Origin of the sequence: Agromyces mediolanus, assembly GCF_044917495.1 — a bacterium.
Classification (GTDB): domain Bacteria; phylum Actinomycetota; class Actinomycetes; order Actinomycetales; family Microbacteriaceae; genus Agromyces; species Agromyces mediolanus_B.
In genome coordinates this window covers 1-111,622 of sequence record NZ_JAVSSI010000011.1, presented here as the reverse complement: position 1 = coordinate 111,622, position 111,622 = coordinate 1, and the positions used below count along the sequence as shown (strand labels likewise).

Annotated in this window: 92 protein-coding genes; 40 read left to right on the top strand and 52 right to left on the bottom strand. The window is 73.9% G+C overall.

Going from position 1 to position 111,622, the window contains the following annotated elements; genetic code table 11:
* The 4 genes from ROT00_RS15135 to ROT00_RS15120 all read left to right on the top strand — a co-directional run.
* A partial coding sequence (locus ROT00_RS15135; protein ID WP_404775859.1) for an ABC transporter permease occupies window positions 1–965 on the top strand: 965 nt, incomplete at its 5' end.
* Complete coding sequence (locus tag ROT00_RS15130) at window positions 962–2,014, top strand: iron chelate uptake ABC transporter family permease subunit (RefSeq protein ID WP_404775858.1); 1,053 nt, start codon at window positions 962–964, stop codon at window positions 2,012–2,014. The genes ROT00_RS15135 and ROT00_RS15130, both read left to right, overlap by 4 nt.
* On the top strand, window positions 2,011–2,868 hold the full coding sequence (locus tag ROT00_RS15125) for an iron ABC transporter ATP-binding protein (RefSeq protein WP_404775857.1): 858 nt from the start codon (window positions 2,011–2,013) through the stop codon (window positions 2,866–2,868). Before ROT00_RS15130 ends, ROT00_RS15125 begins: the two co-directional genes overlap by 4 nt.
* A gap of 36 nt (window positions 2,869–2,904) precedes the next feature.
* Window positions 2,905–3,708 carry a siderophore-interacting protein gene (locus ROT00_RS15120; protein ID WP_404775856.1) on the top strand — a complete coding sequence of 268 codons (804 nt, stop codon included), beginning with the start codon at window positions 2,905–2,907 and terminating at the stop codon, window positions 3,706–3,708.
* 101 nt (window positions 3,709–3,809) lie between these two features.
* On the opposite strand, the gene ROT00_RS15115 is transcribed toward ROT00_RS15120, so the two are convergent.
* On the bottom strand, window positions 3,810–5,276 hold the full coding sequence (locus tag ROT00_RS15115; protein ID WP_404775855.1) for an LssY C-terminal domain-containing protein: 1,467 nt from the start codon (window positions 5,274–5,276) through the stop codon (window positions 3,810–3,812).
* A gap of 86 nt (window positions 5,277–5,362) precedes the next feature.
* Between ROT00_RS15115 and ROT00_RS15110 the strand changes: the two genes are divergently transcribed.
* From ROT00_RS15110 to ROT00_RS15100, 3 genes are all read left to right on the top strand, one after another.
* Window positions 5,363–6,175 (top strand): isocitrate lyase/PEP mutase family protein, encoded by an 813-nt coding sequence (locus tag ROT00_RS15110; RefSeq protein ID WP_404775854.1) that lies wholly within the window; start codon window positions 5,363–5,365, stop codon window positions 6,173–6,175.
* Window positions 6,176–6,294: 119 nt separating this feature from the next.
* Window positions 6,295–7,191 carry an ABC transporter ATP-binding protein gene (locus tag ROT00_RS15105; RefSeq protein ID WP_404775853.1) on the top strand — a complete coding sequence of 299 codons (897 nt, stop codon included), beginning with the start codon at window positions 6,295–6,297 and terminating at the stop codon, window positions 7,189–7,191.
* Window positions 7,188–8,021: an ABC transporter permease gene (locus ROT00_RS15100; RefSeq protein ID WP_404775852.1), complete on the top strand. Its 834-nt coding sequence runs from the start codon at window positions 7,188–7,190 to the stop codon at window positions 8,019–8,021. The genes ROT00_RS15105 and ROT00_RS15100 overlap by 4 nt, the downstream gene beginning before the upstream one ends.
* A gap of 9 nt (window positions 8,022–8,030) precedes the next feature.
* Here ROT00_RS15100 and ROT00_RS15095 read toward each other — a convergent pair whose 3' ends face one another.
* The 17 genes from ROT00_RS15095 to ROT00_RS15015 form a co-directional block, all read right to left on the bottom strand.
* Window positions 8,031–8,690: a hypothetical protein gene (locus tag ROT00_RS15095; RefSeq protein ID WP_404775851.1), complete on the bottom strand. Its 660-nt coding sequence runs from the start codon at window positions 8,688–8,690 to the stop codon at window positions 8,031–8,033.
* Entirely contained in the window at window positions 8,687–9,529 is an 843-nt protein-coding gene (locus ROT00_RS15090; protein ID WP_404775850.1) for a PP2C family protein-serine/threonine phosphatase, read from the bottom strand. The genes ROT00_RS15095 and ROT00_RS15090 overlap by 4 nt, the downstream gene beginning before the upstream one ends.
* Window positions 9,526–11,031, bottom strand: coding sequence for a DUF5684 domain-containing protein (locus ROT00_RS15085; protein ID WP_404775849.1), 1,506 nt, complete (start codon window positions 11,029–11,031; stop codon window positions 9,526–9,528). The genes ROT00_RS15090 and ROT00_RS15085 overlap by 4 nt, the downstream gene beginning before the upstream one ends.
* The gene (locus tag ROT00_RS15080) at window positions 11,028–13,574 is read right to left on the bottom strand and encodes a transglutaminase family protein (protein WP_404775848.1); all 2,547 of its coding nucleotides are present in this window, start codon (window positions 13,572–13,574) and stop codon (window positions 11,028–11,030) included. Before ROT00_RS15080 ends, ROT00_RS15085 begins: the two co-directional genes overlap by 4 nt.
* Window positions 13,571–14,959, bottom strand: a complete 1,389-nt coding sequence (locus ROT00_RS15075; RefSeq protein ID WP_404775847.1) for a DUF58 domain-containing protein — start codon at window positions 14,957–14,959, stop codon at window positions 13,571–13,573. Before ROT00_RS15075 ends, ROT00_RS15080 begins: the two co-directional genes overlap by 4 nt.
* Entirely contained in the window at window positions 14,956–15,921 is a 966-nt protein-coding gene (locus ROT00_RS15070) for an AAA family ATPase (protein WP_404775846.1), read from the bottom strand. Before ROT00_RS15070 ends, ROT00_RS15075 begins: the two co-directional genes overlap by 4 nt.
* 124 nt (window positions 15,922–16,045) lie before the next feature.
* Window positions 16,046–22,057: an Ig-like domain-containing protein gene (locus tag ROT00_RS15065; protein ID WP_404775845.1), complete on the bottom strand. Its 6,012-nt coding sequence runs from the start codon at window positions 22,055–22,057 to the stop codon at window positions 16,046–16,048.
* Window positions 22,057–23,187 carry a serine/threonine-protein kinase gene (locus tag ROT00_RS15060; protein ID WP_404775844.1) on the bottom strand — a complete coding sequence of 377 codons (1,131 nt, stop codon included), beginning with the start codon at window positions 23,185–23,187 and terminating at the stop codon, window positions 22,057–22,059. The genes ROT00_RS15065 and ROT00_RS15060 overlap by 1 nt, the downstream gene beginning before the upstream one ends.
* A gap of 164 nt (window positions 23,188–23,351) precedes the next feature.
* On the bottom strand, window positions 23,352–23,741 hold the full coding sequence (locus ROT00_RS15055; protein WP_404775843.1) for a hypothetical protein: 390 nt from the start codon (window positions 23,739–23,741) through the stop codon (window positions 23,352–23,354).
* A gap of 141 nt (window positions 23,742–23,882) precedes the next feature.
* Complete coding sequence (hemL, locus tag ROT00_RS15050) at window positions 23,883–25,238, bottom strand: glutamate-1-semialdehyde 2,1-aminomutase (protein WP_404775842.1); 1,356 nt, start codon at window positions 25,236–25,238, stop codon at window positions 23,883–23,885.
* Entirely contained in the window at window positions 25,235–26,227 is a 993-nt protein-coding gene (gene hemB / locus ROT00_RS15045) for a porphobilinogen synthase (protein WP_404775841.1), read from the bottom strand. The genes hemL and hemB overlap by 4 nt, the downstream gene beginning before the upstream one ends.
* Window positions 26,224–27,489 (bottom strand): DUF418 domain-containing protein, encoded by a 1,266-nt coding sequence (locus ROT00_RS15040; RefSeq protein ID WP_404775840.1) that lies wholly within the window; start codon window positions 27,487–27,489, stop codon window positions 26,224–26,226. Before ROT00_RS15040 ends, hemB begins: the two co-directional genes overlap by 4 nt.
* Before the next feature lie 36 nt (window positions 27,490–27,525).
* Complete coding sequence (locus tag ROT00_RS15035; protein ID WP_404775862.1) at window positions 27,526–28,323, bottom strand: uroporphyrinogen-III synthase; 798 nt, start codon at window positions 28,321–28,323, stop codon at window positions 27,526–27,528.
* Between the two features lie 14 nt (window positions 28,324–28,337).
* A complete protein-coding gene (gene hemC / locus ROT00_RS15030) occupies window positions 28,338–29,294 on the bottom strand; it encodes a hydroxymethylbilane synthase (protein ID WP_404775839.1) in 957 nt (318 codons plus the stop codon).
* A complete protein-coding gene (locus ROT00_RS15025) occupies window positions 29,291–30,556 on the bottom strand; it encodes a ferrochelatase (protein ID WP_404775838.1) in 1,266 nt (421 codons plus the stop codon). The genes hemC and ROT00_RS15025 overlap by 4 nt, the downstream gene beginning before the upstream one ends.
* A complete protein-coding gene (gene hemQ, locus ROT00_RS15020; protein WP_404775837.1) occupies window positions 30,556–31,293 on the bottom strand; it encodes a hydrogen peroxide-dependent heme synthase in 738 nt (245 codons plus the stop codon). The genes ROT00_RS15025 and hemQ overlap by 1 nt, the downstream gene beginning before the upstream one ends.
* Before the next feature lie 80 nt (window positions 31,294–31,373).
* Window positions 31,374–31,919, bottom strand: a complete 546-nt coding sequence (locus ROT00_RS15015) for a MarR family winged helix-turn-helix transcriptional regulator (protein WP_404775836.1) — start codon at window positions 31,917–31,919, stop codon at window positions 31,374–31,376.
* A 119-nt stretch (window positions 31,920–32,038) separates the two neighbouring features.
* Here ROT00_RS15015 and idi point away from each other — a divergent pair, with 119 nt between their 5' ends.
* The 7 genes from idi to ROT00_RS14980 are packed head-to-tail and all read left to right on the top strand — an operon-like array spanning window position 32,039 to window position 37,807.
* A complete protein-coding gene (gene idi / locus ROT00_RS15010) occupies window positions 32,039–32,656 on the top strand; it encodes an isopentenyl-diphosphate Delta-isomerase (RefSeq protein ID WP_404775835.1) in 618 nt (205 codons plus the stop codon).
* Window positions 32,653–33,765: a polyprenyl synthetase family protein gene (locus ROT00_RS15005; RefSeq protein WP_404775834.1), complete on the top strand. Its 1,113-nt coding sequence runs from the start codon at window positions 32,653–32,655 to the stop codon at window positions 33,763–33,765. The genes idi and ROT00_RS15005 overlap by 4 nt, the downstream gene beginning before the upstream one ends.
* Window positions 33,762–34,673 (top strand): phytoene/squalene synthase family protein, encoded by a 912-nt coding sequence (locus ROT00_RS15000; protein WP_404775833.1) that lies wholly within the window; start codon window positions 33,762–33,764, stop codon window positions 34,671–34,673. The genes ROT00_RS15005 and ROT00_RS15000 overlap by 4 nt, the downstream gene beginning before the upstream one ends.
* Window positions 34,670–36,256: a phytoene desaturase family protein gene (gene crtI / locus ROT00_RS14995; protein ID WP_404775832.1), complete on the top strand. Its 1,587-nt coding sequence runs from the start codon at window positions 34,670–34,672 to the stop codon at window positions 36,254–36,256. Before ROT00_RS15000 ends, crtI begins: the two co-directional genes overlap by 4 nt.
* Entirely contained in the window at window positions 36,253–36,600 is a 348-nt protein-coding gene (locus tag ROT00_RS14990; RefSeq protein WP_404775831.1) for a lycopene cyclase domain-containing protein, read from the top strand. Before crtI ends, ROT00_RS14990 begins: the two co-directional genes overlap by 4 nt.
* Window positions 36,597–36,914, top strand: coding sequence for a lycopene cyclase domain-containing protein (locus ROT00_RS14985; RefSeq protein ID WP_404775830.1), 318 nt, complete (start codon window positions 36,597–36,599; stop codon window positions 36,912–36,914). The genes ROT00_RS14990 and ROT00_RS14985 overlap by 4 nt, the downstream gene beginning before the upstream one ends.
* On the top strand, window positions 36,911–37,807 hold the full coding sequence (locus ROT00_RS14980; protein WP_404775829.1) for a prenyltransferase: 897 nt from the start codon (window positions 36,911–36,913) through the stop codon (window positions 37,805–37,807). Before ROT00_RS14985 ends, ROT00_RS14980 begins: the two co-directional genes overlap by 4 nt.
* 72 nt (window positions 37,808–37,879) lie before the next feature.
* Here ROT00_RS14980 and ROT00_RS14975 read toward each other — a convergent pair whose 3' ends face one another.
* From ROT00_RS14975 to ROT00_RS14960, 4 genes are read right to left on the bottom strand one after another with little or no spacing between them, the layout of a single operon-like run.
* Window positions 37,880–38,566 (bottom strand): GntR family transcriptional regulator, encoded by a 687-nt coding sequence (locus ROT00_RS14975; protein WP_404775828.1) that lies wholly within the window; start codon window positions 38,564–38,566, stop codon window positions 37,880–37,882.
* An 11-nt stretch (window positions 38,567–38,577) separates the two neighbouring features.
* A complete protein-coding gene (locus ROT00_RS14970) occupies window positions 38,578–38,892 on the bottom strand; it encodes a hypothetical protein (RefSeq protein WP_404775827.1) in 315 nt (104 codons plus the stop codon).
* On the bottom strand, window positions 38,876–39,283 hold the full coding sequence (locus tag ROT00_RS14965) for a phage holin family protein (protein ID WP_404775826.1): 408 nt from the start codon (window positions 39,281–39,283) through the stop codon (window positions 38,876–38,878). The genes ROT00_RS14970 and ROT00_RS14965 overlap by 17 nt, the downstream gene beginning before the upstream one ends.
* 12 nt (window positions 39,284–39,295) lie before the next feature.
* The gene (locus tag ROT00_RS14960; RefSeq protein ID WP_404775825.1) at window positions 39,296–39,826 is read right to left on the bottom strand and encodes a YtxH domain-containing protein; all 531 of its coding nucleotides are present in this window, start codon (window positions 39,824–39,826) and stop codon (window positions 39,296–39,298) included.
* A 142-nt stretch (window positions 39,827–39,968) separates the two neighbouring features.
* Here ROT00_RS14960 and ROT00_RS14955 point away from each other — a divergent pair, with 142 nt between their 5' ends.
* Window positions 39,969–40,550, top strand: coding sequence for a GNAT family N-acetyltransferase (locus ROT00_RS14955; RefSeq protein ID WP_404775824.1), 582 nt, complete (start codon window positions 39,969–39,971; stop codon window positions 40,548–40,550).
* A gap of 38 nt (window positions 40,551–40,588) precedes the next feature.
* Here the strand turns inward: ROT00_RS14955 and hemG are convergent, their stop codons facing one another.
* Window positions 40,589–42,124 (bottom strand): protoporphyrinogen oxidase, encoded by a 1,536-nt coding sequence (hemG, locus tag ROT00_RS14950; protein WP_404775823.1) that lies wholly within the window; start codon window positions 42,122–42,124, stop codon window positions 40,589–40,591.
* Complete coding sequence (hemE, locus tag ROT00_RS14945) at window positions 42,121–43,275, bottom strand: uroporphyrinogen decarboxylase (RefSeq protein ID WP_404775822.1); 1,155 nt, start codon at window positions 43,273–43,275, stop codon at window positions 42,121–42,123. The genes hemG and hemE overlap by 4 nt, the downstream gene beginning before the upstream one ends.
* Window positions 43,276–43,460: 185 nt before the next feature.
* Between hemE and ROT00_RS14940 the strand changes: the two genes are divergently transcribed.
* From ROT00_RS14940 to ROT00_RS14925, 4 genes are all read left to right on the top strand, one after another.
* A complete protein-coding gene (locus tag ROT00_RS14940) occupies window positions 43,461–44,261 on the top strand; it encodes a hypothetical protein (protein WP_404775821.1) in 801 nt (266 codons plus the stop codon).
* 82 nt (window positions 44,262–44,343) lie between these two features.
* The gene (locus ROT00_RS14935) at window positions 44,344–45,693 is read left to right on the top strand and encodes a glutamyl-tRNA reductase (RefSeq protein ID WP_404775820.1); all 1,350 of its coding nucleotides are present in this window, start codon (window positions 44,344–44,346) and stop codon (window positions 45,691–45,693) included.
* 96 nt (window positions 45,694–45,789) lie between these two features.
* Window positions 45,790–46,485: a GNAT family N-acetyltransferase gene (locus tag ROT00_RS14930; protein WP_404775819.1), complete on the top strand. Its 696-nt coding sequence runs from the start codon at window positions 45,790–45,792 to the stop codon at window positions 46,483–46,485.
* A 174-nt stretch (window positions 46,486–46,659) separates the two neighbouring features.
* Window positions 46,660–48,450: an alkaline phosphatase family protein gene (locus ROT00_RS14925; protein ID WP_404775818.1), complete on the top strand. Its 1,791-nt coding sequence runs from the start codon at window positions 46,660–46,662 to the stop codon at window positions 48,448–48,450.
* 126 nt (window positions 48,451–48,576) lie between these two features.
* Here the strand turns inward: ROT00_RS14925 and ROT00_RS14920 are convergent, their stop codons facing one another.
* Window positions 48,577–51,168 carry a bifunctional lysylphosphatidylglycerol flippase/synthetase MprF gene (locus ROT00_RS14920; RefSeq protein ID WP_404775817.1) on the bottom strand — a complete coding sequence of 864 codons (2,592 nt, stop codon included), beginning with the start codon at window positions 51,166–51,168 and terminating at the stop codon, window positions 48,577–48,579.
* Entirely contained in the window at window positions 51,165–52,466 is a 1,302-nt protein-coding gene (locus ROT00_RS14915) for an alpha/beta hydrolase (protein WP_404775816.1), read from the bottom strand. The genes ROT00_RS14920 and ROT00_RS14915 overlap by 4 nt, the downstream gene beginning before the upstream one ends.
* Before the next feature lie 108 nt (window positions 52,467–52,574).
* Here ROT00_RS14915 and ROT00_RS14910 point away from each other — a divergent pair, with 108 nt between their 5' ends.
* The 6 genes from ROT00_RS14910 to ROT00_RS14885 all read left to right on the top strand — a co-directional run bounded on the left by ROT00_RS14910 (window position 52,575) and on the right by ROT00_RS14885 (window position 60,414).
* Window positions 52,575–53,960 (top strand): glycine--tRNA ligase, encoded by a 1,386-nt coding sequence (locus ROT00_RS14910; protein ID WP_404775815.1) that lies wholly within the window; start codon window positions 52,575–52,577, stop codon window positions 53,958–53,960.
* Between the two features lie 8 nt (window positions 53,961–53,968).
* Window positions 53,969–54,415 carry an NUDIX hydrolase gene (locus ROT00_RS14905; protein ID WP_404775814.1) on the top strand — a complete coding sequence of 149 codons (447 nt, stop codon included), beginning with the start codon at window positions 53,969–53,971 and terminating at the stop codon, window positions 54,413–54,415.
* Between the two features lie 15 nt (window positions 54,416–54,430).
* Window positions 54,431–54,835 (top strand): hypothetical protein, encoded by a 405-nt coding sequence (locus ROT00_RS14900; RefSeq protein ID WP_404775813.1) that lies wholly within the window; start codon window positions 54,431–54,433, stop codon window positions 54,833–54,835.
* Window positions 54,836–55,038: 203 nt separating this feature from the next.
* Window positions 55,039–56,412 carry an HNH endonuclease signature motif containing protein gene (locus ROT00_RS14895; protein WP_404775812.1) on the top strand — a complete coding sequence of 458 codons (1,374 nt, stop codon included), beginning with the start codon at window positions 55,039–55,041 and terminating at the stop codon, window positions 56,410–56,412.
* 260 nt (window positions 56,413–56,672) lie between these two features.
* Entirely contained in the window at window positions 56,673–58,592 is a 1,920-nt protein-coding gene (locus ROT00_RS14890) for a S16 family serine protease (RefSeq protein ID WP_404775811.1), read from the top strand.
* 64 nt (window positions 58,593–58,656) lie between these two features.
* Complete coding sequence (locus ROT00_RS14885; protein WP_404775810.1) at window positions 58,657–60,414, top strand: alpha/beta hydrolase; 1,758 nt, start codon at window positions 58,657–58,659, stop codon at window positions 60,412–60,414.
* A 68-nt stretch (window positions 60,415–60,482) separates the two neighbouring features.
* Here the strand turns inward: ROT00_RS14885 and ROT00_RS14880 are convergent, their stop codons facing one another.
* Window positions 60,483–61,388, bottom strand: coding sequence for a serine hydrolase (locus tag ROT00_RS14880; RefSeq protein ID WP_404775809.1), 906 nt, complete (start codon window positions 61,386–61,388; stop codon window positions 60,483–60,485).
* A 125-nt stretch (window positions 61,389–61,513) separates the two neighbouring features.
* Window positions 61,514–63,553 (bottom strand): M13 family metallopeptidase, encoded by a 2,040-nt coding sequence (locus ROT00_RS14875; protein WP_404775808.1) that lies wholly within the window; start codon window positions 63,551–63,553, stop codon window positions 61,514–61,516.
* 146 nt (window positions 63,554–63,699) lie between these two features.
* Between ROT00_RS14875 and ROT00_RS14870 the strand changes: the two genes are divergently transcribed.
* Both ROT00_RS14870 and ROT00_RS14865 read left to right on the top strand, forming a co-directional pair.
* Entirely contained in the window at window positions 63,700–64,074 is a 375-nt protein-coding gene (locus tag ROT00_RS14870; protein ID WP_230768437.1) for a YccF domain-containing protein, read from the top strand.
* A gap of 119 nt (window positions 64,075–64,193) precedes the next feature.
* Window positions 64,194–65,540 (top strand): MATE family efflux transporter, encoded by a 1,347-nt coding sequence (locus ROT00_RS14865; RefSeq protein WP_404775807.1) that lies wholly within the window; start codon window positions 64,194–64,196, stop codon window positions 65,538–65,540.
* An 81-nt stretch (window positions 65,541–65,621) separates the two neighbouring features.
* Here ROT00_RS14865 and ROT00_RS14860 read toward each other — a convergent pair whose 3' ends face one another.
* The 3 genes from ROT00_RS14860 to tdh form a co-directional block, all read right to left on the bottom strand.
* Window positions 65,622–66,692 carry a LacI family DNA-binding transcriptional regulator gene (locus ROT00_RS14860; protein ID WP_404775806.1) on the bottom strand — a complete coding sequence of 357 codons (1,071 nt, stop codon included), beginning with the start codon at window positions 66,690–66,692 and terminating at the stop codon, window positions 65,622–65,624.
* A gap of 325 nt (window positions 66,693–67,017) precedes the next feature.
* On the bottom strand, window positions 67,018–68,226 hold the full coding sequence (locus ROT00_RS14855; protein WP_404775805.1) for a glycine C-acetyltransferase: 1,209 nt from the start codon (window positions 68,224–68,226) through the stop codon (window positions 67,018–67,020).
* A 17-nt stretch (window positions 68,227–68,243) separates the two neighbouring features.
* Window positions 68,244–69,287 (bottom strand): L-threonine 3-dehydrogenase, encoded by a 1,044-nt coding sequence (gene tdh / locus ROT00_RS14850; RefSeq protein ID WP_404775804.1) that lies wholly within the window; start codon window positions 69,285–69,287, stop codon window positions 68,244–68,246.
* A 401-nt stretch (window positions 69,288–69,688) separates the two neighbouring features.
* Between tdh and ROT00_RS14845 the strand changes: the two genes are divergently transcribed.
* The gene (locus ROT00_RS14845; RefSeq protein WP_404775803.1) at window positions 69,689–70,996 is read left to right on the top strand and encodes an MFS transporter; all 1,308 of its coding nucleotides are present in this window, start codon (window positions 69,689–69,691) and stop codon (window positions 70,994–70,996) included.
* Here the strand turns inward: ROT00_RS14845 and ROT00_RS14840 are convergent.
* Window positions 70,993–71,625 carry a pyroglutamyl-peptidase I gene (locus ROT00_RS14840; RefSeq protein ID WP_404775802.1) on the bottom strand — a complete coding sequence of 211 codons (633 nt, stop codon included), beginning with the start codon at window positions 71,623–71,625 and terminating at the stop codon, window positions 70,993–70,995. The genes ROT00_RS14845 and ROT00_RS14840 overlap by 4 nt on opposite strands.
* A 53-nt stretch (window positions 71,626–71,678) precedes the next feature.
* Here ROT00_RS14840 and nucS point away from each other — a divergent pair, with 53 nt between their 5' ends.
* The gene (gene nucS / locus ROT00_RS14835) at window positions 71,679–72,374 is read left to right on the top strand and encodes an endonuclease NucS (protein WP_404775801.1); all 696 of its coding nucleotides are present in this window, start codon (window positions 71,679–71,681) and stop codon (window positions 72,372–72,374) included.
* A 98-nt stretch (window positions 72,375–72,472) separates the two neighbouring features.
* Window positions 72,473–73,165: an HAD hydrolase-like protein gene (locus ROT00_RS14830; protein ID WP_404775800.1), complete on the top strand. Its 693-nt coding sequence runs from the start codon at window positions 72,473–72,475 to the stop codon at window positions 73,163–73,165.
* Window positions 73,166–73,239: 74 nt separating this feature from the next.
* Here the strand turns inward: ROT00_RS14830 and ROT00_RS14825 are convergent, their stop codons facing one another.
* Window positions 73,240–73,647: a hypothetical protein gene (locus ROT00_RS14825; RefSeq protein WP_404775799.1), complete on the bottom strand. Its 408-nt coding sequence runs from the start codon at window positions 73,645–73,647 to the stop codon at window positions 73,240–73,242.
* Window positions 73,648–74,191: 544 nt separating this feature from the next.
* On the opposite strand from ROT00_RS14825, the gene ROT00_RS14820 reads away from it, so the two are divergent.
* Window positions 74,192–76,921 (top strand): immune inhibitor A domain-containing protein, encoded by a 2,730-nt coding sequence (locus ROT00_RS14820; RefSeq protein WP_404775798.1) that lies wholly within the window; start codon window positions 74,192–74,194, stop codon window positions 76,919–76,921.
* Between the two features lie 116 nt (window positions 76,922–77,037).
* Here the strand turns inward: ROT00_RS14820 and ROT00_RS14815 are convergent, their stop codons facing one another.
* The 5 genes from ROT00_RS14815 to ROT00_RS14795 form a co-directional block, all read right to left on the bottom strand.
* Window positions 77,038–78,012: a DUF389 domain-containing protein gene (locus ROT00_RS14815; protein WP_404775797.1), complete on the bottom strand. Its 975-nt coding sequence runs from the start codon at window positions 78,010–78,012 to the stop codon at window positions 77,038–77,040.
* Window positions 78,013–78,076: 64 nt separating this feature from the next.
* Entirely contained in the window at window positions 78,077–78,706 is a 630-nt protein-coding gene (locus ROT00_RS14810) for a TetR/AcrR family transcriptional regulator (RefSeq protein ID WP_404775796.1), read from the bottom strand.
* Window positions 78,707–78,769: 63 nt separating this feature from the next.
* Entirely contained in the window at window positions 78,770–79,225 is a 456-nt protein-coding gene (locus ROT00_RS14805; protein WP_404775861.1) for a glutathione peroxidase, read from the bottom strand.
* Between the two features lie 157 nt (window positions 79,226–79,382).
* On the bottom strand, window positions 79,383–82,670 hold the full coding sequence (locus tag ROT00_RS14800) for a helix-turn-helix transcriptional regulator (protein WP_404775795.1): 3,288 nt from the start codon (window positions 82,668–82,670) through the stop codon (window positions 79,383–79,385).
* A 343-nt stretch (window positions 82,671–83,013) separates the two neighbouring features.
* Window positions 83,014–83,712, bottom strand: coding sequence for a pyridoxamine 5'-phosphate oxidase family protein (locus tag ROT00_RS14795; protein WP_404775794.1), 699 nt, complete (start codon window positions 83,710–83,712; stop codon window positions 83,014–83,016).
* Between the two features lie 76 nt (window positions 83,713–83,788).
* Here ROT00_RS14795 and pdxR point away from each other — a divergent pair, with 76 nt between their 5' ends.
* Both pdxR and ROT00_RS14785 read left to right on the top strand, forming a co-directional pair.
* Complete coding sequence (gene pdxR, locus ROT00_RS14790; protein WP_404775793.1) at window positions 83,789–85,279, top strand: MocR-like pyridoxine biosynthesis transcription factor PdxR; 1,491 nt, start codon at window positions 83,789–83,791, stop codon at window positions 85,277–85,279.
* An 87-nt stretch (window positions 85,280–85,366) separates the two neighbouring features.
* Window positions 85,367–85,783, top strand: coding sequence for a hypothetical protein (locus ROT00_RS14785; protein WP_404775792.1), 417 nt, complete (start codon window positions 85,367–85,369; stop codon window positions 85,781–85,783).
* Window positions 85,784–85,844: 61 nt separating this feature from the next.
* On the opposite strand, the gene efeB is transcribed toward ROT00_RS14785, so the two are convergent.
* The 3 genes from efeB to efeU form a co-directional block, all read right to left on the bottom strand.
* Window positions 85,845–87,188, bottom strand: a complete 1,344-nt coding sequence (gene efeB / locus ROT00_RS14780; protein ID WP_404775791.1) for an iron uptake transporter deferrochelatase/peroxidase subunit — start codon at window positions 87,186–87,188, stop codon at window positions 85,845–85,847.
* A 5-nt stretch (window positions 87,189–87,193) separates the two neighbouring features.
* On the bottom strand, window positions 87,194–88,402 hold the full coding sequence (efeO, locus tag ROT00_RS14775) for an iron uptake system protein EfeO (RefSeq protein WP_404775790.1): 1,209 nt from the start codon (window positions 88,400–88,402) through the stop codon (window positions 87,194–87,196).
* Window positions 88,403–88,475: 73 nt separating this feature from the next.
* Window positions 88,476–89,324: an iron uptake transporter permease EfeU gene (gene efeU / locus ROT00_RS14770; RefSeq protein ID WP_404775789.1), complete on the bottom strand. Its 849-nt coding sequence runs from the start codon at window positions 89,322–89,324 to the stop codon at window positions 88,476–88,478.
* Between the two features lie 141 nt (window positions 89,325–89,465).
* Between efeU and ROT00_RS14765 the strand changes: the two genes are divergently transcribed.
* Together ROT00_RS14765 and ROT00_RS14760 are read left to right on the top strand one after the other, a co-directional pair.
* Window positions 89,466–91,619 carry a S9 family peptidase gene (locus tag ROT00_RS14765; RefSeq protein ID WP_404775788.1) on the top strand — a complete coding sequence of 718 codons (2,154 nt, stop codon included), beginning with the start codon at window positions 89,466–89,468 and terminating at the stop codon, window positions 91,617–91,619.
* A gap of 237 nt (window positions 91,620–91,856) precedes the next feature.
* On the top strand, window positions 91,857–93,170 hold the full coding sequence (locus ROT00_RS14760; protein ID WP_404775787.1) for an FAD-binding oxidoreductase: 1,314 nt from the start codon (window positions 91,857–91,859) through the stop codon (window positions 93,168–93,170).
* Window positions 93,171–93,339: 169 nt separating this feature from the next.
* On the opposite strand, the gene ROT00_RS14755 is transcribed toward ROT00_RS14760, so the two are convergent.
* From ROT00_RS14755 to ROT00_RS14745, 3 genes are all read right to left on the bottom strand, one after another.
* Window positions 93,340–93,930, bottom strand: a complete 591-nt coding sequence (locus tag ROT00_RS14755; RefSeq protein ID WP_404775786.1) for a DUF1349 domain-containing protein — start codon at window positions 93,928–93,930, stop codon at window positions 93,340–93,342.
* 5 nt (window positions 93,931–93,935) lie between these two features.
* Window positions 93,936–94,580, bottom strand: a complete 645-nt coding sequence (locus tag ROT00_RS14750; RefSeq protein WP_404775785.1) for a hypothetical protein — start codon at window positions 94,578–94,580, stop codon at window positions 93,936–93,938.
* Window positions 94,581–94,668: 88 nt separating this feature from the next.
* Window positions 94,669–94,896 carry a hypothetical protein gene (locus ROT00_RS14745; protein ID WP_404775784.1) on the bottom strand — a complete coding sequence of 76 codons (228 nt, stop codon included), beginning with the start codon at window positions 94,894–94,896 and terminating at the stop codon, window positions 94,669–94,671.
* Window positions 94,897–94,947: 51 nt separating this feature from the next.
* Here ROT00_RS14745 and ROT00_RS14740 point away from each other — a divergent pair, with 51 nt between their 5' ends.
* Window positions 94,948–95,448, top strand: coding sequence for a MarR family winged helix-turn-helix transcriptional regulator (locus ROT00_RS14740; RefSeq protein ID WP_404775860.1), 501 nt, complete (start codon window positions 94,948–94,950; stop codon window positions 95,446–95,448).
* 24 nt (window positions 95,449–95,472) lie between these two features.
* Here the strand turns inward: ROT00_RS14740 and mmsB are convergent, their stop codons facing one another.
* Both mmsB and ROT00_RS14730 read right to left on the bottom strand, forming a co-directional pair.
* Window positions 95,473–96,390 (bottom strand): 3-hydroxyisobutyrate dehydrogenase, encoded by a 918-nt coding sequence (mmsB, locus tag ROT00_RS14735; RefSeq protein ID WP_404775783.1) that lies wholly within the window; start codon window positions 96,388–96,390, stop codon window positions 95,473–95,475.
* 100 nt (window positions 96,391–96,490) lie between these two features.
* Entirely contained in the window at window positions 96,491–97,312 is an 822-nt protein-coding gene (locus ROT00_RS14730; protein WP_404775782.1) for a DNA/RNA non-specific endonuclease, read from the bottom strand.
* 88 nt (window positions 97,313–97,400) lie between these two features.
* Between ROT00_RS14730 and ROT00_RS14725 the strand changes: the two genes are divergently transcribed.
* The 3 genes from ROT00_RS14725 (at window position 97,401) to ROT00_RS14715 (ending at window position 103,416) form a co-directional block, all read left to right on the top strand.
* Window positions 97,401–99,179 carry a cation:proton antiporter gene (locus tag ROT00_RS14725; RefSeq protein ID WP_404775781.1) on the top strand — a complete coding sequence of 593 codons (1,779 nt, stop codon included), beginning with the start codon at window positions 97,401–97,403 and terminating at the stop codon, window positions 99,177–99,179.
* Window positions 99,180–99,297: 118 nt separating this feature from the next.
* Complete coding sequence (locus ROT00_RS14720; RefSeq protein WP_404775780.1) at window positions 99,298–99,522, top strand: hypothetical protein; 225 nt, start codon at window positions 99,298–99,300, stop codon at window positions 99,520–99,522.
* Window positions 99,523–99,705: 183 nt separating this feature from the next.
* Window positions 99,706–103,416: an efflux RND transporter permease subunit gene (locus ROT00_RS14715; protein WP_404775779.1), complete on the top strand. Its 3,711-nt coding sequence runs from the start codon at window positions 99,706–99,708 to the stop codon at window positions 103,414–103,416.
* Between the two features lie 170 nt (window positions 103,417–103,586).
* Here the strand turns inward: ROT00_RS14715 and ROT00_RS14710 are convergent, their stop codons facing one another.
* The 3 genes from ROT00_RS14710 to ROT00_RS14700 all read right to left on the bottom strand — a co-directional run bounded on the left by ROT00_RS14710 (window position 103,587) and on the right by ROT00_RS14700 (window position 106,791).
* Window positions 103,587–104,141, bottom strand: a complete 555-nt coding sequence (locus ROT00_RS14710) for a hypothetical protein (RefSeq protein WP_404775778.1) — start codon at window positions 104,139–104,141, stop codon at window positions 103,587–103,589.
* Window positions 104,142–104,251: 110 nt separating this feature from the next.
* Entirely contained in the window at window positions 104,252–105,544 is a 1,293-nt protein-coding gene (locus tag ROT00_RS14705; protein ID WP_404775777.1) for an LCP family protein, read from the bottom strand.
* Between the two features lie 194 nt (window positions 105,545–105,738).
* On the bottom strand, window positions 105,739–106,791 hold the full coding sequence (locus tag ROT00_RS14700) for a YeiH family protein (RefSeq protein ID WP_404775776.1): 1,053 nt from the start codon (window positions 106,789–106,791) through the stop codon (window positions 105,739–105,741).
* 70 nt (window positions 106,792–106,861) lie between these two features.
* Here ROT00_RS14700 and ROT00_RS14695 point away from each other — a divergent pair, with 70 nt between their 5' ends.
* Entirely contained in the window at window positions 106,862–107,791 is a 930-nt protein-coding gene (locus ROT00_RS14695; protein WP_404775775.1) for a LysR family transcriptional regulator, read from the top strand.
* 24 nt (window positions 107,792–107,815) lie between these two features.
* Here the strand turns inward: ROT00_RS14695 and ROT00_RS14690 are convergent, their stop codons facing one another.
* From ROT00_RS14690 to ROT00_RS14680, 3 genes are all read right to left on the bottom strand, one after another.
* Window positions 107,816–108,397 (bottom strand): TetR/AcrR family transcriptional regulator, encoded by a 582-nt coding sequence (locus ROT00_RS14690; protein ID WP_404775774.1) that lies wholly within the window; start codon window positions 108,395–108,397, stop codon window positions 107,816–107,818.
* Window positions 108,398–108,477: 80 nt separating this feature from the next.
* A complete protein-coding gene (locus tag ROT00_RS14685; protein WP_404775773.1) occupies window positions 108,478–110,565 on the bottom strand; it encodes a YhgE/Pip family protein in 2,088 nt (695 codons plus the stop codon).
* Window positions 110,565–111,329 (bottom strand): ATP-binding cassette domain-containing protein, encoded by a 765-nt coding sequence (locus tag ROT00_RS14680; RefSeq protein ID WP_404775772.1) that lies wholly within the window; start codon window positions 111,327–111,329, stop codon window positions 110,565–110,567. Before ROT00_RS14680 ends, ROT00_RS14685 begins: the two co-directional genes overlap by 1 nt.
* Between the last annotated feature and the right edge of the window lie 293 nt (window positions 111,330–111,622).

Below are 111,622 nucleotides of genomic sequence, written 5' to 3'. Positions count from 1 at the left end.
GCGGCCTCGGCTTCGACGAGCGCGACCTGTGGGTCACCGTGTACGAGACCGACGACGAGGCGGCGGCCCTCTGGCAGAAGATCGCCGGGCTCCCGGCCGAGCGCATCCAGCGCCTCGGCAAGGAGGAGATGTTCTGGATCACCCGGGTGCCGCGCACCATCGCGCTCGTGCTCTCGGGCTGCGCGATGGCCGTGAGCGGGCTCGTGATGCAGATGCTCACGCAGAACCGCTTCGTCGACGCCACCACCTCCGGCACCACCGAGTGGGCCGCGCTCGGCCTCCTCGTCACCCTCCTCGTCGTGCCGACCGCGCCGCTCCCCCTGCAGATGGTCGTCGCCTCGCTCGCCGCCTTCGCGGGCACCCTCGTCTTCCTCGCGGTGCTCCGGCGGATCGCCCTCCGCTCGACCCTCGTGGTGCCGCTCATCGGCATCATGCTCGGCGCCGTCGTGAGCGCCGTCACCACCTACCTCGCAGCGACGAACAACGCGCTGCAGCTCCTCGGCACCTGGTTCATGGGCAGCTTCACGAGCGTCGTCCGCGGCCGCTACGAGGTGCTCTGGGCGGTCGCGCTCGTCACGATCCTCGTCTTCGTCGTCGCCGACCGGCTCACGGTCGCCGGGCTCGGTCGCGACGTCGCGACCACCGTCGGGGTCCGCTACGAGGCGGTCGTGCTGCTCGGCACCTCCCTCGTCGCGATCGCCACGGGCGTGACCGTGGTCGTCGTCGGCTTCCTGCCGTTCCTCGGTCTCGTCGTGCCGAACATCGTGTCGATGATCCGCGGCGACGACCTGCGCTCGAACCTGCCGTGGGTGTGCGTGGGCGGCGTCGCCCTCGTGACCCTCTGCGACCTGGTCGGCCGCACGGTGCGGATGCCGTTCGAGGTGCCCGTCTCGATGGTGCTCGGCATCGTCGGCAGCGCGGTGTTCATCGCGCTGCTCCTGCGCCAGCGGGCGGTGCGCTCGTGAGCGCGGTCGAGGCATCCGCCCGGGGCGCGGCCGCCCGGGGCGCGGACGAGGCATCCGCCCGTCCGACCGCGGTCCGGCGCCCGCGCGAGCGCCGCGTCCCGCTCGCGGCGCTCATCGCGGGCGCCGCCGCCGTCGTCTTCGCCGTCGGCCTGCTCGCCTGGGGCAATCCCGTGCCCGTCGACCAGCCGGGCTTCTGGGTGATCGTGCAGAGCCGCTCCGTCGCGGTCGCGACCATCGCGCTCGTCGCCGCGGCCCAGGCGCTCGCGACCGTGCTCTTCCACACGGCGACCGGCAATCGCATCCTGACCCCGTCGATCCTGGGCTTCGACGCGCTCTACACGCTGCTGCAGACGGCGCTCGTCTTCGCGTTCGGGATGGCGGCGACGCAGGTCGAGGGCGTCGGCAAGATCGTCGCCCAGTGCGCGCTCATGGTGCTCTTCGCGACCCTGCTCTACGGCTGGTTGTTCTCCGGCAGGCGGGCGAACCTGCACGTGCTCCTCCTCGTCGGCGTCGTGCTCGGCGTCGGTTTCGGCTCGGTCTCGACGTTCCTGCAGCGGCTGCTCACGCCGAGCGAGTTCGACGTGCTCTCGGCCCGCCTCTACGGCAGCATCGGCCGCGGCAACCCGGAGGTGCTGCCCTGGGCGGCCCTCCTCGTCGCGGCGATGGCCGTGTGGGCGTGGCGGAGGCGGGCGGCGCTCGACGTCGTCGCGCTCGGCCGGGATGCCGCGACGAGCCTCGGCCTGCGCTACCGGCGCGAGATCGTGGTGCTCCTCGTCGTCGTCGCGGTGCTCGTGTCGGTGTCGACGACGATGGTCGGGCCGATGACGTTCTTCGGCTTCCTCGTCGCGATCATGAGCTACCAGTTCGTCTCCTCCGACCGGCACGGCCACGTGCTGCCCGTCGCGGTGCTGCTCGGCCTCGCGACCCTGCTCGGCGCGTACTTCGTGATGCAGCACGTCTTCGCCGCGGCCGGGCTCGTGAGCATCGTCATCGAGTTCGTCGGCGGGCTCGCGTTCCTCATCGTCATCCTCAGGAAGGGGCTGCGTTGATCACCATCGAAGCGGTCGACAAGCACTACCGCGCGACCCGCGCGCTCGGGCCGGTCGACGTGGAGATCGCCGAGGGCGGGCTCACCGCGCTGGTCGGCCCGAACGGCGCCGGCAAGTCGACCCTGCTGACGATCGTCGGCCGACTGCTCGACCCCGACGCCGGGCGGGTGCGCGTCGGCGGCCTCGACGTCGTGTCGGCGAAGCCGCGCGAGCTCGCCAAGGTCGTGTCGATCCTGAAGCAGGAGAACCACTTCGTCGCCCGGCTCACCGTGCGCCAGCTCGTCTCCTTCGGCCGGTTCCCGCACTCGCAGGGCCGGCTGACCGCCGCCGACCGGGAAGCCGTCGACCGGGCGCTCGCCTTCCTCGACCTCGAGGGCTTCGAGGAGCGCTACCTCGACGAGCTGTCTGGCGGGCAGCGCCAGCGCGCCTTCGTCGCGATGGTGCTCGCCCAGGACACCGAGGTCGTGCTGCTCGACGAGCCCCTCGCGGCGCTCGACATGCGGCACGCCGCCGCCATGATGCAGCGGCTGCGCGACGCCGCCGACGAGCTCGGCAAGACGATCGTGCTCGTCGTGCACGACGTGAACTTCGCCTCCGCGTACGCCGACCGGATCATCGCCCTCGCCGAGGGACGCGTGGTCGCCTCGGGGACGCCGGAGGAGATCATGCGCCCCGAGGTGCTCTCCGCCGTGTTCGACACCCCCGTCGAGGTCGTGCAGCACGGCGGACACCGCCTCGCCGTCTACTACCGCCCCGCCCCCACGACTCAGGAACACGTGGCGGATCTGCCGGGCGAGGAGATCGGGATGCCCCGGAATCAGGCGCCCGCCGAGGCATCCGTTCCTGAGTTCTGAAACGCTGAACCGACCGGCCCACCGAAAGGACCCGCCATGCCCTTCACCCTCGACCGCGTTCCCCGCGAGCTCGTCTTCCGCCCCGTCACCCTCACCGCCCGCGAGCGGCTGGCCCCGCACTACCTGCGCATCAGGCTCGAGGGCGAGGCGCTGCGCGGCTTCGACTCGCTCGGCAGCGACGACCACATCCGCCTGTTCTTCCCGGGCGAGCGGCCGGCCGACGGCACCGAGGCGCCCGTGGGCGACGTCGAGGCGCTGCGCGCGGCCCCGAGCCGCGAGTACACGCCGCTCGCCTGGGACGGCGACGCCGGCGTGCTCGAGATCGAGTTCGTGGTGCACGGCGAGCACGGTATCGCCGGCCGCTGGGCCGACCGCGCGCCGATCGGCTCGGTCATCGGCGTCGGCGGCCCGCGCGGCTCGATGGTGATCACGGGCGAGCCCGACGGCTGGCTCCTCGCGGGCGACGAGACGGCGCTCCCCGCGATCCGCCGCTTCCTCGCCCGGCTCTCCCGCGCGGGCGACGCCACGGCGCGCGGCCTCGTGCTCGTCGAGGTGCCGGATGCCTCGCATCAGCCCGCCTTCGAGGCGCCCGCGGGCACCGAGCTGCGCTGGGTGCACCGCGACGGACGACCCGCGGGCGAGGCGCTCGCCGCTGCCCTCGATGCGCTCGGCGAGGCCGACCGGCCCGCCGGCGAGGTGTTCGCCTTCGTCGCGGCCGAGCACGCGATCGTGAAGCCCGGGCGCGCGCTGGTGCTGGAGCGCTGGGGGCTTTCGTCGGAGCAGGTCGTGGTGAAGGGGTACTGGCGCCGCGGCGAGGCGGAGTACCACGCGCCGCACTGAACCGCCTCGCACAACTCAGGAACGCTCCCGCACGATCCGCGTGATGCCGCGGCATCCCCGAATCCTCGGGGCGCATAACTGCCAGATGTTCCTGAGTTGTGTCAGGGCTCGCGGCGGCGGCGCGCGTAGGCGCGGGCCGAGCGGCTCGAGAGGGCGAGGAGCACGAGGATGTCGACCGCGAGCGTCAGCAGCGTCGTGCGGATCGTGATCTCGGCGTCGCCGCCGAAGTAGTCGATCGCGGAGACGAACGTGCTGAGGATCGCGACGACCATCACCGTGATGCGCGCCCAGTTGCTGCCGCGGAAGACGAGCCAGGCGAACACCAGCTCGGCGAGCAGCACGATCGCCCCGGCCACGAGGATCGCGCCGAGCACGAACCCGGAGACGTCCGCGTCCGAGACGCCGTCGGCCACGAGGTCGAGTTCGCGCGCGATCGTCGGCCACTGGATCGACAGCCCGATGAGCCAGATCACGCCGAGCAGCACCCGGACCACGATGAGCAGCGCACCGAGCGAGGTCGCCGCGGGGCGCCGCTGCACGCGCGCGAGCTCCGCGCGCTCCGCGTCGCGCTCGGCGAGGCGGGTCAGCGGCTCGAACGCGGTGCGCTTTCCGGTCTCGGCGTGCGCGGCGGGATCGGCGTGCGCGGCGGGATCGGCGTGCGCGGCGGGCTCGGCGGGCTCGGCGTGCACCGCCCGTGCCGTCTCGCCGCGGCCGGATGCCGCGATCGAACCCTCGGTCGCGTCGTGTTCGGCGGCCGAGCCGAGCGCGAGCACGGGCAGGTCGCCGTCGGTCGTGATCGTGTCGCCGCCGCCGTTCCGGGAGTGGTACCCGGTCGAGAAGTCGCGGATCACGTCGACCGCCGACGGCACGCCCGACTCGACCACCGTGCGCACGATGTGGTCCCGCTCGATGTCGGTGTCGGCGTCGATCTTGTGCGTGATCTGCAGGGTGAACAGGGAGAAGCCGACAGCGCGGTCGAACGTGCCCGCGGCGAGCCAGTCGACCCGGCGGCCGCCCGGGAGGAGCCATCCCGCGGGCGTGCGCCAGAACCGCACGTGGTGCCGCTTCGCCGGGTTGCCCTCGACCTCCTGCTGGTAGGCGAAGTCCTGCATCCGTCCGAACAGGAAGAGCGGGCTCACCGGCGCCTCGTCGTAGCTGCGCCGGGTGATGGTCGAGAGGACGATGCGCCAGCTCGAGGCGGCGTCGACGTCGTCGGCGCGGGTCCAGCCGGCTCGGCGCATCGCCTCGTGCACGGCCGACTCCTCGCCGAGCAGGGCGAGGTTCACGGGATCGCCGAGGAGGCCGTCGCTCGTGCGCGCGCGGCCGATGAAGTAGTCCGGGACGTAGATCGTCGTGAGGATCCGGTGGAAGCGGGGCAGCACGAGGTACGCGAGCAGCAGCCAGAACGCGAGGAAGAACAGGATGCCGAACCAGCCGAAGCCGAAGGACTCGCTGAGCACGAGCCACGCGAGCCAGATCGCGGCGACGCCCGCGTAGACGAAGACGGCGCCGTCGAGCAGCGCGTTGACCGAGAGCCGCCTGCCCCCGGTCGCCGTCGTCGCCCCCATGCGGTCATGCTAGCGATTCCCCGCCGGGCCAGGGGCTTCCGCCACCGTCCGCGGCTGGCGTCAGCAGCCCCGGCTACCCTCGCCTCATGACCTCCACGCCGCACGACCACGCCGCCCACCTCGCCGAGCTCACCGTCTCCCGCGCCGAGCGCCTGCGCGAGCTGCACGCGGCGCCCGAACTGCTGCAGGTGGTGAACGTCTGGGACGTGGTGAGCGCCAAGGTCGTCGAGGCGCTGCCCGGCACCACCGCGATCGCGACCGCGAGCCACTCGATCGCGGCGAGCTTCGGCTACCCCGACGGCGAGCGCATCCCGGTCGAGCTGATGCTCGACATGGCCGGCCGCATCGCCCGCGCCGTCGAGGTCCCGGTGAGCGCCGACCTCGAGGCGGGCTACGGCGCCCCGGGCGAGACGATCCGCCGGGCGATCGGCGAGGGCGTCGTGGGCGCGAACCTCGAAGACGAGCTGAAGCCGCTCGGCGACTCGGTCGCCGCCGTCCGCGCCGCGGTCGCCGCCGCCGAGGCCGAGGGCGTGCCGTTCGCGCTGAACGCCCGCACCGACGCCTGGCTCCGCGGGCACGAGCGCCCCCGTGAGGTGTGGCTGGCCGACGCGATCGAGCGCGGCCGAGCGTACCTCGACGAGGGCGCGACGTGCGTCTTCGTGCCGGGCGCGCTCGGCGAGGCGGAGATCGCCGAGCTCGTCGACGCCCTCGGCGAGCGCCGGCTGAGCGTGATCGGTCTGCCCGGCGTTCCCGCGCCCGCCCGCCTCGCGGAGCTCGGGGTCGCCCGCGTCTCCTACGGCCCGTACACGCAGCGGGTGGCGCTCGGCGCGCTCGAGGATGCCGCGGCCGGGCTCTACGCGGGCGGCGTGCTGCCGGCCGGCATCCGCCCGCTGAACTAGGCGCGCATCCCGCGCGGCTCATCGAATCAGCCATCTCCCCCGTGGGACGGATGCCTCGCCCGGCATCCGTCGCTAGGGTGAGGGCAGGCGGCAGCGCCCGCCACACGTGAGGAGAGCGCATGGCAGGCGGCATCCCCATCGAGGTCTCGGGACTCGGCAAGCGGTTCGGTCAGGTCGCCGCGGTCGACGACCTCAGCTTCACCGTCCGCCCGGGGGTCGTGACCGGCTTCCTCGGGCCGAACGGGGCGGGCAAGACGACGACGCTGCGGATGCTGCTCGGCCTCGTCCGCGCCGACTCCGGCACGGCGACCTTCGGCGGCACGCCGTACGCGAAGCTCGAGCGTCCGCTGGAGACCGTCGGCGCCGCGCTCGACGCGAGCTTCCACCCCGGCCGCAGCGGCCGCGACCACCTGCGCGTCTACGCGACGGCGGCGGGCCTGCCCCGGCAGCGGGTCGACGCGGTGCTCGAGCAGGTCGGCATGACCGAGTACGCGGCCCGCCGCGTCGGCGGCTACTCGCTCGGCATGCGGCAGCGGCTCTCCCTCGCCACGGCCCTGCTCGGCGACCCCTCGGTGCTCGTCCTCGACGAGCCGATCAACGGCCTCGACCCGGAGGGCATCCGCTGGATCCGCGGCTTCCTGCAGCGACTCGCGGCCGAGGGCCGCACGGTGCTGATCAGTTCGCACCTGCTGAGCGAGGTGCAGCAGTCGGTCGACGAGGTCGTCATCATCGCCCGCGGCAAGCTCATGCGCACCGGCACCCTCGCGAGCCTCGAGCTCGACCGGGCGCCGCGCACCGTCGTGGACTCCCCCGATCGTCCCGCGCTCGCGGCGGCGCTCGACGCGGCGGGCCTCGGCTATGCGGAGGGGCGGAACGGCTTCATCGTCGACGAACCGGAACCCGGTCGGGTGGGCCGCGCCGCCTTCGTGGGGGGCGTGGAGCTGTCGGAGCTGCACCGGATGAAGTCCGAGCTCGAGGACGCCTTCCTCGCGCTCGTCGGCGAGGGCGAGGGGTGAGCATCGTGCGCGTTCTGGCATCCGAGTTCCTGAAGGTGACGACCACCCGCATGTGGTGGCTGCTCGCCATCATCATGTTCGCCTACCTCGCGTTCACCGCCGGCGGCCTCGGCGCCCTGTTCGGCTTCACGATCGCGAACCCCGAGGCGGCCGCCGCGACCGGCACCGAGGCGCCCCCGATCGGCGGCGCGCAGCTCGCGCCGCTCGTCTACAGCTTCGCGACCTCGCTCGGCTACGTGTTCGCCGTGATCATCGGCGTGCTCGCGGTGACCGGCGAGTTCCGGCACCGCACCCTCACCGCGACGTTCCTCGCGACACCGCAGCGCACCTCGGTGCTCGCCGCGAAGCTCGTGGCGCAGCTGCCGATCGGCGCCGGCTTCGGCGTCATCGCGTTCCTCGGCACCGTGGGCGCGGGCGCCGCCATGCTCGCCGCGTTCGGCCTCGACCCGATGCTCGACCAGAGCGACACCTGGGCGATGGTGGGCCGGGGCATCCTCGCGATGGCGCTCTGGGCCGCGATCGGCGCCGCCCTCGGATCGGTGGTGCCGAACCAGGTCGCCGCGATCGTGATCGTGCTCGCGTTCACCCAGTTCGTCGAGCCGCTGCTGCGCCTCGCCGCCTCGTTCTCCGACGTGACCTCCTCGATCGGCAAGTTCCTGCCCGGGGCGGCGAGCGACGCGCTGGTGGGCGCCTCGTTCTACTCGCTCGCGACGCCCGGCGGGGCCGCGCAGTCGCTCGACTGGTGGCAGGGCGGGCTCGTGCTGTTCGGCATCGCCGTCGTGCTCGCCGCGATCGGCGCGGCGACGAGCTGGCGCCGCGACGTGTCCTGAACCGCTCGCTCAGCCGAAGAGGGTGCGCCAGAGGATCGAACCGACGGCGACGAGTCCGGCGAGCCCGAGCGCCCCGGCGACGACGACCGCGATGATCGCGCCGACGGCGGTGCGGCGGCTGCGCTTCGCCACCGACGGCAGGGCGGCCGCGGGGTCGCGGGTGGGCCCCGGTCCTTCGCCGAGGTCGGGGATCGGCATGCGCAGCGGCTCGCCCGTGCGCGCCGGATAGCGGTCGAGGACGCCGACGCCGGGACCGGGCTCCGCGGTGCGGAGCACCTCGTCCGAGACCGGGGCGGGCTTCGGTTCCCGGCGGCGGCGCCGGGATCGGCTGGGCGCGTGCAGCACCGCGTCTCCGGATGCCGCGGCCCCGGGGCGGTCGGCCGCGGCGCCGTCGAGGGCGGGGCCGTCGACGCCCGGGCCGTTCGCGGCGGCGCCGTCGACCGAGTCGCCCTCCGCGGTGGCTGCCTCGCCGGCATCCGCGGTGCCGCGCCGGACGCCGCGTCCCGAGCGGTCGACGACGACGGTCGCCTCCTCGGGGCGGTCGGCGGTGTCGGCGTCCGCCGGGTCGATCCCGTACCCGGCCGCGCGCTCGGCCGTGCGCTCGACGATCACCGTCGCGTCGTCGAGCTCCTCGTGCGCACCCTCTTCGGGTGCACGCTCCTCGGTCACGATGCCGCCCGGCGCACCGGGATCGTGGTGTGGTCGTCGGCGGCCTCGCCGTCGGCCGCGGGACGGATCGACGTGGTGCCGTCGCCGAGCTCCTCGATGCCGCCGGAGATGACGTCGACGACGACGACCGTGATGTTGTCGCGCCCGCCGGCCTGCCGCGCCCGCTGCACGAGCGCCTGCGCGGCGGACTCGGGCCGGCCGCTCATCGTGAGCGTCGCCCGGATGCCCTCGTCGCTCACCTCGGCGGTGAGCCCGTCGGAGCAGAGCAGCAGCCGTTCGCCGTTGACGACGGGCAGGAGCCAGCTGTCGGCGGTGCTGTCCGGGGCGCCGATGGCGCGGGTGATGACGTTGCGGCGGTCGAAGCTCGCGAGGTCCTCGCGCCGCATCGCGCCGCGGTCGATGAGCTCCTGGCCGAGCGAGTGGTCGATGGTGAGCTGCTCGAGCTCCGTGCCGTGGTGCCGGTAGACCCGCGAGTCGCCGACGTTGAAGACGAGCCAGGCGGGCTCGCCCTCGTCCTCGTCCTCGATGAGCACTACGCCGGTGACGGTGCTGCCCGCGCCGCGATCGGTCTCGGCGGCGACCTTGGCCACCTCGTCGGCGGCGGCGCTCAGCGCGTCGCGCACCGAGGCCACGGTCGCGTACGGCCGTCCGGCGACATGGCGGCGGAACGCCTCGACGACCGCGGCGCTCGCCCGGTCGCCCGCCTCGTAGCCGCCCATCCCGTCGGCGACGAGGAAGACCGGCCACTCCGCGAGCGCGGAGTCCTCGTTCGCGCGCCGGACGAGCCCGACGTCGCTCGCGACGGCGGTGGCGACGGTGACGGCGTGGAGATCGGTCATACCGGGCCGGTCCTCTCGGCGTCGCTGCGGAGCAGCCGGAGGCCGAGGGTGCCGAGCACGAGCCGCTCGCCGACCGGCGTCGGCACGCCGGGATCGATCAGCTGCTCCTCGCCGAAGCGGTCGGGCACGAGCACGCCGTTCGTCGAGCCGAGGTCGACCACGGTCCACTGCTCGCCGTCGCGCCGCAGCTCGGCGTGGGTCTTCGAGAGCGTGCGGCTCGGGTCGGGGACGACGAGCCGCTGCTCGCCCTCCCCCACCTGCCGCGGGTTGCGGCCGAGCACGACGAGCGCGGCGTCGAGGGGGAGCCGGGCGCCGTCGTCGGTGACGAGCGTCCAGCTGACGCGCGGCCGGCGCTCGACGACGACGGTGCGGTCGATCGGGTCCTCCTCGGCGGGCGCGACCATGATCGTGGCGGCGTCGGCGATGTCGTCGTCGCCGGGGGCGGTGAAGGCCGGTTCGGCGCGGGCGGATGCCGCGAAGGCGGAGGCGGCTCCGGCGAACATCGAGGCGGAGTCCGCGAAGGCCGAGGCCGACTCGACGAACGCCGGGCCGGGCGGCATCGGCTCGATGCGCCCGGGCTCGGCGGGCGGGGCGGGTGACGCGGGTGCAGCGGCGGGCGCGGCGGGCGGAACCGTGGGAGCGGCGGGCGGAACCGCGGGAGCCGACGACGCGGGAGCGGGCGGAGCGGGCGGCGGGGCGAACGCGGGCGCGGCCGGCGGGGCCGACGGCTGCGGCTGGGCCTGCGGAGCCGGCGGCTGGGGCGGCGCCGCCTGGGCCGGCGCGGGCTGGGCCGGCGCGGGCTGCGCCGGCGCGGGCTGGGCGGGCGCGGCCGGGGGCAGGGTGCCGCCCGCGGGCGGGGCGACCGGCGGCACCGCGAAGCTCGGCGGCACGATCGGCGCGGCCGCGGGGGCCGCGGGGGCCGGGCGGGCGGTCGCGGGCTGCGGAGCGGAGAACGGGGCGTGGGCGGCTCCGCCGGCGGCGAAGGGCTCCTGCGACGGCAGGAACGCCGACCCCTGCGGGGCCACCGGCGGGATGACGCCGGGCTGACCGGCCGCGAGCGGGCCCTGGGCGAGGGGCGAGGGGCCGGTGTTCGTGCCGAACGGCTTCGGCAGCCGGCCGCGTTCCGGATCGGGTGCGGCGCCGAGGGCGAGCATCGTCGCCCACACGGGCGGCAGCAGGATGCCGACGACGGTCGTGCCGACCCCGCGCCAGCACTGCGTGGTCACCCGGTGCACCGCGAGGATGCGGAAGTAGAGCCCGACGAGCTGCACGATCGGGAGATACAGCAGGATCGCGGCCCACTTGGGCTGCCCGCCGAGCCCGAAGAGCTGCATCTCGTTGTAGACCGGCACCCACGCCGACCACGCGGGGAGGCCGAACTTCTGGAAGACGCGGGCGAGCATCGCGGCGTACCAGACGTAGAGTCCGACGGCGACGAGGAGCCAGACGAGCGTCGTCACGAGCATGACGACGGCGAGCTGCTGGGAATCGGCGGGGGTCATCTGGCGGGCTCCTCGATGAGAACACGTGCGGGTCGGATGGAACGCAGGAACGACGCGAACGACAGCGTCACCGCGAGCCGGCGGGGCGCACCCTCCCGGCTGCGGAGGGCCGTGGTCTCCTGATCGACGATAGCCCACGCGGCATCCGCGTCGGCAGGGCTCGGCGGGTCGCCGGCGAAGACGGCCCGTTCGACGAGTGCGGCGAGCGCGGCCGCGGCGGGCCGACCGCTCGCACGCGCCGTCGCCGCGCGGGTGGCGGACTCGCCCGGGATGACGCCCTCGTCGACGTAGCGGTCGACGAGCTCGTCCCACGCGCCGACGATGCGCACCTCCGGAGCGGACTCGCGTCGCCGCGCCGCGCGGCGCCAGCGCTTCGCCGCGAGCAGGGCGAGGAGCGGCAGCAGGAGGCAGAGGAGCGCGGCGAGCCCGAGACCGGTCCACTTCAGCACGCCGAAGAGCAGCGAGAGATCGGTGCCGGCGTCCTCGACCGGTGCGGCCTCTGCCTCGCTCGCGTCGCTCTGCGCGGGCGGCGGGTCGAGCGTGTCGGTGTCGGGCCGTTCCGGGCGGGTCGGATGCTGCGGGAGCTGCTCGCCCTCCTTGATGAAGCTCGGCGCGACCTCGTGCTGCGGGGTGACGTCCACCGTCGCCCACTCGCCGTTCGGCGAACGCACCTCGACCCAGGCGGTGAGCGCCCCGCCCGGGCAGACCTCGTCGCAGCGTTCGACGCCGTCGACCTCCTCGGCCCCCGCGAGGCGGAAGCCGAGCACGACGCGCGACTCGTAGCCGAGGGAGCGGGCGAGGAGGGCGACCGCGGCGGAGAACTGCTCGTCGTCGCCGACGCCCGCGACGAGCTCCGCGTCGCTCGCCTGCTCGCCGGCGAGGCGCTGCTGGTCGACGAGCTGGGTGAAGAGGGCTTCGATGCGCGCGGTCGAGTGGCCCGAGTAGCTCGGCAGGAAGGCGTAGCCCGACCCCATCCGCTCGATCCAGCCGGCGGCGGCCTCGCCGTCGGTGGCGGCGTGGCTGAGGTAGCCGCGGGCGCGGAGCCGCTCCACGAGCGTCGCGAGGCCCTCCGCCGTGCGCGGCTGCGCCTGCAGTTCGACCCACGCCGTGAGGGCCGGGTAGGACTCCTCGTCGAGGGCCGACTGCGTCGCGGGGCTGCCGAGGACGTCGAGCCCCCGGGTCTCGTCGGCGTGCGCCACGAGCCGGTAGCGGTCGCCGGCGGTGAGGCCGCGCTCGGCGTCGCGGCCGCTCGAGCCGGGCAGCGGGGCGATCGAGATGGAGGTCGCCCCGTCCGCGGAGCGGTGGAAGCCGTCTTCGAGCGCCACCGCGCGCTCCCCGGAGAAGTCGGGCGCCGCGATCAGCCCGAGCGGGGCGGGCACCCAGAGGCCGCGGTAGCCGTCGCCGACGGTCAGCTCGAACTCGGCGTCGTCCGCGCCCCGGATGGCGGCGCGGGGCAGCCGGGTGAAGCGGGTGTCCGCGTCGGCGGGGTCGGCGGCGACCTGGAACATCTCGCCGTCGAACTCGTCGAGCGTCGCGATGCGCACCCGTTCGACCCCGGCGGTGTCGCCGTCGAGTTCGAGCCAGGGCTCGTCGATGCGGTCGCTCGTGAACGCGGCGCGGTAGCCGGTGAGCGGGGACGGCGCCTGCCGGACCGCGAGCTCGGGGTCGATCCGGTCGCGGAGCGCGCTGCGGTCGGCGAGCTCGGCGGCGGCCGGGGCGACGGCGGCACCCGCGACGAGGGCGACCGCGACGAGTCCACCGGCGACGGCGCGACGGCGCACCGCGACCCAGCCCGACAGCCCGGCGCGCTGGACCGTGCCGGCCGTCGCCCGCTGGAGGGCGATGCGCCGCGCGGAGCGGGAGCGGAGCAGCAGCCAGCCGACCGCCGCGATCAGCCCGCCGACGCCGACGAGGAGCTCGCGCGGGGCGGGCACCTGCACGGGCCCGATCCAGATCGGGGCGCTGAGCGCACTGGAGCCGAAGACGATGCCGAACGCGGTCATGCCGAAGCCGACGAGCACGGCGAGCGGCGACCAGCTCCGGTCGGGCACGACGAGGAGCCCGCCGACGAGGGAGCCGAGCAGGATCACCAGGAGGAACGGCACGAGCACCGCCTGGTACTCGCCGAGCGGCAGCGCGAGCGTGAGCAGCTGCTTCCAGCCGACGACGATCCCGACGAAGCCGTCGCGGACGCCGTCGAGGAAGCGCGACGGACTGCCGAGCGCGGAGGGGATCGCCACCGGGACGACGACGAGCGCGTAGCCGACGACCGCCGCGGCGACGACGAGGAGCGCCCCGCCGAGCCCGCGCCAGCGCAGCACGCGCGCGAGGATCGCGATGCCGAGGCCGAGCGCGAGGCCGACCGCCGCGACCAGCAGCATCCGCGGCGAGGCGTAGACGGGCCAGGCGGCGATCGTGGCGAGGACGACCGCGACCACGACGTAGCCGAGCCCGAGCAGGCTCGCCGTGTCGAACGGCGACGGGCCGCGCTCGGGCCGGTCGGCGCGGCGCCCGCGGCTCGGGGCCGCCTCCTGCGCGCTCATCGGCCGGCTCCTCTCGCGAGCAGCTGGCCGAGGTCGTCGAGCTCGGCGATCGTGAGCACGGCGAGCTCGCGCGAGCGGCGGAGGCCGGGCTCGGCGCCGGGCTCGCAGCGCACCGCGACGATCGCGATGCCCGGCGGCAGGGCGACCGCGGCGCGGCGCAGGCGGGCGGTCGGCACCTCCGCACCGGTCACGAGGTAGGCGATGGAGAGGTCGGCGAAGGACCTGGCGACGAGCGCGGCGAGCGACTCGAGGCGGATGACCCGGGCATCGGCGTCGTCGGCGGAGGCGCCCTCGATCGCCGAGGTGGCGTCGAGGAGCACGCGCGGCGAGATGGTCGGGAGCGAGCGCATGGCCTGCACGCTGCCGCGGTCGTCGGGGTCGAGCTCCGCGCTCACGCCCACGAGCACGTCCCGCCCCTCTCGGACGCCCTGCACGCCGAGCGACGCCGCCGCGCTCACCGCGAGCTCGAACTCGTCCTCGTCGCGGTAGCCCTCAAGGTCGAGGTCGAGGAGCACGGCGATGCGGGCGTGCCGCGATTCCTCGTACTGGCGCACCATGAGGGTGCCGGTGCGGGCGGTCGCCTTCCAGTGGATGTGCCGCTGGGAGTCGCCCGGCACGTACTCGCGGACGGCGTGGAAGGAGAGGTCGGCGTCGACGAGCTGACTCGACGGCGCGCCCTCCAGGTCGCGGATGAGGCCCGCGCTCGACGGCGGCAGCTGCGCCGTGACCGGATGCACGTAGACGCGCTGTACCTCGGGCCAGCTGAGCTCGCGACGGAGGATCCGCAGCGGGTCGCCCCGCGAGACGGTCATCGGGCCGACGTCGATCACGCCGCGGCGCTGGGCGGCGATCACGAGCTCCTCGTGGTGGTGGGCGCCCGCGCGGAGGAGCGGCACGTGCGCCTCGACGAGGCCTCGGCCGACGGGGAGGTCGACGACGCCCGGCAGCGCGAGCCGGCGCCCCTCGTTCACGAGGTCGAGCCCGCCGCGGATCTCCGAGCCGGCGACCACCCGGTCGCGGTCGAGCTCGAGCCGGACCCGGTAGTCGTGCGCCCCGAGCAGGAAGGGCACGCAGGCGAGGAGCAGGACGCCCGCGATCACCGCGACGACCCAGGCCTCCATCCAGCCGAACGCCCACCCCGCCGCGATGCCGCCGACGGCGAGCACCGCGAGGAGCATCCCGGCCGGGGACACCGTCTCGCGCACCCAGCGCACCGCGCGGACCGCGCCGTCGCCCGCGCGCCGCCAGCCGCGGCGCAGCCGCACCGCCCCACCCGTGATGCCGCCGAGACGGGTCGCCGAACGGCGCGTGACGCTCGCGCCGCGCGTCGAGGTGACGGTGTCGTGGCCCGCGGGTTCGCGGAGCAGGCGTTCGGGTGCGCTCACGCCACCCCGTTCTCCCTCGGCGCGGGCACGTCGAGCAGGATCTGGTTCACGACGGCGGCCTGGGTGACCCCGTCGAACTCGGCCTCCGGCTCGAGCACCAGCCGGTGCGAGAGGGCGGCCACGGCGAGCTCGCGCACGTCGTCCGGCGTCGCGTAGCTGCGCCCGGCGGCCGCCGCCCAGGTCATCGCGAGCCGCGACAGCGCGATGGCCCCGCGGACGCTGACGCCGAGGCGCACCTCGGAGGCCCGACGGGTCGCGTCGACCAGGCGCATGATGTAGTCGGAGACGAGCGGGTTGACGTAGACGCTCCGGGAGAGCTCGGTCATCGCGACGATGGTGTCGGTGCCGACGATCGCCTCGAGCTCGCCCTTGGGCGAGCCGACGCCCTGGAGGATGCGCATCGTCGCGGCCTCGTCGGGGTACCCGATCGAGGTCTTGATCGCGAAGCGGTCGAGCTGGGCCTCCGGCAGCCGGTAGGTGCCGCCCTGCTCGATGGGGTTCTGCGTCGCGAGCACGAGGAAGGGCGAACCGACCGCGCGGGTGACGCCGTCGATCGTGACCTGCCCCTCCTCCATCACCTCGAGGAGCGCGGACTGCGTCTTCGGGCTCGCCCGGTTGATCTCGTCGGCGAGCACGATGTTCGCGAACACGGGCCCGGCGTGGAACTCGAACTCGCCCGTCTTCTGGTCGAACACGGTGATGCCCGTGACGTCGCCGGGCAGCAGGTCGGGCGTGAACTGGATGCGCGAGCTCGTGCCGTGGATGGTCTGCCCGATCGCGCGGGCGAGCGCGGTCTTGCCGGTGCCGGGCGCGTCCTCGAGCAGCACGTGGCCGCCGGAGACCGCGGTCGCGAGCACGAGCTCGATGACGTGCCGCTTGCCGAGCAGCGCCTGCTCGACGTTGTCCGCGAGGAGGCCGAACGTCTCGTGGAACCAGGCGGCCTGTTCGGGGGCGATGGTCATCGGTGGTCCTCTCGGCGGGGATCGGTGCTGCGGAAGGCGGGGACGGCGGAGCGGCGGATGCCGGAGCGGCGGGCGGCGGGGCGGATGCCGGGGCGGATGCCGGGGCGGAACGCGCGACGGCCGCTCATCCGCCGGTCTCCGGGTCGGGGTCGGGGTCGGTCGGCGGATCCGGGTCGGGCGCCGGGCACACGTCGACGTCCCGGGTGATGTCCGCGAGATCGCCGTACGCCCCGTCGAAGCCGACCACCACCGTCGCCGTCGTCGGGGAGTTCGCGGCATCCCGCGTCCAACTGCGCAGCACGGCCGACCCGGCGCCGGCGCTCGTCACGGTCACGCCCGCCTCGGCGAGCGAGACGTTCGACTCGTTCGGCGGGATCGCGACGCAGGCGCCGCTGAAGTCGACCGACACGGGCGCAGGCGCGGTCTCCGCACCCACCTGGATCTCGTTCGAGCAGTACAGGCCGCCCCAGGTGTTGTGGCACTGACGGGCGAAGACCTGGCCGGGATTCGAGCCGTCGTTCACGGCGGCGCCGAAGTTGCTCGTCCAGCCGGTGCTGCTGGAACGGTACTCGACGTGGAAGTCCTCGATGGCGGCGAGGCTCGGCCCGGTGACCTCGTAGCGGTAGTGGCGGCCGTTCTGCGCGGGCGAGGTCGCGACCGTGTAGCTGGCCTCGCCCGTCGGGGTGTCGGCGCTCGTGTAGACGCGCACCTCGCCGACGCCGGAGGCGACCACGCCGAAGCCGTTCGAGCCGCAGGCCTTGATCAGGTAGCGCTTGCGCTCGTCGAGCCCGTCGATGTCGGGCGTGCTCGAGACCTTCGCCGAGCCCGCGCTGTACGTCAGGGCGCCGCTGCCGTCGGCGGAGCACTGCGGCTCGCTCCCCGAACGCCAGGCGAAGTAGACCATCTCGCCCGGCTTCGCGCTGTGGTTCTGCTGCAGCCCGACGCCCGAGATGCGGATCGAGGAGTTCGTCGTCGCGGTCGCCGCGATGCCGTTCGGATCGAAGTACGGGGCACCGGCCACGGTGACCGGGGTCGAGACCTGCCCGCCCTCGTTGTTGCCGCGCCCGGTCGGCGGCGTGTAGACGCTGATCGGGACGAGCGTGATCGTCTGCGGCCCGGGCGCGAGCGCGAGATCGACCGTCGTCTGCTTGCCGGTGCGGTCGATCGTCTGCCCGGTCTCCTGCACGCGGAACGAGCGCGCGTCGGCATCCGCCGTGATCGACAGCTGCACCACGCCGGTGCCCTGCGCGGTCGTGCCCGCCCGGTACACGGGCGTCGCGACGACGCCGTCGACCGTCGGGGCCTCGTACGCCCAGGCCTCGACGGAGCTCGTCGCGGCCGAGGCGCCGACGCCGTTCACGGCCCGTGCCGAGTACGAGTGCCGCTCGCCGGGCACGAGCCCGCCGACGACGCACAGCCAGACGCCAGGTGCGCCGGGGCGGCAGTCGGCGCCGACGGAACGGCCGCCCTCGAGGATCTCCACGCCCGTCACCGCCGGGTGCGCGCGCAGCGCCTCGCCGAGGGACACCTCCATCGTCACGGAGTTCTTCGTGTAGTCCGCGGTCGCGATCGACGCGGGCGCCTGCGGCAGGCCGAGCAGGTCGACCGTGACCCGGCCCTCGCCCGTGCGGCCCTGCGCGTCTGCGACGGTGAACGGCACGACGCACTCGCCGCCGTAGGCGTTCTGGCCGCTCGGCCAGGTGACGGTGATCGCCGTGTCCCCCTGCATGCCGATGCCGGCGACGGGGCACGAGGTCGATCCGATCGAGCGGAGCTTCAGGCCGGAGCCGGTCTTCCCGGCGAACGGGTCGTACTCGCCGGACACCCCGACGACCGGGATCGAGCAGGAGCTGCCCTGATCGACCGAGCACTGCCGGGTGAAGACGGCGCCGCGCGGTTGATCGGCCGGCGCCTGCCCGACGACGAGCGTGATGGCCGAGGTCAGCCCGCCGAAGGCGCTCACGCCGACGGTGACGGTCTCGCGGGTGCCCGGCCGGGCATCCGCCCGCGCCTCGACGGTGACCTTGGCGCCCTGCTGCGTGACCGTGAACGCGCTGCCCTGGTAGGTGACGGCGTAGTCGAGCTTGCCGCGGTCGCCCTCGCGGCCGCCCTCCCAGCTCGTCATCTCGTCGTACAGGCGGACGATCTCGCTCGCACCGGGCGCGACCGTGCGCGACACGGCGGAGAGGATGGCCTGGGGGTCCTTGGGGATGACCGCGATCGGCACCGCCACCTGCGACCACTCGCGCTGGCCGGGCAGCCGGACGCCGACGAGGCAGAGGTCCGACCAGGGGGAGCCGGCGCCGGCGCGGTACTCGACGCTCGTGCCGCCCGCGGGGGCGCAGCTCGCGGCCTTCCGCTGCACGGGGTACTTCCCGTCGCCGGCGACCTCGACCTTGTCGCCGGAGGCGAGGTCGAGGAGCTTCGCGACGTCGAAGGTCTTCGTCCCCTCCTCCTTCACCTCGACGGGGCTGACGTCGCCGCGGAGCTGGACGCGGAGCTCGTCGGCCGACGGCACGATGAGGAAGCCGAACGCCTCGACCTCGCCGCCCGCGGCGTTCGTGCCGCTCAGGCGGAACGGGACGAGCGCCCCGGCGGCCGGCAGCGGCCCGCGGATGCGCTGGCCCTCGACCGAGTACCCGGCCGCGGACGCCGCCGAGCCCCACAGCTCGAGCTTCAGCGAGCGCGCATCGCCGGAGGCCCAGACGACCCGGCCGCTCACGACGTCGAGGCCGCGCTGCTCGAGATCCAGCCGCGAACGGGCCGTCACGACCGTGTCGCTCACCACGGGCACGTCGGTCGACGCCGCCTCGGTGACGTTCACGACGACGAGGCCCTCGGCGGTGGAGGACGTGCGCTCGGAGGCCACGGTGTAGCGGTACGAGTTGGTGCCGACGACGTCGCCCGCGCGGAGCACGACGCGGCGGTCGGCGAGGGAGGTGCGATCGTCGATGAGCGCGAGGAGGCGCTCGTACTCGGGCGTGCCCTCCGGGGCGTTCGGCACGAGCTTCACGAGCCGGAGCGCGCCCTGCGCGGGGTCGAGGTCGTTGCCGGCCGGGTCGAGGGTGACGGGCGCATCGGAGGAGCGCTGCACCCGCACGTAGTCGCTGAAGGTGACGGGGGCCGCATCGCTCACCGCGGCGGTCAGCACGCCCACGCGCACGGCGGCGCTGCCGGTCGCGCCGGACGCGTCCCGGACCGTGTACTCGAAGCTCGGCTGGGTGTCGCCGGTGCCGTCGGCGGGCGCGGTGTAGACGATCGCGTCGCCCTCGGCGGAGATCGTCGCGACGCCGAGCCCCGCGCCGGGCTGGGTCACCGCGGTGAGCACGGTGCGGTCGCCGTCGGGGTCCATGCCCGCGGCCGGCACCGGGATCGACACGCTCTGCCCGCTCAGCACCCTCGCGACGAGTGACCGCGGCTGCGGGGCCCGGTTCGCCCCGTCGGGCAGCACGGTGACGGTGACGGTGGAGTGGTCGAGCCGGTCCGGCGCCTGCTCGAGGCCGACGGCGTAGCCGAGCTCGTAGGTGCCGGGCGTCTTCGGCGCGAGGTAGCGGATCGAGCTGCCGGACGCGAAGACGAGCTCCCCCTTCGTGCCCGAGCCGGTGACCTCGGGGTGCACGACGAGCCGCTCGGCTCTGGGGCTGACGTCGTTCGCGGTGACGGGGATGCTGACGAGCTCGCCCGCGCGCATCGTCACGGTGTCGGGCATCGCGATGGGGCTGAGCCCGGCCGTCCGGGCCACGAGGAAGACGCTGAGGTCGCCGACCGCGGTGCCGCCGGCGCCGTCCGAGACGGTGACCCTGGCCCGCCCGACGAGGCCGGGCTGGCCGTCGGCGGTCGCGCCGGCGACGCGCACCTGCGACTGGCCGACGAGGCCGATGTTGAGCTCGGGCGAGACGGAGACGGCATCGGTGACCATGAGCACCCGGCCGCCGGTGTTCTGCACGGCGCCGAGCACGTCGACCATGGTGTCCTCGCCCTGCCGGACGAACGCGGTCATCGGGGCGATCGCGATCGGGGCGCCCGGCGGTGCGACGGTCACCCGGATGGTCGCGGCCTGCTCGGCCCGCGTCACGAGGTCCTGCACGGTGAACGTCGCGGTGTACGCGCCCGGCTCGGCGGCGCGCAGCTCGACCTGTCCGGCGGCCGCGTTCGGCACGACCTCGAGTCCGGCGCCCTCCGCCGAGGCCGTCGGCACGGCGTCGAGGAGCCGCAGCGAGCCCGATCCCCCCGAGGCGTGGTCGGCGATGGAGACGATCGCGGTGCGGCCGGCGCCGGCCGTCACCGCCACCGGGGAGACGTCGAGTCCCGCGCTCGACGTGACGCGCACGTCGAGGGTCGCCTCGGCGCTCGCGCCGTGCACGTCGGCGACGGTGATCTTGACGGGGACGCTCGTGCCCGCCGCGTTGGGGTCGGTGTGGCGGATGGCGACGCGGCCGTTGCCCATCGGCACGACCGTGACGGGGGCGGCCGGGTCGAGCGGCTCCGCGCCGGCGAGGACGAAGGCGTCGCCCTCCGGGTCGACCCAGCCGGAGAGCACGTCGACGATGGCCGTGCCGCCGGGCATCAGCTGCGGCGACGGCCACTGCTGCACGCAGCCCTCGACGCCGCACCAGACCGGCGCCGAGTTCTGGTCGTCGGGCACGACGGTGAGCGTGACGGTGACCGGCGCGGAGCTCGCCTGCCCGTCGGTGACGGCGTAGCTGAAGGTGGTCGAACCGCTCGTCGCACGCACGCGGACGGTGGGCGTCTGGTCGTTCGCGACGAGCGAGAGCTCGCCGAAGCCCGGATCGGCGAGGCCGCCGGCCATGGAGGCGCGGTCGACGGTCAGCACGTCCTTCGAGTTCGGGTCGTGATCGTTCAGCAGCACGGGGAGCTCGACCTGCTGGCCGGCGCGCACGCCGAAGGAGTCGGCGACGGCGACCGGGGGCTCCTGCCGGGCGAGGTCCTCGACCTGCTGCGTGCCGACCTTGTCCTCGACCTCGTCGTCGAGGTTCCACTGCTCGAGCGGGACGAGCCGGCCGTCGGGCAGCGTCCAGAGGAGCCCGCTCGCGGTCTCGTTCAGCACGGCGCGGTCGCCGTTGGTGCGGAGCACGGGCGACAGCGAGGCGGAGCCGTCGTTCTCGCCGGGCGGCATGCCGAGGGCGATCGACTCGCCGGTGTCGCTCGACCAGGCGCTGCCGCCGCCGGGGGCGAGCCAGGCCGCCACGATCGCGCCGCCGGCGACGACCGGCCGCGCCGGGGTGCCCCCGTCGGCGACGACGCGCTCGGGCGCGTCCCCGTCGAGCGGGATCGCGAGGAGGCCGTCGGCGTCGGCGAGGTAGGCGGCGTCGCCGGAGGCGGAGCTCTGCTGGAGCAGCGCGTCGGCGCCCGCGTCGAGTTCGATCGGCGCGCCGCCGTCGATCCAGGCGCGTCCGTCGGCCGCGTCGACGACCCCCCAGTGGTCGTCGACCACGGCGAGCTGCACGCCGGCGTCCGCGGCGGGCGGCGCCTCGATCGGGACCGCCTCCCCGAAGCGGCCGCTCTCCGCGTCGTAGCTGCGCACCGCCCCTTCGCGCGCCGAGTACATCACGAGCTGTCCGCTCGGCGAGACGCCGATCGCGTTCGCCGCGTAGGTCTCGTCGTCGGAGCCGCCGCCCTCCTCGCCCGCGAAGGGGTCGACGGGCACCGGCTGCTCGCTCTCGATGCGGCCGACGTGCACGGTGCCCGTGTCGGTGCGGTAGGCGATCCAGTCGCCGGCGGACTGCACCTCGCGGGTGCCGACCGGGGTCGGGGTGCCGCCGACGCCCTCGTCGCCGACGAGGTCGACCGGGTCGGCGACGTTCAGCGGCCAGCGCTGCCCGAGCCCCTGGCTGTAGACGGAGGCCCGGGCACCGGACTGCACGATGGCGCTGGGGTCGTCGACGTCGCGGACGACGTCGATCTCGGCCAGGTCGGTGTTCACCCGGGCGTACTGCCCGGCGTCGCGGCTCACCCACACGGAGGTCTCGAGGCGCGGCACCTGCTGGGCCTCGTAGCCGTTGGCGGTGACGGCGAGCGTGACGACCGTCGCGACGGCCGCGACCCCAGCCACCGCGCCGATGATCGTGCCGCGCGACGGACGACGACCGCTGCGCTCGCGCTGCGCGGCCGCCATCAGAGCACGCCCGCGAGGTTCAGGGCGACGGTGCCGGCGACGAGGACGCCGACGCCGGCGCCCACGCCGATGAGCGTCGGCTTCAGCCATCCGTTCCGCGTCGGCGCGGCCGCGAGCCCGCCGTCGTCGACGATGCGGCCCCGGGGCGTGACGGCAGCGGCGGTGCGCGAGGCGAGGCGGCCGTCCGGCTTCACGGTGGACACGACGGGGCCGCGGTTGGAGGCGTCGGCGAAGTCGATGGGGGCGGCGGCGGCCCACTCCGGGGCGGCGACCTCGAGCGTCGTCGGCGTGAGCCCGAGCTCGTACTGCGCCCAGCGCAGCTGCTCGCCGAACTCGTTCATCGAGGCGTAGCGGCGGGACGGGTCGCGCTGCATCGCGGTCGCGAGCACCGCATCGATGCGCGGCGGCACCCCGCGCGGGGACAGCGGCGTGTACCTGGCGGAGAGCACCCGGCGGGAGAGCTGATCGACGGTGTTGCGCGCGCGGTCGGGCAGCTCGAAGGGGCTGTGCCCCGCGAGGAGCGTGTACAGCGTGGCGCCGAGCCCCCAGATCTCGGAGGCCACGGTGCCCGTGGTCTGCTCGCCGAGCACCTCCGGCGCGCTCCACGGGATCGACATGGCGAAGGCCTCGCCCTGCCCGTCGCCGATCGCGGCGGCGATGCCGAAGTCGGCGAGCACGGGGGCCCCGAGCGAGTTCAGCAGCAGATTGCTCGGCTTGATGTCGCGGTGCAGGAGTCCGGTGCGGTGGGCGGTCTCGAGGGCGCCCGCCATCCGGACGCCGATGTCGAGCACCTCGTCGTACGGCATCGGTCCGCGCTTCGCCTTGGCGCCGAGCGAGTCGGGGCAGTACTCCATGACGAGGTAGGGCCGGCCGTCGGCGGAGATGGAGGCCTGGTGGATCGTGACGATCGACGGGTGCGCGCTGAGCCTCGCCATCGCGTCGGCCTCGACCGTGAAGGAGCGGCGCGCCTCGGCGTCGACGACGTCGACGAGCAGCACTTTCACGGCGGTGACGCGGCGCGGCAGGTCCTGCTCGTAGAGGAAGACGTCGGCGAAGCCGCCGGTGCCGAGCGGGCGCACGTAGCTGTAGCCCGCGAGCACTGGCGGCGCAGAAGGCAATCGCTTCGCCACGCGGCCCCTCCCTGCCAGCTCGTCGTCGGACCGCCGACAGGCGCACCCCGTTCCGTTCCCGGGGTCCGGTCACCGCCCGTGCGGCCCCCGGATCCCGCGGACGCGCTCCCGGCGGCGTCCGCGAGTCATCCTAGATGACCCGCGCTCGGGTGACGAACCCGCGGCTACTCGCCCGCCCCGGCCGACTCGGCCTCGACGTCGGACGCCGCGGTGAGCCGCAGCGACTCGATGAGCTGCGCGGCGTGGTTCGTCGACACGATGAGGCGCGCGAACTCGCCCCCGGAGAGCTCGAGCACGACGGCCTGGCGCTTGCCCTTCACGATGACGAAGTCGCTGCCGCCGTGGTACTTCCACACGCCGACGGCCACGACGAGCGGGACCTCGGTGCCGCGGCGGCGGATGCCCCGGATCCAGATCCACGGGTCGTCGGTGATGATGGCCGAGCGGATGTCGCCCTGCTGCACGACGATGTCGTCGCCGCGCAGGGCGAGCGACTTCTCGGTCGGGGTGAGCTGCACCTCGATCCGGTCGCTGTGCACGCGGAGCTTCGCCATGCCCTCCATCCTGCCCGATCCCCTCTGACAATTCAGGAGGAATCCGGCGCGGACGCATCCGGTTCCCGTCGGGACGGGGCAGGGCGGCGCGCTGAGCCAGGGCGTTCCTGAGTTATGAAGGGGTCAGAGAGAGGGAGCGGCTCAGGCGGGGCGGGCGGATGCCGCGGCGCGCGCCGCGGCCGGGAGCGCCTCGAGGATGCGGCCGATCGCCGCTTCGTCGTGCGCGGCCGTGACGAACCACGCCTCGAACACGCTCGGCGGCAGCGAGACGCCGGCGTCGAGCATGGCGTGGAAGAACGGGGCGTAGCGCCACGCCTCCTGCCGCTGCACGGTCGCGTAGTCGTGGGCGCCGCCCGCGAGCTCCTCGCCGAAGACGAAGCTGAACAGGTTGCCGGCCCGCTGCACGGCGTGCGCGACGCCCTCCGCGGCGAGCGCCTCCGACACGGCGGCGCTGATCGTCGCCGACGCCGCGTCGAGCCGGCGGTACACCTCGGCGTCCGCGGCGCGGAGCGTGGCGATGCCCGCGGCGACGGCGACCGGGTTCCCCGACAGCGTGCCCGCCTGGTAGACGGGGCCGAGCGGGGCGAGCTGCTGCATGAGCTCGGCGCGTCCGCCGAGGGCGGCGACCGGCATCCCGCCGCCGATGACCTTGCCGAAGGTCAGCAGATCCGGCGTGTACGAGGTGTCGGCCGAGCGCGCCTCGAGCCCCCACCAGCCGGCCTCCGAGACCCGGAAGCCGGTGAGCACCTCGTCGCTGATGACGAGCGCGCCGTGGGCGTGGGCCAGCTCGACGAGCGCGCGGTTGAAGCCGGGCAGCGGCGGCACGACGCCCATGTTCGCGGCGGATGCCTCGACGATGACGGCGGCGATGCGCTCGCCGTGCTCGGCGAAGACCGCGGCGAGCGCGTCGAGGTCGTTGTAGGGCACGACGAGGGTGAGCGCGGCGATGTCGGCGGGCACTCCGGCGGAGCCGGGCAGCGCGAAGGTCGCGAGCCCGGAGCCCGCCTCGGCGAGGAGCCCGTCGGAGTGGCCGTGGTAATGCCCGGCGAACTTCACGAGCACGTCACGGCCGGTGGCGCCGCGGGCGAGGCGGATGGCGCTCATCGTCGCCTCGGTGCCGGTGGAGACGAGCCGGAGCTGCTCGACCGGGGCGACCCGGCCCTCGACGAGTTCGGCGAGCTCCGTCTCGGCGGGCGTGGACGAGCCGAAGGAGAGGCCGCGGGCCGCGGCATCCTGCACCGCCTCGACGACGCGCGGGTCGGCGTGCCCGAGGATCGCGGGCCCCCAGCCGGCGACGAGGTCGACGTACTCGCGGCCCTCGGCGTCGGTCACGTACGCACCGCTGGCGGAGACGAGGAAGCGCGGGGTGCCGCCGACGGAGCGGAAGGCGCGCACCGGCGAGTTCACCCCGCCGGGGATCGCGGCCTGCGCGCGCGCGAACAGCTCGGCGTTGCTCGGGCCGGCGCCCTGAGTCGGTCGAAGGGCGTCCCCGTTCATGCCTCGTCCCCGTTCCGGATCCAGGTGGCGAGCTCGCTCGCCCAATAGGTGAGCACGGCGTCGGCGCCGGCGCGGCGGATGGCGCGCACCGACTCGACGATCGCGCGGCGGCGGTCGATCCAGCCGTGCATCGCGGCGGCCTCGATCATCGAGTACTCGCCGGAGACCTGGTACGCCCAGACGGGCACCTCGGACACCGCGGCGACGTCGGCGAGCACGTCGAGGTAGCTGCCGGCGGGCTTCACCATGACGACGTCGGCGCCCTCCTCGATGTCGATGGTCACCTCGCGGAGGCCCTCGCGGCGGTTGCCGGGGTCGAGCTGGTAGCTGCGCCGGTCGCCTTCGAGGGTCGACTCGACGGCGTCGCGGAACGGTCCGTAGAAGGCGGAGGCGTACTTCGCCGAGTAGGCGAGGATGGCGGTGTCGGCGAAGCCGGCGGCGTCGAGCGTCTGCCGCACGGCGGCGACCTGGCCGTCCATCATGCCGGAGAGGCCGAGCAGCTGGGAGCCGGAGGCGGCCTGCACGAGCGCCATCTCCCGGTAGCGGTCGAGGGTCGCATCGTTGTCGACGGCGCCGAAGGGATCGAGCACGCCGCAGTGGCCGTGATCGGTGAACTCGTCGAGGCAGAGGTCGGTCTGCACGACGAGCGCGTCGCCCGCCTCCTCGCGCACGACGCGGGTCGCGACGTTCAGGATGCCGTCGACGTCGGTCGCGCCGGAGCCGATCGCATCGCGCGTCTCGGGGACGCCGAAGAGCATCACGCCGCCCACGCCGGCCTCGGCCGCCTCGGCGACGGCCCGCTTCACGCTCTCGAGGGAGTGCTGCACGACGCCCGGCATCGAGGCGATCGGCACCGCCTCGGACACGCCCTCGCGGACGAAGATCGGCAGGACGAGGTCGGCCGGGTGCAGCCGGGTCTCGGAGACGAGACGGCGGAGCGCGGGACTCTGCCGCAGACGACGGGGGCGGATGGCTGGCGCGGAGCTCACCCGTCAAGCCTACGCGCGCCGAGCCGGGCGAAGCGGCGGGCGACCCAGCCGACGAGCGCCTCGAGCGGGCCGCGCCTGCCGAGCAGGGCGAGCACGAGGCCGATGAGGAGCGCCCCGGCGACGTGCAGCAGCCACAGCCCGGCGCTCGACACTTGCCAGGGCACGCCTGCATCCCAGGGCTCGAGCGAGGCCAGCGCGTCGACGAGTCCGGCGGCGAGTACGTGCGCCGTGTAGACCGTGAGGGGCGCGCCGCCCGCGGCGCCGAGCGGTGCGAGCGCGAGGCGCATGCGCGGTCCGAGGAGCGCGCCGAGCGCGAGGCACAGCCCGAGGGCGAGGAGCGAGGTGCCGCAGGTGATCGCGAGGTCGAACGTCGTGCCGGTGTGCGGTGCGGGCGAGGCGAGCCACCAGAGGCTGCCCGTCGTCGGGCCGCCGTACTGCTCCGCGAAGAACTGCTCGGTGACGCCGGCCTCCCCGAGCTCGGGGGACGCGTCGAGGAGCTGCTCGAACCCGCCGAACACCGTCGCGATCAGCCAGCTGAGCGAGATCGCGACGACGGCGAGGCCGGCGCCGATCGCCGCGAGCCGCACGCCGAGCGCGCGCAGCCGCGCGGGCTCGTCGACGACGGCGAGCACCGCCCGCCCGACCACGAGGCCGACCATGGCGTAGACGAGCCAGGTGCCGACGGGATAGACCCCGGTCACAAGGAGCCCGCGCACGAGCCGCAGCGGGTCCTCGAAGTCGAGCCAGCTCGCGCTGCCCACCTCGAAGGGGACGACGAGATCGCTCCGCCAGAGCTGCAGGAGCGGCGGCCAGACGAGCGCCCAGCCGATCGCGATCGGCACGAGCACCCGGCTCGGCACGCGCAGGAACGGGATCATCGCCCAGAAGGTCAGCGCGTAGTAGGCCAGGATGACGAGGATGCTCCCGGGGAAGAGCCCGAGCGTCAGCCCGATGACGAGGAGCGCGAGCCCGCGGCCGAAGACGGCCCAGCGCGCGGCATCCGCCCGTCCCTCCGCGATCGCCCGGCGCGTCGAGAGCGCGATGCCGACGCCCGCGAGCACGGCGAACAGCGCCGCGGCCTTGCCCTGCAGGACCGCGGAGAGCGCGGGGGTGCCGCCGTCGGGCTGCCAGGTCCAGAGGTGGGTGGCCATCATCCCCGCGAGCGCGAGGAAGCGCGCGTAGTCGATGCCGACGATGCGCCCGGCCCGGCCGGCGCGCACGCCGCGGCCGACGGTGCGCTCGCCCGGCCCGCTCGAAGTCATGAGCCGAGACTACGGCCAGCGATCGCCGGACTCAGTTCACGCGCGGGCGAGCGCCGCGTTCACGACCGCGTCGATGAGCGACTCGGCGCTGCGCTCGACCGCGACGACGTCGACCCGCAGGCCGAGCTTCGCGGCATCCCGCTGCGTCTGCGGCCCGATGGCGGCGACGAGCGTCTGCTCGGGGATGGGGCCGAGCTGCTGCTGCACCTGCTCGGCCACGCTGCCCGAGGTCACGAGCACGGCGCTGACGTTGCCCGCGCGCACGTCCTCCACGACCTTGTCGGCGATCGGCACGCCGACGGTGCGGTACGCGACGACCGCCTCGACGTGGTGGCCGATGCGCTGCAGGCCGACGGAGAGCACCTGCTTCGCGATCGCCGAGCGGAGGGCGAGCACCCGCAGACCCTTCTGACCCTCGGTCGCGGCCTCCCACTCCTCGAGCAGGCCCCGCGCCGAGTTCTCCTCGGAGGGCACGATGTCGACGTGGTACCCGGCGGCGGCGAGCGCCGCGGCGGTGGTCTCGCCGACCGCCGCGACCTTCGTCGACGCCGGGATCGCGGCACCGTAGGTGGAGAGCACGTCGACCGTGGTCGCGCTCGTGAGGGTCACCCAGTCGAACTCCCCGCGGCCGAGCTTCTCGAGCGCGGCCTCCAGGGCGGCCTGGTCGTCGGCCGGGGCGAAGTTGATCATCGGGGCGATGACGGGGGTGGCGCCGCGGGAGCGGAGCGCCGCGGCGACCGCGTCGCCCCAGGGACCGCCGCGGGGCACGAGCACGCGCCAGCCGGCGAGGGGCTTGCCGTCGCCCGAGACGGACACGTTGATCGTGCCCGTCATCGGTTCGAATTCGCTCACCGCGGCTCCTCGAGTGCTGCCAGTTCTGCGGCACCGTTGCCGAGGAGTTCGGCGACGACGCGCTCGGCGACGTCGCCGGCCGCCTCCGCCAGGTCGGCGGTCGAGCGGCTTTCGGGGGTTGCGGCGTGAGAACTCGTCAGCTTGCGCGCCCCGTCGGCACTGTACACGGTGGCCGTGAGGAACAGAAGTTCGTCCTCGATGAAGGCGTTCGCGGCGATCGGTGCGGAGCAGCCGGCCTCGAGCCCGGCGAGCACCAGGCGCTCGGCGAGCACCGTGGCCCGGGTGGAGCGGTGGTCGACCCCCTCCAGCGCGCGCTCGAGCACCCGCTCGCCGCGCTCGCGGCGGACCTCGACCGCGAGGGCGCCCTGGCCCGGAGCGGTCGGCCAGTCGGCGAGCTCCAGCAGCTCGGTCGCGGCCTCCAGGCGGCCGAGCCGCCCCAGGCCGGCGGCGGCCAGCACGACGGCGTCGAGCTCCCCGCTCGCGACCTTGCCGAGCCGCGTGTCGACGTTGCCGCGGAGGTCGACGACCTCGAGGTCGGGGCGCACCGAGCGCAGCTGCGCGATGCGGCGCGGCGAGCCGGTGCCGACGCGCGCGCCCTCGGGCAGCTCCGCGAGGGTGAGCCCGTCGCGGGCGCACAGCGCGTCGCGCGGGTCGGCGCGCTTCGGCACGGCGCCGAGGCGCAGGCCCTCGTGCTCGGCGGTCGGCAGGTCCTTCAGGGAGTGCACCACCACGTCGCAGTCGCCGGCGAGCAGCGACTCGCGCAGCGCCGCGGCGAAGACGCCCTCGCCGCCGATCTCGCTGAGCGAGGCGCGGGAGGTGTCGCCCTGAGTGGTCACCTCGACGAGCTCGATCTCGGCGCCGCCGGCGGCCTTCGCGATGCGCTCGGCGATCCAGCGGGTCTGGGCGACCGCGAGGGCGCTGCCCCGGGTGCCGACGCGGATGAGCTCGCTCACGGCGCGATCCCGGCCAGTGCGGGGCGGAAGCCGAGGCGGACGTTCTCGCAGCATCCGGGTCGGCACACGTCGTACCACGGGCCGAGCTCCGTCATCGCGGGGCGCTCCTCGGTGGGCGTGCCGTTGACGCGCTCCAGCACGAGGTCGACGAGGCCGGCGACGTAGGCGGGGTGGGTGCCCGGCGTGGGCACGCGCACGGCCTCGAGCTCGTGCTCCTCGCAGCTCTCCAGCGCCTCGTTGTCGAGGTCCCAGAGCACCTCCATGTGGTCGCTGACGAAGCCGAGCGGCACGATCACGACGGCCTTGCGGCCCGCAGCAGGCAGCTCGGCGATGGCGTCGTTGATGTCGGGCTCGAGCCACGGCATCGACGGCGGGCCGGAGCGGGACTGGTAGACGAGCTGCCAGGGCACGTCGCTCGCCCCGGCCTCGCGCATGACGACCTCGGCGACGGCCCGGTGCTGGGCTGCGTAGGCGCCGCCCTCGCCGAAGCCGCGCTCGGCCGGGCCGGACTTCGCGGCGTCGGTCGACGGGATGGAGTGGGTCGCGAAGAGCACCTCGACGCCGCTCGTGCGGTCGAGGCCGGCGACCCGTCGCTCGAGTTCGGCGATGCCGTCGCGGACGCCCTCGATGAAGGGCTGCACGAACCCGGGGTGGTCGAAGAACTGGCGGACCTTGTCGATCTGGATCGTCTCGGCGAGGCCGGTGTCGGCGAGCGCGTCGGCGAAGTCCTCGCGGTACTGGCGGCAGCTGGAGTACGAGCTGTACGCGCTCGTCGCGATCGCGATGAGCTTCGTGTACCCGCGCTCGTTCGCCTCGTTCAGCGCGTCGTTGAGGTACGGGTCCCAGTTGCGGTTGCCCCAGATGACGGGCAGCTCGACGCCGCGGCGCGCGAGCTCCGCCTCGAGGGCGGCCTTGAGCTCGCGGTTCTGCTCGTTGATCGGGCTCACGCCGCCGAAGTGGCGGTAGTGGTGCGCGACCTCCTCGAGGCGCTCGTCGGGGATGCCGCGTCCGCTCGTGACGTTCCGCAGGAACGGGATGACGTCGTCCTGGCCCTCCGGCCCGCCGAAGCCGGCGAGCAGGATGGCGTCGTAGGCGACGGGTTCGGTGACGTGCTCGGCGCCCGACTGCGCGGGCTCCGTCGCGCCCGGCACGCAGGCGCCGGAGGCGCAGTACGCCTCGGCGGCCGGTGCCGGCTTGCGGCCGCGGGCGGCCTCGCGCTCGGGTGCTGCGGCCCCCGTCGACCCCAGGTTCGTCGCGGCCATTACTGCAGCACCTCCACGAGCTCGGCGGTCGAGATCCGTCGACCGGTGTAGAACGGGACCTCCTCGCGCACGTGCAGGCGCGCGTCGGTGGCGCGCAGCTCGCGCATGAGGTCGACGAGCTCGGTGAGCTCGTCGGACTCGATCGGCAGCAGCCACTCGTAGTCGCCGAGGGCGAAGGCGCTGACGGTGTTCGCGATCGCGCCGCGGAACGAGGCGCCCTTGCGGCCGTGCTCGGCGAGCATGCGGGAGCGCTCCGCGGGGTCGAGCAGGTACCAGTCGTAGCTGCGGACGAAGGGGTAGACCGTCATCCAGCCCTTGGGCTCGATGCCGCGGAGGAAGCCGGGCACGTGCGCCTTGTTGAACTCGGCGTCGCGGTGCACCCCCATCGCGTTCCAGGTCGGCAGCAGTGCGCGGAACAGGCGGCTGCGCTTCAGCTCCCGGAGGGCCCACTGCAGCCCTTCGGCCGTCGGGCCGTGCAGCCACAGCATGACGTCGGCGTCGGCGCGGAGGCCGGACACGTCGTAGATGCCGCGCAGCGTGACGCCCTCGTTCTCGACGAGCGCGATGACGCCGTCGAGTTCGGTGACGAAGCGCGGAACGTCGCGCCCGTCGAGGTCGTCGGGGCGCGCCGGGTCCTTTCGGAGCACGGCGAAGAGCGTGTAGCCCTCGGGCGACTGCTCGGGTTCGGACACGTGACGGAGCTCGTCGGCTGCCCCTTCGGCAGCGGGGGAAGACATACCCCCAGTCTCCCCCTTTCCCGCGGAAGGTCCAAAAGGGAGGCGCGCACCCCGCCCGGATCGCCCGGAATCCGGGCGGTTCAATCGTCGCCGGTCGCGGCGAGCGCGTCGAGGAAGCGGATGACGACCTCCCGCTCCTCCGGCGCGAGCGCGGCGGCCGCGGCGAATCGCCGGGCGTGCTGGCGCCCGACGGTCTCGCGGGCGTCTTTGCGGGTGTGCTCGGTGACGGCGATCGCGAGGGCGCGCCGGTCGCTCGGATGCGGCGAGCGCGTGACGTGGCCGCCGCGCTCGAGCCGGTCGAGGAGCTTCGTGGTCGAGGCGCTGGAGATGCCCAGGTGCTCGGCGAGCGCGCCGGGCGTCACGACGAGGCCCTGGTTGCGTGCGGCGATGAGGAAGCGGATGGCCCGCATGTCGGTCTGGTTCAGCTGCATGTAGCGGCGCGAGGCCTCGCTCATCCGCTCGGAGGCCGCGTGCCAGCCGCGCAGCGCCTGCATGACCCGGACGACCTGGTCGACCTCGTCGTCCCCCAGTCCGCTGCGGTCGACGAGCTCCTCGTCGCGATCGACGATGCGCGGGTCGTGCATGCCGGATTCGACGCGCCGGCTGCGCTCCCGCTCATCTGCCATGTCGAGATTCTAGCCAGGCGAGACGAATCTCGCTAAGCTACTCACTAGCCAGGCGAGATATTCGCCGAGGCGAGCATCTTTTCCAGCGCCTCACCGCCGGAGTTGACGAAGGAGCCGACATGACCGACCTCAGCACCGCACCTCGAAGCGCCTCGCCGTTGGCCCCGACGGAACTGGTCGTCCTCCTCGACGAGGCGGGCGAGCAGATCGGCACGGCGCCGAAGTCGAGCGTGCACGGCGCCGACACCGCCCTGCACCTGGCGTTCTCGTGCCACGTCTTCGACGACGACGGGCGCCTGCTCGTGACCCGTCGCGCCCTCGGCAAGGTCGCCTGGCCCGGCGTGTGGACGAACTCCTTCTGCGGCCACCCCGCACCGGCGGAGCCGCTCCCCCACGCCGTGCGACGGCGCGCCGAGTTCGAACTCGGCCTGGAGCTGCGCGACGTCGAGCCGGTGCTCCCGTTCTTCCGCTACCGGGCGACGGATGCCTCGGGCATCGTCGAGCACGAGATCTGCCCCGTCTACACCGCGCGGACGAGCTCGGTGCCCGCGCCGCATCCCGAGGAGGTCCTCGACCTCGCCTGGGTCGAGCCGGCCGAGCTCGCGGCGGCCGTGCGCGCGGCGCCCTGGGCGTTCAGCCCCTGGCTCGTGCTGCAGGCGCAGCTGCTGCCCTTCCTCGGCGGCCGGGCCGGCGCCCAGCTCGACACCGGTGCCACGACGGAAGTGCTCGCCTCATGAGCCTCGTGCAGGCCGTCGAGACGCCCGCCCGGCAGGCCGAGGTCGAACGCTACCTCGGGAGCTTCTTCGACGACGCGATCGTCCGCGCGGACGCGCACGCCGCCGACTACCGCCGGCTCTGGGCGGCGGCCCGGGATGCCGCGAGCGGCGGCAAGCGGATCCGGCCGAGGCTCGTGCTCGCCGCCCACGACGCGCTCGCCCCCGACGGGGCGCCGGGCGCCGGGGTCGTGCCGAGCGGCGCGCCCGGCTCCGGGACGCACGCGGAGGCCGTGGCCCTCGCCGCGGCGTTCGAGCTGCTGCACACCGCCTTCCTCGTGCACGACGACGTCATCGACCGGGACCTCGTCCGCCGCGGTGAGCCGAACGTCGCCGGCCGGTTCGCGCTCGACGCCGCCCTGCGCGGTCTGGAGCGCGAGCGCGCCGACGCCTACGGGCAGGCCTCCGCCATCCTCGCGGGCGACCTCCTGATCGCGGCGGCGCACTCGCTCGTCGCCGGGCTCGACGTGCCGGCCGCGCGGCGCCGTGCGATCCTCGCGGTGCTCGACGAGTGCGTCTTCGCGGCGGCCGCCGGGGAGCACGCCGACGTGCGGCACGCGGCCGGCGTCCGCCCCGACGAGGCCGACATCCTCGCGATGATCGAGGACAAGACCGCGTGCTACTCGTTCAGCGCTCCGCTCAGGGCCGGCGCGCTCCTCGCCGGTGCGGGACCGGCCGAGGTCGCCCGGCTCGGCGAGATCGGACGCAGGCTCGGTGTCGCGTTCCAGTTGCAGGACGACCTGCTCGGGGTCTACGGCGACGAGCGGGTCACCGGCAAGACCACGCTCGGCGACCTCCGCGAGGGCAAGGAGACGCTCCTCATCGCCTACGCGCGCGGGCACGCGGCATGGGTCGCGGCATCCGGTGCCTTCGGCCGCCCCGATCTCGACGAGGCGGGCGCCCGGCCGCTCCGCGCGGCGATCGAGGCGAGCGGGGCCCGGGCCCGCGTCGAGGCGCGGATCGCGGAGGAGACGACCGCGGCCCGCACCGCGATCGCGTCCGCGGGCCTCCCCGACCGCCTCGAGGCCGAGCTGCTCGGCCTCGCCGCCGAGGCCACCAGGAGGGCGAAATGACGCGCACCGAACACCGGCGACCCGCGACGCAACCAGCGCCCGCGACGGGCCTCGCGCTCTACGATCGCACCGCCGCCGAGGGCTCGGCCCGCGTCATCCGCGCGTACTCGACCTCCTTCGGGCTGGCGAGCCGGCTCTGCTCCCCCGACGTCCGGGAGCACCTCGCCGAGGTGTACGCGCTCGTGCGCATCGCCGACGAGCTCGTCGACGGCCCGGCCGAGGAGGCCGGCCTGCCCGCCGAGCGCCGCCGCGAGCTGCTCGACGCCCTCGAGGCCGAGACGGAGTCCGCCTTCGAGAGCGGCTACAGCGCGAACCTCGTCGTGCACGCCTTCGCGCGCGCGGCCCGGCGCAGCGGCTTCGACCAGGAGCTGACCCGGCCGTTCTTCGCGTCGATGCGGCGCGATCTCGACCCCATCGACTTCGGTTCGGAGCGGGAGCTCGACGAGTACGTCTACGGCTCCGCGGAGGTCGTCGGGCTGATGTGCCTGCGCGGCTTCGCGGTGGGACTGCCCCCGGCGCCGGAGCGCGACGCCCGCTGGGAGCGCGGCGCGCGGGCGCTGGGCTCGGCGTTCCAGCGGGTGAACTTCCTGCGCGACCTCGGCGAGGATGCCGCGCTCCGCGGGCGCCGCTATTTCCCGGGCGTCGACCCGGCGCGGTTCTCCGCCGCCGAGCAGCTGCGCATCCTCGACGGGATCGACGCGGAGCTCGCCGAGGCGGCGGCCGTCATCCCGGAGCTGCCGCGCGGCTGCCGGGTCGCGGTCGCGGCCGCGCACGGCCTCTTCGGGGAGCTCTCCGCCCGGCTCCGCCGCACCCCGGCCGATGAGCTCCTCGCGCAGCGGGTGCGCGTCCCCGCGCCGCGCAAGCTCGCCATCGTGGCCCGCGTCGTCGCCCGGGGAGGTCGCCCGTGAGCCGCGCGGTCGTGGTCGGCGGCGGGATCGCGGGGCTCGCGACGGCCGCGCTGCTCGCCCGCGACGGGCACGAGGTGCGGCTGTTCGAGGCGCGGCCCGAGCTCGGGGGACGCGCGGGCCGCTGGCGTTCGGGCGGCTTCGTGTTCGACACCGGTCCGAGCTGGTACCTGATGCCCGAGGTGTTCGAGCACTTCTACCGGATGATGGGGACGACGGCGGCCGACGAGCTCGAGCTCGTGCGGCTCGACCCCGGCTACCGGGTGTACTTCGAGGACTTCGACGAGCCGGTCGACGTGCGCGCCGAGCGCGAGGCAGCCATCGCCCTCTTCGAGTCGATCGAGCCCGGCGCCGGGGCGGCGCTCGCCCGCCACCTGGACTCGGCCGACGAGACCTACCGGCTCGCGATGACGCACTTCCTCTACACGGACTTCGCCCGCCCCGGAGCGCTGCTCGCGGCGCCCGTGCGACGCCGGCTCGGCACGCTCGCGCGGCTGCTGCTGGAGCCGCTGGACCGGATGGTCGGCCGCTCGTTCTCCGACGTCCGGCTCCGGCAGATCCTCGGCTACCCGGCGGTGTTCCTCGGCACCTCCCCCGAGCGGGCGCCGAGCATGTACCACCTGATGAGCCGCTTCGACCTGGCCGACGGCGTCTTCTACCCGATGGGCGGCTTCGGCGAGATCATCGACAGCGTCGCCCGGCTCGCGCGGCGGGCGGGGGTCGAGCTCGTCACCGGGGCGGAGGTCGTCGCGATCGAGACGGCCGGGCGGCGCGCGACGGGGGTGCTGGTGCGCCACGGCGCCGACACCGAGTTCGTCGAGGCCGACCTCGTCGTCTCGGCGGCGGATCTCCACCACACGGATGCCGAGCTTCTCCCCGCCTCGGCGCGGACTCGGAGCGAGGCATCCTGGTCGCGGCGCGACCCCGGCCCGGGCGCCGTGCTCGTGATGCTCGGCGTCCGCGGGAGCCTGCCGCAGCTCGCCCACCACACCCTCTGCTTCACGGCCGACTGGCGCACGAATTTCGCGCAGGTGTTCGGCGCCCGGCCGACGATCCCCGACCCCGCCTCGTTCTACGTCTGCCGGCCGAGCGCGACGGACCCCGGCGTCGCGCCGCCCGGCTGCGAGAACCTGTTCCTCCTGGTTCCGGTGCCCGCGGACACGACGATCGGCGCGGGCGGGATCGACGGCGACGGCGACCGCGCGGTCGAGGCGACGGCGGACCGGGCGATCGCCGCGCTCGCGGAGTGGGCGGCGATCCCCGACCTCGCCGAGCGCATCGTGGTCCGCCGCACGGTCGGCCCGGCGGACTTCGAGTCGTGGTTCCACTCGTGGCGCGGCTCGGCGCTCGGGCCGGGCCACCTCCTCCGGCAGAGCGCGATGTTCCGCGGCCGCACGGTATCGCCGAACGTCGAGGGGCTCTACTTCGCCGGGGCGACGACGATCCCCGGCATCGGGCTGCCCATGTGCCTCATCAGCGCCGAGCTCGTCGCGAAGGCCGTCCGCGGCGAGGACGCGCCGGGCCCGCTGCCCGAGCCGGAGCCGCACGGGGCCCCCGCCGAGCACGAGCGGGAGCCCAGCGGATGACGTTCCTCCACCTCGGCCTCCTCCTCGTCTCGATCGGCTGCATCGCGCTCGTCGACGCGCGGTACCGGCTGTTCTTCTGGCGGGCCCCGCTGCGCGCGACCCTCGTCGTCGGGCTCGGGGTCGCGATGCTGCTCGCGTGGGACGTCTGGGGCATCGCGTCGGGCATCTTCTTCCGCGAGCCGAACGCGTACTCGACGGGCCTGCTCATCGCCCCGCACCTGCCGATCGAGGAGCCGGTCTTCCTCGTCTTCCTCTGCCAGCTCGCGATGGTCGGCTACACCGGCACGCTCCGGCTGCTGGCTCGGCGCTCCCCGGCCCGCCCCCGCGAGGAGGTGCGCCCATGAGCTACGCGGTCCTCTGCCTGCCGTTCCTCCTGGTCTCCGCCGTGCTCGCCGCGGTCGCGTGGCGTCGCGCCCCGGCCGGGCACGCGGCGGCGCTCGCGATCACGGCGGGCGGGCTCGTGCTGCTGACGGCGGTGTTCGACACGCTCATGATCGCCGCGGGGCTGTTCGACTACGCCGACGCGCCGCTCCTCGGGCCGCGGCTCGGGCTCGCGCCGATCGAGGACTTCGCGTACCCGATCGCCGCACTGCTCCTCTGCAGCGCGGTGTGGAACCTCCTGGGCTCCCGTGCGGCGACGACGGGGGATCGCGCATGAGCACCGCGCGCGCCGAGGCATCCGGTCAGTCGCTCGCCGCGGCGCTGTTCACCGCGTCGCGCCCGCTCAGCTGGATCAACACGGCGTTCCCCTTCGCGGCCGCCTATCTGCTGACCGCGCGCGAGATCGATGTCGCGCTCGTCGTGGGCACGCTGTTCTTCCTCGTGCCGTACAACCTGGCCATGTACGGCATCAACGACGTGTTCGACTTCGAGTCCGACGCGAGGAACCCGCGCAAGGGCGGCGTCGAGGGAGCGTTGCTGCCCCCGGGCCGGCATCGCGCCGTGCTGATCGCCGCGACCGCGCTCGCCCTGCCGTTCGCGGTCTGGCTGGTGCTGCTCGGCGGCCCGTGGTCGTGGGCGTGGCTCGCGCTCAGCCTCTTCGCCGTGGTGGCCTACTCGGCGCCCGGGCTGCGGTTCAAGGAGGTGCCCGGGCTCGACTCCCTCACCTCGAGCACTCATTTCGTCTCGCCGGCCTGCTACGGCCTCGCGCTCGCAGGAGCCGCGGTGACGCCGCAGCTCGTGCTGCTCCTCGTCGCCTTCTTCGTCTGGGGCGTCGCGAGCCACGCGTTCGGGGCGGTGCAGGACGTCGTCCCCGACCGGGAGGCGGGGATCGGCTCGATCGCGACCGCGCTCGGCGCCAGGCGCACGACGCGGCTCGCGATCGCACTGTGGCTGCTCGCCGGCGCCCTCATGCTGGCGACGGCGTGGCCGGGCCCGCTCGCCGCGGTGCTGGCGCTGCCGTACGTCGTGGCCGCGTGGCCGTACCGCTCGGTGTCCGATGCGGACTCGGCGCGGGCGAACGGCGGCTGGCGCTGGTTCCTCGCCATCAACTACGGGGCCGGCTTCGGGGCGACGCTGCTGCTCATCTGGTACGCCCTGCTCACGGCCTGAGCAGCGCGCGCCGCCGGCGCGGGCGCGCGCTCTCGCGCCGGGCGCCCGGGACTCCCCGGTCGCTCGCCCCGGCTACTCCGCGTCGAGCGGCGGCGAGCCGAGCAGCAGCGCGGTCGAGTGCGCGATGTGCCGGCGCATCGCCTCGACCCCCTCGCTCTGCACCTCGTCGAGGAGCTCGCGGTGCTCGACGACGAGCTCGGCCAGGCTGTAGTGCCGTCGGATGTGCAGCAGGAAGAGCCGCAGCTCCGCGCCGAGCGCCGCGTGCGCCTCGACGATGCGGGGGCTGCCGCTCGCCGCGACGATGGCCCGGTGCACCTCGAGGTGCAGCCGCTCGGCCTCGAGCCAGGCGGGCGTGGTCTCGCGTTCGCCGGGCGGCCGCAGCGCCTCCTCCGTGACGGCGAGCCCGGCCAGCTCGTCGAGCGCACGTCGGGCCGGTACGAGCGCCGCGTCGGGCCATCCGGTGCCGAAGCGCTCCCCCGCGATGCGCACGGCCTCCACCTCGAGCGCCTCGCGCAGCTGCTGCAGCGCGAGCACCTGCTCGTGGTCGAACTCGGTCACCCGGACGCCGCGGTACGGCGCCGACTCGGCGAGCCGCTCGGCCACGAGCCGCTGGAACGCCGCCCGCACCGTGTGCCGGGACACCCCGAACCGCTCGGCCGCCTGCTCCTCGCGGAGCGGCGCCCCCGATGGCAGCGCACCGCTCAGGATCTCGTCGCGGAGCGCGTCGGCGATCCGCTCGACGGCGGTGGGCGCCGGCATGCTGCTCCGGCTCAGTCGTCGTCGACGGCGGCGCGCACCACGAGGGCGACGACCCCGGCGACCACGACGACCGCCCCGATCGCGACGGCGATCGCCGCTCCCGGGTTGCGGTCGGCGAAGGCGCGGGCCTTCGCCTTCGCCCGGTCGACGCGGATGCCGAGCTGCTTCGGCACGTTGAGCTTGTCTTCGAGCGCGTTCAGCGTGCCCGCGAACTCGGCGCGGGCGTCGACGACGGCGGCCCGGGCCTGCACGCGCCCGAGGTTGCGCTCGCGCGTCTTCTGCTCGCGCTTCGAGCCGGTGCCCGGCGCGTCAGTAGCGGCGGTCATAGTCACCCGTTCCCTTCAGTGCGTCGAGGTCGGCCTTCAGGCTGTCGATCGACTCGAGCGGCTCGGCGCCCCGCTTGAAGTTCAGGATGCCGATGCCGACGAGGATCGCCATCACGAGCAGGATGGCGCCGGCGACGACGAGGGCCGCCGCCCACGCGGGCATGACGAGGGCGAGCGCGAAGATGGCCGCTGCGAGCAGGCAGAACACCAGGAACGGCAGCAGCACCAGCACCGTGACGAAGAGCCCGGAGCCGATGCCGAAGTGCTTCGCCTTGTAGCTGAACTCGGCCTTGACCTGGTCGACCTCCGCGCGGACGAGGTTCGACACCGTGTCGGGCAACTGCCCGATCAGGGTGAAGAGAGAGCGTTCGTCTTCCGTGGGTGCGCTCATGTTCCCGCCCTCCTAGGAGTCGGAGCCCGACGAGCGGCGGCTCGTGCCGGACTTCTTCGCGGCGGTGCGCGTGCCCGCCGCGCCGCTCGTCTTCGAGGCGGCCGTCTTCGAGGCGGCGGTCTTGCTCGCGGCCTTCGAACCCGAGCCCGCCTTCGCCGACTTCTCCGCGGTCTCGGCGGCGGCGTCGATCGCGTCGCCGACGGCGTCGGCCGCGTCCTCGAACGCCGCACCGGCCGCCTTCGCGGTCTTCGCCACCCCGCGCTTCGCCGCCTCGGCGGCCTCGCGCACCTCGGCCTTCGTGGCGCCCGAGCCCCGGGTCGCGTTGCCGATGAACGACTTGGCGGCGTCGAGCACCGTGTCGGACACGTCGCCGAGCTTGTCCTTGGCGAAGTCGGTGACGGTCGTGACGCCCTGCTGCACGGCCGGCTGGTTCCAGACGCCCTCTGCTGCGCGCTTGATCTGCTCGTATCGTTCGCGGCCCGCGCGGGTGCCGAGCACGTAGCCCACACCAAGGCCGACGACGAAGAGGATCTTGCCCTTCATTTCCACCCCATCTCCTGCCGCCTTCGGCACGGCGACCCTCTCAAGGGTAGACCCCGTGCATGAGCGCGCAAGGGGGGTTGACGGAAATATTCCGTTCCGGTCATGCAATCGCCCCGTCGGTCGGGATGCCTACACTCCTGACATGCCCCAGCGCACCGCTCGCCTCCTGCTCGACCCGACGACCGCCGACGACCTCGACGCGCTGCACGAGATCTACGGCGACGCGCGCACCTGGACCCATCTGCCCTCCGGCCGCCATCTCGACCGCGAGCGCACGGCCGAGGTGCTCGAACGCTGGCTCGACGACTGGCGCAGCGAGGGGTTCGGCGCGTGGACGATCCGGGAGGCGGTCGCCCCCGGGCGCATCGTGGGCCACGGCGGCTGTGCGGTTCGCGGCCGCGCGCCCGGTGCGGACGACCCGGCGCGCGACTCCGGGGCGTACTGGAACCTCGGCTACCGCTTCCACCCGGACGCGCAGGGCCGCGGGCTCGCGACGGAGCTCTCGCTCGCCGCGGTCGCGGCGGCCCGGGAGCGCCGGCCCGAGCTCCCGATCGTCGCCTATCTGCTGGAGCACAACACCGCGTCGGCGCGGGTGGCCGAGAAGGCGGGGTTGACGCTGCGGCACCGCGCTCCCGATGCCGGCAATCCGGATGCCTCGGCCATCCGCCTCGTCTACGCCGATCGCGAGCTCACCGCCGCGCAGCTCGCCGCGACGCTGGCCTGAGGAGCGCTCGCCGGGCGCGCCCGGCGAGCGCGCCTGAGCTAGTGGCGATCCTGCACCGCGAGCGCCCGGATCCGCCCGGCCGCCTCGATCGCGTGCGGCACGACCGAGGCGAGCCCGGTGCCCGCGACCCAGGAACCGGTCGCCTCGATGCCGGGCTCGGCGGCGAGCGCGTCCTCGAACTCGCGCACCCGGGCGCGCTGGCCCAGGGCGGCGTGGGAGAGCGCGTCGCGCCAGGCGGTGCGGCCGGAGGCGACGAGCATCGACGGGTCGAGCTCGACGCCGAGGAGGGCCGAGGCATCCGCGACCGCGAGCCGGGCGACCGCCTCGTCGTCGAGCGCGTCGAGCGGGTTCGCCGCACCCGCGCGTCCGTACGACAGCCGCACGACGTGGCGCGAGCCGCCGCCGCCGCTCGCCCGGGCCGCCTCGGCGAGCCAGGGCCACTTCGCCGAGGAGTGGGTGAGCGCCTTCGCCTGCACGCCGACGGCGTCGGCCGCGACGAGCACTCCGGTGCCCCGCGGGGCGGCGTCGAGCGCGGGGGCGTCGAGCACGAGCGTGACGATCTCGACCGACGCCGCGCTCGGCCAGTCCGAGGCATCCGCCCAGCCCTCGACCGCCTGGCCGAGGAGGCGGCGGGAGGTCTGCGCCGGAGCGGCGAGGATCGCGTAGTCGGCGTCGATCACGAGGTCGCGCTCCGGGCCGAGCGCGCGCACGAGCCACGGCGCCGACTCCCGGCCCGCGGGCTCCCGGCGCTCGAGCTCGACGACCTCGCGCCCGGTCTCGACGACCGCGTCGAAGCGGGCGAGCTCGGTGAGCAGCGCGTCGACGAGGCGGTGCATGCCGCCGCGGATGCCGAGCACGGCGCTGCCGGCCCTGCGGGTCTCGACCAGCTCGCCGACACCGCCCGAGAGCGAGCCGGCGCGCGTCATCGCGGCGTTCAGCCCCGGCGCGACGAGATCGAGCTCGAGGTCCATGGGATCGGCGGAGTACACGCCGGACGAGATCGGGGTGACGAGCCGCTCCAGCACCGCGCCGCCCATCCGGGAGCGCACGAGCTTGCCGACGCTGTCGGCCCGGCCGATGCGGAGGATCGGCATGAGCCGATCGGCATATGCGCGGATCGCCCCGCCCCAGCCGATGATCGCCCGCACGTCGTCGCCGAGCGGGTTCGCGGGGATGCCGAGCACGCCCGTCTTCGGCAGCGGCGCCGCCCGGAGCCCCGACCCCCAGACCAGCCAGGCGCCGGCACGGTTCGGCTCGACGATGTCGTCGGCGAGCCCGAGCGATCCGAGGAGCTCGGCGACGGCGCCGGTGCGCGTCGCGAACGACTCGGCGCCGGAGTCGAGCGAGAGGCCGGCGAGCTCGATGCGGCCGACGCATCCGCCCGGCTCGTCCTGGCGCTCGAGCACCGTCACGGACAGCCCGAGCTTGGCGCACTCGAGCGCGGCGACGAGCCCGGCGACCCCGCCGCCGATCACGACGACGTCGCTGCGGCGGCGTTCCGGCTCGACCGCGTCGCCCGCGGCGTCCGCGGGATCGAACCCGGCGGGGCCGGGCGTGCCGGGCTCGCTGTTCACGCGCCGGCCTCGTGCACCAGCTCTACGACGCGGGTCAGTACCGCCGGGTCGGTCTCCGGCGGCACGCCGTGGCCCAGGTTGAAGACGTGGGCGGGCGCGCTGCGGCCGCGGCGGAGCACCTCGCGCACCGCGTCGGCGAGCACCGGCCACGGGGCGGCGAGGAGCGCCGGGTCGAGGTTGCCCTGCAGCGGCACGTCGTCGCCGACGCGCTCCGCGGCGACGTCGAGCGGGATGCGGTAGTCGACGCCGACCGCGTCGACGCCGATCCCGTGCATGGCGCCGAGCAGCTCGCCGGTGCCGACGCCGAAGTGCACCACCGGCACGCTGCGGGTCACCGTGGTGCTGCTGCCCGCCCCGTCGCTGAGCTCCCGCTCGTAGGAGAGGTCGTGCACGAAGGAGAGCGCCTTCGCCGAGGCCGGGGCCACGTGCCGCTCGTAGTCGGCGAGCGACAGGGCGCCCGCCCAGGAGTCGAAGAGCTGCGCGGCGGAGGTGCCGGCGAGCACCTGCGTGCGGAGGAAGCGGCCGGTGAGCTCGGCCGTCCAGTCCATGAGCGCGCGCCAGGCGCCCGGGTCGGCGTGCATGAGCGTGCGCGCGGCGAGGTGGTCCTTCGACGGGCCGCCCTCGGCGAGGTACGCGGCGAGGGTGAACGGCGCGCCCGCGAAGCCGATGAGCGGGGTCGCGCCCTGCTCGGCACCGGCGGGCGCGGTCTCGTTCAACTCGGCGACGGTGCGGCGGACGGCCTCGGCGATGGGCGCGGCGCGCTCGTCGAGGAGGGCGGGGTCGATCGCGGTGAGCTCGGCGACCGCGGCCGCGTCGGCGTAGCCCCGGCCGAACACCGGGCCGCGACCCGGTTCGATCGAGACGTCGACGCCGACGAGCTTCAGCGGCACGACGATGTCGCTGAAGAAGATGCCGGCGTCGACCCCGTGCCGGCGGACCGGCTGCAGGGTGATCTCCGCGGCCATCTCCGGGTCGAGGCAGGCGTCGAGCATCCGGGTGCCGACGCGGAGCTCGCGGTACTCGGGCAGCGAGCGGCCGGCCTGGCGCATGAACCAGACGGGCGTCGTCTCGGGACGTTCACCGCCGTACGCGCGGACGAGACGGGAATCGGCGGTGAGGCCGGCCTGCAGGGGGTGGGTGGTGTCGAGCATCACCCGGACATTGTCCCGCACTCGCTCGAACGTTCGCCGAGTGTGCGCGCCACATTCTGCTAAGACCCCTTACATTCTCGGGGTCCTTCGCGCTAGCATCGGTGCCGTTGCGCCATCCCCCAGTGGCGCGACGACGCGTCGACCGCGACGTCGATGCGCCTCCGCGCCCCACGGAGAGAGACGACGTGTCCCGAATCGTCACGCCCCAGTCCGCCTTCCCGACCCCCGCCTCGGACGGCCCCGCCGAGCACCGGCTCGCCCTCACGATCGGCGTCGCGAGCGCGGCCGTCGTCGTGATCGCGCTCCTCGCGATCGCCGGTCCCGCGCTCGAGGAGGTGATCTCCGCACTCCCCTCGGTGCACGGCCCCAGCGCGGCGGGGATCTTCCTCGGCGTCGTCGGCCTGCTCGCGCTCGCGACGGTCGGCGTGCGCTTCGCGCTCCTCGCCCGCAACCGGGCGCGACGGCGGGCCCTCGAGGCGCGTTTCGAGGGCGGCATCTCCTGCGGCCTGCGGCACCGCGAGCTCGAGGACGCCCTCGCCGAGCTGCCCGGCTGCGAGGTGCCGCTCGCGACGCGCTACTCGATCGTCGCCGACCCGGCCGGCCTCTCGTTCTGGAACGGCGGGGCCCGACCCCGCAAGGCGGCGCACGTCGCCTGGCGGGAGGTGCGCAGCATCCGCCCCGACGAGCTCATCGCCGGATCGCGAGCGGCCCCCGTCGTCCTCGTCCGCGTCCGGCGCCAGGGCACGAGCATCGCGCTGCCGCTCCTCCTCGCCGGCGAGCAGCCGGGCGTCTTCGCGGTCACCGATGCGCCGTTCTACGCCGTGGTCCGCTCCTGGAAGGCGCTGCACCGCACCGCGCTCGAGCAGGAGGGGCTCGAACCCCCGACGAGCACGACACCGATCCCCGTCATCACGGCGAGCACGGCCGCACTCGCCGGCGCGTCGACGTCGCCTCGCCGGAGCGCGCGCCGCGCCGCTCGGCACTAGCCGCATCCTCGGGGCGCCCGCGCGAGGTCGCCCCGTGTCGCGCTCCGTCGGCCGAGCACTCTACGGCGGGTAGAATCCTCTGGTGCTCATCTGCCTCTCCGCGAGCCACAAGAACGCCGGCTTCGACATGCTCGAACGGCTCTCCGCCTCCGCAGACGCCGCGGCGGGCCGCATCATCGACGGCCACGCCGCCCTTCAGGGCGCCGTCGTCGTCGCCACCTGCAACCGCTTCGAGGCCTACCTCGACCTCGCCACCCCCGAGGGCGAGTCCCCGATCCCCGTCGTGCACGAGGCGATCCGCGCGGTCGGCGACGTCGCCGGCCTCGAGCCCGAGGAGCTGCGCAGCACCTTCGACTTCGCCCACGGCAACGCGGTCGCCGGGCACCTCTTCTCCGTCGCCTCCGGGCTCGAGTCCGTCGTCGTCGGCGAGGGCGAGATCGCCGGGCAGGTGCGCCGCTCCCTCGAACGCGCCCGCGACGAGGGCACGACGACGCCGGAGCTCGAGCGCCTGTTCCAGCGCGCCTCGCAGACCTCGCGCACCGTGAAGAACCGCACCGGCGTCGGCAGCGCGGGGCGCTCGCTCGTGCGCCTCGCCCTGGAGCTCGCCTCCTCGCGCGTCGCCGACTGGAGCAAGGCCCGGGTGCTGCTCGTCGGCACCGGCCAGTACGCCGGCGCATCGCTCGCCGCGCTCCGCGACCGGGGCGCGGCCGACGTGCGCGTGTACTCGCCCTCGGGCCGGGCCGCCCGCTTCGCCCGCAACCACGGCATCGAGGCCGTCAGCCACGCCGGGTACGCCGTCGCCGCGGCGGCCGCCGACGTGATCATCACCTGCACCACGGCCGACCACCACGTCGTCGACCGGGTGCTCCTCGCGGGCGGAAAGGCGACGCTCGCCGCGTCGCACGCCGCCCCGACGGATGCCGAGGCCTCCGCCGTGCTCGCCGAGTTCCGCGCCTGGTGCCCGGTGCCCGGCGCCGCCCGGAGCGCCCGCCAGCTCGTCATCGACCTCGGCATGCCCCGCAACGTCGCGACCGACGTCGTCGAGGTGGAGGGCGTGGAACTGCTCGACCTCGAGACCATCCGCCGGCACGCACCGCTCGAAGAGCTCGGCGCGACCGAGGCCGCCCGCGAGCTCGTGAACAGCGCCGCGCGCAACTTCGGCGCGGTCGGCGAGGAGCTCGACCTGGCCCCGTCGGTGGTGGCCCTGCGCGCGCACGTCGGCGGCATCCTGGACGCGGAGATCGAACGCGCCCGCGCCCGCGGCGCCGGCGATGCCGACGGCCAGGTCGAGCAGGCGCTGCGCCACATGGCCGGGGTGCTGCTGCACACGCCGATGGTGCGCTCGCGCGAGTTCGCCCGCTCGGGCGAGCAGCGCGCCTGGATCGAGGCGCTCGACGCCCTCTTCGGCGTGCGCGCCGACGGCTCGCGCTAGGCGCGCCCCGTCAGCTGCGACTCCGCCGGCGATCGACGGCCGTGGTTGCCGGTGCGGCCGCAGCGCGCTGTCGGCCGCTCCGGGTAGCGTCGTGCCATGACCGCCGACGCCGACGCCCCCTCCGACGCACCCGATTCGGGCGCGTCATCCGGCCCGAGCGATGCGCCGTCGCTCGCGCTGCCGTTCGACACCGAGGCGCTCGAGCACAGCCCCATCGTCACCGAGCGGCTGCTGATCCGGCCGCTGATCGAGGCCGACAGCGACGATGTGTGGGAGTACCAGCGACTGCCCGAGGTGCTGCGCTACATCCCGTGGCCGGAGCGCAGCCGCGAGGAGGCGCACGCCCACACCATGCGCCGGGTCGGCAGCCGGCTCCTCGCCGAAGACGGCGACAACGTGCACTTCGCGATGGTCCTCACGGGTGAGCCGTCCCCCGGCGATGCCGGGCGCGACCGGGTCGTCGGCGACGTGATGGTGCGCATCGCGAGCGTCGAGCACGCACGCCTCGAGCTCGGCTGGGTGCTGCACCCCGATTTCCAGGGTCGCGGGCTCGCCGCCGAGGCCACCGCCGCCGTGCTCGCCTTCGCGTTCGACACCCTGCAGGCCCATCGGGTGCTGGCCGAGCTCGTCGCCGAGAACACCGCCTCGGCGAAGCTCTGCCTGCGCCTCGGCATGCGGCACGAGGCGACGTTCGTCGAGGAGGAGTACGACCGCGACACCGGCGCCTGGCTCGACATGGCGTTCTACGGCATCCTGCGCCGTGAGCACGTCGCCGCCCGCCTCGCGGGCTGAGCCGGCAGCGGCAGCAGCGCCACCAGCGCCAGCGCCGGCAGCGCCGGCAGCGCCGGCAGCGCCGAGCCCCCGAATCGACCAGGTCGACCCTCGCGTCGCCGTCGGCCCCGCCACCCCCTCGATACACTCGCAAGCACGCGGCGCGCTGCCGCCGCGTTCGACGAGGGGGCGCCGATGACGGACCAGGATCGCACGAGTTCCGACCGGGACCGCACGGGCTCGGATGCCCCGGCCGCGCCCGATTCCGCGCCGCGGCGCTCCCGCCGCGACTTCCTGAAGATCGGCGGTGCGGCCGCGGCCGGTGCCGTCGTCGGCGGCGGCGCGGGGGCCGCGATCGGTGCAGCCATCGGGCACCGCGCGGGCTTCGCCGAGGGCACCGACGACTTCGCCGACCTGGTGCCGCGCTCGGAGCCGGGCTTCGACCACCTCGTCGTCGTGATGGGCGAGAACCGCTCCTTCGACAACCTGCTGGGCTGGCTGTACACGCCCGACACCGTTCCCCAGGGGCAGGACTTCGACGGTCTCGCCTTCGGCGACTACGGCAACGTCGGCCCCGACGGCACCCGGGTCGCCGCCCACGTCTACGACGGCCCGACCGACCTCATCATGAGCCGCCCCGATCCGGATCCGGGCGAGGAGTTCCCGCACGTCAACACGCAGATCTTCGACACGATCGATCCGGCCACGAACGCGGAACTCTACGTCGACGAGATGGCGGCCCCGTTCAACGCGCCGAAGCGCGGCGAGCAGCCGAAGATGAGCGGCTTCCTGAAGGACTACCACGTCAACTACCGGCGGCTGAAGAAGGGCGCCGAGCCGACCGCCGCCGAGGCGCGCCAGATCATGGGCTCCTTCTCGCCGGAGATGCTCCCGGTGCTCTCGACGCTCGCGAGCGAGTTCGCCGTCTTCGACCACTGGTACTGCGCGGTGCCCTCGCAGACGTTCTGCAACCGCTCCTTCTTCCACGCCTCGACCTCGCACGGCTTCGTGACGAACCAGGGCGGCGGCGGGTACCGCAAGTGGCTCGACGCCCCGGCCTCCCCCACGATCTTCAACCGGCTCGAGGAAGCGGGGATCCCCTGGCGGGTCTACTTCGACGAGCTGCAGATCGTCTCGTTCACGGGGGTGCTGCACGCACCTGCGCTCGAGAAGTACTGGCGCACCGAGCGCTTCGCGACGATGACGGACTTCTACGAGGACGTGAAGCGCGGCACCCTCCCGGCCTACGCGTTCATCGAGCCGCGGATGATCTACAACCACAACGACTTCCACCCGCCGTTCGGGGTGCTCCGCGAGAGCGACGTCGACGGGAAGGAGGTGGTCGACAGCGCCGTGTCCGACGTGCGCGCGGGCGAGGCCCTCATCCACGACATCTACACGGCGATCCGGGAGAGCGCGTCGCCGAAGGGCTCGAACGCAGTCAACACCATGCTGCTCATCACCTTCGACGAGCACGGCGGCTGTTACGACCACGTGCCGCCGCCCGCGGCGGTGCCGCCCCACGAGGACGCGAAGCCCGGCGAGATGGGCTTCGCGTTCGACCGGCTCGGATGCCGCGTGCCGGCCATCGCGGTGTCCGCGTACACGCGCGCGGGGACGATCGTGAACACCGAGATGCAGCACGCCTCCGTCGTCTCCACGCTGAGCCGGCTGCACGGGCTGAAGCCGCTCACCCGCCGCGATGTCGGGGTCAACGACCTGTTCGACGTCGTGAACCTCGACAAGCCGCGGCATCCCTCGGACTGGCCGGTGACGCACCCGCAGTACACGCCGCCGAACCCGGAGACGGATGCCCCGCACCCGGCGCACACGCACAAGGACAAGCCGCTCAGCCCGCCGGCGCGCGGCCTCCTCGGCATCCTGCTCGCGAAGTACGGCGCCCCCGATCAGGAGCAGCCCGAGACCTATGCCGAGGCGTACGAGCTGCTGCACGACTACGGGGTCGGGCTCTTCGGGAAGCCCTGACCCGGTCCGCTGAGCTCGTCGAAACGCGCCTGGTCCGCTGAGCCCGTCGAAGCGAGCCCTGGTCCGCTGAGCTTGTCGAAGCGCTTCGACAAGCTCAGCGAACCAGACCAGCTCAGCGAACCGCCCTCACTCCGTACGGCTGAGGGTCCGCACGAGCGCCATCGCCTCCTTCGGCGACACCTCCGGCAGATAGGCCTTGCCGACGGCGATGCCGATCGCGGGCAGCATCAGCGGGTCGGCGTAGCTCATCGAGATCGTGCGGTACTCCGGGTTGAACTTCGCCTTGAACCGGAACAGCGAGGAGAAGCCGTACGCCGGCTCGAGCGTGCGGCCGAGCCACTCGAGGAGGCGGCTCATCGCGGTGGGCGGCGGCGGTTCCGCGCCCGGGGCGAGCGGTTTCGTCGCGAGCGGGGCGCCGGAGAGGCTCAGCACCTCCGCGCCGGTCTCCTTCATGTGCAGCGCGGCCGAGGCGATGAGGAACTCCATGATGCCGTTCATGGAGCCGTCGGCGCGGCGCATGAAGTCGATCGTCCAGCCGACGATCTCGCCGTCGCGGTGCACGGGCAGCCAGCTCGTGACGGCCTGCAGCCGGCCGTCGGGGCCGACGGCGAGCATCAGGCGCACCTCCGGGTCCTTCAGCTCCGCCATCCCGCCGAGCGTGAATCCCATCTCGGGCAGTTCCTTCTCGGCGACCCACTCCTCCGAGATCGCGGTGATCTCGGCGATGGTCGGCCGCGGCAGCTCCGCCCAGCTCGCCCAGACCGTGGTCATGCCCTCCTTGATGCCGCGGTTCAGCGCCTGCCGCACCTTCTGCCAGGGCTTGCCGGTGAGTTCGAGGCCGGTGGTGCGCACGACGGTCTCCTCGCCGACGGACATGTGCTGCCACCCGAGCTCGTCGAAGACCGGCAGCAGCTCGTCGTGCACGCTGTAGAAGACCGGGCTCCAGTTGCGCGCGTCGCAGAACGCGGCGAACTCGCGCACCGTCTCGGCGAGGCGCTCCGGGGCGCAGATCGGGTCGGACATGGTGATCGCGATCCCGTTGATCTCGCGGTAGGCGACGGCGGCCTCGCCGTCCTCGCTGAACCAGGGGGTGTTGCCCGGCCAGGTCGTCATGAAGCCGAGGGTGCCGCCGCCGTGGCGGTGCAGCAGTTCCCGCAGGTGCGCGTCGTCGCCGTCGGCGGCGGGTCCGTCGGGACGGTGCATCACCCGCACCGCCGCGACGACGAAGACGGTCCAGAAGGCCACGCCGACCCACTCGTAGAGGAAGCTCGCGAAGTCGTGCCCGGGCAGCACGATCGGGTCGGTGGCGGCGAGGAAGTGCGGCGGCACGAAGCGTTTCAGCGTGTCGAGCGCGACGTCCGCGGGCGTCGCCTGCGGCCAGTACTCCCGGATGGTCGAGAGCCCGACGGCGAGATACGCGACGGCCAGCACGGCGAAGGCGCCGACGACGACCGCGACGAAGCGGCCGAGCGCCCGTCGTCGCAGGCGGATGCGGAAGTGCCGGCGGGTGACGATGAGCAGCACGATGACGCCGATCGGCAGGAGCGCGATCGCGGCGAGCCAGACGAGCAGCTCGCCGAGGTCGAAGACCGACCAGTCGCCGGACTCGAGGTCCCCGAGCTCGTTCGTCACCTCGAAGGCGGGCCGTGCGAAGAGCAGGATGGCGGCGTTCACGGCGATGGCGAGCCAGAGCGCGAAGCGACGCCCCTGGTGCAGGCCCCAGGCGGCGACGAGCAGCAGCACGACGGGCAGGAAGGAGAGCAGGAACATGCCCACCCCCTGCGCGGAGAGCAGGGTCAGCTGGCGCAGACACTCGGCGGCGAGCGGCGCCGCGTCGCCGCAGCTGCGCTCGACGGCGTCGAGGTCGACGGGCTGATCGGCGAAGAGGAAGGAGCCGAAGGCGAAGGGCGTGAGCTCGGTACGCGTCGCGAAGGCGACGACCGGCCCGAGTCCCGTGACCGCGACCACCGCGGCGATGAGGGTGCGCGTCTCGCGGTGCGAGCTGCGCGGGATGCGGAGGACGGATGCGTCGTGCGCGAGCAGTGCGCCGAACGGCCCGGCGATGAGCACGGCGATGAGGCGGTACACGTCGGAGGAGTCGCCGTCGTAGAGCACGAAGATGCAGAGGAAGGCGAGGGTCACGACGCGGAAGCGGCGGCGCCAGAGCGGGCCCATGAACGCGGTCGCGGCGATGAGCGCCCCGGCGATCCCGGTGAGCGGGTCGAGGGTGAGGTCGACGGAGGTGCCGCTCGCCCACCATTCGCCCGCGAGCGAGCCGATCCACTGCAGGGCGACGCCGATGAGGACGCCGAGGACGCCGGTAACGGCGAGCGCGAGCACTGTGCGCGCGGTGCCCATCCGCCGCTCGGCGATGCCGAGGAGGAGCACGGCGGCGAGCACGCCGGCGACGAGCTGGAACGGGTCCCAGGGGATGACGAGGGCGCTGAGCACCGTCCACCAGCGGCCGGCGTCGATCGTGGTCAGCACGCCCGCGGCCCACTGCGCCTCGGTGGCGTGCGAGGGCGGCCCGGCGATGGTGCCGGTGATCGCCGCCGTCGCGATCAGCACGGCCGCGAAGGCGAGACTGAACGGGATGCGGCGGGCGAACTGCCCGATCGCCTCGCCGGTCGAGCGGAGCCGGCCGACGGGCTCGACGTCGAGCGCGGCCGCGGTCGCGTCGTCCGCCCGCTGCTCGTGCTGCTGCCCGGCCCCGCTCACGGCGCCACCAGCCCGAGCCTCGGGTACAGCACGTCGAAGCCGTGCTCCAGCCCGCCGAGGAGCGCGGACACCCCGTGGTCGGCGCCCGGCACGATGAACCGGCTCGTCGTCATGCCGGCCGTCGTCGCGGCATCCGCGAGCGCCTCGGCGCTCTCGACGTAGGCCGGGTCGTTCTCGCCGGCCGTGAAGATCGCGACCGAGTCGGGATAGGGCGCCTTCGCCGCCATGATGTTCGCGGGCTTCACGGCGTCGTAGGCGGCCTCGTCGCCGCCGAAGACGTCGCGCAGCGTGTCCTGCGGGTGCTCGGCACCGGCGTACTCGACGGGCGAGACGGCGAGGATGTTGCCGAACGTCTCCGGGTACTTCGCGCCGAAGTAGGCGGCGCAGCCGCCGCCGTTCGAGTAGCCGGCGACGGTCCAGCTCGCGGGGCTCCGCAGCACGTCGAGGTGCTCGCGGGCCCAGGGCACGACATCCTGCATCACGTAGCTCTCCACCTTTCCGAGGTCCGTGTCGAGGCACATCGGGTCGTCCGCGGGGTCGCCCAGCTGGTCGATGACGAGCGCGATGGGGGCGAGTCCGTCGTGGGCGCGCGCCTGCGCGTCGAGCACTTTCGCGATGAACTGCGGGTCCGGTTCGCCGGGCTGACCCATCATCATGATCACGAGCGGCAGGCGCGGCGCGTCGGCGACGAGCGCGGCCGGCGGGAGGTAGAGCTGCGCCGGACGCGCGTCGAAGCCCGAGTTGGTGTTCGGGATGCCGCCGGGCACGAGCCCGGTCTCCCCGTGCTCGGGGAGGTCGGCGGGCGGCGTCCAGCTCGCGTACAGCGGCTCGGCCGGGTCGCTGGTCTCGGCCGGGTCGGGCGGGGGGATGTCGATCGGCTCGGCCGTCGAGAGGCCGAGCATGGCGCCGATGGTGGTGTCGATGCCGTACGCGGCGTTCACTCCGACCGCCGCGGTGACGGCGAAGACGGGGATGGCGAGCACCGCGATGAGCTTCCGCCACCAGCGCGACCGCCAGAGGTTCCAGATCGCGAGCAGGATCGCCCCGGACGCGAGCGGCACCCAGAGCCAGGCGGCGTCGGCGACCGGACCGCCGAAGAGGTCGAGGACGTTCGCGCAGAGCCAGAGCGCCGCCCCGCCGATGAGGCCGCCGACGATGAGGACGATGAGCGCGGTCATCACCCAGCCGCCGCTGCGCTCCCGGCCGAGGAGGTAGAGCAGCAGGAGCACGGCGAGCACCGAGAGCGCGATCGGGAACCAGCCCTCGACCACGTTCACCTCGAGCACCGCGTCCAGCATGCATCCCCCCGGCTCCCGCGTTGAGCACAGGGTAGCGGGCGGGGGCCCGGGCCCCGCGGATTTCCGTAGGATTGCACCTGAACCCCTTCACCGACCATTGGAGCCACCGTGGCCGCACCCAGCACGCTCGACGCCGTCATCACCCTCGCCCAGCACCGCGGATTCGTGTTCCAAGCCGGCGAGATCTACGGCGGCTCGCGCTCCGCCTGGGACTACGGCCCCCTCGGCGTCGAGCTGAAGGAGAACATCAAGCGCCAGTGGTGGCGCTACATGGTGCAGCAGCGCGACGACATCGTCGGCCTCGACTCGAGCGTCATCCTGCCGAAGCAGGTGTGGGAGGCATCCGGCCACGTCGAGGTGTTCAGCGACCCGCTCATCGAGTGCCTGAGCTGCCACAAGCGCTTCCGCGAGGACCACCTCGTCGAGGCGTTCGAGGCGAAGAAGGGCCGGGAGCCCGAGGGTGGCCTCGCCGAGATCGTGTGCCCGAACTGCGGCACCCGCGGCCAGTGGACCGAGCCCCGCGCCTTCTCCGGCCTGCTGAAGACCTACCTCGGCGTCGTCGACGACGAGTCGGGCCTGCACTACCTCCGCCCCGAGACCGCGCAGGGCATCTTCGTGAACTTCGCGAACGTGCTGCAGGCGGCGCGCATGAAGCCCCCGTTCGGCATCGCGCAGATCGGCAAGAGCTTCCGCAACGAGATCACGCCCGGCAACTTCATCTTCCGCACCCGCGAGTTCGAGCAGATGGAGATGGAGTACTTCGTCGAGCCCGGCACCGACGAGGAGTGGTTCGACTACTGGATCCAGCACTGCTGGGACTGGTTCACCGACCTCGGCATCGACCCCGAGAACATCCGCCGCTACGAGCACCCGAAGGAGAAGCTCAGCCACTACTCGAAGCGCACGATCGACATCGAGTACCGCTTCGGCTTCACCGGCGGCGAGTGGGGCGAGCTCATGGGCGTCGCGAACCGCACCGACTTCGATCTGTCGACCCACTCGAAGCACTCCGGCAAGGACCTCTCCTACTTCGACCAGTCGAAGAACGAGCGCTGGGTGCCCTACGTCATCGAGCCGGCGTTCGGCCTCACGCGCGCGCTGATGGCGTTCCTCGTCGACGCGTACCACGTCGAGGAGGTGCAGAACGCGAAGGGCGGCACCGACCAGCGCACCGTGCTGAAGCTCGACCCGCGCCTCGCCCCGGTGAAGGCCGCCGTGCTGCCGCTGTCGCGCAACGAGAAGCTCTCGCCGCTCGCCCGCGATCTCGCCGCGAAGCTCCGCCGCACCTGGAACATCGATTTCGACGACGCCGGCGCCATCGGCCGCCGCTACCGCCGCCAGGACGAGATCGGCACCCCGTTCTGCATCACGGTCGACTTCGACTCGCTCGACGACGACGCCGTGACGGTGCGCGACCGCGACACCATGTCGCAGGAGCGGGTGCCGCTCGCCGAGCTCGAGGGCTACCTGGCGACGCGGCTCCTCGGCGCCTGATCGCACCCGTGGTGCACGAGGCGGAGGGGACGGAGCCGGGCTCCGCTCCCTCCGCGCTGCCCGATCTGCTCGTGGCGGCGATCGCACTCGTCCGCGACCGTCGCGTGCTGATGGTGACCGCGCGGGGGCGCGAGGTGCACTACATGCCCGGCGGCAAGATCGACCCGGGCGAGACCGCCGCGGAGGCCGCCGCCCGCGAGGCCCGCGAGGAGGTCTCGCTCGAGCTCGACCCGGCCGAGCTCGAGGAGCTCTTCGAGGTGGTCACGCAGGCGCACGGCGAGCCCGAGGGGCGGATGGTGCGCATGCGCGTCTTCCTGACGGAGACGGATGCCTCGCCGAGGGCGTCGGCCGAGGTCGGCGCGCTGCACTGGGTGACGACGGCCGATCTCGACCGCTGCCCGCCGGCCGGGGCCGAGGTGCTCAGGCGTCTCGCGGCGGACGGGCTGATCGACTAGGGCTGCGCGGGCGGCATGGAGTTCGACACCACCAGCGACACGGGCTGGATCGGCGACGTCCGCGAGCTGGCGCACGAGCTCTCGGAGTCGTCCGCGGCCTTCACTCAGGCGACCGAGCCGGTCTCCGACGCGCTGTTCGTCGCGTTACGATCGCTGCCGAGCGAGCTGTCGCCGCGCTCCTTCGTGCGCTACGACCGCCGCGATGCGGTGCTCCTCGTGGATCTGCGGGTCGCGGAAGAGGAGCTCTCCGGCCTGACGATGGACGAGCAACGACGACTGCTCGGCCCGTTGCTGCTGGCGCTGGTGTCGCGAGGCACGAGGTCGAGGACCGCGACGTGGAGCCGGGAGGAGCGCGCCCTCATCGTCGCCGAGTTCGAGCGGATGCTGTCGCGGCTCAACTGGCTGCCCACCGAGGCGTGAGGGCTGGGGGCGCCGGCTTTCCACAGCGCCACTTCAGTGGTGAGCTTCGAAGCTGTGTTCGATAGTGTCGAGGTATGCCTGAAGCGCTGCATCCCGATGACCCGGCCGACCCGGCCGCGGTCAGTGCTGCCGAGTGGGCTGATCCTGATTGGGCATCGTTGGATGGGTGGCGGGTCGCGTCGGCCGCTGGCGGGTCGCGGGCCGTGTTCGCCGAACTGCAGGCCACGCTGGATGCCGCTGAGGGCGCCCAGTTCGAAGTCAACCGCATGCACGCCGCGCAGCTCGATGCGTTCCGGCGGGCGTTCGCGCTGGCCGACGCACACCCGGAGCTCTACGTCCACGCCGAGGCGCACGCAACGGCGAGCCGGGGCGGCATCCCCGTCGCCGAGCTCGCGGCGCGGTCCGTCGCCGCGGAGCTGTCGATGCGGCTGCAACTGCCCGCCGCGACGATCCGCACCCGCGCCTACGAGGCAGCGACGGCGCACCGGCACCTTCCGTCGTTGTGGGCCAGGTTCCGCGACGGCATCGCCGCCTACACGGAGCTGCGCGCCGCGCTCGACGCGCTCGACGGCGTCACCCTCAACGACCCCGCCCTGCGTGGTCCCGACGCAGCCCGGCACGCGGCGGCGCTCGCGGAGTTCGACGAGGCCATCGCCGAGCTCGCCGGCACCGTGCCGCTCGCCACCTTCCGTCGCCGGCTCCGCCGGCTCCGGGTGCGACTCGAAGCCCCTGAGACGGCATCGGCCCGCCACGAACGCGCCCACTCCGCACGGCGGTTGGTGCTCGAGCCCGCCGCCGACGGCATGGCCTGGCTCATGCTCCACGTCTCCGCGGTCGATGCGGCCGGCGTCCGCGCCCGCGTCGACGCCACCGCCATCCAGCTGTCGGGTCGCCCCGGCGAGACCCGCACCCTCGACCAGCTCCGCGCGGATGCAGCGACCGCCTGGCTGAAGGGCGACGGCACCCCCACCGCGGTCCGCACCGAGATCCTCGTCACCGTCCCGGCCCTCACCCTGACCAGCGCCCCGCACACCCCCGGCGCACCGCACCATCAGCAGGGCGGCGCAGGCACCGCACAGCCCCAGGGCACGGGCATCCACCGCGACTACGAGCCCGCAGAGCTCGACGGCGTCGGTCCCATCGACGACGCGACCGCGCGGCGCCTGTTCGCCCACGCGCCGACGTTCCTCCGCCTCGCGGTCGACCCGATCACCGCCGCGCCGCTCGCGCTCGATCGCACCCGCTACCGCGTCACCACTGCGCAACGTCGCTGGCTCACCCACCAGTACGGGCACTGCACCCGCCCCGGGTGCACCCGCCCCGCGCGCGACAGCGACCTCGACCATCTCACCGCCTGGTCTCACGGCGGCACCACCGACACCGCCAACCTCGCGCCCACCTGCCGCACCGATCATCTGCTGAAGCACCACGCCAGATTCCGCGTCGAGCGAGCACCCGACGGCACCATCACCTGGACCACGCCCACCGGCCACCACGCCCACACCTCGCCGGCGCATGGCGCCACGCCCACCGCTCCACGAGCGCAGGCCACCTACCCGGTCCCCGCGCCCTTCTGATCCGCGCCCGCGCCAGCCACTCCTTCTCGCCCGCTCCCGCCCGCGCTCGCGCCCGCCATTCCCTTCTCGCCCGCCCGCGCTCGCGCCCTTCTGAGGCGCACGCGCGCCCTCGAGGAGCGCGCCCGCGCCCGCACGCGCCCTCGACGCCCGCGCCCGCGCAGATCGGTATTTCCACCGATGGGATCCCAGTGCCCGCGCGACATCCTGGACCGGGAGCGCCACGCTCTCCGATCCACACATCACATCCTGAGAGGCCCAGCATGCGCACCCTTCGCCGGATCAGTCGCGCGATCATCGCCGCCGCCGTCGTGACCATCGCGCTCGCCTCGTGCGTGCCGTCCGCGGCACCGGAGGCGCCCTCGTCCTCGATCACCGTCACCTGGCTCGCCTACCGCGCGGACGGCACCGGCACGACCGGCACGACGCTCATCACGAAGAAGCCGCCGAAGAAGGAGCGCGACTTCCGGGTCGAGTTCTCCGCCAACGAGGTCGGCGGCATCGGGTCCGCATCCCAGGCCGGGGCCTGGGATGCCGCCATCATCTCCACTCTGCTCCTCGGGGAGCCGCTCGAGGGAGAGTTCTCGTTCGAGACCGACGGATTCATCGACGGCCCCAGCGCGGGCGCACTCACGACCGCCGGGTTGATGGCCGTCGCCCGCGGCGAGAAGTTCAAGAAGCACGTCACCATGACCGGCACGATCAACAGCTCCGGCACGCTCGGGCCCGTCGGCGGCATCCCCGAGAAGATCCAGGCCGCCGCCGACGCCGAGTTCACCACCGTGCTCATCCCCCTCGGCCAGCGCAACAGCACCGACAGCGACGGCAACGTCGTCGACGTGGTCCGCGAAGGTGAACGACTCGGGGTCACCGTCGTCGAGGTCGGCGACATCTACGAGGCCTACGAGCGGCTCACGGGGAGCAACATCGACGTCCCGGGGGTGAGCCGGGACCCGCGGCTCAGCGACGCGGCGTACGACAAGGTCAAGCCCGAGACGGATGCCGCCCTCGCCCGCTACGGCGACGCCGAGGCGCGCTTCGCGAGGCTCCCCCAGCCGACGCAGGACCTCTTCATCGGCTCCGGCCTCATCGCCACGATCGAGCAGTACGCCGCGCAGGCCGCCGATCTCCAACGGCAGGGGCTGCAGGCCGGGGCGTTCCGGATGGCCGGTCAGGCAGCGGCCACGTACGAGGCCGTCGCCGCGGTCGGCGAGCTGACGACGCCGCTCTTCACCCAGGGCCTCGCCGGTCTCGACACCCTGTTCACGCAGGCGCTCAGCACGGAGACCGCGGAGCAGGAGTTCATGTCGTTCCTCGACAGCCTCTCGGCCTACGAGCCGAAGACCGTCGCCGACGTGGAAGGGCTCGTCAACGGCTACAGCGGGGCCTTCGACGCCTACTCCCTCCTCATGTTCGCCCAGGGCCAGGTGCAGGCGATCAAGGAGCGGTGGGATGCCGGCGAGTACGCCTCCGCGGACGCGCTGTTCACAGACCTCACCCAGCCCGTGCTGTGGGGGCAGCTCGCGAGCGCGCAGATCGACATGGCCGAGTCGGTCTTCGAGGTCGGACGCGACAACCCGGGCGCGCCGATCGCGAGCGACGTCGACCTCGAGGCGCTCGGCGACTTCTTCCGCCGCGGTGCCGACGCCAACTTCGCCGCGTTCACCGAGAGCGTCGTCACCCCGCTGGCGGATGCCCGGGGCATGTCCCAGGACAGCGTGATCGCGCGACTCGCCTCGGCGGACGTGACCGTCGCGCTCTCCGTCTCCCAGGCGCAGATCCAGCCGGCGATCGCCGACTACATCGGGGAATCCGAGGCGAATGCGAGCTACGCGACGCTCGCGTACGGCCTCAACAACTACGTGCGCAACCAGTCGCTGCTCGACAAGTACTACAACAACGCGGTGCTCGACGAGAACTTCGCGATCGAGAGCGTCCCGTTCCTCGCGGTGCTGACGCGCACGCTCGATCTCGGGCGGCAGCAGCTCGCCTCGGAGGTGACCCTGCTGGCCGAGCACGACACGGAACCGGCGGTCAGCATGGGCGCCTACGAGGTCGCCGCGCTGCTCCGGGCGGGCAGCGTCGGCGAGCAGTTCGACGCCGCCGGCCTCTACCAGGGCGGGTTCCTCACCACGCGGATGCTCGCCTACCTCGCGGGCGCGCTCCCGGTGAAGGACGACTAGCTCCCGAAGACCGACGAGCTCCCGAGAAACGACGAGCTCCAGGCGGCATCCCTAGACTTCGTTCATGGCGATTCGACGGTTCCGGCTGGGAGACCGCGAGACCGTCATCACTGAGACGGGCATCGACCGCGGTCCGACGTACGTGCTCGTGCACGGGGTCGGGATGGGGCACCGCACCTGGTCGGACCTCGCCGAGACCCTCGCCGGCTCGGGCCGCGTGCTCGCGCTCGACCTCCCCGGATTCGGCGAGGCGCCGGAGCCCGAGGAGTCGCTCGACATGCCGGCCTCCGGGGCCTACCTCGGCGAGCTGATCGCGGCGGAGTCGCCGGACGCGCCCGTCGTCCTCGTCGGGCACTCGATGGGCACGCAGATCGTCGCCGAGACGGCGGCGCAGCGGCCCGAGCTCGTCGCCGCCGTCGTCCTCATCGCCCCGACGATCAACCGGCGCGAACGGACCGCGGCGTGGCAGGCCCTGCGCCTCATCCAGGACCTCGCCTTCAGCCATCCGAAGGTGCTCGCGCTCGGCATCCGCTACTACTTCCAGGCCGGACCGCGCTGGTACTTCGCGAAGCTCGCCGACATGCTCGCGCACCGCATCGAGCTCGTGCTCCCGCGCATCCGGGCGCGCACCCTCGTCGTGCGCGGCGAGCACGATCAGGTCTCCCCGCGCGACTGGGCCGAGCTCGTGACCGCGCTGCTGCCCGATGGCCGGCTCATCGAGGTCCCCGGCCGAGGGCACGAGACCATGATCACCGCGGGCGCGGAGGTCGCGCGACTCGTCGCGGCCCATGCCGCGGGCGAGCCCGTCGGGCACCGCGTCGCCCAGCCCGTCCCGACCGGGCGACGAGCGCGCCCCGCGAAGGGCCGGGGCCCGGCGACAAGGTCGGCGGCAGCGACAGCAACGACCGGGACGGGGTCGACAGCAACGATGGCAGCGCCGGCAGCAGCGATGGCAGCGCCGACGGCGACGACGGGGAGCCGCAGCGTGCCCTGGTGGCGCGCCGCGCGGTGGTGGGCGGCGGACTACCTCTACGCCGGATGGCGCCAGCTGGCCGCCCCCTTCGACCGGCGCGACGCGCGGCACTGGCTGCGCGGCGATGCCACGCTGCCCGAGATCGTGCTGCTGCCGGGCATCTACGAGCACTGGACGTTCCTGCGCCCGCTCGCCGAGCGCCTGCACGGAGCGGGCCACCGGGTGCGCGTCGTGCACGGCCTCGGCGCCAACCGCCGTCCGATCGCCGAGACCGCGGAGCTCCTCGCCCGCGCGCTGTCCCGGCTGCCGGCGGCGCCCGCCGGGCGGGTCGTCGTCGGGCACTCGAAGGGCGGGCTCATCGGCAAGCAGCTGCTCGCCGACGAGCTGCGACGCCCGGATGACGCCGCCGCCCTCGGCCTCCGCGGCGTGGTCGCCGTCTGCACGCCCTTCGCCGGCTCGCACCTCGCCCGCTTCTTCTTCGCCGACCGCAGTCTGCTCGCGCTGCTGCCGAGCGACGCGACCATCCACGCGCTCGGCGAGGCGCGCGAGGTCGACGCGCGCATCGTCTCGGTCTTCGGCATCTGGGATCCGCACATCCCGGAGGGCAGCGAACTCGCCGGGGCCCGCAACATCGAGGTGCCGGTCGCGGGGCACTTCCGCATCCTCGGCGCGCCCGAGACGGCGCGCGCGGTGCTCGACGGGATCGCGATCCTGGCGGAGGACGCGGACGACCCGGATGCCCCGGATTCCCCGGATGCCCCAGAGGACGCGGATGCCCCGGCGCACCGCGACGCGGCCGAGCGCGACGCCCGCCCGGCGCACCCCGACGCGAGCACGACGCAGCGCTAGCGCGACGAGCGCACGGCGCGAGCGCGACGAGCGCACAGCACGAGCCCAGCGCGAGCGCAGCGCCGGCCTTAGTGCACGAACTCCAGCAGGTCGAGCCCGACCTGGCGCATGCCGTCGAGCACCGCGAGGCGGCTCGAGAGCTGCGTGTCGGCGTAGTACATCGACACGGCGAAGGCGACGCTCGCCCGCGGTCCGCGCAGCACGCCGACCTCGCTGCGCACGCCGCCGTCGGTCCCGGTCTTGTTCATCAGCAGCACGCTGTGGTCGGGGCGCCGGTGTGCGAGCGGGTCGAGCCCGAAGGCGGCGGACACCATCGACAGGTCGGTGTTCAGCGTCAGCCAGCCGACGACGCGCTGCGACACCTCGGGCGAGACGATCTCGCCGCGGGCGAGGGAGGCGAAGAGCCAGGTGAGCTCCTTCGCCGATCCGATCGAGAGCTGCGGGGCGTCGTCGGGACCGCGGTGGTCGCGGACGAGATCGAGCAGCGCCGTGCGGGTCAGACCGAGCGCCTCGGTGCGGGCGCGCACCGACTCGAGACCCACGTAGCGCAGCAGCACGTTCGTGGCGAGGTTGTCGCTCGTCGCGCCGATGAGCGCCGCGAGATCGGCGATCGGCAGCGACGGGGACTGCAGGTGCTGCCAGATGCCGGCATCCCCGACCGCGTCGCGCGGGTCGCGGTCGAGCACGGTGAGCGCCTCGCTCTCGCCGTCGACGAGTCGCGCCGCGACCTCGACGAGGAGCAGCACCTTGCCGATCGACGCCGTCGGCATCACCACGTGGTCGTCGACCGAGAAGAGCACGCGTCCGGTCGCGAGATCGGTGGCGCGGGCCGAGACCTGCACTCCGGCGAGCGCGAGCTCCCCGAGCGCGTCGAAGCCGCGGCTGAAGTCCTCGCTCGCCTCGTCGGTGCGGTGCTTCCCTCGCCGGATGTCGGCATGGCGCGCTCTGCGCTCTGAGCCCTGCGAGGGGGTCACCACGGTGCTTGCACACTCCTGCTCATGCGCTCGGCGTTCCCCCGCCGCCGGGTGCGGCACGCTCGAGATCAACGGTATCTGGTGGGACGGGTTCTGGACACGGGGATTTCGGTCGCTGGGAGCGGCTACCAGATCGTCACCCGCTCGGCCGGGTCGAGCCAGAGGGCGTCGTCGGGGGTCACTCCGAAGCCAGTGTAGAACTCCTCGATGTTCCGGACGATCTGGTTGCAGCGGAACTCGTTCGGCGAGTGCGGGTCGATCGCCAGCAGGCGGACCACCTCGGCGTCGCGCGCCTTCATCTGCCAGGCCTGCGCCCAGGAGAGGAAGAAGCGCTCGGCCCCGCTCAGCCCGTCGAGCACCGGGGGCTCCTCGCCGCCCAGCGAGAGCAGGTACGCCTTCCAGGCGATCGCGAGGCCGCCGAGATCGCCGATGTTCTCGCCGATGGTGAGGGCGCCGTTCACGTGCGGCGCCTCGGACGCCTCGGCAGCGCCGTCGGCGTCGGTCGACGGCGCGGCGGATGCCTCGGCGAGCTGCGCGGGCACGAGCGCGTCGTACTGGTCGATGAGTGCCTTCGTGCGCTCCTCGAACGCGGCGCGGTCGTCGGCCGTCCACCAGTCGGTGAGCCGGCCGTCGCCGTCGTACTTCGAGCCCTGGTCGTCGAAGCCGTGGCCGATCTCGTGCCCGATGACCGCGCCGATCGCGCCGTAGTTGGCGGCGGCGTCGCGCTCGGGCGTGAAGAAGGGGTACTGCAGGATGGCCGCCGGGAACACGATCTCGTTGAAGCCGGGGTTGTAGTACGCGTTGATGGTCTGCGGGGTCATGAACCACTCGTCGCGGTCGATCGGCTTGCCGATCTTGCCGAGCTCGCGGCGGAACTCGAACTCCGCGGTGGCCCGCACGTTCGCGACGAGGTCGCCGGGCTCGATGCCGAGGGTGGAGTAGTCGCGCCACTTCACGGGGAAGCCGATCTTCGGCGTGAACTTCGCGAGCTTGTCGAGCGCCTTGCGCTTCGTCTCCTCGCCCATCCAGTCGAGGCCGACGATGGACTCGCGGTACGCCTCGACGAGGTAGCCGACGAGCTCGTCCATCTGCTCCTTCGCCGCGGGCGGGAAGTGCCGCTCGACGTAGATGCGGCCGACGGCCTCGCCCATCGCGCCCTCGACGAGGGAGACGCCGCGCTTCCAGCGCTCGCGCAGCTGCGGCGTGCCGGTCAGGGTGCGGCCGTAGAAGTCGAAGTTCGCCTCGACGAAGTCCTTCGAGAGGTAGGGCGACGCCCCGCGGATGACCTGCCAGGCGAGCCAGTCGCGCCAGGCCGGCACGCGGTCCTCGGTGAGCAGCGCGCCGACGCCCTCGACGAAGCTCGGCTGGCGGACGACGAGCTCGGCGAACGCGGCATCCGGGACGCCCATCGCGTCGCGCCAGATCGCGAGGCCCGAGGATGCCGCATCCGCGCCGGGGAAGGCGAGCGCCGCGGCATCCGCCCAGCCCTTCAGGTTGTACGTCTTCTCGCTGTCGCGGGAGTCGACGTTGCTCCAGTGCACGGCCGCGATCGCGGTCTCGAGCTCGAAGACCCGCGCCGCGCGCTCGGCGGCGCCGTCGAGCTTCGCGAGCCGGAACATCCGCTCGAGGTGCGAGCGGTAGGCCTCGCGCACCTCGGCGAAGCGCTCCTCGCGGAAGTAGCTCTCGTCGGGCAGGCCGATGCCGCCCTGCTCGACGAAGACGAGGTAGCGCTCGGGGTCGCCCGGGTCGTTGTCGACGAAGAGCTGCGCGAAGCCCGCGACGCCCTGCCGCTCGAGGCGGCCGAGCGTCTCGAGGAGGCTCGGCACGTCGCCGATGAGCGACACCTCGACGAGCTGGCCCGCGATCGGGGTCGCGCCGAGGAGCTCGGCGTGCTGCTCGTCCATGAAGCTCGCGAAGAGGTCGCCGACCTTGCGCGCCTCGGTGCCGGGGTCGGCCCCCTGCGCCTCGACGATGATCTCGCGCACCGCGCGCTCGGCCTCCTCGTGCAGCTCGATGAAGGAGCCGAAGCGGGCCTTGTCGGCCGGGATCTCGGTGCGATCGATCCACTTGCCGTTGACGTGGCGGAACAGATCGTCCTGCGGGCGCACGCCCGGGTCGAGTTCGTCGAGCGCGATGCCGGAGCTGAGGGTGCCGTCGTCGGTCATGCGCTCCAGCCTAGGCGGCGAAGCCTGAACGGTGGCCTGCGATTCTCGTGAACACCCGACGTGGATCCATACCGGCGGATGCCGGGAGCGGGCAGACTCGTCGGCGGATCCGGTGCGAAGCGATCCGATGCGAAGATGGAGGCCCTATGAACACCGTGCTCAACGTCATCTGGCTCGTGCTGTCCGGGTTCTGGCTCTTCCTCGGATACCTCGTCGCCGGCGTCATCATGTGCGTCCTCATCGTGACGATCCCGTGGGGCATCGCGTCGTTCCGCATCGCGAGGTACGCGCTCTGGCCGTTCGGCCGCGAGGTCGTGCAGAAGCCGACCTCGGGCGCGTGGGCGTTCATCGGCAACGTGATCTGGTTCCTGCTCGCCGGGCTCTGGCTCGCGATCGGGCACGTGCTGTCCGGGGTGGCGCTCTGCATCACCATCATCGGCATCCCGCTCGGGCTCGCCGACTTCAAGATGATCCCGATCTCGCTCGCCCCGCTCGGCAAGGAGATCGTCGACAAGGCGTGAGGTCGCGCGGCTGAGCCGGGCCGAGCCGGGGTGAGCCGGGCCGAGCCGGGGCGAGCCGAGCCGAGCCGGGCCGAGCCCGGGCGAGCCCGTCGGCGGCAGGCCGTAGGCTCGACGGGCACATGAGCACCACGCCCCAACGCCGTTCCGTCGACCGCGACATCCTGCGCCTCGCGGTGCCCGCGCTCGGCGCACTCATCGCCGAACCCGCGTTCCTGCTGGCCGACACGGCCATGGTCGGGCACCTCGGCGCCACCCCGCTCGCCGGGCTCGGCCTCGCGAGCGCGGTGCTGCAGACGATCATCGGCCTGATGATCTTCCTCGCCTACGCGACGACGCCCGCCGTGGCACGGCGGCTCGGCGCGGGCGACGAACGCGGCGCCGTGCAGGCCGGCATCGACGGGCTCTGGCTCGCGCTCGGGCTCGGCGCGCTCCTCGGCCTCGCCGGCTGGGCCGCGACCCCGGCCCTCGTCGGGGCGTTCGGAGCCGACGCCGCCATCGCCGAGGCCGCCCGCAGCTACCTCGGCATCTCGATGGCGGGGCTCCCCGCGATGCTGCTCGTCTTCGCCGCGACCGGCCTCCTCCGCGGCCTGCAGGACACCCGTACCCCGCTCTGGGTCGCCGGCATCGGCTTCGCCGCGAACATCGTGCTGAACTTCGTCTTCATCTATCTCGCCGGCTGGGGCATCGCCGGCTCGGCGGTCGGCACGGTCGTCGCGCAGTGGGGCATGGTCGCCGTCTACCTGATCGTCGTCGGACGCCACGTGCGGCGGGCCGGCGCGGGCTGGCGGCCGCACCGGGCGGGGCTCCTCGGCGGGGCGTCGTCGAGCGGCTGGCTGTTCCTGCGCACGCTCAGCCTGCGCGCCGCGCTGCTGCTCTCGACGTGGTCGGCGACGGCGCTCGGCCCCGACGAGCTCGCCGCGTACCAGGTGGCGATCTCGATCTACTTCACGCTCGGCTTCGCGCTCGACGCTCTCGCGATCGCCGCGCAGGCCCTCGTCGGCCGCGGGCTCGGCGCGGGCGACGTCGCCGAGGTGCGCCTCGTGCTGCGGCGCTGCCTGCAGTGGGGCATCGGCTCCGGGGTCGTCATCGGCGCGCTCGTCGTCGCGACGGCGTGGGTGCTGCCGCAGCTGTTCACCTCCTCGGCCGAGGTCGCCGCCCTGCTGCCGCCCGCGCTCGTCGTGCTCGGCATCTCGGCCCCGCTCGGCGGGCTGGTCTTCGTGCTCGACGGCGTGCTGATCGGCGCCGGCGACGCGCGATACCTCGCCTGGACCGGACTCGTGAACCTCGCCGCCTACGTTCCGCTCGCACTCGGCGCCGTGTGGTGGGCGGATGCCTCGGGTACCCCCGGCGCCGCGGCGCTCGCCTGGTTGATGGCGGCGTTCGCTCTCGGGTACCTCGCGGCGCGCGCGATCACGCTCTCGCTGCGGGCGCGGGGCAGCCGCTGGATGGTCACCGGGGTGGCGTAGCGCGCGCCCGGCGGTCGGTGCGGCCGGCGGTCAGCGCGCCCGGCGGTCAGTGCGGCCGGCGTGGTGGGCGGCCCGCCGCGATCAGCGCGCGGGCGGCGCCGTCGTGTCGCCGATGTGCAGGGTGCTCGTGAAGGCGAGCGACGTCGCCGGCTCGCCCGCGAGCAGGCGCACCACGGCCTCGCCCGCCGCACGGCCCTTGTCGGTCGAGGGCTGGTCGAGCGTCGTCAGGTCGTGCCGCAGGCCGTCGACCCGGATGCCGTCGAAGCCGACGACGCTGAGCTCGCCGGGCACGGACAGGCCGAGCTCCTCCGCCGCGTGGATCACTCCCGCCGCGAGCAGGTCGCTCTGCGCGATGATCGCCGTCGGCCGGCGGTCGGCGGGGAGTGCGGCGCCCGAGGCATCCGCCAGCAGGACGAACGCCGCCCGCCGGCCGTCCTCGATCGAGCTCGTCGTCGCGGCGACCGCCGGGGCGTCCGGGTACACGTCGCGCGCGCCCTGCAGCCGCTCGATCGTGACCTGCGTCGACGCCCGCGCCTCGAGCGCCGCATCGACGGGGCCGCTCGTGCGCTCGGCGTCGAACGGCAGCGTCACGACGCCGACCTCGCGGTGCCCGAGCTCGGCGAGGTGCTCGGCGCCGCGGCGGGTCGCGTCGCGGTTGTCGATGGAGATGTCGGGGACGTCGTCGCCCGTGGGCCCGCCCTCGATCGCGACGGTCGGGATGCCCCGGCGGCGCAGGATCTCGAGCGAGTGTTCGACCCGCGGGCTGCAGCCGATCAGGACGACGGCGTCCACCGGTGCGTCCTCGATCGTGGCGCCCTCCGACTCGCCGCCGATGAACGGCAGCAGGAGGAGCGCCGCGCCGAGCGGGGCGATACCGTCGGCGATGCCGTCGAGGGTGCGGATCTTCACCGGGTCGAGGAAGGCGCTGCGCACCCGCTCCTCCAGCACGACGCCGACGATGCCCGAGCGGCCCCGCCGGAGCGAGCGCGCCCGCGGGTCGGGGCCCGCGTAGCCGAGCTCGGCGGCCGCGGCGAGCACCCGCTCCTTCGTGGCATCCGACACCGGACCCGACCCGGAGAAGGCGAGCGACGCGGTCGACGCCGAGACGCCGGCGTGCGCGGCCACGTCGGCGAGGGTGGGGCGGGCGGTCATGCCCCGAGTCTAGAGGCCAGTCCTGCGAGCCGCCCGAATCGATTCGACTGCCTGCCTGCCTGCCCTGCCAGCACTCGCTGCCTGGCCGCCCGCCTGCGCTGCCCCTGCCTGCTCGTGCCCCGTCCCCGTGCCCCTGGCCCCCCGAGCCCTGCGAGTTGCACGACGAACCGGCCCACGCGCCAGATACTGCGGCGCGCCGGGAACCCGGTCGTGCAACTCGCAGACGTCAGGGTGCGCAAACCGACGGGGCGCGCAGACGCAGGGCGGGCAGGCGCGGGGCACGCAGACGGACTGCCCGCGTCCGTCCGATCTCCCGCGCCGCGCCTCAGCCGGCGGCGACCTCGTCGCGGGCGGCGGCGAAGGCGTCGACGCACGCGCGGATCTCGTCCTCGGAGTGCGCGGCCGAGAGCTGCACGCGGATGCGCGCCTCCCCCTTCGGCACGACGGGGTACGAGAACGCGGTCACGTACACGCCCCGGGTCTGCAGGGCGTCGGCGATGCGGGCCGTGAGCGCCGCGTCGCCGAACATGACGGGCACGATCGCGTGCTCGCCGGGCAGCAGCTCGAAGCCCGCCTCGGTCATGAGGGAGCGGAACAGGGCCGCGTTCGCCTGCAGCTGCTCCCGGAGCTCGCCCGAGGACGACAGCAGCGCGAGGGCCTCGAGCGTGCCCGCGACGATCGCCGGGGCCAGCGTGTTGGAAAAGAGGTACGGGCGGGCGCGCTGGCGCAGCAGGTCGACGATCTCCTGACGGGCCGCGACGTAGCCGCCCGAGGCGCCGCCGAGCGCCTTGCCGAAGGTGCCGGTCGTGATGTCGACCCGGCCCTCGACGCCGCACAGCTCGGGAGTGCCGCGGCCGTTCGCACCGACGAAGCCGACGGCGTGGGAGTCGTCGACGAAGACGAGCGCGCCGTAGCGGTCGGCGAGGTCGCAGATCTCGCGGAGCGGCGCGATGTAGCCGTCCATCGAGAACACGCCGTCGGTGACGATCACCTTCCGGCGGGCGTCGGATGCCTCGACGAGCTTCTGCTCGAGGTCGGCGAGGTCGCGGTTCGCGTAGCGGAAGCGGCGGGCCTTCGAGAGGCGGATGCCGTCGATGATCGACGCGTGGTTCAGCGCGTCGGAGATGATCGCGTCCTCCGGCCCGAACAGCGTCTCGAAGACGCCCCCGTTCGCGTCGAAGCACGAGGAGAAGAGGATGGTGTCGTCGTAGCCGAGGAACTCGCTCACCCGCCGCTCGAGCTCGAGGTGCTGGGTCTGCGTGCCGCAGATGAAGCGCACGCTCGCCATCCCGTAGCCCCATTCGTCGAGGCCGCGGTGCGCGGCGGCGACGATGCGCGGGTCGTCGGCGAGGCCGAGGTAGTTGTTCGCGCAGAAGTTCAGCACCCGCTGCAGCCCGACCCCGGCGGCGCCGCCCGAGGCGACGTCGACCGTCGAGGACTGCGGTCCGACGATGCCGCGCTCGCGCTTCGTGAGCCCGGCGGCGTCGATCTCGTCGAGTTCGGCGCGCAGCTGCGCCTTCACGTCTCCGTACATGTGCGATCCACCCGTTCCTATACTTCGGTCCAGTCGAGGATGACCTTGCCGGCCCCCGCGGATGCGGCGACGTCGAACGCCGCGCGCCACTCCCGAGCCGGGAAGCGGTCGGAGATCACGCTCGCGACGGCGTCCCGCAGCGGCTCGCTCGTCTGCAGCATCGCGGACATCGAGTTCCAGGTCTCGAACATCTCCCGGCCGTAGATGCCCTTCAGCGTCAGCATGTGCGTGACGACCTTGCCCCAGTCGATCGCGTACGGCTCGGACGGCAGGCCCAGCATCGCGATGCGGCCGCCGTGGTTCATGTTCTCGATCATCTCCGGCAGCGCCTTCGGCGAACCGCTCATCTCGAAGCCGACGTCGAAGCCCTCGCGCATGCCGAGCCGCTCCTGCGCCTCGCGCACCCGCTCCCGCGACACGTCGACGACGTCGTCGGCGCCCATCCGGCGGGCGAGCTCGAGACGTGCCGGCGAGACATCCGTCGCCACCACGAAGCGCGCCCCCACGTGCCGCGCGACCGCGATCGACATGAGCCCGATCGGCCCGCAGCCGGTGACGAGCACGTCCTCGCCGACCACGCCGAAGGCGAGCGCCGTGTGCACCGCGTTGCCGAAGGGATCGAAGATCGCGCCGAGCTCGGGATCGACCGGGGAATGATGCACCCACACGTTCTGCCCGGGAATGACGATGTACTCCGCGAACGCACCGTCGCGGTGCAGCCCGACGCCGTGCGTGCGGATGCACATCTGCCGGCGACCGGCACGGCAGTTGCGGCACATGCCGCACACCACGTGCCCCTCGCCCGACACCAGATCGCCGACGGCGACGTCGTGCACGAGCGGCCCGACCTCGACGACCTCGCCCGAGAACTCGTGTCCCGGGATCAGCGGCGTCGCGATCGTCGACGCGGCCCAGTCGTCCCACTTCTCGATGTGCAGGTCCGTGCCGCAGATGCCCGTGCGCAGCACCCGGATCTTCACGTCGGCCGGCCCCACCTCGGGCTCCGGCCGATCCACGAACTCGAATCCGGCACCGGGCGCGGCTTTGAACAGGGCCTTCATGTGGAACTCCATCGTGGATCAGGGCACGGAACCGCTGGGTGCGGCGGTCCGTGCGAGTCGGTCCGGTGGGTGCGCCGGATGCCTCAGCCATCGTATCGACGCCTGGCGGAGTGTTTCAGGCGCGCGGTGTTTCACGCGCGCCCGTGGAGCCCGGACGGGGCGTGCCGGCTGCGCGGCAGGGCTTGCAGGCCGCCCGGCCGATCGCTATCGTGGTCGAATCGATTCGACTCGAATCGATTCGAGGCCGCGGCGGGCCGGACTGGACCCCGGCCCGCCGCGCGCCCTCGCTCCGCACGACCATCCCCATCGGCCAGACTGGGAGCGGCATCCCGGCCGTTCGGGCCGATGACGACCGCGAGGACGCCCGGATGCCCCAGCCGCCGCACGACGAAGCACTCGAGATGACCGACACCCCAGACCACGCCGAGCCGAGCACCCAGGCCGGCCCCGCCGGCCGGGCCGCCGAGACGGCGGGCCGCACCCCGAAGCGCAGCCGCACGCCCCGCGGGCTCGCCGCGTGGCGCAACGCCGTCTTCGCCATCTTCTTCCTGTCCGGCCTCAGCATGGCGAGCTGGGTCGCCCGGCTCCCCGCGGTGCGCGACTTCACGGAGCTGTCGACCCAGGGCGTCGGCCTCGTCATCCTGGGCATGTCGGCCGGCTCGATCATCGGCCTCGTCGTCGCGCCCGTCTTCCTCGCGCGCCTCGGCGCGCGGATGGGCATGATCGCGATGCTCCTGCTCGTCTCCGTCGGGCTCGTGCTCATCGGCGTCGGCGGCTCCCTCGCGCCGTCGGTCGCCACCGTGGTCGTCGGCCTCGCCTTCTTCGGCTTCGGCAACGGCGCGGTCGACGTGATGATGAACGTCGAGGGCGCGGAGGCGGAACGGGAGATCGGCAAGACGCTGATGCCGCTCATGCACGCCTTCTTCAGCTTCGGCACCGTCGCCGGCGCCGTGCTCGCCGCCGGCGCCGCCGCGCTCGGCCTCCCGGTGCTCGTGCACCTCGGCATCATCGCGGGGCTCATCGCGATCGCCGTCGTCGTCGCCGTCCGCTTCGTGCCGCGCCGGGCCGAGCTCGGCGACCCGAAGGAGCAGGGCGCCCCCAAGCCGCCGTGGCGGGAGCGCCTCCGCGCGAGCCTGTCGGTCTGGGCCGACGTGCGGCTGCTCCTCATCGGCGCGATCATGCTGAGCATGTCGTTCGCCGAGGGCTCGGCGAACGACTGGATCACCCTCGCCGCCGTCGACGGCCACGGCTTCGACCCGACCACCGGCGCGCTCGTGTTCAGCGTCTTCACCGTGTCCATGACGGTGTCGCGCGTGCTCGGCGGCCCGGTGCTCGATCGCTTCGGGCGGGTGCCCGTGCTGCGCGTGCTCTCCGTCACGGCCGTCATCGGCATCTCGATGTTCATCTTCGGCACCGAGCCCTGGGTCATCATCGTCGGCACCGCGCTCTGGGCCGTCGGCTGCTCGCTCGGCTTCCCGGTCGGCATGTCGGCCGCCGCCGACGACCCCGTGAACTCGGCCGCCCGGGTGAGCGCCGTCGCGATCATCGGCTACTTCGCCTTCCTCGCGGGGCCGCCGCTCATCGGCTTCCTCGGCGAGCACTTCGGACTGCTGAACGCGCTCCTCGTCATCCTCGGTCTCACGGCCGTCGCCGGCATCCTCGCCCCGGCCGCGCGGGAGCGCTCGCGGAGCACGGCCCCGCAGGGCTAGGCGACGCGACGCCCGGCGGCGAGCACGCCGATGGCCGCCGCCGCGGCGCGCACCAGCTCGTCGAAGCCGAGCGCGCCGGAACCGGCGGCGTCGCCACCGCCCGTCTCCGCGCCGACCGTGGCCACCCCGCGGCTCCGAACGGCGGGCACGTGCAGGAACCCGCCGGGCAGACCGGCGCGGGCGAGCTCGTAGGCGATCCGGTTGCAGACGAAGCGTCCGGCGTCGTCGGATGCCTCGGCCGGGACCCCGGCCGCGCGGATCGCCGCGACGAGCGCGCCGACGTCGAAGCCGGCCGCGCGGCGGTCCGGACCGTCGTCGATCGCGACGCCGCGCGGCTGCGCGCCGTCGTTGTCCGGGATGCGGGCGTCGATCAGGTTGCGCGCGAAGCGCTCCGGCGTGACCGTCGCGCGCCGCCCCGCCTCGCCGATCGCGAGGACGGCGTCGGGGCGGTGCGCCGCCACGAGCTCCCCGAGCCGGGCGGGCGCCGCGGCGAACGACACCGGCAGGATGGCGGTGACGAGCTCGACGTCCGGATCGCCCCACTCCCGGCCGAGCCGCGTGACCGTCTCGCCGCTCGCGTTCTCGGCGTCGGCGCCGAACGGTTCGAAGCCGGTGACGAGGATGCGCATCGGTCCAGGATTCCACGGGGAGGGGACCGGCCGGCGCCGCGTACACTCGAACGGTGCGTCTCGTCATCGCCCGCTGCTCCGTCGATTACGCCGGCCGGCTCTCCGCCCATCTGCCGCTCGCGACCCGCCTGCTCATGGTGAAGGGCGACGGGAGCCTGCTCGTGCACTCCGACGGCGGCAGCTACAAGCCGCTGAACTGGATGAGCCCGCCGTGCACGCTCGCCGAGGCGGAGCCCGACGAGGAGCAGGCCGCCGGCGGCATCACCCAGGTCTGGACCGTCACGCACAAGAAGACCGCCGACAAGCTCATCGTGAAGATCCACGAGGTGCTGCACGACTCCGCCCACGAGCTCGGCATCGACCCGGGCCTGCAGAAGGACGGCGTCGAGGCGCACCTCCAGCAGCTCCTCGCCGAGCAGATCGAGCGGCTCGGCGACGGGTACCGGCTGATCCGCCGCGAGTACATGACCGCGATCGGCCCGGTCGACATCCTCGCCACCGACGAGGCCGGCGCGAGCGTCGCGGTCGAGCTGAAGCGCCGCGGCGACATCGACGGCGTCGAACAGCTCACCCGCTACCTCGAGCTGATGAACCGCGATCCCCGGCTCGCCCCCGTGCGCGGCGTCTTCGCCGCGCAGGAGATCAAGCCGCAGGCGCGCACGCTCGCCGAGGACCGCGGCATCCGCTGCGTCGTGCTCGACTACGACGAGATGCGCGGCGTCGACAGCGGGCACGCCCGGCTGTTCTGAGCGTGCGGCGCGGCGCAGCGCTGCGCGCCCAACGCTGCGCGACGCCGAGCCGAGCGACGCTCGGGTTTCGTGCAGCCGCGCGCCCGTAGGATGTCACGGTGACCTCTGACACGCTGCTCCCCCCGGCATCCGTCGTCGCCACCCGAACCTGGTCGGCCGTGCTGTTCGACCTCGACGGCACGATCATCGATTCCGCCGGAGACATCACCCGCTCCCTCGCCCACACCTTCGACGCGATCGGGCTGCCCGTCCCCGACGAGGAGACCCTCCGCGACTACGTCGGCCCCCCGCTGCTCGAGAGCCTCCGCCTCGCCGCCGGCCTCGACGAGGAGCGGGCCAGGCAGGCCCTCGGCGTCTACCGGGCGCACTACAACCAGCGCGCGATCCGCTCCCCCGTCTTCCCCGGCATCGCGGGCCTGCTCGAACGGCTGCACGCCGCCGGCATCCCGGTCGCCCTCGCCACCTCGAAGCCCGAGGCCGTCGCGCGGGCCGTGCTCGACCACGCCGGCCTGAGCCCCTACTTCACGACCATCACCGGCGCGAGCGAGGACGAGTCGCGCGCCACGAAGGCCGAGGTCGTCGCCGAGGCGCTGCGCCGGCTCGGCGATGCGGGCGTGGATGCCTCGCACGCGGTCATGGTCGGCGACCGCGGCTACGACATCCTCGGCGCCGCAGCCCACGACGTGCCGACGATCGTCGTCGAGTGGGGCTACGGCTCCCCCGCCGAGGCCGCCGACGCGCTCGCGATCGTGCACTCGAGCGACCAGCTCGGCAAGCTCCTGCTCGGCTGAGCCGGCACTGCCGGCACTGCCGGCCCCGCTGCCCCGCCCGGCCGCGCCCGGGCGCCGGGACGCCGACGTCTCGGCTACGTCGCCGGCACGACCTCGAGCGTGAAGCCGAGCTTCTCGCCCGACTCGGCGTTCGACAGCGTCACCTCGGTGTCGCCCTCGGCGAGCGCGGTGAGACCCGGGTTGAACTGCGCCGAGCCGTCGTCCTTTCCCGGCACGAATTCGGCGACCTCCGGGTCGGAGAGCTCCGCCGACCAGGCGGTGAAGTGCTCGTCGTCGCCGACGAGGTCGACCGTGCCTCCGACCGGCACCTCGACGGTCGTGCCGTCGATGGCGCCGAGGTCGACGATGACGGGCGGCAGCATCGAGGCGCCGTCGCTCGCGGAGGGACTCGAGGCGGCGCTCGGCGAGTCCGCGCCGCCGCCCGAGCCGCCCCCCGCACAGCCGCTCAGGGCTGCCGCGAGGGCGGCCGCCGTCACCAGCACCGCAAGGCGCCTGGCTCGCCGAGGCGGTCTGAGCGACTGGCCCGCCGAGTCCGTCGACGCACGCCGGTCGAAGCGCACCGTTCGCTGTCGAGACATCCCGATCCCCCCGAATCCGGCGCAGCCGTGCGCCACCGCCAGCGTAGCGCCGCCCGGGCACGCGGCCGAGGCATCCGCCGGGCGAAGATCCCACGGCCGATGCGCAGGGGATCGAAGATCCTCGCGATCGAGCCCCGGAATCCGCGCCGATCGCGGCGATGTTCCAACCTTTCAAAATTCCCCTCTTCCCCCAAACGGGGTACACGGTGCATGATGCCGAGTACGCGCGTCTGATCGACGCGCGCCAGTCGCACCGTCGCGACGAACCCACGCGGCGGTGCTCGGAGGGAGAAGCATGTCTGGAAACTCCACTCGCGCGCGGCGCGTGGTGGCGACGACATCTGTGCTCGCGCTCGCGGCCGCCGGTCTGGCGACCCTGAGCATCGCGCCAGCGAATGCGTCGCCATCGCCCGTCCCCGCGCCGGTGATCGGTGACGACGAGTACTACATGAACTACGTCGCACCGCGAGCGGAAAGCGCCTTCGGCGACGACGAAGTGGTCGTCGACGTGAACGGGGCGAAGAACGACACGGCCCGCGGCATGTCCGCGCTCGAGCAGGCCAAGGCGGTCGACGAGAAGTACTCGGCCGGCAACCCGGTCGCCGCACAAGGACTCGCCCAGCTCGAAGACCAGTCGAACAAGACGGGCAAGAGCCCGAAGGAACTGAAGTGGGACCGCGGCGGCCACGGGCACGGCCACGGCTGGAAGGGCAACAAGCACAAGAAGCCGAACTACAAGCAGGCCGACGAGACGCAGGAGGCGAAGCTCCTCACGATCCTCGTGGAGTTCGACGACACGGTGGTCGACGACTTCAGCGACGTGTACGTGCCGACCGAGTTTGGTGCGACCGAGTGCAAGCCCGGCGCCCCGCAGAGCGGCCCGCTGCACAACAACATCCCGAACCCCGCCGACTACGAGCTCGAGGACAACAACTCGATGTGGGTGCCCGACTTCTCGAGCGAGCACTACAACAAGATGCTGTTCAGCGACAAGGGCATCAAGGAACGCGTCCGCAAGGACCTCCGCGGCCCCGACGGCCGCAAGGGCATCGACATCTCCGGCTACACGATGAAGAACATGTACGAGGAGATGTCGCAGGGCGCCTACACCGTCACCGGTGAGGCGACCGCCTGGGTGAAGGTGCCGCACTCCGAGGCGTACTACGGCGCCACGGTCTGCCACCAGAACGAGGAGGGCGTCTACGAGGCCGGCCCCATGCAGGACATGCAGGGCCACCCCGACAACCCGCTCGGGCCCGGCCAGCTCCCGATCGACGCCGTCGCGGCGCTGTCGGCCGCGCAGCCCGACTTCCCGTGGGCCGACTACGACATCGAGGACCAGGGCGACCGCGACGGCGACGGCGACCTCTTCGAGCCCGACGGCGTGATCGACCACGTCGTGCTCGTGCACGCGGGCGAGGACAAGTCGGGCGGCGGCGGCGCCGAGGGCACCTACGCCATCTGGGCGCACTCCTCCGCCGTCGCGGGCGGCGCCGACATCCCCGGCACCGACCTCAAGCTGTCGAACTACATCGTGCAGCCGGAGGACTCGGGCGTCGGCGTGTTCGCGCACGAGTACGGCCACGACCTCGGCCTGCCCGACCTGTACGACACCTCGAACGCCGGTGACTCCGACGTCGACTTCTGGGACCTGATGAGCTCCGGCTCGCACGCGGGCCCCATCTTCCAGTCGATGCCGACGCACATGGGCCTCTGGGACAAGTACGTGCTCGGCTGGGCCGACCCCGCCGAGATGAACCCCGGCGAGCGCGGCGCCACCTTCAAGGTCGGCCAGAACTCGCGCCCGCTGAAGGGCTCGGAGGACGGCGTGAAGGTCAACCTGCCCGACAAGGTGGTGACCCTCGCGACCCCGCACAGCGGCGAGAACATGTGGTACACCGGCTCCGATCAGGACTGGGCGGACCTCCGCCTCGGCCGGACGATCGACGTGCCCGCCACGGATCCGAAGTTCTGGATGTGGAACGACTTCGTGATCGAGGAGGACTGGGACTTCGGCTTCGTCGAGGTCTCGACCGACGGCGGCACCACCTGGACCGAGCAGAAGGTCTTCGACGAGGCCGGGGCCGAGGTCACGACGCCCGACGGCTACGCCGACCCGAACGGCCGGCTGAGCGACTTCGGCGCGGGAACGCCGAAGAAGTACGGCCTGACCGGCTCGACCGGCGGATGGCGCCACGACTACGTCGACCTGACCTCGTACGCGGGGCAGACGGTGCAGCTGCGCCTCCGGCTCGCGACGGACGCCGCCTTCCAGGAGCGCGGATGGTTCGCCGACGACTTCGCGGTCACGAGCGGTGCCGACACCGTGTGGAGCGACGACGTCGAGCAGGGCGACAACGGGTGGACGCCCGAGGTGGCCTCGTTCACGACGACGACCGGCCCCGGCTGGCGTCAGGACACCGGCACCTCGGTCAAGGCGCAGTACTACCTCGTCGAGTGGCGGAACATGGACGGCTTCGACCAGGGCCTGAAGTACGCGTACAACAGCGTGTACCAGGAGGGCGCCTGGAAGGTCGAGAAGCTCGCCTACAACGCCCCCGGCATGCTCGTCTGGTACCGGGACACGACGTACGGCGACTCGAACATGATCACGGCGAACGAGGCGGCGCTGCCCAGCTACGGCGCCAAGGGCGGCCTGCTCATCGTCGACAGCCACTTCAATCCGCTGCAGCGGACCGGAGCGGCGGCCGACCTCGACCCGTCGACGCTCAACGTGATGCCCTCGCGGGCGCAGTCTTCGAACGCGGCCTTCGGCCTGCAGAAGACGTACCCCTTCAAGGAATGCATCGTCGATGACGCGTTCACCGAGTACTGCACGAAGATCCCCGCGCTGAAGCCGGTGAGCACCTTCACCGACGACCAGGGCTGGGTGCCCGGGTTCGCCCTGCGCGAGTCCGACGGTGCGCTGTTCTACCGCGACCGGGATGCCTCGACCGTGGTCCCCTCCGTGGGGAACGCGCAGTACAGCACCCCGCTGTACGACCTCGAGGGCAACCGCCTGCCGGGCTACGACGGCGTCGACGCCGGGGTCGGGCCGTTCGGCTCGGGCAACCCGGCCGATGACGGCGTGGGCTACGGCACTGTGGTGAAGCTCAAGAAGGCCGGGAAGGACAACACGACGGCGCTGATCCAGATCACGCCGCCGAAGGCGGGCTGACCGCCGCACCGCGCGGCCTGCCGCGCACCGGGCGCCGACTCCCCTCGTGGGGGCCGGCGCTCGGTCGTGTCAGCGCCGGCTGCCGGCGCCCGGTCGTGCGGGGCATGGGGCCGGGCTCAGGCTCGGCGGGATCCGGCTCGTCCGCCGCTGCCGGCTCGTTCGCCGCGACGCAGCCCGCCGCGCACGACCTGGATCTGCACGAACAGGGTCAGGACGCCGCCCGTGACGATCGCGGCCAGGTTCACGACGAGCTGCAGCAGCGAGGTGCCGAGGGTGTGCCATTCCCCCGCCGCGAGGGCGAGCGCCGCGGCACCGGCGGCCGGGACCGTCGTCACCGAGATGAGCACGCCGATGAGCGCACCCGACTTCGCCGAGGTGAGCGAGAGCACGCCCGCGATGCCCGCGAGGAAGCCGACGATGTAGCTCAGCACGTTCGGCGTCCAGATGAACTCGGTGGCCGGGTGCGAGGAGGCGAACGGGTCGGCCGGGAACACGCCCCAGCTCGCCATCACCAGGCTGAACAGCATCGCGACGACGATCGCCGAGGCGTAGCCGACGAGGATCGCCACGGCCGAGCGCCCGACGACCCGCCATCGCCGCCGGACGATCCCGACCGCCATCGCCGCGAGCGGGCCGAAGTCGGGGCCGACGACCATCGCGCCGACGATGAGGATCGGCTGGTCGCTCACCACCCCGACCGCGGCGATCATCGTGGCGACCGCCATGAAGACCAGGAACGTGGCGGTGAGGCGCACCTCGTCGCCCGCGCGCGCCTCCACCTCCTGCCAGACGACCGCGTCGTCCTCCCCGCCGAAGACGCTCGCGGCCGTGCGCTTCGCGCTCGGCGAGAGGGTGAGCTCGACCGTCTCGATCGCGATCGAGCCGGCGCGATCGAGCCCGGTCGCGTGCAGCTCGCCGAGCAGCTCGCTCGCCGCGGAGCGCTCCACGTCGCAGAGCACGACGTCGCCGACCGGGTCGGTGGCGGCGCCCGGCATCCGGATGAGGTTCGACACGTGGTCCCGGTGCTCGTCGAGCACCCGGTCGACGGCCGCCCCGAGCTCGGCCGGCACGATCATGCGGAAGTGCAGCATGCGCCAAGTGTCGCGCCGGGGCGACGAGCCGGGGTGGAGGCGCGCGAGAGACCGGATCGACCGGTTACGCCCGGGCGACGAGCCCGTCGATCAGGCGATCCAGTGCCCAGCGGAGGGCGAGGTCGCCGCCGTCGCCGCGGTCGAGGCCGAGGTGGGCGGATGCCTCGAGCCGCGGATGCCGGCTCGGGTCCGTCCAGAGGGGCTCCGGGGTGGCGTCCTCCTCGGCGGCGGCTGCGGCCGCGGCATCCAGTGCCGCCGTGCCGACGACGTGCGCGCGTACCGCGTGTCCGGCGCGAGCGGCGTCGTCATCGCCGAGGCCGGCCTCCGCGAACGCGACGATCAGCGCCTCGGCGAGATCCTTCGAGCGCTCGCCGTCGAGCGGGCCGCTCGTCAGCAGGGCGACGGAGCCGGCGTGGGCGGCGATACGACCGCGGAGGGCTCCGGCGATCGCGTGGATCCGTTCGCGCCAGTCGGGAGCGGCGGTCTCCGCGACGCCCGCGAGGAGCTGCTCGATCATCGCGGCCTGCAGGGCGCCCTTCGAGGGGAAGTACGTGTAGAGCGCGGTCGGCGTGAGCCCGAGCGCCGCGGCGACGGCGCGGACGGAGACGGCGGCGAAGCCCTTCTCCTCGAGGATCTCGAACGCGGCGTCGACGATGTCGGCCTGGCTGATGCTGCGCCGGGGTCCGGGTTTCATGCGGGTGGGGCTCCTTGGTGCTCGACCCACCACGCTACCGGTTCAGGCGGCCACGCCACCGGCTCAGGCGGCGGGCAGGGATGCCTCGATCGCCTCGACCACCTCGGGGGCGTCGGGTTCGGTGCTCGGCCGGAAGCGGGTGACCTCGCGGTCCGGCGAGATGAGGAACTTCTCGAAGTTCCAGGTGACGCGGCCGGCCTTGCCCGAGGCATCCGGGGTCTGCTTGAGCTCCTGGTAGAGCGGGTGCGCGTTGCGGCCGTTCACCCGGACGCGGTCGAGCACCGGGAAGGAGATGCCGTAGGTGGTCGAGCAGAACTCGCTGATGGCCTCGTTGCTCGAGAGCTCCTGCAGGAACTGGTTGCTCGGGAAGCCGAGCACCGTGAACCCGCGGTCGGCGTAGCGCCGCTGCAGCTCCTCGAGCTTCGCGTACTGCGGGGTGAGTCCGCAGCGCGAGGCCACGTTCACGACGAGCACCGTCTGGCCCGCGTAGTCGGCGAGGGAGCGCTCCTCGCCCTCCATGGTGGAGAAGGGGATGTCGTCCAATGCGGTCACGTCGTACCTCCTCGCTCAGACTACGCCCGCTCGAGCGGCGAACCGCCGGGGGCGGCGAGACGGTCAGGAACATCGGAGGAAGCGCTCCCGGAGCCGCCGATCGCGGTACCCGAGCCGGTGGGCGCTACGCGAGCGGCGCCCCCGCCGCCGAGGCCAGCCCCGCGCGGTACACCGCCTCGGTGCGGGTCGCCGCACCGAGCTTGCGCAGGATGGCGGACACGTGCACGCTCGCCGTCTTGCCGCTGATGAACAGCCGCTCGCCGATCTGCCGGTTGCTGAGCCCCTCGGCGATGAGCGCGAGCACCTGCCGCTCGCGGGCGGTGAGCTCCGCGGTGGCATCGGCGGCGGCGTCGAGCGCGTCGGTGACGCCCGTGGCGCGCCCGGCGCCGCCGCCGTCCAACACGAGCCCGGCGGCCTTCGCCACCCGCACGACCGAGGCGAGCACCGCGCCGACCCCGCCCTGCTCGGCCTCGTCGTGGGCCAGCTGCAGGCTCGCCCTGGCCTCCTGCCGCTCGCCCGCCGCCAGCAGCGCTTCGCCGAGCCTGAGGCGGGCGTACGGGCGCAGCAGCCGCATCGCGCGCGGGTCGTCGGCCGCATCGACCGCCCGGCGCCACGCCTCGACCGCGCGCTCCGGAGCGGTCGACTCGGCGCTGGCGGCGGTGTCCGCGGTGCCGGTGGTGCTTGCGGAGTCTGCTGTGCCGGCGGCGTCCGCGGTGTGCGCCGTGCCGGCGAGCTCGGCATCGACGAGCGCGAGCCAGAGGGAGTGCAACGGCCAGTGCCCGAAGCGGCCCAGGAGCGCCCGCAGGCGGGGCTCGGCCGCGGAGGCGGCGGCGAGCAGCTCGGCGTCCTCGGCGTTCGCGGCGGCGTGCCCGGAGCGGGCCGCCGCGATCGTGCGCGCCAGCGCCCAGGCGTACGGCAGCCCGTACCCGGCGATGGCGCCTTCGTGCTCGTCGAGCAGCGGCGCGGCCTCGCGCCAGGCGCCCACCACGTCGCCACGGGCGAGCGCGATCTCGGTGGCCACCCGGCCGACGCTCTGCCGGGTCTGCAGCTCGACCTCGCCGACGGCGTTCATCGCGGCTCGGTTCGTGCGCAGCACATGATCGGCGGTCGCGAGATCGCCGCGCCAGAGCTCCGCCCACGCCTCGGCCCGCCAGAGGTAGATCTTGAAGGGCTCGGGCGGGTCGAGCGCGATCGCCCGTTCGATGAGCTCGAGCCCGCGCTGCCAGCGCCCGAGCGCGAACAGCGGGTCGACCGCGTTGGAGGCGAGGATGACCCCGCTGCTGCGTTCGAGCCCCGTGGCCCTGGCTCGGGCGAGCCCCTCCTCGGCCAGCTCGATCGCGAGCTCGTAGTCGCCGAGGAGGTGGTAGAGGTCGGAGGCGTTCACCCAGTAGCGCAGGAGCGCGGAGCCGTCGCCGTCGGCGAGCTGCTTGGCGCGTTCGAGCTGCTCGGCGGCCCCCAGCGGATCTTCGAGGTGCGCCCGGCTGACCGCACCGATGTTCAACGCGACGGAGGCGAGCCGCGGGGCGAGGCGGGCGTCGAGCGACTCGGCGAGTTCGAACGCGCTGTCGGCCATCTCGACCGCCTCGCGGAGCCGGCCGTCGATCATGTAACGCCCGGCGAGGGAGGTGCGCACCGAGGCGCGCAGCTCGGCCGGGCCGTCGGGGCCGAGCACCTCGAGCGCCTCGAGCAGCAGCGGGATCGACCCGGGCCGCCCGTCGCTGCCGAGGGTGAGCGCACGGTCGCGCAGCAGGCGCGGGTAGTTCGGGTCGTCGCGCGGGCACTCGGCGAGCGCCGCCTTGATCACGGCGAGGCTGCGGTCGTTGTCGCCCGCATTGCGGTGGTGCGAGGCGGTGCGGCCCATGAGCTCGGTGCGGCTCATGCCCGCGATCTTCGCGGCGCCACCGGGAGCCGTGCCGGAGCCCTCGGATGTCGCACCACCAGAGGCCGCGCCGTCGGACGTCGCGCCACCGGACATCGCGCCGTCGGATGTCGCGCCGTCGACGACGTCCCACAGGGCGAGGGCCCGTTCGCCGAGCTGGGCCGCGGAGGCGAACGCCGAGGCGGCGCGCGCCTCGCGCATCGCCTGCACCGTCGCCGGGAACGCCCGCATCGCGTCGTTGGCGCCGAGCCAGTGGTACGAGATCTCCGCCGCGAGGCGACGCCCGCCCGCCGCGGCGAGCGCCTCGTACGCCCCCGCGTAGCGGGCGTGGAACCTGGCCCGTTCGCCGGGCAGGATGTCGGCGAGGATGGCCTCGCGCACGAGCGCGTGCCGGAAGCCGTACTCCTCGCCGTCGACGATGAGCACCCCGCCGAGCAGCGCCTCGCGCGCCGCCTCGTCGAGCTCGTCGTCGTCGCCGCGGAACACCTGCGTGAGGAGGGAGTGCGGCACGCGCACGCCGCCCGTCGCGATCAGCCGCAGGAGCTGCTGCGCCGGGTCGCTCAGCCGTTCGTAGCGCGCGAGCAGGAGGTCGCGCAGCGTGTCGGGCAGTTGCCCCTCGTCGGTGCAGCCGTCGAGGCCGACCACCTCTTCGACGAAGAAGGGCACGCCGTCGCTGCGGCGGAAGAGCGTGTCGAGGAGCGCCTCGTCGGGTGCGGCGCCGGCGAGGGAGGCCGCGAGCTCGCGCACCTCGTCGCGCGAGAGCCGGGACAGCTCGCGGCGATCGACCCAGCGGTCGCGCTCGAGCTCGGCGAGGAAGGGGCGCAGCGGATGGCCGCGGGTCACGTCTTCGCTGCGATAGCTGAGGAGCAGCATGACCCGGCTCGCGGTGAGCGCGCGAACGAGAAAACGGAGCAGGCCGAGACTCGCCGGGTCGATCCAGTGCAGGTCTTCGACCACGAGCACCACGGGGCGCTCGCGCGAGACGGTCTCGAGCAGCACCGCGATGGCCTCGTGCAGCTGCCCGCTCGCGCCGGGCCCGCCCGCGACCGCGCCATCCGACGCCCCGGAGCCGGCGCCGTCGGCGGCGCGCTCGGCGAGCTCCGGCAGCAGGGCGACGAACGCCGCCCGGCCCGGCCCGACCGTCTCGAGCGCGCGCGCTTCGCCGATCGCGGAGACGAGACTGCGCAGCGCCGCCTTGATGGGCGCGTAGGGCGCGGCCACCGAGCCGAGGTCGACGCACTGGCCGACGATGACCCGGGCGGTGCCGGATGCAGCGGCGCCGGATGCTGCGGCGCCCGATGCGCCCGCTGCGCCCGTGCCGGATGCAGCGGCGCCCGATTCGCCGGTGGTGGATGCCGCGGTGCCGCCCACCCGCTCGGCGAACTCGCGGATGAGCCGGCTCTTGCCGATGCCCGCCTCGCCGCCGACGACCACGGTGCGCGGCATGCCGGCCTCGGCCTCGCCGAGCAGCCCGTCGAGCCAGGCGAGCTCGGCATCGCGGCCGATCATCGCGGCGCTGGCTGAGGTGGTCATCACCTCATGCTGCCACGCCCCGCCGACGTCCGCGCCGGGCTCCGCTGCCAGCGGATCGACGACCGTCACGCCGCGTCGGCGGTGCGGGCGACGCGGCGTGCGACGGCCCACCGGGCGCCGGCTGACTCGCCCGTCATGCGCTGCGGCCGGATGCGCGCTCCTCGGCGGCGCGGCGCAGTTCGAGCACCAACTCGGCGCGTCGCAGATCGGCGTCATAGGTGCTCGTCGCGAGCACGGCGTCTGCGAATTCCATGATCTTCTCCCCTGTTCGGTCCCTCGAGCCTCCTGGCTGAGGTACCGACGGGGCATCCGGCGATCGCCTTAATTCGCGGAGCGCACCGCCTCAGGCCTCCAGCAGGCGGCGCACCGACTCCGGCAGCGGGGTCCCCGCGGGGGTCAGCTCCGAGGCGAGCGGTTCGCCCCACGCCCGCCCGAGCGGCACGACGCCGGCCCAGGCGGAGTGGTCCTCGCCGTCGTCCGCGGATTCGCTCGCCCCCGCGGCGCGCGCCTTCATCACGAACTCGTCGATCGGCAGCCGGAGGGCGCGGGTCGCCGCGTACTCCTTCCGCGTCGAATCGCGCACCTCCGCCGGGCGCCCCGGCATGAGGTGCGCCGAGAGCGCGACGAGCGCGTCGTGCTCCTCGTCCTCCGGGACGGTCTCGAGGACGCCGTAGAGCACGGCGCTGCGGTAGTTCATCGAGGAGTCGAAGAGCGAGCGGGCGTAGACGAGCCCGTCGAGGGAGGTCACGGCGAACGCGACGGTCGTCCGCTCGGCCGCCGCGCGGAGCGCGAAGCCGCCGCCCGTCGAACCGTGCAGGAGCAGCGCGTCGCCGACCCGGGCGTACGCCATCGGGACCACGAGCGGCTGACCGCCGGCGACGACCGCGAGGTGGCCGACGAGCTCCTGGTCGAGGAGGGCGTCGAGCTGGGCGCGGTCGTCGCGCTGCCGCTCGGGCATCCGGCGGATGCGGCGGTCGGCGGCGGACGCACGAGGGGCGGTCGAGTGCGGGGCGGCAGCGGGGGCTGCGGCGGGTTCGGTCATGCCGATGAGTCTCGCCCGCCGACTGGTATCGTGTGCAGTCCAGTTCATTGACATTCGAGCAGACCAGTTGGGACACGTGGCCGAACCCGTCATCCTCCTCGACCGCGACGCCACCGAGGGCGTCGTCCGGCAGCTCGTCGCGGCGCTCCGCCTCGGCATCCTCGACGGACGGCTCCGCGCCGGCGACGCCGTCCCCTCCACCCGCGCGCTCGCGGCCGAGCTCGACGTCTCCCGGAGCTCCGTCGTCGCGGCGTACGAGCAGCTCGCCGGCGAAGGCTATCTGGAACTCCGCCAGGGCGCGGCGACGCGGGTCACCGCGGTCCAGCCGCGGTCGACGGCGGAGCCGGCGGCGGATGCCCCGACGACGACCGGTGCCGCTCCCGACCGCGCGCGACCCGCCGGCCCGCGCACCGGGCACGAGCGCACCGTGCCGATCGTCGCCGACCTCTCCCCCGGCGTCCCCTCGACCGCCCGGCTCGACGAACGGGCCTGGCGCGCCGCGTGGCGTGCCGCCGCCGTGCGGCCGCCGACCACCTCGCCGCCGCCGCTCGGCGTACCCGAGCTCCGACGCGCGATCGCCGAGCACCTGCGGAGCGCCCGCGGCGTCGCCTGCGCCCCCGACGACGTCGTCGTCACCGCGGGCACCGGCGAGGCGCTCGCGCTCGTGGCATCCGCCCTCGTCTCCCTGCGCGGCGACGACGCCCGCGTCGGCGTCGAGGACCCCGGCTACCCGGCCGGCCGCCGCGCGCTCGCGCGGCACGGGGCGCTGCCCGTGCCCATCCCGCTCGACGCCGACGGCCTCGACCTCGGTGCGCTCGGCCGCGCGCTCCGGCCCCGCCGCGGCCGCGGGCTCGACGCGGTGATGGTCACCCCGAGCCACCAGTACCCGCTCGGCGGACGCCTGCCGGTCGCGGGGCGGCTCGCGCTCCTCGCCGCCGCCGCCCGCGCCGACGCGGTGGTCATCGAGGACGACTACGACAGCGAGTTCCGGCACACGGGGGCGCCGCTGCCCGCACTGGCCTCGCTCGACGGCGGCGGCGAACGCGTCGTCCTCGTCGGCAGCTTCTCCAAGGTGCTGACCCCGTGGCTGCGGCTCGGCTACATCGTCCTGCCGGGGCACGAGGGCCTCCGCACCGCCGTCGCGACCGCGCGCGCGGAGCTCGACACCCCGGTCGCCGGCCCGGTGCAGCTCGCCATCGCCGACTACCTCGACCGCGGCGCCCTGCGCCGCCACATCGCCGCGACCCGCCGCGAGTACGCGCATCGTCGGCGCATGGTGCAGGACGCGCTGGGCTCGCTCGACCCGGGGCGCGCCCGGCTCTGCGCCGTCGACGGCGGGCTCCACGCGGTGCTCGAGGTCGCCGACCGCGACGCGGAACGGGTGCTCGTCGCACGCCTGGCTGCGGACGGCGTCGTGGTCGCGCCCCTCGCGCAGTACGCCGCCTCGCCGCCCGGGGCCGGCGGCGACCGCCCCGGACCGGCGGGCATCGTGCTCGGCTACGCCGGCGTCGGCGACCTGGCGCTGGCCGCCGCCCTCGAGCGCATCCGCGCCGCGGTCGAGGGGTGAGCGCTTCCGCAGCGGGCGCCGCACCCTCAGAGTCGGTGCGCAGTGCGCTCGGGGTCGGTGCGCAGCGCGCTCGGGTACCCTGACCGGGTGCCGCCCGTCATCGCCCTCGACTCCCCCGTCGTCGTCCTCGAACCGTGGAGCCCGTGGCCGCTCGTCTTCTCCGGGCTCGTGCTGCTGACGGGCGCGGTGCTCGCGATCGCGGGACGCGAGCGGCGCTGGATGCGCGACCTCGGCTACGTGCTCGTCGTCGCCGGACCGCTCTCGGGGCTCGCCGTGCTCGGCTTCCTCTCGGGCAACTGGGATCAGGGGCAGCGTCGCGACGCCATGATCGAGATCGGCTACGAGCAGCCGCGGTTCTCGGGCGGCGAGGGCATCGTCGGCGGCACGCCCGGCGCCCTCGACTTCACCGCCGTGCGCGACGGGCAGGAGGTCTTCGGACAGCTGCAGCCGCTCGGCGACGACCGCTGGGCGGTCGTGGAGGGCGCCCGCTCGACCGAGGAGTAGCTCGCGAGGCGGGCCTCGGGGCTGTGCGGCGCGAGGCGGGCCCGGGCGAGGCGCCGCGTGGCTACGCGAACAGCCGCTGCCCGACGAACTCGCCCTCGGCGATGCCGCCAGGGACGGCGAAGATCGCCGAGCCGACGTGCTTCAGGTACTCGTTCAACCCGTCGGCGGCGAGCGAGGTCTGCACCCGCACGAACTGCTCCGGCGAGCGCTGGAAGGACAGGAAGAAGAGACCCGCGTCGAGCCGTCCGAGCGCATCGTTGCCGTCGACGAAGTTGTACCCGCGGCGGAGGAGGCGCGCCCCGCCGTTCATGGTCGGATGCGCGAGCCGCACGTGCGAGGCCGGGTCGATGAGCGGGGCGCCGGTCGCGCCGGTGGCCGCGAAGTCCGGCTCGGTGAACTCGGTGCCGCCCGACAGCGGCGCCCCCTCGCCCTTCGAGCGGCCGACGAGCTGCTCCTGCTCGCCGAGCTGCACGCGGTCCCAGTTCTCGATGACCATCCGGATGCGCCGGGCCACGAGATACGAGCCGCCCTCGAGCCAGGCCGGCTCGTCGCCGGCGGCGACCCAGACGTGCTCCTCGGCGACGCCCGGCTCCTCGGCCTTGATGTTCGCGGTGCCGTCCTTGAAGCCGAAGAGGTTCCGCGGCGTCGTCTGGCTCGTCGAGGTCGAGGAGGTGCGGCCGAAGCCGAGCTGCGACCAGCGCAGGGTCGCGCGCCCGAAGGCGATACGGCTGAGGTTGCGGATGGCGTGCACCGCGACCTGCGGATCGTCCGCACAGGCCTGGATGCAGAGCGCCCCGCCGGTGCGCCCCGGTTCGAGCGCGTCGCCCTGGAAGCGCGGCAGCGGCGCGAGCTCGGGCGGGCGGCGAGCGGCGAGCCCGAACGGGTCGGCGCCGTCGGCGGTCTCGAAGAGCTCCGGACCGAAGCCGAAGGTGATCGTGAGCCCCGAGGCGGGCAGCCCGAGCGCCTCGCCCGTGTCGGCCGGGGGTGCGTAGTCGGAGCCCCCGACCGCGCCGCCCTCGGCGACCTCGAGGCCCTGGCTGAGGCGGGCGGCCGCGGCCGTCCAGTCGCTGAGCAGCCCGATCAGGCCCTCCCGGTCGAGTCCCGCGTCGGTGTCGAAGACGGCGAAGTGCAGGCGGTCCTGGGCTGGCGTCGTGATGCCGGCCTGGTGCGCCCCGTAGAAGGGGAACACGGATGCCCCGGCCGCACCGCCGCCGCGGGTGCCCGCCGTGAGGGCGACCCCGGCGGTCGCCGCTCCGCCCGCGAAGCCCGCGGCCGCGCCGGCCGCCCCCGCACCGAGCAGCCCGAGCAGGCCACGGCGGGAGACGCCGCGGGACTCGGGCGCGGCGCCGTCGGCCGGGGCGCTGCCCTGGTCGTCGACCCCGGCGGGGACGTCCGGCTCGGTCATCGGACTCAGACCCCGAGCACCGTGGCGGTGAGCTGCGACAGCGGCTCGGCGAGCGCGTTGACGCGGTCGCTCAGGGCCTTCTTGTCGGCATCCGTCAGCGTCGCGTAGTCGACGAAGCCCGCGTCGAGCGAGCCGTACTTCGCGAGCTCGTCCTCGAGCGCGCCGAAGCGCTCGTCGATCTCGCCCGCGAGCGCCGTGCCCTCGTCGCCCTTCGACTCGGCGAGCGCGCGCACCGCGCCGAACGCGACGCCGGCGCCCTGCACGTTCGCGGCGAAGTCGGAGAGGTCGGTGCCGCTCCACCAGTCCTCCTCGCCGGTGATCTTGCCGGCGGCGACCTCGTCGAGGAGGGCGATGGCGCCGTTCGAGATGTCGGCGAGCGACACGGAGAACGCGGAGTCGGTGACGAGCTCGTGCAGCTGGGTCACGTCGGCGACGAGGCCGTCGGCGTAGGCCTTCCGCTCCTCGGGGGTCGAGGGAGCCCAGTCCTTCAGCGCGTCCTGCCCGTCGGAGTTGAGCTCGCCGGGCTTCGGCGCCCAGAGGTCCTTCTCGATGCGGTGGAAGCCGGTCCAGTCGAGGCCGTCGGCGACGGCGTCGACCTCGCGGAAGTCGATCTTCGGGTCGAGGTCGCCGAAGGCCTCGGCGGTGGGCTCGATGCGCTCGTAGGGCACGCGCGCCTTCGCGAAGAGCGCGCGGGCCGCCTCGTCGTCGCCGGCGGCGTAGGCGTCGGCGAGCTGCTGCACGAGCGGGAGGAGCTCGGACGACTGCGAGCGCACGTACGCGAGGTACTCGGTGACGGCCTGGTCGCTGAGCTCCTGCTCGTCGGCGGAGACCGCGGAGGCCTTCCCGGTGACGGTGAACTCGGCGAGGCCGACCGGGGCGCCGACCTGCTGGAACTTGCACGCCGTGTAGTAGGTGCCCGGCTCGAGCTGGGCGGTGAAGTCGACCGTCTGCCCCGGCGTCACGTTCTCCTTCTCGCCGACGATGCGCAGCTGGTCGTCGGCGAGGATCTCGAACTCGTTCACGTCGCTGCCCGAGTTCGTGAGCGAGAAGGTCACGGCGCCGGCGGCGGCCGTCGCGGTCTGGACAGCGCAGGCCTCGTCGCTGATGTCGACGGCGATCGCCTGGGCGAGCTCGGACTTCGCGACGCAGCCGGTGAGGGCGAGCGCGGTGAGCGCGGTCGCCGCGACGGCGACGGGGAGGGCACGACGGGTCATGGATGCTCCAAGGGTCGGTGAGTGGATCGGATCACTGCTGGCGACGGCCTGGCGGGCCGACGGGCGTCGACGTTCAGCCGGCGACGGGCGCCGGGGCGGGCGGGGCCGCGGCCGCGGTGTGCCGGCGGCGCAGCATCACGAGGTAGAGCGCCATCGTGACGGCGACGTAAGCCGTCCAGCCGATGACCTGGGCCCAGGTGGGCTCGGGCGTGAAGTTGAAGATGCCGCCGAGGAGGGTGTCGAGCCAGCCGCCGGCGGGGATTACCTGGGTGAGGCTGTAGGCGGGCGCGCCCCAGCCCGGGATGACCGAGGCCTCCTGCAGGTCGCCGATGCCGTAGGCGAGCACGCCGGCCGCGACGAGGATGAGGAAGAGCCCGGTCCAGGTGAAGAAGGCGCCGAGGTTGAAGCGCACGAGGCCCTTCGAGATGCCCCAGGCGATCACGATCGCGGTGGCGATGCCGGCGAGCGCGCCGAGCGTGCCGAGCACGGGGTCGCTGCCGCCGGCGACGTTCGCCCAGACGAACAGGGCGGTCTCGACGCCCTCGCGGCCGACGGAGAGGGCGCCGAGGAGCACGATCGCCCAGGAGGAGCGCTCGACCGCGGCATCCACCTGTCCGCGCAGCTCGCTCGACAGGGTGCGGCCGTGGGTGCCCATCCAGAAGATCATCCAGGTGACCATCGCGACGGCGAGGAGCGAGAGCACGCCGCCGAGGACCTCCTGCGCCTGGAACGTCATCGCGTACGGGCCCCAGGTGAGCACGGCGCCGACGCCGAGCGAGACGGCGACGGCGAGGCCGATGCCGATCCAGAGGCGCCCGAGGAGGTCGCGGCGGCCGGTCTTGCCGAGGTACGCCACCAGGATGCCGACGATGAGGCCGGCCTCGAGGCCTTCGCGGAGGCCGATCAGGTAGTTGGCGAGCACGGGCGTCTCCCAGGGGTGATGAGGAAGGAGGCTCGGATGAGAGCAGCTAAGGCTAACCTAAGTGCAGCCCGTCGGCGAAACGGATTCTCAGCTTCGGATGCCGGCGGGGCCGCGAACCGGCCGCGGGGGTAGCGTGGGGACGTGCTCACTCCGCCCGTGACCCCCAAGCGACCGACGCAGCGAGAGCACCACGGCGACGTGGTGGTCGACGACTACGAATGGCTGCGCGAGAAGGACGATCCCGCCGTCATCGCCCACCTCCACGCCGAGAACGCGTACACGAAGGCGAAGACCGAGCACCTCTCCCTCCTCACCGAGCAGGTGTTCGAGGAGATCCGCGCCCGCACGAAGGAGACCGACCTCTCGGTGCCGACCCGCGAGGGCGACTGGTGGTACTTCACCCGCACCCGCGAGGGCGCCGAGTACGGCATCCACTGCCGCGTGCCCGCCGCCGGCCCCGACGACTGGGAGCCGCCCGTGCTGCCCGAGTCCGGCGGGGAGGCGCTGCCGGGCGAGCAGCTGCTGTTCGACGAGAACGCCGAGGCCGAGGGCCACGAGTTCTTCGCGCTCGGCAGCTTCGACGTCTCGGCCGACGGGGCGCTCCTGCTCACCGGCGTCGACGTCGAGGGCGACGAGCGCTACGAGCTGCGCATCCGCGCGGTCGACGGCTCCGGCCGCACCTTCGACGACGTCATCCCGGGCACCTCGGGCGGCGCGCTGTTCGACCCCAGCGGGCGCTACGTCTTCTACGCGACGGTCGACGAGTCCTGGCGACCCGACACGATCTGGCGGCACGAGGTCGGCACCGAGGCATCCGCCGACGTGCAGGTCTTCTCGGAGCCCGACGAGCGCTACTGGCTGGGCGTCGGGATGACCCGGAGCCGGCGCTTCCTCGTCATCGAGGCCGGCTCCAACATCACGAGCGAGACGCGCCTCCTCGACGCCGACGACCCGACCGGGGAGTTCCGCGTCGTGTGGCCCCGGCGCGAGGGCGTCGAGTACGACGTGGAGCACCTCGTCGCGGGCGGCCGCGACCGGCTGCTCATCACCCACAACGACGGCGCGCCGAACTTCGAGCTCGTCTCGGTCGCGGCCGACGACCCGGAGGGCCCCCGGCGCATGCTGCTGCCGCACGACCCGGCGGTGCGGCTCGAGGGCGTGGATGCCTTCCGCGACTTCGTCGCCGTCGAGTACCGCCGCGGCGGGCTGCCGCGCGTCGCGATCGCGAAGGTTCCCGCCGCCGGCATCCCCGAGGGCGCCACCGCCGACGACACGCTGCACGAGCTCGTCTTCGACGAGGAGCTCTTCGCCGTCGGCGTGCGCGGCAACCCGGACTGGGCGCAGCCGCAGCTGCGCATCGGCTACACGAGCTTCGTCACCCCCTCCACCGTGTTCGACGTGGTCGTGGAGACGGGCGAGCGGCGGCTGCGCAAGCGCCAGCCCGTCCTCGGCGACTACGACCCGACGCGCTACGTGCAGCGCCGCGAGTGGGCGACGGCCGATGACGGCACCCGGGTGCCGATCTCGCTCGTCTACCGCCACGACCTCGTCACCCCCGGCACGCCGGCGCCGACGCTGCTCTACGGCTACGGCTCCTACGAGCACTCGATCGACCCCGGCTTCGGCGTCGCCCGGCTCTCGCTGCTCGACCGCGGCATGATCTTCGCCGTCGCGCACGTGCGCGGCGGGGGCGAGCTCGGCCGGCACTGGTACGAGGACGGCAAGAAGCTCCGCAAGAAGCACACCTTCAGCGACTTCGTCGCCGTCGCGAAGCACCTGAACGACGAGGGCTGGACGGCGCCCGACCGGCTCGTCGCGCAGGGCGGCTCCGCCGGCGGGCTGCTGATGGGCGCCGTGGCCAACCTCGCCCCGGGCGCGTTCAGCGGCATCCTCGCCGAGGTGCCGTTCGTCGACCCGCTGACCTCGATCCTCGACCCCTCCCTGCCGCTCACGGTCATCGAGTGGGACGAGTGGGGCGACCCGCTGCACGACCCCGAGGTCTACGCCTACATGAAGTCGTACTCGCCGTACGAGAACGTGCGCGACGGCGGGCACGGGGGCCGGCACTACCCGCCGATCCTCGCGGTGACCTCGCTGAACGACACCCGCGTGCTCTACGTCGAGCCCGCGAAGTGGGTGGCGCGGTTGCGCGAGGCGGGCGCCGAGCCGCTGCTGCGGATCGAGATGGCGGCCGGGCACGGCGGCGTCTCGGGGCGCTACGCCTCGTGGCGGGAGCGGGCCTTCGCGTACGCCTGGGTGATCGACCGGGCGAAGGCGCACCCCAGCGGGGAGTAGCCCTGGCTCGCTGAGCCGCCTGGTTCGCTGAGCTCGTCGAAGCGAGCCCGGCAAGCGCCTGGTTCGCTGAGCTCGTAGAAGCGAGCCCGTCGAAGCGCCTGGTTCGCTGAGCTTGTCGAAGCGAACCCGGCAAAGCGCCTGGTTCGCTGAGCTTGTCGAAGCGCTTCGACGGGCTCAGCGAACCACTCCGGCTCAGCGAACATGCGGACGTCGGCGGCTGCTGGCACACTGGCGCGCATGGCGATCCTCGCAGCGTTGCAGCAGATCCTCCCCGGCCGCGCCTTCGGGCCCGGCGATGCCGAGTACGAGGCCGGCAGCTCGGTCTTCGCCGGCGTCGGCTCCCCCGAGGCGGTGGTGCGTCCGGCGAGCGCCGACGAGGTCGCGGCCGCGGTGCGTGCGGCCGCAGCGCACGGCACCCCGATCGCGGTGCGCTCCGGCGGCCACGGCAGCGAGCCGATCGACGGCGGACTCGTCATCGACCTCGCCGAGCTGAACACCGTGTCGCTCGGCGACGGCCGCCTCGTCACCGTCGGCGGCGGCGCCCGCTGGGGCGACGTCGCCGCCGCGCTCGAACCCGCCGGCCTCGGCGTGAGCTCGGGCGACACCCGCGACGTCGGCGTCGGCGGGCTGACCCTCGGCGGCGGCATCGGCTGGCTCGTGCGTCAGCAGGGCCTCACGATCGACGCACTGCGCTCGGCCGAGCTCGTCACGGCCGCGGGCGAGGTGCTGCAGCTCGACGCCGAGCACCACCCCGAGCTGTTCTGGGCGATCCGCGGCGGTGGCGGCAGCTTCGGCGTCGTCACCTCGTTCACCTTCGAGGCGGTCCCCGCCGACGGGCTCGCGGGCGGGCACCTGCGCTTCGCCCAGACGGATGCCCCGGCGGTGCTCCGCGCGTGGCGCGAGGCGGTCCGGTCCGACGAGGCGCTCAACTCGACGCTGCTCGTCTTCCCGCCGTTCTCACCCGAAGTGCCCGCGGGCCCGATGGTCGCCGTCGCGAGACGCGGCAGCGAGGCCGAGCTGCGCGACGCGCTCGCACCGCTGCTCGCCCTCGACTCCCTGGAGGAGACGGCGCTCGGGCCGGTGGCGTATTCCGAGCTGCTCGAAGACGCCCCGCCGGGCAAGCCGCCGTTCCGCTTCGTCGGCGGCAACGGCTTCGCCCCCGAGCTCGACGACGCGCTGCTCGAGGCGTGCCTCGGCGCGCTCGAGGGTCCGGCGCCGACCATGCTGCTGCTCCGCACGCTGGGCGGGGCGTTCGGGCGGGTGCCGGCCGACGCGACCGCCATCGCCTTCCGCGACGCCGAGACCTTCGTCGTCGTGAACGCGGTGCTGCCGAAGGACGCCCCGGAAGACGAAGTCGTGGCGCTCCGCGCCCGCCACGACGCGGTGCTCTCCCGGCTCAGCGGCGTCTACGGCAACTTCTCCGAGGAGCGCGGCGAGCACGTCATCCGCGCCATGTACCCGTCCGAGACGCTCGCGCGGCTGCGGCGGATCAAGGCCGAGGCCGACCCGCAGCACCTCTTCCGCCACGGGCACGCGATCGCGCCGGCGTAGCCGCCCGCCGTGGCGGCCTCGTCCGCTGAGCCTGGTTCGCTGAGCCTGGTTCGCTGAGCCTGTCGAAGCGAGCCGGTCCGAGCGCTTCGACGAGCTCAGCGAACCAGCCGACGCTTCGACGAGCTCAGCGAACCAGCCGACGCTTCGGCAGGCTCAGCGAACCGGCCGACTACGCGGTCGGCGGGTCGGCGTGCAGCTCGGTGTCGGCGGCGGCGCGGCGCCAGGCGGTGAACGCGACCTCGAGCCCCGCGCGCGAGGGCGCGCAGATCATCGGGCCGGCCTCCGCAGCCGCGGGGAACGGCGTCACCCGGAACGTGCGCCACGGCCCCTCGTCGGCCCGGGCCCGCAGCACCACGGCGTCGCCGATGCGGCTCGCGCGGATGGTCACGGTCCGCCCCGCCCACTCCGGCACCGGCGCCATCGACCAGTCCGAACGGCCGTCGGTGACCACGGCGCCGAGCTGGGGCACGCCGTCGCTCAGCTCCAGTCCCGCCTTCACCCAGCGCTCGGGCCCCGCGACGAGCATGATGCCCGCCTGGTCGTAGAGCTCGGTGAGGGAGGCGCTGTCGAACGACACCTCGATCGCGGCATCCGCCGGCCAGGAGCCGAGCAGCGCGTGCCCGTCGTCGTGCACGAAGCCGTAGAGGGTCTCGCGCCAGTAGTCGCTGCCCTCGACGGCCCGGACGAGGAGGGCGCCGTCGCGCTCCTCCGCCGCCACGGGCTCGCGGGTCCAGCGTCCGTCGGTCCAGGGGATGCGCATGGGCCTCAGCCTACGTAGCCGTGGAAGGGGTCCTCGCGCTCGGCGCGCTTCAGCTCCGCCGTCTCGACGGCGCGCTCGAGGTCCTCGAACAGCTCGCGCATGCGCTGCGGGCGGGCGAGCTCGTACTCGGCATCCACCTCGATCTGCGGCCACTCGCGGTCGAGCCGCGCCTCGATCGCGCCGGCCACGTCGTTCCACGCCTCGTCGCGGGCGCGGGTCGCGAACTCGTGGAGGTACTCCGGGTCCTCGCGGAGCTCCCAGAGCCGCTTCGCGACCGCGGCGTAGACCTTCTCGCGACGGCGCAGGTTGCCGGTGTCGGCGCGGCGGTAGTCGTGCTGGTGCTTCGCCTTGCCCTCGCGCTTGGCGGCGGTCTCCCGGTCCTCGGCGGAGAGCTCGGCGGTCGCGTCGGCCTGCTGCACGAGCTCGTGCAGCACCTCGCGGGCCGCCGCGGCGGCGCGGTCGTCGTCGTAGGGGTCCTCACCGCGGAGGGCCTCGACCACGAAGCGGTTGCGGAGCGTCATCCGGCCGGCGGACTCGGCGAGCATCACGCCTTCGTCGATCATCTCCTCGACGCTCGGTGGCTGGACTTCGGGCAGGGCGGAACGGTCGAACGCCTTGAACTTCGGACGCCTCCGACGGAACCAGCGCATCCCCGCTCCCTTCCGACTCCGATGCCCGGCTACGAGCCTAGCGGCGCACGGCTGGACGAGGGGAGGGCGGGAGGGCAGGAGCGCACGCTCAGGGGCAGTGCAGCTGCGTGCGCTCGCCCGAGCGGTCGATGTCGTGCTCCGACATCGGCTTGCCGCAGATCGGGCAGGCCGGGGGGCGCGTGGCGACGGGCTCGTCGTCGTAGGGGCCGAGCGGCGGCGGCCCGATGTAGGGCAGGAGCTTCGCGTTCAGCTTGTCGATGAGGCCCGCATACCCCCGTCGGGGCTGTTCGCCTGCGGGGTGTTCTCTTCGTGTCACAATCATTAGTGTACTAATTATTAGCTCATGCGCAATACTGGAGGGGTGACCATGCAGGACCAGCGCGCGAGCGACGACCGCACGGATGCCTCGATCGTCGAGGTCGACGGCGAACCCATCGACCTCCTGGCGCTCGAGAACCAGGTGTGCTTCGCCCTCGCCGTCGCCGCCCGCGGCGTCATCGGCGTCTACCGCCCGATCCTCGAGCCGCTCGGCCTCACCCACCCGCAGTACCTCGTCATGCTCGCGCTCTGGCAGCGGAGCCCGCGCACCGTCCGCGACCTCGGCGACGCGCTCCAGCTCGAGCCCGCGACGCTCTCCCCGCTGCTGAAGCGGCTCGAGGCGCAGGGCTACCTGACCCGGCAGCGCAGCGCGAAGGACGAGCGCGCCCTCGACGTCGAGCTCACCCCGACCGGTCGGGCGCTCCGCGAACAGGCGCTCGGCATCCCGCCCCAGGTCGTCGACCGGCTCGGGATGACGCTCGAGGAGCTCGGCTCCCTGCGCGACCGCCTCGGCGAGGTCATCGACGCGGTCCAGCACGGCGAGCGCTGAGCCCGGCTGTCGAGCCGAGCCGGGTCACTCGTGCGGGTCGAAGCCCGCGATCCGGCCGTCGGGCGAGGCGAACTTCGCGATGAGGCTGCAGTCCTTCGCGCCGTAGCCCTCGCCGATCAGCCGCTCGAACTGGTCCAGCGCGATCCGGGCCGCCGGGGTGCGCACCCCCGAGGCCGCCGCCGCCTCGACGGCGAAGGAGAGGTCCTTCTCGGCGAGCGCCGCGGTGAACGTCGCGTCGAAGTTGCGGTTCGCCGGGCTCGTCGGCACCACCCCGGGAGCGGGGTACCAGGTGCGCAGCGGCCACGACTCCCCCGACGACACCGAGGCGACCTCGAAGAAGCGCTCCGCGTCGAGTCCGAGCGACTCGGCGAGCGCGGCGCCCTCGGCGACACCCAGCAGCGAGACGAAGAGCATGAGATTGTTCGCGAGCTTCGCGGCGATGCCGCTCGTCGGGCCGCCGAGCTCGAAGACGTGGCCGGCGAACGGCTCGACCACCGGCCGCGCGGCCGCCATCGCACCCGCCTCGCCCCCGAGCATGACCGTGAGCGTTCCGGCGGCGGCCCCGGCGATGCCGCCGGAGACGGGGGCGTCGACGAAGCGGATGCCCCGGGCCGCCGACTCCTCGTGGCACCAGCGCGAGGTCTCGACGTCGACCGTCGAGGTGTCGAGCAGCAGCGCCGAAGCCGGAGCCGTCTCCCACACGCCGCCGGGGCCGGCGTAGACCGCGCGCACGTGCTCGCCGCGCGGCAGGGAGGTGAAGACGGCCTCGACCCCGGCGACGGCTTCGGCGATGGAGGCGGCGACGCGCACGCCCCGGGCCGAAGCATCCGCCGCGGCATCCGCGGTGACGTCGAAGCCGCGCACCTCGTGGCCCGCCGCGACGAGGTTCCCCGCCATGGGCGCGCCCATGTGCCCCAGCCCGATCCAGGCGATGACCGACATGACGACCTCCCGACCCCGGTGTCGATGTGCTCCCCTCCACGGTACGCCCGAGGCGCGCCGGACGGGCGACCGAGGTGCGGCGGAGGGGCGCCCGCGCGGGCTACAGGAGCAGTCCGCTCGGGTCCGAGAGCTCGCGCCACCCCTCGGCGGCGACGGCCCGGGGCATCCGATCGGCGGCGACCAGCTGGGGCATCGCGAGCCCGGCGAGGGCGGCGAGCTCGCCGATCGGCAGCTGGAAGGTGCGGAAGCCGCCGAGCTCGGGCAGCGCGCCGCGCCCGGCCGAGCCGGGCTCGACCTCGGCGAGCCGCTCGGCGAGCCCCTCGATGAGCGCCGACTGGTCGAGCAGGAAGCCCGCGGCGGCGAGCCGATCGCCGCGCAGCCACGCCACGACCTTGAAGAAGCGGCGCGGCAGACGGATGCCCCGGTACGGCGAGTCGTCGGCGGCGAGCACCGGCGCAGTGAAGACCGCGAGGCGGAGCCCCTCGGCCGCGCCGAAGGCGAGCACGTGGTCCTCGAGGCCGAGCCAGAGCTCCTTCGACTGGTTGAACCCGGCCGCCTGCGGCGCGGCGTTCGGGTAGTGGAAGGTGTCGGACTCCGCGCGGGCGGCGACGGCGGGCTCGCCCCACACGGGATCGCGACGGCGCACGAGGTGGCCCCGGTCGAGCGGGTTGTCGGCGTAGACCTCGGGCCCGGTCTGCCCGTCGGCCGGGATGCGCGGGTCGAGCCGCCACGCCTCGCCCGAGCGCTCGAGCTCGACGAGCGCGGTCCCGTCGAGGTTCACCCCGGTGACCCGCGCCAGCCGGCGCCGCTGGTCGAGGCGCACGGAGAAGTGCACGTAGTCGAGCAGCGGACCGGAGCCGGCCGCGTCGAGCGGCACCGGCAGGGGCAGTTCGATCCCGAGGAAGTCCGACTCGTATCCCATGCCCCCAGCCCAGCACATCCCGCCGACGTGCGGGCCCCGGCGAGGCGCATCCCTGCGCCCGGCCGCCGAGGCACGGCAGAATGTCCCCATGGATCTGCTGCTGGCCGGCGTGCTCGCGCTGCTCGCCATCGCCGCGGCGACGGCCTTCGCCCCGAAGCTCGGCGTGGCCGCGCCGCTCCTGCTCGTGCTCGTGGGCCTCGGGGTCGGGCTGCTGCCGGTCGTGCCCGCGTTCGAGATCGACCCGGAGTGGATCCTCGCGGGCGTGCTGCCGCCGCTGCTCTACTCGGCGGCGGTGTCGATGCCGGCGATGGAGTTCCGCCGCGACTTCGGGGCGATCAGCGGGCTCTCGGTCGTGCTCGTGGTCGTCACTTCCGTGCTCCTCGGCCTCCTGTTCGCGTGGCTCATCCCCGATCTCGGCATCCCGGCCGGCATCGCGCTCGGCGCCATCGTGAGCCCGACCGACGCCGTCGCGACCTCGATCGTGAAACGGCTCGGCGTCTCGCCGCGGGTCGTGGCGATGCTCGACGGCGAGAGCCTGCTGAACGACGCGAGCGCCCTCGTGCTGCTGCGCTCGGCGATCGCGGGGATCGCCGCGACGGTCTCGCTCTGGAGCGTCGCCGGCTCCTTCGTCTACTCCGTGGTCCTCGCCGCGGTGATCGGCATCGTCATCGGCTGGCTGAACCTGCGGCTGCGCGCCCGGGTGATGAATCCGACGGTGAACACGGTGATCTCCTTCACCATGCCGTTCCTCGCCTCGATCCCGGCCGAGCACTTCGGCGCCTCCGGGCTCGTCGCCGCGGTGGTCGCCGGGCTCATCACGGGACGCGGCGCGGCGAAGTTCCTGAGTCCGCAGCATCGCCTGTCCGACGCGCAGAACTGGCGCACCGTCGAGCTCGTGCTCGAGGGCGCGGTGTTCCTCATCATGGGCCTCGAGCTGACCGCGATCGTCGACGACGTCGAGACGGCGCACTCGGGCGCCTGGCACGCCGCGGGGCTCGCGGCGATCGCCCTCGCGGCGACGATCCTCATCCGGGCCGCGTACGTCGCGCCGCTCTTCGCGGGGCTCGCCCGCCGGGCACGCCGGGCCGAGGCGGTGCGGGAGTTCATCCGCACGAAGCAGCAGACGCATCCGGGCGCCGCGATCCCGGTGCATCCCAAGGCTTCTCCCGCCCAGGCCGAGCGGGTGCGCTCGATGTTCCGTCGCCGCGTCGCCGACATCGACTACTACCTCGACGAACGGCTCGGCTGGCGCGAGGGCACGATCGTCGTCTGGGCCGGCATGCGGGGCGTCGTCACGCTGGCTGCGGCGCAGACCCTCCCCTCCGACACCCCCAACCGCTCGCTGCTCGTCTTCATCGCCTTCCTCGTCGCGATCGGCTCGCTGCTGATCCAGGGCGGCACGCTGCCGTGGCTCGTGCGCTGGGTGATGCCGGCGCGCGACCCGGAGGACGGCGCCGCCGAACGCCGCGAGCTGCGCCGCCTGCTCCAATCCGCCGCGATGGCCGAGGTCGCGGGCTCCGAGGACCCCGCGATCCGCGCGATGGCCGAGCGCATGCGCGCGGCCTGGCAGCTGTCCAACCAGGAGGGCGCGGGCGACGACGCCGACGAGGAGCTCGCCGAGGTCGAGGGGGCGGATGCCTCGGCGGAGCCCGCGACGCCGGCGGTGCCGGTCCCGGGCGAGGCCGAGCAGCGCCGGCTCGTCGACCCGGAGCGGGTGCGCCAGCTGCGACTCCGGATGATCCGGGCGCAGCGCGACGCGCTCCTCGACGCCCGCGACGAGGGCCGGTTCAGCGCCGCCGCGCTGAGCGCCGCGCTCGAGGACCTCGACGCCGAGCAGATCAGCATCGAGCTGAAGGCGATCGAGTAGCGCACCGGGCCATCCGGCCGCCGTCCCGGTGCGAACGGAATCCGTGGCGCGATCCGCGTCATGATCGCCCCGCATCCGCATCCCTTCCGTAGGCGCATCGCGAACGGAGGGAGACCGGATGGCCCGCCACCTCGAGTTCGTCTTCGGCCCGCTCGGCGAGGAGACCCGGCTCCCCTGCGCGTGCGCCCGTGAGGGCAACCATCTCCGCCCCACCTCGCTCGACCGCGTCGGCGCCCTCGACCCCGAGTCCCTCGCCCGGGCGGAGCGGCTGCGCGCCCGGCGTCGCGGCCACCGGCGCCGCTTCCGCTACGAGCTCGCGCAGGAGCCGCGCCACGCCGCCTGACCGCGGGCGGGCCCGTCATCCTCGCGGAGTGGTCCCGGGGTACCACTGATCTCCCTCGACCGGCTGATGCCCGACCCCCGCCTCGCCGAGTGAACTGGAACCATCGCCCGGCGCGGCCTCTGCCCGGCGCGCTCGTGCACCGATGCCCGCTCCATCCGGCCGTGCCCCCGACCGGAGATCGCCATGACCTTCCTCACCCGAGCAAGTCTCGCCAACCGGGCCATCGTCGGCCTCATCACCATCGCCATCGCCCTGCTCGGGCTCGTGGCGATGGGCTCGCTCCGGCAGGAGCTGATGCCGCCGGTGAAGTACCCCGGGGCGTTCATCTCCGTGCAGGCGGCCGGCCTCGCCCCCGAGCAGATGGCCGAGGTCGCGACCGAGCCGGTCGAGCAGTCGCTCCGCTCGGTCGCGGGCATCACCGAGGTGAGCTCCGTCTCGAGCACCGGGTCGGCGCAGATCTCGGTCACCTGGCCGTTCGAACTCGACGCCGACGAGACCGAGCGGGCGATCCGCGCCGCGGTCGACGGTGCGAAGGCCGCCCTCCCGCAGGGCGCGCGCGTCGACGTGATGTCGGGCTCCAGCAGCGACATGCCCGCGATGATGCTCACCGCGGGCTCGTCCGGCGACCCCGTCGCCTTCGCCGACTCGCTCGAGCAGACGGTGCTGCCGGCGCTGCGCTCGGTCGACGGGGTGCGCGAGGCGACGCTGTCCGGGCGCGAGGAGCAGCGGGTCGAGGTCTCGATCCGTCCCGCCGACCTGGAGCGGCTGAAGGTCGAGGCGGCCGCCGTGCTCCAGGCGCTGCAGGCGAACGCGGCCGTGCTGCCGGCCGGTCAGGTCGACGGCGCCGAGGGCGCCGTCTCCGTCACCGTGGGTCCCGGCCTCGGGAGCATCGAGGCGATCCAGGCGCTGCCCGTGCAGGTCCAGGAGGGTTCCGTGCGGGTCGGCGACGTCGCCGACGTCTCGCTGCAGTCCGTGGCGGCGACGAGCATCTCCCGCGTCAACGGCAAGCCGGCGCTCACGATCCAGATCACGCCCGGCTCCGGGGCGAACGTCGTCGACATCTCGCACGGCGTCATGGCGCAGCTCGACGACTTCAGCGAGTCGCTCGGCGCCGAGTTCGTCACGCTCTTCGACCAGGCGCCGTATATCGAGCAGTCGATCCACGACCTCTCCGTCGAGGGCGCGCTCGGTCTCCTCTTCGCCGTCATCGTGATCTTCGCGTTCCTCCGCTCATGGCGCTCGACGGTGATCGCCGCCGTCTCGATCCCGCTGTCGCTGCTCATCACGATGATCGGCCTCTGGTGGAGCGACAACACGCTGAACATCCTGACGCTCGGCGCGCTCACGATCGCCATCGGACGCGTCGTCGACGACTCGATCGTCGTCATCGAGAACATCTCCAGACACGCGGAACGGCGCGCACCCACCCCGGCCGACATCGTCGCCTCGGTGAAGCAGGTCGCGGGCGCCATCACCGCCTCGACGCTCACGACCGTCGCCGTCTTCCTGCCGATCGCCTTCGTGTCGGGGCTCACCGGACAGCTGTTCCGGCCCTTCGCCATCACGGTCACGATCGCGCTGCTCGCCTCGCTCGTCGTCGCGCTGACGATCGTGCCCGTGCTCGCCTACTGGTTCCTGAAGAACCGGGCGGCGAAGCGGGCGGCGGCGGATGCCTCGGCGGAGTCCGTGGCGGCCGGCCCCGCCGGCGCGGCCGCACACGACGCCGAGCACGACGCCGCACCGCTCGACGCCGCGGCCATCGCCCAGGCGGAGATGCAGAGCCCGGAGGACCGCCTGCAGCGGAGCATCATGCCCGCGCTCGGCGCGACGCGACGGCATCCGCTGATCACGCTCGGCGCTTCCGTCGTCATCCTCGTGGCGACCCTCGCGCTCAGCGTCGTGATCCCGACCGACTTCCTCGGCGAGTCCGGGCAGCAGAGCCTCTCGCTGCAGCAGACGCCGAAGGACGCCGTCGACCTCGCGTCGCGGGCCGAGGCGGCCGAACCGGTCGAGCGCGCGCTCGGCGAGGTCGCAGGTGTGCGCGACGTCGTCGCCGCCATCCCGGCGCAGTCGAGCACCTCGGGCGAGCCCGCGCGCATCACCTACGACATCCTCCTCGAGGAGGGCGCGAAGGCCGACACCGTCCGCGGGGACGTGGAACGTGCGCTCGAGCCGCTCGGCGACCCGGCGCAGTTCGAGCTCACCGCGGTCGACACCAGCGGCTTCGGCGGCGGCGGCATCGAGCTGCGCGTGCTCGGCAACGACCCCGTGGCACTCCGCGAGGCGAGCGATGCGCTCGTGAAGGCCCTCGAAGGGGAGCCCGGCGTCGACAAGGCGACGAGCAGCCTCTCCGGCGAGCAGCCGGTCGTGCGCGTCGTCGTCGACCCGGTGAAGGCGGCGGCGCTCGGCTTCGACCAGCAGCAGGTGGCCCAGGCCATCGACGCCGCCCTGAGCGGCACCCCCGCGGGCACCCTCATGCTCGAGGGGCGCGAGCGCGACATCGTGATCCGCACGAGCACCGTCACCGGAGGTGCCGCCGGCGTCGCCGAGCTGCTGCTGCCGGTCACCCCGAAGCAGACGGCCGCCGCGCAGAAGGCCGCGTTCGACAAGCTGAAGGCCGAGCAGGAGCAGCAGGCGGAGAGCGCCCAGGCCGAGGCCGCGGACGCGCTCGAGGAGCAGATCTCCGACGCCCAGTCGGCCCGCGGGGAGCTGAGCGAGCAGCTCGCCGCCATGCGCGGACAGCTCGCCGCCCTGCGCGCGGCGCCCATCGTCCCGGCGAAGCCGGGCACCCCGCAGGAGGAGGCGAACGCCGCGGCGATCCGCGAACGCCAGGAGCAGCTGGCCGCGCTCGAGGGTGCGATCGCGCAGACCGAGCAGGGCATCGCCGCGAGCGACGCGCAGGTCGACCAGCTGCGTCAGGCGCGAGACGACGCGGCGGAGCAGCGCGCCGAGGCCGAGCGGATGACGCAGGAGCAGACCGCCGCGGGCGAGCTGCGCGGCACCCCCGTGCGCGTCGCCGACGTGGCCGCCGTCACCGAGGAGCTCACCGCCCCGTCGGTCACCCGCATCGGCGGCGAGCGCGAGGTCGCGATCTCGGTCACCCCGGAGAGTGGGGCGCTGGATGCCGCGAACGCGGCCGTCACCTCGGCCATGGCCGAGGTGAAGCTGCCGGGCGGCGTGCACTACGAGGTCCACGGCGTCTCCGCCGAGCAGGACGAGGCGTTCGCCCAGCTGGGGCTCGCGATGCTCGCGGCGATCGTGCTCGTGCTCTTCGTCATGATCGGCACGTTCCGCAATCTCCGCCAGCCGATGATCCTCCTCGTGTCGGTGCCGTTCGCGGCGACCGGCGCCCTGCTCGGGCTGTTCCTCACCGGGACGCCGCTCGGGCTCCCGGCGCTCATCGGCCTGCTGATGCTCATCGGCATCGTCGTGACGAACGCGATCGTGCTCATCGACCTCGTGAACAAGCTGCGCGAGGGCGGAGCGGAGCTGGACGACGCGGTGCGCCACGGCACCCGGCTGCGGCTCCGCCCGATCCTGATGACCGCGGCGGCGACGATCTTCGCGCTCCTGCCGATGGCCTTCGGGCTGACCGGCGGCGGCGTGTTCATCTCGCGCCCGCTCGCGATCGTCGTCATCGGCGGGCTGATCTCGTCCACCCTGCTGACGCTGGTGCTCGTGCCGATCCTGTACCTGCTGTTCGAGCGGGGCCGGGACCGGCGGATGACCCGGCGCGCCGAGCGCCGCGAGCGCCGCGCCGCGCGCCGCGACGGCGGCTCGGGCACGAGCTCGAACGAGGGCGGTTCGAACGGCGGTTCGTCGGACGGCGGCACAGGTTCCGGACCGGGCACGGGGGTCCCCGGTCCGGAGCTGCCGTCGCCGACGGCCGGCTGAGGCGCGTGCCGGGCAGCATTGGGGGCTGCCCGGCACGGCGCCCCGCGCACGCACCGGATGCGGCTGCACGCCATCCGGTGCGTGCGTGTGCCTGCGTGCGGCTGCCCGGGCGCGGTCGAAGCTGAGGCCAGCCGACCCTCGGGACCGCCGGGGCTCGGGACCGCCGGGGCTCAGGCGTTGTTGAGGAGGAACCCCTCCATGCGGAGGCCCCGCCCGGTGGTGCCCACCGTGAACCGGTCCGACCCCACGTCGACCCCGGCGCGCTGGTCGCCGATGTTCTGGATGTGCGCGTACGCCCACAGGCGGTACGAGCCGATCCGGGTGACCTCGACCGCTTCGATCGCGAGGGCGCGACCGGTCGTGCCGACCGTGATCACCGAGCCCCGCCCGCTGGTGCACTGCTGCTGCTGCCAGCCGATGTTCGCGACGTGCGCGCGGAGGCAGAGCCGCTTGTCGTTCAGCTGCCGGACCTGGATCGCTTCGAGTCGCAAGCCCTGGTTCCGGGTTCCCGACGCCTGGGTCCACCCCCGGTCCTGGATGTGCGTCAGCACCTCGAAGTCCTTGGCGTCGCTCGTGTAGTACGCCGACGCGGGTTCCGCGGCGGCGGGCACCAGGGCTCCCGTCAGCGCGCCGACGGCGAGTGCGGCGACCGCGGCTCGCCGCTTCCATCCGGATGCCTTCGGCGCTTCGGTTCCGGGTCCGACGATCTTCCGGCGCACAGCCATGAGATCCTCCTCATTCACTCGATCGGGTCCCCGGATCCAGCCGCGAGCCTACCTCGCGCATCCGCGAAGCTGGAATCCCGACGTCATAGTCGTCCCGAACCGGGCGCGGATCAGGACGCGCCGGCGCAGCTGACGGTCGCGGCGTCCTGCCCCTTCGTGCCCGGGGCGAGCGTCGCCTTCGGCTTGGGTGTCGGCGTGGCGCCCTGGGTCGGCGCCGGTGCGTCCGCTGCCGGGGCATCCGCGGCCGGGGCATCCGCCGCCGGCGCGTCGGCGGCGTCGCCGACGTCCTCGCCGCCGTCGGACGCGTCCGCCTCCGGATCGTCGGTGGCGAACACGAGCGCCTCGTCCGCGCCGAGCGCGGCGAACAGCGCCTCCGCCTCCTCGGCGATCGGCTCGACCCGGTTCGGGTCGGCCCAGTAGTCGCGCACCGGCAGCTGCACCAGGGCGATGTTCGCGAGATCGATGTTCGCGAGCGTGCCCGCGAGCCCGACGAGGGCGTCGGGGCCAGCCAGGCCGTCGTCGACCGTGATCGAGCGGCTCGCGGCATCCGCCAGTCCGAAGAGCGCGACCGGGTTCGTGAGCGTCCCGGCATCCTTCACCTTGCGCGCGAGCGCCGAGAGGTACGTCTGCTGGGTCGCGATGCGGCCGAGGTCGCTGCCGTCGCCGATGCCGTGCCGCGTGCGCAGGAAGGCGAGGGCCTGCGCACCCTGGATCGTGTGCTCCCCCGCGGCGAGCGTGAGACCCGAGTCGGGGTCGTCGACGTCTTCCGCGAGGCAGATCTCCACGCCGCCGATGGCGTCGGTCACCCCGATCACCCCGTCGAAGTCGACGATGATGAAGTGGTCGACGTCGAGCCCGGTGAACTCGCGGATCGTGTCGAGCGAGCAGTACGGCCCGTCGTTCAGCACCCCGTTGATCTGCACGGACTCGCGCGCGTCGATGACCTCGCCGTCGGGCGTCGTGCACTCGGGCGTCGGGAGCATCGTGTCGCGCGGGATGCTGACGAGGGTCGCGTTGCTGTGGTCGCTCGAGACGTGCAGCAGCATCATCACGTCGGATCGCGCGCCGCCCTCGTCGCCGTAGTTCGCCGAGGTCTGACCCGCGCGCACGTCGGAACCCATGATGAGGAGGTTCACCGCGCCGTTCCAGTCGGGGATCTCGGGGCCGTCGGTGTCGCCCGGCCTGGCGACCGAGTTGCCGGCGATGTTGCCCGCCACCCGCGCCGCCATGATGCCGGCGAACGCGACCCCGGCCACGAGGAGCCCGGTGGCGACGCCCGCGACGCCGAACAGCACCTTCCGCCGCCGCGAACGACGGCGGCCGTGGGCCGGCGGGCGCGCGTCACGACGAGCGCCGCGCGCGGACGACGAGGGGTCGGCGGGCGGCTGGGCGGTGCGGGGCATCCGGTCTCCTTCGGTCGGCCGGGTGGAGTCGCCACGGTATCGACGGATCCGGGGAGGATGCCGGGAGCGGGCGGCGCGTCGCGGGATTCACGGGATGCCCCCGGCCGGCGCCGATCGGGCCGCCGGGCTGTCGAACCTTGGGTCGCAGAGCTGCCGGGCCTTGGGCCGTCGCACCTTGGACCGGCGGCGCGAGCTCAGCCGGCGACGAGCACGCCGCCGAGGGCGACGCCCGCGACGACGAGCGTCGAGGCGCCCGCGAGCGCGACCGGGCGCAGGCCCACGCGCCGGAACATCGAGAACCGCACCCCGGTGCCGAGGGCGAACATCGCCATCGCGAGGAGCACCGTCTGGACGACGCCGGCACCGGCGAGGACGCCCGCCGGCAGCACCCCGGTCCACCGCACGAGCACCATCACGAGGAAGCCGACCACGAAGAGCGGCACGATCGGCGGGCGCTTCCCGGACGGCGCCGCCCCCTCGGCCTGCTCGCGGCGCAGCACCCGGCGGCGCTGCACGGAGACGACCGCGAGCACGGGCGCGAGCAGCAGCACCCGGGCGAGCTTCACGACCACCGCGGCGGCGAGTCCCGCGGAACCGATGGCCGAGCCGGCGGCGACGACCTGCGCGACCTCGTGGATCGACCCGCCCGCCCAGAGCCCGGTCTGCACCTCGCCGAGCCCGAGGGCGGAGCCGAGGAGCGGCACGAGGGGGATCATGATCGTGCCGAACAGCACGACGAGGGCGAGGGCCGTGACGACCTCCTCCTCGTCCTCGGTCTCGATCACGCCGTCGACGGCGGCGACGGCCGCGGCGCCGCAGATGGAGAAGCCGCAGGCGATCAGGAGCCGCTGCGTCGGGGAGACGCCGAGGGCGCGCCCGATCGCGAGGGTGGCGATGATGCCGACCGCGACGATCGCGACGACGACGGCGATCATCCCGGGCCCGAGGGCGAGGATGTCGCCGAGCACGAGCTGCAGGCCGAGCAGCACGATGCCGATCCGCAGCAACCGCTTCGCGGCGATCGCGAGGCCCGGGTCGAGCGCGGCCGGGAGGGGCAGCAGGTTGCGGCAGGCGACGCCGAGCACGATCGCGACGAGGAGCGCGCTCACGGTCGGCAGCACGAGGGTGAGCGCGAGCGAAACCCCGGCCGCGGCGAGCGCGGCCGCGAGACCGGGGGCGAGGGCGCGGAGGCGTGCGGACCGAGAGACGGGGCTGGATGCGGGGCTCGGACCTGCGGGACTGCTCACCAGATCACTCTGGGTGCCGCCCGGCGATCCCAGTAGCCGTCGATCGGGCATCGAGTCATATCATCGTGATATGCCCGCATCCTCGCCGCAGCGCTGGCCCGATCTCGCCGTGCTCGAGCTCCTCGTCGCCGTGGCCGAGCACGGCGGCCTCGGCGCCGCCGCGCGCGCCGTCGGGATGGCCCAGCCGAACGCCAGCCGCGCCGTCGCCCGGCTCGAGTCGGAGCTCGGCCTCGACCTCGTGGCGCGGCATCCGCGCGGATCCGAACTCACCCCGGCCGGCGCCGCCGTCGCCGACTGGGCCCGCCGCGTGCTCGACGACGCCCGCGAGCTGATGACCGCGAGCGCCGCGCTCCGCGCCGACCGCGACGCGCACCTCGACGTCGCCGCGAGCCTCACCGTCGCGGAGTACCTCGCCCCCGCCTGGCTCGCCCGCCTCCGCCGCGCCCGGCCCGAGCTCGAGGTGCAGCTGCGCGTCGCGAACTCCCGGGAGGTGTTCGCGCTCGTCGCCTCGGGCGACTGCGAGCTCGGCTTCGTCGAGACGCCGCGCGTGCCGCCGGGGCTCCGCAGCGTCACCGTCGCCGACGACCGCCTCGCCGTGGTCGTCGCGCCGGATCATCCCTGGGCCCGGCGTCGGATGCTGACGCCGGCCGAACTCGCCGCGACCCCGCTCGTCGTCCGCGAGGGCGGCTCGGGCACCCGCGCCACCCTCGCCGCCGCGCTCGACCGGCTCGGCATCCCCGAAGCCGAGCTCGCGCCGCCGAGCCTCGAGCTCGGCAGCAACGCGGCCGTCCGGGTGAGCGCCGCCGCGGGAGCGGGTCCGGCGGTGCTCAGCGAACTCGCCGTCGCCGGCTGGATCGCCCGCGGCGACCTCGTCGAGGTCCCCGTCGACGGCCTCGAGCTCCGGCGGCGGCTGCGCGCGGTGCGCCGCGCGACGGCCCGGCCGAGCGACGCCGCCGCCGAGCTCGTCGCGATCGCGCGGCGCTCGTCGCGGCCGGCGTAGCACCGCCGACCGGGCGGGCCCGGCTCAGGCGGGGCGGAGGGTGGCGAGGATGGCGGCCGCGACCTCGGCCCGGTCGCGCTCGGGCTCGAAGACGAGCCACTCGAGTCCGGCCATGAGCACCGCCCCGAACACGGCCGAGGCGCGGAGCCCGGCGGCGGCCGACCCGCCCGCGGCGGGGGCGCCATCGGCGGGCCCGGATGCCTCGGCGATCGCCTCCGCGAACACGGCGAGCGCCTCGTGCCGGAGCGCGAACAGCGTCTCCTGCCAGGCCCGGTCGGTGCGGAAGATCTCCGCCGCCATGAGCTTCGCGAGCGCGGAGTTCGCCGCGATCACGTCGAGCAGCTCCGCGACCAGGGCCTCGATGGCCTCCTGCCCGCGCCGCTCGCCCTTCGCCCGCCGCAGCGACTCGGCGAGCGCCCCGACGCGCTCCTTCAGCAGGGCCTCGAACAGCAGGTCCTTCGAGCTGAAGTTGTAGTACAGGCTGCCCTTGGCGACGCCGGCTCGCTCGGCGACTTCGTCCATCGTCGTGCCGGTGATGCCCTTCGTGGCCGCCAGCTCGAGCGCGGCGTCGAGGATCTGGCGCTTCGTCGTGCTGGTGCGGGCCACTGGGGTCGTCTCCTGGTCGGGCGGTCGGGCTGGGCGGTCGGGCTGGGCGGTCGGGCTGGGCGGATGGCCGGGCGGCCGGCTCAGATCACGAGCTCGGGGTGCAGCCGGCCGATGCTCCAGACCCGCTGCTTCCCGGCGCTCCAGGCGCTGATCGCGAGCGATCCGACGAGGATGCCGGCCATCACGATCACCGAGAGCCACAGTCTAGAGTCCACCCCGCCGGTGATGAGCTCGCGCAGGCCGTTCACCACGTAGGTGGCGGGCATGAAGGGATGCAGCGCCTGGAAGAACGTCGGCGTCGTCTCGACGGGGTAGGTGCCGCCGGAGCTGCTGAGCTGCAGCATGAGCAGCACGAGGCTCACCACCCGGCCCGCGGCGCTGCCGAGCACGACGATGAACATCTGCTGCAGGGCGAGGAACGCGAGGGTCACGAGGTAGATGAACGCGGCCGTGCCGAGCCAGTACTGCGGCTCCAGGCCGATGCCGTAGACGAGCACCAGCACCATGATCACGACCTGCCCGAGGCCGATCGCCATGGCGGGCAGGAACCCGGTCATGACCGCCCGGATCCCGGTGGCGCCCGCAGCGAGCGCGCGGCTCGGCAGCGCACGCAGGATGAGCCAGGTGATGAGTCCGCCGACGAAGGTCGCGAGGGCGATGAAGAAGGGCGCGAAGCCCTCCCCGAAGCTCTTCGACTCGTGCTGCCAGCGCTCGTCGAGGGCCACCGGCGCCGACATGACCTCGGCCTTGGACTCGACGTCGGCCCGGCTCAGCTGCGGCGCCGATTCGGCCCCGGAGCCGAGCTCGTCGGCGAGGGTGCGGCTGCCGTCGGCGAGGGCGCCCGCGCCGCTCGCGAGCTTCGTGCCGCCCGCGGCGAGCTCGCCGGTGCCGTTCACGAGCGAGCCGGTGCCGCCCGCGAGGGTCGCGGCGCCGTCGGCGAGCGTCCGCGCGCCGGATGCCGCCTCGCCCGACTTCGATGCGAGGGTGGCGGCCCCGTCGCGGAGCTGCGCGGCGCCGGCGGCGAGCTCCTGCGCGCCGGGCTGCCCGGCCGCGAGGGCGCCGGCGAGCTCGTCGCTCTTCCCGGCGAAGGCGGCGCTCTTGGCGGCGTACGCCTGCACGCCGGGGAGCGCCTCCTGCGCCTTCCCGTCGAGCGTGCTCGCGCCGTCGGCGAGCTGCTGCATGCTGTCGAGATAGGCGGCCGCGGGCACCTCCGGGTGGGCCTGCATCGCGGCGAGCAGCTCGGCGAGGCCGCCGGAGAGCTGCTGCGTGCCACCCGCGAGCTCCCCGGTGCTCGTGCTCAGCGTGCCGGCGCCGTCGGCGAGCGCGTGCGCGCCGGTGGCGAGCGCCTGGGCGCCGGATGCCGCCTCGCCGACCTTCCCGGCGAGCAGCGCCGAGCCGTCGGCGACGCGCGAGGCGCCGCCCGCGAGATCGCCGGCCCCGTCGCGGAGCTGCGTGAGCCCGTCGGCGAGCGTGCCCGAGCCGTCGGCGAGTCGGATCGCCCCGGCGTCGAGCTGGTCGGCGCCGTCGGCGAGGTCTCCGATGCCGACGACGAGCGCGCCGGCCCCGGTCTTCGCGGTGGCGACCCCGTCGGCGAGCCGGTCGGCGCCGTCGGCGGCCCGGCGGATGCCGTCGCCCGCGTCGGTGATGCCGACGAGCAGGGTGTCGGCCGTGCGCTTCGAGACCTGCTCGGCGACGGCGTCCTTCAGCTGCACCATGGCCTGCTTGCCGAGGGTGGAGGCGAGGAAGTTGTTGGCGTCGTTGTAGTCGACCTCGACGCTCGCGGGGCGCGGCTCGTCGGTGCCGACCGAAACGGCCCGCTCGGAGAAGTCGCTCGGGATGGTGACGGCGAAGTAGTAGTCGCCGGAGGCGACGCCGCTCGAGGCATCCGCCGCGTCCGTGACGCGCCAGTCGAGCTGCCCGCCGTCGGTGAGCTCGTCGACGAGGTCGTCGCCGGCGGTGACCCGCTCGCCGTCGAGGCGCGCGCCGGAGTCCTCGTTCACGAGGGCGACGGGCAGGTTCTTCAGCTCGTCGGTGGGCGCCCAGAACGCCCAGAGGTAGAGGGCGCCGTAGATGAGCGGGATGAAGAGCAGCACCGCGATGGCGATCTTCGGCAGCGTGCCCTTCCGGAAGCGGCGCAGCTCGGTGCTGGGCGAGAGGAAGGCGAACATCAGGCGTGCTCCAGGAAGACGTCGAGCTCGTCGGCGGGGTCGGCGTCGGCGGGCGGAATGGATGCGTTGGAGGCGGCTGCGGCCGGGTCGGCCGCGCGCCGCAGGATGGGGTGGGCGGCCGGCTCGATGCCGAGCTCGGCCCAGCGCCCGGGTTCGGGGGCCGACGCCGAGACGACGACGGCGGTGCCGGAGCGCGCGATGGCGTCGAGGCTGCGCCAGACGGCGTCGCGCGCGGCGGGTGAGGGGAGCTCGTCGAGGCCGTCGAAGCAGAGCAGTCTCGGTTCGCTCATCATCGCGAGCGCGATGCGGAGGAGCGTGGTCTGCGCCTCGTCGAGCTCCCAGATGACGGTGTCGGGTGCGGGCAGCGGCGCCTCGCCGAAGATCGGGCCCAGGATGCCCCGGAGCGCCGCCTCGTCGGGCCGGCGTACGACGGCCCACCACGGCGAGATCCAGGCGGCCCGCTCGCGGACGGCGGCGCCGACGGTGACGGACTCCTCGAGCTCGTCGATGCCGGCGAAGCCGGCGATGGCGGTGCGGCGCTGCACGCGACGGGCGCCGCGGGGCAGCTCGTCGCCGAGGGTCTCGAGGGTGCCCGTCGAGGGCTTCATCCGGCCGGCGAGGGTGAGCAGCAGGCTGGTGCGGCCGCTGCCCGAGGGCCCGTGCAGCACGGTGAGGCCGTCGGCGAGGCGGAGGTCGATGGGGCCGTACACGGGGCCCCGCTTGGATGCGAGGGCGAGGTCGTTCGCCCTGACGATGGTCGGCACGTGCGTTCCTTCGGTTCGTGCGGAGTGATGGTTCGCACGTCTTTGTACTGACCAGTCAGTCTAATCACGCGAGACGGATGCCGCAAGCGCCCGGCCGCCCCCCTCCCGAAGTCGCGCAAACGGCCCCTCCCGCAGCAGCGACGCAGCAGTACGAGCGACTTCACATCGTGGAGTCGCTCGTATCGCGGATCCACAGGACGTCGAGCGACCGTTCGCGCGACCCCGCGGGCGCGGGGGCGTGGGGGCCGGGGCGGGTGGGGGCGCGGGGGCGTGGGCGCCGGGGCGTGGGGGCC

Bases quoted from the DNA above. Each gene is read 5' to 3' on its own strand.
- ROT00_RS14915 (WP_404775816.1), bottom strand. From the start codon at position 52,466: ATGCTGGACGCGGTGCTCGAGGTGAACGTGGTCGAGGGCTGGTTCCCG.
- ROT00_RS15035 (WP_404775862.1), bottom strand. From the start codon at position 28,323: ATGACGGGCACGATCAACGTGTCCGTCTCGGGCGACGGCAAGCCCCTC.
- ROT00_RS14810 (WP_404775796.1), bottom strand. From the start codon at position 78,706: ATGAAACCCGGACCCCGGCGCAGCATCAGCCAGGCCGACATCGTCGAC.
- ROT00_RS14720 (WP_404775780.1), top strand. From the start codon at position 99,298: ATGGCCCGCCACCTCGAGTTCGTCTTCGGCCCGCTCGGCGAGGAGACC.
- efeB (WP_404775791.1), bottom strand. From the start codon at position 87,188: ATGACCGAGCCGGACGTCCCCGCCGGGGTCGACGACCAGGGCAGCGCC.
- ROT00_RS14925 (WP_404775818.1), top strand. From the start codon at position 46,660: ATGACGGACCAGGATCGCACGAGTTCCGACCGGGACCGCACGGGCTCG.
- ROT00_RS14875 (WP_404775808.1), bottom strand. From the start codon at position 63,553: ATGACCGACGACGGCACCCTCAGCTCCGGCATCGCGCTCGACGAACTC.
- hemQ (WP_404775837.1), bottom strand. From the start codon at position 31,293: ATGTCTTCCCCCGCTGCCGAAGGGGCAGCCGACGAGCTCCGTCACGTG.
- ROT00_RS14890 (WP_404775811.1), top strand. From the start codon at position 56,673: ATGCGCACCCTTCGCCGGATCAGTCGCGCGATCATCGCCGCCGCCGTC.
- ROT00_RS14985 (WP_404775830.1), top strand. From the start codon at position 36,597: ATGAGCTACGCGGTCCTCTGCCTGCCGTTCCTCCTGGTCTCCGCCGTG.
- ROT00_RS14980 (WP_404775829.1), top strand. From the start codon at position 36,911: ATGAGCACCGCGCGCGCCGAGGCATCCGGTCAGTCGCTCGCCGCGGCG.
- ROT00_RS15025 (WP_404775838.1), bottom strand. From the start codon at position 30,556: ATGGCCGCGACGAACCTGGGGTCGACGGGGGCCGCAGCACCCGAGCGC.
- ROT00_RS15065 (WP_404775845.1), bottom strand. From the start codon at position 22,057: ATGGCGGCCGCGCAGCGCGAGCGCAGCGGTCGTCGTCCGTCGCGCGGC.
- ROT00_RS14855 (WP_404775805.1), bottom strand. From the start codon at position 68,226: ATGTACGGAGACGTGAAGGCGCAGCTGCGCGCCGAACTCGACGAGATC.
- ROT00_RS14805 (WP_404775861.1), bottom strand. From the start codon at position 79,225: ATGGAGGGCGAGGAGCGCTCCCTCGCCGACTACGCGGGCCAGACGGTG.
- idi (WP_404775835.1), top strand. From the start codon at position 32,039: ATGACCGACCTCAGCACCGCACCTCGAAGCGCCTCGCCGTTGGCCCCG.
- ROT00_RS14865 (WP_404775807.1), top strand. From the start codon at position 64,194: ATGAGCACCACGCCCCAACGCCGTTCCGTCGACCGCGACATCCTGCGC.
- ROT00_RS15005 (WP_404775834.1), top strand. From the start codon at position 32,653: ATGAGCCTCGTGCAGGCCGTCGAGACGCCCGCCCGGCAGGCCGAGGTC.
- ROT00_RS15080 (WP_404775848.1), bottom strand. From the start codon at position 13,574: ATGAGCGCGCAGGAGGCGGCCCCGAGCCGCGGGCGCCGCGCCGACCGG.
- ROT00_RS14750 (WP_404775785.1), bottom strand. From the start codon at position 94,580: ATGCGCTGGTTCCGTCGGAGGCGTCCGAAGTTCAAGGCGTTCGACCGT.
- ROT00_RS15120 (WP_404775856.1), top strand. From the start codon at position 2,905: ATGCCCTTCACCCTCGACCGCGTTCCCCGCGAGCTCGTCTTCCGCCCC.
- ROT00_RS14800 (WP_404775795.1), bottom strand. From the start codon at position 82,670: ATGACCACCTCAGCCAGCGCCGCGATGATCGGCCGCGATGCCGAGCTC.
- ROT00_RS15090 (WP_404775850.1), bottom strand. From the start codon at position 9,529: ATGACCGATCTCCACGCCGTCACCGTCGCCACCGCCGTCGCGAGCGAC.
- ROT00_RS15110 (WP_404775854.1), top strand. From the start codon at position 5,363: ATGACCTCCACGCCGCACGACCACGCCGCCCACCTCGCCGAGCTCACC.
- ROT00_RS14730 (WP_404775782.1), bottom strand. From the start codon at position 97,312: ATGGGATACGAGTCGGACTTCCTCGGGATCGAACTGCCCCTGCCGGTG.
- ROT00_RS15040 (WP_404775840.1), bottom strand. From the start codon at position 27,489: ATGACTTCGAGCGGGCCGGGCGAGCGCACCGTCGGCCGCGGCGTGCGC.
- ROT00_RS14975 (WP_404775828.1), bottom strand. From the start codon at position 38,566: ATGCCGGCGCCCACCGCCGTCGAGCGGATCGCCGACGCGCTCCGCGAC.
- ROT00_RS14820 (WP_404775798.1), top strand. From the start codon at position 74,192: ATGAACTACGTCGCACCGCGAGCGGAAAGCGCCTTCGGCGACGACGAA.
- ROT00_RS14740 (WP_404775860.1), top strand. From the start codon at position 94,948: ATGCAGGACCAGCGCGCGAGCGACGACCGCACGGATGCCTCGATCGTC.
- ROT00_RS14965 (WP_404775826.1), bottom strand. From the start codon at position 39,283: ATGAGCGCACCCACGGAAGACGAACGCTCTCTCTTCACCCTGATCGGG.
- ROT00_RS15115 (WP_404775855.1), bottom strand. From the start codon at position 5,276: ATGGGGGCGACGACGGCGACCGGGGGCAGGCGGCTCTCGGTCAACGCG.
- ROT00_RS14815 (WP_404775797.1), bottom strand. From the start codon at position 78,012: ATGCTGCACTTCCGCATGATCGTGCCGGCCGAGCTCGGGGCGGCCGTC.
- ROT00_RS14715 (WP_404775779.1), top strand. From the start codon at position 99,706: ATGACCTTCCTCACCCGAGCAAGTCTCGCCAACCGGGCCATCGTCGGC.
- ROT00_RS14840 (WP_404775802.1), bottom strand. From the start codon at position 71,625: ATGCGCATCCTCGTCACCGGCTTCGAACCGTTCGGCGCCGACGCCGAG.
- ROT00_RS15055 (WP_404775843.1), bottom strand. From the start codon at position 23,741: ATGGCGAAGCTCCGCGTGCACAGCGACCGGATCGAGGTGCAGCTCACC.
- ROT00_RS14795 (WP_404775794.1), bottom strand. From the start codon at position 83,712: ATGACCGAACCCGCCGCAGCCCCCGCTGCCGCCCCGCACTCGACCGCC.
- ROT00_RS15105 (WP_404775853.1), top strand. From the start codon at position 6,295: ATGGCAGGCGGCATCCCCATCGAGGTCTCGGGACTCGGCAAGCGGTTC.
- hemE (WP_404775822.1), bottom strand. From the start codon at position 43,275: ATGCTCGACACCACCCACCCCCTGCAGGCCGGCCTCACCGCCGATTCC.
- ROT00_RS14990 (WP_404775831.1), top strand. From the start codon at position 36,253: ATGACGTTCCTCCACCTCGGCCTCCTCCTCGTCTCGATCGGCTGCATC.
- ROT00_RS14870 (WP_230768437.1), top strand. From the start codon at position 63,700: ATGAACACCGTGCTCAACGTCATCTGGCTCGTGCTGTCCGGGTTCTGG.
- ROT00_RS14705 (WP_404775777.1), bottom strand. From the start codon at position 105,544: ATGCCCCGCACCGCCCAGCCGCCCGCCGACCCCTCGTCGTCCGCGCGC.
- ROT00_RS14955 (WP_404775824.1), top strand. From the start codon at position 39,969: ATGCCCCAGCGCACCGCTCGCCTCCTGCTCGACCCGACGACCGCCGAC.
- ROT00_RS15070 (WP_404775846.1), bottom strand. From the start codon at position 15,921: ATGACCATCGCCCCCGAACAGGCCGCCTGGTTCCACGAGACGTTCGGC.
- ROT00_RS14685 (WP_404775773.1), bottom strand. From the start codon at position 110,565: ATGTTCGCCTTCCTCTCGCCCAGCACCGAGCTGCGCCGCTTCCGGAAG.
- ROT00_RS14885 (WP_404775810.1), top strand. From the start codon at position 58,657: ATGGCGATTCGACGGTTCCGGCTGGGAGACCGCGAGACCGTCATCACT.
- efeO (WP_404775790.1), bottom strand. From the start codon at position 88,402: ATGACCCGTCGTGCCCTCCCCGTCGCCGTCGCGGCGACCGCGCTCACC.
- mmsB (WP_404775783.1), bottom strand. From the start codon at position 96,390: ATGTCGGTCATCGCCTGGATCGGGCTGGGGCACATGGGCGCGCCCATG.
- ROT00_RS14970 (WP_404775827.1), bottom strand. From the start codon at position 38,892: ATGACCGCCGCTACTGACGCGCCGGGCACCGGCTCGAAGCGCGAGCAG.
- ROT00_RS15085 (WP_404775849.1), bottom strand. From the start codon at position 11,031: ATGACCCCCGCCGATTCCCAGCAGCTCGCCGTCGTCATGCTCGTGACG.
- ROT00_RS14860 (WP_404775806.1), bottom strand. From the start codon at position 66,692: ATGACCGCCCGCCCCACCCTCGCCGACGTGGCCGCGCACGCCGGCGTC.
- ROT00_RS15015 (WP_404775836.1), bottom strand. From the start codon at position 31,919: ATGGCAGATGAGCGGGAGCGCAGCCGGCGCGTCGAATCCGGCATGCAC.
- ROT00_RS14755 (WP_404775786.1), bottom strand. From the start codon at position 93,930: ATGCGCATCCCCTGGACCGACGGACGCTGGACCCGCGAGCCCGTGGCG.
- ROT00_RS15000 (WP_404775833.1), top strand. From the start codon at position 33,762: ATGACGCGCACCGAACACCGGCGACCCGCGACGCAACCAGCGCCCGCG.
- hemL (WP_404775842.1), bottom strand. From the start codon at position 25,238: ATGAACGGGGACGCCCTTCGACCGACTCAGGGCGCCGGCCCGAGCAAC.
- ROT00_RS14710 (WP_404775778.1), bottom strand. From the start codon at position 104,141: ATGGCTGTGCGCCGGAAGATCGTCGGACCCGGAACCGAAGCGCCGAAG.
- ROT00_RS14845 (WP_404775803.1), top strand. From the start codon at position 69,689: ATGACCGACACCCCAGACCACGCCGAGCCGAGCACCCAGGCCGGCCCC.
- ROT00_RS14930 (WP_404775819.1), top strand. From the start codon at position 45,790: ATGACCGCCGACGCCGACGCCCCCTCCGACGCACCCGATTCGGGCGCG.
- ROT00_RS14695 (WP_404775775.1), top strand. From the start codon at position 106,862: ATGCCCGCATCCTCGCCGCAGCGCTGGCCCGATCTCGCCGTGCTCGAG.
- ROT00_RS14900 (WP_404775813.1), top strand. From the start codon at position 54,431: ATGGAGTTCGACACCACCAGCGACACGGGCTGGATCGGCGACGTCCGC.
- ROT00_RS14725 (WP_404775781.1), top strand. From the start codon at position 97,401: ATGGATCTGCTGCTGGCCGGCGTGCTCGCGCTGCTCGCCATCGCCGCG.
- ROT00_RS14760 (WP_404775787.1), top strand. From the start codon at position 91,857: ATGGCGATCCTCGCAGCGTTGCAGCAGATCCTCCCCGGCCGCGCCTTC.
- ROT00_RS14960 (WP_404775825.1), bottom strand. From the start codon at position 39,826: ATGAAGGGCAAGATCCTCTTCGTCGTCGGCCTTGGTGTGGGCTACGTG.
- tdh (WP_404775804.1), bottom strand. From the start codon at position 69,287: ATGAAGGCCCTGTTCAAAGCCGCGCCCGGTGCCGGATTCGAGTTCGTG.